Raw genomic sequence first — 99,705 nt, forward strand, 5'->3', positions numbered from 1 at the left:
CCGCGATTACGGCATGACCAGTCTGTCACGCAGCGAAATCGGGGTAGGCGAAGCCTACCTGTCGCCCGATGAATTCGGTAAAGATCTGCAAATCATGATCGACTCGCTGAATCAGAATGCCGGCGGACTTCTTGTAAGAGCCCGGCTCGGTTCGCTTAAAGCGGCAGTCGACATTTTTGGCTTCCATCTGGCAACGCTCGATATGCGCCAGAGTTCGGATGTCCACGAACGCGTTCTGACGGAAATTTTTGCCGCCGCACAGGTCGAACCGGATTATGCGTCCCTTCCCGAAGAAAAAAAGATTGAATTGCTGATTGGCGAACTGAGCAAGCCGCGCTTGCTCTACTCCCCATTTGCACAGTATTCGGAAGAAACCGCTTCCGAACTCAAGATCATGCGCACGGCACGCTATATTCGTGAACAATACGGAAAACGCGCCATTACGAACTACATCATCTCTCACACGGAAACCGTATCGGACCTGCTTGAAGTCTATCTTCTTCAGAAAGAATCCGGCTTGCTGCACCCGAGACGGAACAGCGGCCTGGCAGCAAGCCAGCAATGGGAAGATGCCGAACTCGATTTGATGGCTATTCCCCTGTTTGAAACGATTCCCGATTTGCGTCTGGCCGCTACCATCATGAAGGAAGCGATGAGCATTCCCTTTATCCGTGAACTTATCAGAAAACAGGGCGATCTTCAGGAAGTCATGCTGGGCTATTCCGACTCGAACAAGGACGGCGGTTACACCACGTCGAACTGGGAACTCTACAAGGCCGAAAAACAGCTGGTTGCCCTTTTCAACGAGATGGGCGTCAAGCTGCGCTTGTTTCACGGACGCGGCGGCACTGTCGGACGCGGCGGTGGCCCGACCTACGAAGCCATTCTGGCCCAACCGCACGGTACCGTGAACGGACAGATCCGGCTTACCGAACAGGGCGAAATGATCGCTTCCAAGTTCGCCCATGCCGAAATCGGCAGTCGCAATCTGGAATTGCTGGTGGCCGCTACGCTTGAAGCCAGCCTGATGCCGGAAGACCAAAACAAGAAATACGCTGACAAAATGCACGATTTCGAAACGGCGCTCGAAGAAATTTCGGCACTGGCCTATCAAGCCTATCGTCACCTGGTTTACGAAACGCCTGGATTCACCGATTACTTTTTCCAGTCCACTCCGATTGCCGAAATTGCGGAACTGAACATCGGTTCACGTCCCGCATCGCGCAAATCGTCACGCCGCATCGAGGATTTGAGAGCTATTCCCTGGAGCTTTTCATGGGGACAATGCCGGGTTCTTTTGCCGGGCTGGTACGGCTTCGGTTCGGCGATCACCCAATGGCTGGATGAAAAAGACCCTGGCGTCAAAAACAGGAAAATCGCTCTCCTGCAATCCATGTACAAGGAATGGCCTTTCTTTGAATCCATGCTCTCGAATATGGACATGGTTCTTTCAAAGGCGGATCTGGCTATCGCTTACCGTTATTCGGAACTGGTTACTGACCAAAAACTGCGGGATAGTATTTTTTCAGAGATTTGTGCAGAGCATCAGCGGACACTGGAAAGCTTTGAAATCATCACCAGCCAAAAAGAACGTCTGGTCAACAATCCGGCGCTTGCCAAGGCTCTGAAAGACCGACTGGCCTACATCGATCCTCTGAACCATTTGCAGGTGGAACTGATCAAGCGCCACCGTAACCCTGGCAGTAATCCGGAAAATCTCGACGCACGTGCGACCCGCGGCATTCACCTGACGATCAACGGGATTTCGGCAGGAATGCGCAATACGGGCTGATCTGTACGGTTTTGGAAATGTCGGCTATCTTTCCAACCAGTTCCGGTTCGCCATCGTTTGAAGACGAGGGTGAACCGGTTTATATCCAGCGTAACGACCATGTCGCTACTCTCGTATTGAACCGGCCGGCAAAGCTGAATGCCATCAGCGCTTATATGTGGAAACGCTTGCATCTGGCCATAAGCGCCCTTTCAAAAGAGGATTCCCTGCGCTGTATCCTTGTCAAAAGCTCATCTGCCAAAGCGTTCTCTCCCGGTTGCGACATTCATGAATTCGAAGAGCTGCGTTCCAACAAAGAACAAGGCCGTCAATACGGCAGGCTGATGCATGAAACGCTTGCGGCTTTTCAAAACTGCCCCATTCCTCTCGTCGCCGAGATCGACGGCATATGCGTTGGCGCCGGTCTGGAAATCGCCTCCACCTGTGATTTCCGTATTTGCAGCGAGAAAAGCCGATTCGGCGCGCCGATTAAAAATCTCGGTCTGGTCATGGCTTATCCCGAACTGGAACCTCTCCTGCAACTGGCCGGAAAGGATGTCGTACTGGAAATGCTACTGGAAGGAAGAATTTTCAACGCGGCCGAAGCGTATGAAAAAAACCTTGTCACGTGCGTCGTTCCAACCGAACGGCTCTCTGTGAAAGTGAACGATACCATTTCCGGTATCGTAACGGGCGCACCGCTCGTTGCACGCTGGCACAAGAAATTTGTCAAACGGCTGATCACTCCCTCCGCCGTTACTCCGGCAGAGTACGATGAATGCTTCGACTGTTTCGACACGGAAGATTTCAGAAGCGGTTGCCAGGCCTTCCTGAATCGAACGCCTCCTCGCTTCAGGGGAAAATAACAAAGCGGGAACAATTCACGCTTTTACGATAGGCGGTCGTTCAGGCATTCTTCAGATGCCGCGACAGATAAACGCTTTGGCCGATTATGAAGACCAGCATCAGCCCCATCCCGCCGAAAAGCTTGAAACTGACCCAGGTAGAAGTTTCGAAACCGCCCCAGAAGGCCACATAGAGATTCAGCACTCCCATAAAGGCGAAAAAAGCGATCCATGCCATATTCAGTCTCTGCCAGACGGGATCGGGCAACTGGATCTTCTTTTCCATCATGGCACGAATCAGATTTTTTCTGAATAGCAGATTGGCAAGCAAAAGCGCGCCGCCAAACAGCCAGTACAAAACGGTCGGTTTCCATTTGATGAATTCCTCGCTGCCGAAATAAATGGTAGCGCCGCCGAAAACGGTGATAACGACAAGCGATACCCATAAAGTGGCTTCGATTTTCTTCTTCCTTAAAAACAGATAAACGATCTGCAAGGCGCTGGCGACAATCGCAAGCGCTGTCGCCAGCAAAATGGGAACGGAAGATTCCGGTATGGCCGGGCCGGCGACAAAAGCGGACAGATACCTGTCTGCCAGGGCCTGCGCAGAAACGATATGGTTCTTGGCCCAGGAATAGGAACCGAAAAACAGAATGACAGGGAACAGATCAAAAAGAAACTTCATTTTTACTCAATCATTTATCAGAAGATTCCGCAGACTTCGGCAAAGGCTCGAAGCGCAAGGCCACAGAATTAATACAATAACGCAATCCCGTAGGAGGCGGTCCGTCGTCAAATACATGTCCGAGATGGGCATCGCATATGGCGCAAATAATCTCGGTACGAACCATTCCCAAGCGGGTATCGACTTTTTCAATCACATTTTCGGGATCAATCGGTTTGAAGAAACTGGGCCAGCCACAACCTGAATCGAACTTCGTATCGGACAGGAATAAAGGTGTTCCGCAATTAACGCAATAATATACTCCTGTTTTGTCGTGATTCCAGTACTCACCACTAAAAGGATATTCCGTTCCTCCCTGGCGCGTGACTTCATAAGCCAGTGGAGACAACTGCGCTTTCCATTCGGCATCCGTTTTCCGGACTTTATTTCGGGCAGTCATAAATCGCTCCTCAATAATTGTTAAACCGCTGGTGAAAAAACAAACTATAAGGCATCAATCTCCCTTTCATCTTCAGATTTGTTAAAAAGGCGTGAGTTCAGTAAGCCACTGTCCTTTTAAAAACGGGCCCGGCCTAATCCATCCTTTCGAACACAGCCATCGATTCCACATGTGAAGTGTGTGGGAACATATTGACGACACCGGCCAAATGAAGCCGGTAGCCCCCCTCCGTAACGAGAATGCCGGCATCCCGCGCCAGCGTCGAGGGATTGCAGGAAACGTAAACGATCCGCCTGGGCCTGAGCGCTTCCTGATGCTTCCCCAATTCTGCAATGGACTGACAGACAGCGGCGGCGCCATCCCGGGGCGGATCGATCAGCACCTTGTCGAACGGCCCCAGACCGATCCAGTCTTTTACTGTCATCTCAAACAAATTGCGCGTTTCAAAACGGGTTTTTTCTTCCAGGCCGTTCAGCAGGGCACTTTCTTTGGCCCTCTCTGTCAATATTTCGCTGCCCTCGATTCCCACGACTTCTGCGGCATGCCGTGCAATCGGCAAGGAAAAATTGCCCAATCCGCAAAACAGATCGGCAATCCTGTCGTTCTTTTCAATTTCAAGCAAGCGAATAGCCCGGGAAACCAGTACCGGATTGATGTGATGATTGACCTGTGTGAAATCGCCCGGTTTAAACGGCATTTCAACATTGAATTCCGGTAATCTGTATTTCAGTTTGTTCCCGGCCGGGTAAAACAGGGTAATCGTATCCGGTCCTTTCGACTGCAACCACCACTGAATATCATGATCGTCAGCAAAGCGTTTCAGCCGGTTTTCATCTTCCTTCGTCAAAGGCGCCATAATCCGTAACAGAAGCGCTGTCACCAGACCGTCTCTGTCATTTCCGATGGCAACCTCGATTTGAGGCACCTGTTGTCTGATAGACAGGGAACCGATCAGCTCCCTCAAGGGAACGAGCATTTCCGAAATATGGCGTGGCATAACGGAACACTGCGTCATATCGGCGACATATCTCGACTGTTTTTCCCGGAAGCCAACCAGTATCCCCCCTTTCTTCGGCACATCATTCACCGAAAGACGGGCGCGGAACCGGTATCCCCAGTAAGGGCCGTAAATCGGACGCAACATCCTTTCCGCTTTTACCTTGCCGATATGCCGGAGATTGTCCTCCAGCACCCGTTGTTTGATAGCCACCTGAGCGGCAGGGTCGAGATGCTGCATCGAACACCCCCCGCAAATTCCGAAATGAGGGCAATCCGGTTCGACCCGTAACGGCGATTCCTGGAGAAGAGAAACCGTTCTGGCCAATTCCCACTTGCTTTTCCTTTTCCAGGTCTCACACTGAACGGTTTCCCCGGGTAAAGCCCCTTCGACAAACACCACTTTTCCCGGCGTTCCGTCTTCATTGGGCAAGTGACCGACACCGCGGCCTTCCGTATCCAGCGATTTGATTGAGATGATATGAATGGGCATAACTGTTGGATAATAAATAACGCATATTGCAAGAATATGCGTTATTCAGAAAATGGAGATAAAAAACGGTTATTGTTCAGGCAGATATTTTACCGGATCGACCGGTTTCCCCTGATAACGGATCTCGAAGTGCAGCTTGACCCGGTCGCTATCCGTATTGCCCATTTCGGCAATTTGCTGACCCCGCTTTATTTGCTGCTTTTCCTTGACCAAAATCCTGTCATTATGCGCGTAAGCCGACAGAACATTGTCACTGTGTTTGATGATGACCAGATTGCCATAACCGTTCATGCTGCCTTTATGCAAAACCGTTCCATCAGCTGCCGACAAAACCTGTTGCCCTTTGGTTCCGGCAATGTCGATACCCCGGTTTTTGCCCGCGGCAAAAGAGGCAATTACTTTGCCCTGCGCAGGCCAGCTCCAGCCAATACTCTCGACTTCCACGATGCCGCTGGATGAAGCCGCTGTAACGGAAGACGCTGTTCCGGTTTTCAAAGAACTGGCAGGAGACGGTACCGGAGCGGTACGCGTTTCTTTTTTTGCCGCTTCAATTGTCCGCACTTCAACCTGTGAAGCAGTTCCGACACTGGCGGTCTGGACACCGGACTGACTCTCGGCAGGTGGCTGAACCCGAATGACCTGTCCCACTTTCAGATCGTTGAGATCGACAAGATGGTTCCAGGAAGCAAGCTCCGCCACAGTATGGCCTGAACGTCGCGAAATTTGTGAAAGCGTATCGCCCCGCCGAACGGTATACCGGATCGTGTTTTCGTCAATAGGTTGATCGGCAACAGCGCCGGCAATGGTCGAACGATCGGCAATCGGTGCCGTTCTCTGAGGACTGCTGCATGCGCACAAACCAGCACAAACAATCATCAATAATGAATAACCCGTTTTTTTCATTTAAAGCATTCCCATTTTTCGGCACTCCGACTTTCAGACGATACCCTTTTGCAAAGGCACAAAATGGCAATCGTCCAGTACAATTTTTTCCCACCTGGTTTCAGCGGTTCTCGTCACCAGTTGCAAGGTTTGCCGCTCCCCGCCTACTGGCGCAATCAACCGTCCTCCAACCGCCAGCTGCTTCAACAGCGCTTCCGGCACTTTCAGACCTGCCGCCGCCACAACGATCCCGTCAAACGGCGCCACCTGCGGCAAACCCAGCATACCGTCTCCGTAATGCAGGCGTAAATTGGCGATTCTCATCGGTCTGAGATTGCGGCGAGCCAATTCATGCAAAGTTTTTACACGCTCAATAGAATAAACCTCATTCGCTATTTTAGCGAGAATTGCAGCCTGATACCCGCATCCGGTGCCGATTTCAAGCACCTTTTGCATCATTGATTCCCGCTTTCCGATTCGCAAGGCTTCCAGCATTTTCGCGACAGTAGAAGGCTTTGAAATCGTCTGATGAGAACCGATCGGCAATGCTATATCGGCATAAGCCTGTCCCGACAATCCGGATTCGACAAACAAATGACGGGGAATCTGCCCCATCGCCTGCAATACAACGGCATCTTTGACCCCTCCACGCGCCAGCCGTTCTGTCATGGAACGTAAAGACCGGGACACAGCCGACCCGTTCCAGCCTGTTTCCGGCAATGACAACGGTTTTCTGCCGAACGCGTTCAACGCCAGGTTTTCGGCTTTGTTTTGTATCGCGGTCTGTGAGCCGGCAAAACTTTTCCCGGCTCCTTGCGGATTCAGTTTCTCAAACGAAGTCCGCCCCACTACGCTGGACAAGGGCAAAGGGAACGATTTCGCTTTTTTGTTCATTCGAGTATTTTCTTCAGATCGCCCAGTACAGAAGTATGCGTCCAGTCCAGTTGGAGAGGCGTTACCGACACATGTCCGCTCCGGATCGCATGAAAATCGGTGCCTTCTCCTGCATCCCGAACGGGGCCTGACGGCCCGATCCAGAAAATTTCCCGATCAAACGGATCCTTTTCGCGAATAACCGCTTCCGATTCGTGGCGACGTCCAAGACGGGTCGCGCAGATTTTTTTCAGTTCGGCATAGGGCTTGTTGGGAATATTGACGTTCAACAGGAACGGTTTGGGCAATTTCTCGTAGACCCGCAAAACGACATCTCGTGCGACCAGCGCAGCGCTTTCCAACTCGGCCCACCCCTTGTTGACCTGTGAAAAAGCGATTGAAGGGATATCGAAGAGATAACCTTCCATGGCGGCAGCTACCGTACCGGAATAAATCGTATCTTCCCCCATGTTCTGGCCGTGGTTGATGCCGGCAACGACCAGATCGGGCCGCCAGGGCAGCACACCCGTTACGGCAATATGCACACAGTCAGAAGGGGTACCTGTTGTGTAGAGAAACCCATTGTTTCCCTTATATACCGAAATGGGACGCTCAAGCGTCAGCGAACTGGACGCCCCCGAGCGATTGCTGTCAGGAGCGACTACGGCAATCTCGGCAACCGATTCCAGCGCTTTTGCAAGCGCGCTGATCCCTGGCGCCAGATAACCGTCATCATTACTGATCAATATACGCATCGGAACCACTTGTCAGGCAAATTAATCTGAACGTCTGGCGATCGGGAATTCCCTTTTTTACACCAGACACCGGAAAGTGAAGCTCATTCTTTTTGGGGCAAGGAAAGCAAGGCCAGTATTTCGGACAACTCCGAACGAACCGTTTCCAGATCAACGAAAGAGCCTGTTATGGCGACTTCATCCTTTTCAGGAATCTCTTCCGCAACAACCTTTCGTGCGCCACGTTCATTGAGCTTGTTTCTCGCGCCGCTGATCGTAAAGCCCTGATCGTACAGCAACTCCCGGATCCGTCTGATCAGCAGAACCTCATGATGCTGATAATAGCGCCGGTTACCCCTGCGCTTGACCGGTTTCAACTGGGTGAATTCCTGTTCCCAGTAGCGCAAGACATGCGGCTTGACGCCGCATAATTCGCTGACTTCCCCGATCGTGAAATAACGTTTGGCCGGTATGGAAGGTAAAACAACTGCCTCAGACTTGTGGACTCGTTCATTCATGGAAATGGTCACGTTACTCGTCAAGTTATCCCGCTGATTCAACCATCGATTTCAGCTTCTGGCTGGCATGAAATGTCACGACCCGCCTTGCTGTAATGGGAATCTCTTCTCCGGTTCGGGGATTACGCCCGGGGCGCTGTGGCTTGTCGCGCAACTGGAAATTGCCAAAGCCCGATAACTTGACCATTTCCCCCCGTTCCAGCGCACAGCAGATTTCCTCAAAAAAGGTTTCGACCATTTCCTTGGCTTCGCGCTTGTTCAGGCCGACCTGCTCATACAACAATTCGGTCAGCTCGGCTTTGGTCAAAGTCGATGTGTTTTTGTCAGAATCCGGCGAAGCGTCTTTTTTCAAAGAAGCGGATTCTGTCTTTTCTGTTAATTGCGAATCGGTGGATCGTCTCATTATTGTTGTAAAAAACCAAACATCTACTCGGAAACTCAGGTACGCAGTTTTGCACCCAAATCTTTTTCGGCTGCAGCGACAAATGCAGTAATGGCGGCATCCACGACTTCATCCTGCAGAGTTCCATTGGCATCTTGCAAGGTAAATCTGAACGCAAGACTCTTTTCATTGGCCCCAAGGCCTTTACCGCGATAATCATCAAACAAAACAACAGCTTGCATGATACGGCAGAAAGGATTATTATCTTTTTCCCTGTAAAATCTGTCAATGATTTCTTGCACAGACATCGATATATCGACAACCAGAGCGATATCCCGCGTCACCGGCTGGAAACGCGATATTTCAGTATATACCGGCACTTCGACAGATTGCAGCGCTTTAACATCCACTTCAAACAGTATCGGCGCATGCGGCAAATCGTATCGATGCTGCCAGGACGGGTGCAATTCGCCGATAAAGCCAATATCCTGACCATCCAGCTCCAGTCTGGCACACCGTCCGGGATGCAGCGCCGGATGAGTTGCCTTCACGAAACGCAGTTTTGCCGGAGCGAACAGGGCTTCAAGATCGGCTTTTACATCAAAAAAATCGACTTGCCGCTCGGGCAATCCCCATTGTTCTTCCTCCGACAGACCGTACGCGATAGCGGCAAGACGTTTGGGCTGTTCGTAACCTGCAACAGTCAAAGGCCCATCTTCCACCTTGTCGTTTCGCAAAAAAACGGCACCGATTTCAAACAGACGGACTCTTGAGAACTTGCGATTCAGATTGTAACGGACATTGGCGACCAGATTGCCGATCATGGTAGAACGCATGACACTCATCTGGCTGGCAATCGGATTTAACAATCGTATCGGATTATCGTTACCGGCAAAATCCTTTTCCCAGTCTTCTTCCACAAAGCTGTAGTTGACCACTTCCTGATAATCGAGATCGGCCATCTGCTGGCGGATTGAAAACAGCGAGCGGACATTTTCCGGATTGATACGCATGACATTCGATGCAACAGGAGGCAAGGCCGGTATATTTTCGAAGCCATAAATCCGGGCGATTTCCTCAATCAGATCTTCCTCGATTTCAAGATCGAAACGATAGGAGGGAGGCGTGACTGTAAAAGTGTCGCCGTTCCGGACGAACGCAAGTCCCAAACGCGTGAAAATGTCGGCAATCTGGTCTGCCTTCACGGGAATACCGATCACACTTTCCGCTTTTTCCCGGCGCAAGACCACCGGCTTGCGTTCCGGCAAATTGAGAATCTGGTCATCGACAGGCCCTACCGTCGTTTCGCCTTCAACACCGCAGATTTCCAGTACCAGCGCCGTGATGCGCTCAAGAGCGGCAACCGTTCCATTGTAATCGACACCCCGTTCAAAACGGTGCGAGGCATCGGTCGAGAAATTGAAGCGTCTGGCGCGCCCCCGAATAGCATCAGGCCACCAGAACGCCACCTCAATGAAAATATTGCGTGTATCCGATGAAACCGACGTCCTGTCGCCGCCCATAATGCCACCCAGAAATTCCACGGCTGTGTCGTCCGCAATAACGCCGATCCAGTCGTCCACATCGACTGTCATATCGTTTAGCAACTTGACCTTTTCGCCTTTTTTACCCCAACGAACCGTCAGGGATTTGTCGATTTTATCAAGATCGTAAATGTGGTTCGGCTGCCCGCCTTCAAGCATGACATAATTCGAGATATCGACCAGCGCCGAGATGGAACGCTGGCCGCTGCGTTCAAGGCGCTGCTTCATCCATTCCGGTGTCGGAGCATTGGCATTGATTCCCTTGATCACCCTGCCTGAAAAACGGCCGCACAGATCCGGTGCTTCAACCTTGACAGGCAACTTGTCGCCGGAAGTCACCCTGGCCGGCGCAGATACCGGACGATTCAGGGTGGCACCCGACACAGCGGCCACTTCCCGCGCCACGCCCAGTACGGACAGGCAATCTGCCTTGTTGGGCGTCAGCTTGACATCGAAAATAGCGTCTTCAAGCTGGAGATAATCCCGCAGGCTGGCTCCTACCGGCGCATCTTCCGGCAAATCCATAATGCCGGAATGATCTTCCGACAATTGCAATTCACGGAACGAACACAACATTCCGTTCGATTCCACACCACGCAACTTGCCTTTTTTGATCGAAAAAGGTTTGCCATCCTCTCCCGGCGGCAAAACGGCGCCGACCAATGCACAACCCGTTTTCATGCCCGGCCGGACATTGGGTGCGCCGCATACGATATTCAGGATCGTGCCGGTACCCGCATCGACCTGACACACACTCAAACGATCGGCATTCGGATGCTTTTTTACTTCCAGCACTTCTGCCACGACGATATCCGAAAAAGGTTTCGCGACCGGCACGACCTCTTCCACTTCCAGTCCCGACATCGTCATCAAATGCGCCAATTCATCCGTTGTCAAATCCGGATCAACCATTGTCCGAAGCCAGTTTTCAGAAAATTGCATAGTCAGCTTTCAACACAAAAAACCGCAAGAGTTAAAAATCGTTTTAATTGAACTGTTTCAGAAAACGCAAATCGCCTTCATAAAACAGTCTCAAATCATTGATGCCGTAACGCAGCATCGTCAGTCTTTCCAGACCGGAACCGAAGGCAAACCCGATATTGTTTTCGGGATCGATCCCCATATTTTTCAAAACATTGGGATGCACCTGACCGGCACCCGAGACTTCCAGCCATCTGCCCTTCAAGGGGCCGGTACCGAAAGCGATGTCGATCTCTGCCGACGGTTCGGTAAACGGGAAATAGGACGGACGGAAACGGACCTGAAGATTCTCAGTTTCGAAAAAAGCCTGAACGAAATTCAGATAAACACCCTTAAGGTCCGCAAAACTGATGTTCCTGTCTATCCACAAACCTTCCACCTGATGAAACATCGGCGAATGAGTTGCATCGCTATCCACACGATAAGTACGCCCCGGCGCGATGACCTTCACAGGCAAGGCATGCGAACGCGCATAACGCACCTGCATCGGGCTGGTATGCGTACGCAGCAGCAAGGGTTTTCCCTGCGAATCCTTGCCTTCGATATAAAACGTATCCTGCATCGAACGGGCCGGATGGTTTTCGGGGCTGTTTAACGCCGTGAAATTCGTCCAGTCCGTTTCGATTTCCGGCCCATCGGCCACATCGAAACCGATGGAGCCGAATATTCTTTCAATACGTTCCCAGGTTCTCATGACCGGATGAATGCCGCCTTTGCCTCGTCCCCTGCCCGGCAAAGTCACGTCAATCGCCTCGGCATTCAGTTTCGCTTGCAATTTTTCATTCGCCAGTTCCTGACGTCTTGCATTCAGGGCACCTTCAATCCGGCTTTTGGCCGCATTGATAATGGCACCCTGCGCCTTGCGTCGTTCGGGTTCCATCTTTCCGAGCATTTTCATTTGCCCGGTAATCAACCCGGTCTTGCCGAGATATTTTGCCTTGGCGTTTTCAAGCGACACCGCATCGGGCGCATTCTGAAAATCTTCTTTTGCCAAAGAAATCAACTGTTCTAACGAATCCATGCCATTTGTTCCTGTCGGACAACAGAAAAATAAAAAAGCGGGGCAAGTTCATCCCTTGCCCCGCCCCGTTCCATGCATACTGCAAGACGATCAAGCCGCGATAGCAGCCTTAACCTGATTGACGATTGCAGCGAAAGCAGGTTTGTCTGCCACAGCCATATCGGCCAGTACCTTGCGGTCCAGCTCGATTGCCGCTTTTTTCAGACCATTCATAAATACGCTGTAGGACATTCCCAGTTCACGGGTTGCGGCGTTGATACGCGTAATCCACAGGGCACGGAATACCCGTTTTTTGTTCCGGCGATCACGATAGGCATACTGCCCCGCCTTCATGACAGCTTCTTTCGCTACGCGATAAACCGAGCTTCGGCGACCACGATAACCTTTGGCTTCGGCAAGCAATTTTTTATGACGGGCCCGCGCGGTGACCCCACGTTTTACTCTGGACATATTCTTTCCTTGTTATTCGTGTTAGTGGATCATGCGCTTGGCATCATGCGCAATACGGAAGAAACATCACTCGCGTTGACATTGGTCATTCCGCGCAACTGACGTTTGACTTTGGTGGTTTTCTTGGTCAGGATATGACGCTTGAAGGCTTGCGCACACTTCACGGTTCCACCCGGACGAACGCGAAAACGTTTTTTCGCGCTGCTTTTGGTTTTCATTTTTGGCATATAACTTTTTGTCCTTTCGGACAACTCCTTTTTTATATGATCGCAGGTGGCCGCACTTCTGCTGCACTTGTAGGCCTGCTCACACTTGTTTTACAGCGGAGAACCGCTGTTCTTTTTCCGCCGTGTCACGACGGAAGCAGATTCTATTTCTTTTTCCTGGGGGCCAGCACCATGACCATCTGGCGGCCTTCCATTTTCGGAAACTGTTCAACCTGACCGTATGGATCCAGATCCTGTTTCAAACGCTCCAACATTCTGAAACCGATATCCTGATGCGCCATCTCACGGCCACGGAAACGCAATGTGACCTTGCATTTGTCGCCGTCTTCCAGAAACTTGATCAGATTGCGCAACTTGATATTATAGTCTCCTTCATCCGTTCCCGGACGAAATTTGACTTCCTTGACGGAAATCACTTTCTGCTTCAGTTTCGCCTCGTGCGCTTTCTTTTGCTCGGCATATTTGAATTTGCCGTAATCCATGAGACGACAAACGGGCGGACGGGCATTCGGCGCAATCTCGACCAGATCCACATCGGCCTCTTCAGCCAGTTTGAAAGCTTCCTGAAGACTTACAATACCAATCTGCTCATTATCCACGCCCATCAGACGCACTTCCTGAGCCGTAATTTCGCCGTTGATGCGATGAGACTTGTCAGTAGCTATGTTGACTCCTTACTTATCACGTTATGTCGTCCGTTCACAGATGAACGATCCTACTGTTTTGCCCTGATTTCGTTTTCCATGCGGGCTATCAGTTCGTCTGCACTCATCGCTCCCAGATCAACCCCGCCACGAGCGCGAACGGCGACAGTATTTCCATTTTTTTCCTTATCCCCGACAACCAGCAGATAAGGCACTTTATTGACAGAATGATCGCGTATTTTATAGGTAATCTTTTCGTTTCGCAAATCGGCTTCAACCCTCAAACCCGCTTTTTTCATTGTTTCGACAACACTTTTCGCATATTCGGCCTGAGCGTCCGAAATGTTCAAAACAACGGCTTGAACCGGAGCCAGCCATAGGGGCATCGCGCCGGCATGGTTTTCAATCAGGATCCCGATGAACCGTTCCAGCGAGCCCAGAATAGCCCGATGGATCATGACCGGTATCTTGCGTGTGTTGTCTTCGGCAACATATTCGGCGCCCAGCCGCATCGGCATCGAAAAATCGACCTGAATAGTGCCGCATTGCCACATCCGGCCAATTGCGTCTCTTAAGGTGTATTCGATTTTCGGTCCGTAAAAAGCGCCGTCTCCCGGCGACAGTTCAAATTCACAGCCGGAACGTTTCAGGGATTCGATCAAGGCATTTTCAGCCTTGTCCCACGCCTCATCCGATCCGACGCGTTTTTCGGGACGCGTTGCGACCTTGTAAATAATATCGGTGAATCCGAAATCCTTGTAGACTTTTTTCAACAGATCGGTAAATGCCACGCATTCATCCAGAATCTGGTCTTCCGTACAGAAAATATGGCCGTCGTCCTGCGTAAAACCGCGCACCCGCATCATCCCATGCAGCGAACCGGAGGGTTCGTTACGGTGACACTGGCCGAATTCGCCATAACGCAAAGGCAATTCGCGATAGGAATGCAGATTGGAACGATAAATCTGCACATGACCCGGACAATTCATCGGCTTGATCGCATAGACGCGATTTTCCGATTCTGTCGTGAACATGTTTTCCTTGTAGTTGTCCCAATGCCCTGATTTTTCCCACAAGGAACGATCCAGAATCTGGGGGCCTTTCACCTCCTGATATCCGTTATCCCGATAGACTTTGCGCATGTACTGCTCAACCTGCTGCCAAATCGTCCAGCCTTTGGGATGCCAGAAAATCAGGCCCGGCGCCTCGTCCTGAAAATGGAACAAATCGAGTGAGCGGCCCAGCCGCCGGTGGTCGCGTTTTTCGGCTTCTTCAAGCATATGAAGGTATGCGTCCTGATCCTCTTTTTTCGCCCAGGCCGTACCGTAAATACGCTGGAGCATTTCGTTTTTCGAATCGCCCCGCCAGTACGCGCCGGCAACCCGCATCAGCTTGAAAACTTTCAGCTTCCCGTTTGCCGGAACGTGCGGCCCGCGACACAAATCGGTAAAACCGCCACTGGTATAAAGAGACACATCCTCATTTTGCGGAATGGATTCGATAATTTCCGCCTTGTAATCTTCCCCGATGGATTTGAAATAGGCGACAGCCTCATCCCGCGGCAACACTTTTCTCGTTACCGTTTCATTTTTACGCGCCAGCTCGGTCATTTTCTTTTCTATCGCCTGCAAATCTTCCGGCGTAAACGGACGCTTGTAGGAAAAATCGTAGTAAAAACCGTTTTCGATAACCGGCCCGATCGTGACCTGCGCCTCAGGGAAAAGCTGCTTGACCGCATAAGCCAGCAGATGGGCAGTCGAATGGCGCAAAATATCGACCCCTTCAACGTCCCGATCGGTAACAATGGAAAGATCGACATCATGATCGATCAAATAGGATGTATCGACCAGTCTGTCATCCACTTTACCTGCCAAAGCGGCCTTTGCCAAACCGCTGCCGATGGAGGCAGCTACTTGCGAAACGGTTACCGGCTCGCCGAATTCACGCTTCGAGCCATCGGGAAGACGAACTGAAATCATTTTGATCTCCAAAACCAACACAAAAAGACGGCACTTGACCGTCAATCAGCAATACAACAAAAAAACGCGGGCCGGCCGCGTTTCCTGACACTTCATAATTATACAGATAAAACCTGACTGTATCTGCAACTGAACTGTCGAAATTTTACTCACTTTAGCACGGAAGGTGACATGCTCAAAACGAAAATCCGGAAACAGGCGCTTGCCGCTTAAGACAACTCCCGCTTCTTTACCTGGCCACGTCTTCATGAGCTGGCAAACCAACCTGTTTTGAAAAGATGTCTTTTTTTAGCACGAAATCTCCCCACTACGCTCTTTTTCGAAATATGAACGATCCAAAAGATTTAGAATAAGGAAACAGAAAAACAGAAAGGTGGGGTGAACCCAAAAGAAATGGTAGGCACGATTGGACTCGAACCAACGACCCCTACCATGTCAAGGTAGTGCTCTAACCAGCTGAGCTACGCGCCTAAAGATATAATTATAGCTTTAAAACATTTAAATTCGCCAGCCATTTAAAAATCGCTGTAGCGGAAAGACAACACAAGCAAGCTTGGGTATTATAAAAAGGGTAATTAAAAGTGTCTAAAAAATTTAAACGTCATGTTTAAATATTCTTGCCAAGACAATACCCGTTATTTACGAGACAAGTATGAAATCGAGATTTCTTCCTGCGGCAGTTTGCAGCGCATTTCTGATTCTTTCAGGAGTCGTCTCTGCCCAGACAACCTTGACGGCAGCGGTCGATTACACCTTGAGAAACAATCCGGATGTGGCCATCGATATCCGGCAACGCCGTGCTATCGATGAAGCGCTGTTGGGTGCCTACAGCGGTTACCTGCCGAAAGTCGATATCGGCTGGGGCGTCGGCAAGGAAAAGGCCAGAAACAGTAATACCGGCTACCGCTGGAGCGACGACCTGACCCGTCAGGAAAAATCCGTTACCTTGCAACAAATGCTTTTCGACAGTTTCGCGACAGCCAATGAAGTCGCCCGCAATCGCGCCCGCATGCAATCGGCAGCTTACAAGGTTTCAGGCTCTTCCGAGCAGATTGCCCTGAAAGTGGTTGAAGCCTATTTAAACGTGCTCCGTCTTCGCGAAAATGTCCGGTTGACGCAGGAAAATCTGCAAAACCATCAAAAAACCTACGACCAGATTTCATTGAGAGCTACAAGCGGCATCGGCAGGCGTTCCGACGTCGATCAGGCGGAAGCCCGTCTGGCTCTGGCCAAATCGAATCTGATAGCAGCAGAAGCCAATCTGCGGGATGCGGAAATTGCTTACCAGCGCTATACCGGCATACTTCCGGACGATCTTGTCCAGCCAGACGGCCCATCTGACGAAATCATGCCCCAAAGTCTTGAAAACGCCATTGAAAAAGCACGTGACAATAACCCCCTTTTAAAGCAGGCCAAAGCGGATATCGACGCAGCGAATGCCCAATATGACGCAGCAAAATCGGCGTTTGGCCCCCGATTCGATATTCAGGCAGGTCTGAACTATATTGACAACTCTGGCGGCGTCGAAGGAGAAAACGATTCCAGATATGCCATGCTTCGCATGAACTGGAATCTTCTTCGGGGCGGCGCCGATTATGCCCGGCTGGGGGAAACCAAACAGCTCTCGTACCAGGCCATAGAAATCATGAAGCGGACTTTGATGCAACTTGACGAAAGCACCAGTCTGTCGTGGAACACCTATGTTTCCGCCCATGAACGTCTTCCAAATCTGCAACAGCATGCCGAATCAAGCTTGGCAACCCGCGACGCCTATACGAAACAGTTTGCCATCGGCCAGCGCACCCTGATTGACTTGCTCGATACGGAAAACGAATATTACACATCAACTGTCGAATATGTGAACGGTCAATATATGGAACTGTTTGCGCGCTACAGATTGATGGCCGATACGGGAAATCTGCTGGCTTCACTGGACGTCAAACCGCTTGTCGAGAGCGATCCCTCGCAACGGGTCGAACACAGCAATCCCTGGTCCAAAAGCGATTACAAAAAAACCGGGACACCACAATCCGTCGTTCAGGAAGAACCTGCCCAGCCCGAGCTGGAAATAGAGCCAGATGAAAAGACGACGGCTGCCGAACCGCTAGAGGCAACCTCCTCTCTTGAAAAAGAACCCGTCCTTGAACCGCAGCCCGATCTCATTCCTCAAAAAGCGGAATAACAAACCTTCCGGCTTGCCAATGTCCAATACCCGGCAAACTTTTACGGTTTGCCGGTATGTTTTTACGCACGAAATCCATTTATGCGATAATCGAAAAACCGTTTCCGAAAAATTGTCTTATGCTTTTCTTATCCATGAAATACAAGCGGACATTTCCTTTTTTCGGACGCCTTCTTTTTGTTATCTTCCTGGCAACTATGTTGCCGGTTTTTCTTCGCGCAGCCGATGTACTGCCGCCCTTGACCGCCGCTTACCTAAACAGTGCCGCGACAAAATACGGCATCAGCGCAAAAAAACGGCTTAAAGAGTGGGAAAACCTTTTAAAGAACGCTCAAAACAGGCCGGAAACAGAAAAACTTCAGATCGTTAACGATTTTTTCAATCGCATTCGTTATGTGTCTGACCAGGAACACTGGGGAGTGACCGATTACTGGGCAACGCCAGCTGAAATGCTGGCCAGTAACGGAGGCGATTGCGAAGACTACGCTATCGCCAAATACTTCACTCTGGTCGCCCTGAATGTCGATCCTGACAAACTGAAAATCACCTATGTCAAGGCACGCGTCAACAATAAAACAATTGCGCATATGGTTCTGACCTATTACGCCCGCCCCAACTCGATACCGCTTGTCCTGGACAGTTTGAACCGTCAAATCAAACCGGCCAGCCAACGGCCGGATTTGACGCCGGTCTATGCCTTCAACGGTGACGGCCTCTGGATCATCAAATCGCGCAATCTGGGACGTGTTGGCGGGTCAAGCAAAATCCGGTTCTGGCGTGAAATGCAAAACAGGATGGGGAAAGAATTTTGAAAATGGATAACTGCAGGTGCAAGGAAAAACAATTGCCGATAAAAAAACAAAGAATTAAACAGTTTGTTTTTTATTGTTAAAATGCCATGAACCGGAGACGACCGTTATGACTTTACGGCGACAACTTACTTTTATTATTGCAACGCTTTTTGTATTGCTTTTCATCGGAACATTTGCCATCAATGTCCACAATACACGCGCGTATCTGAATGACCAGTTAAACAGTATTTCGCAGGATATGGCAACGTCACTGGGTCTCACGCTGTCGCCATACATGGCGGAAAACGATATGGTGGTGATTGAAAGCCATGTCAACGCACTGTACGACAGCGGTTATTATCGTGAAATCGTCATTTCCGACATCGACGGAAAACCTCTCATCGAACGGATCAGCAGCCATCCTGTCGAAAAAGTGCCGAACTGGTTCATCAATATGTTTCCCTTGCAAACCCCTCAGGGCGAAAGCCTGATCATGAGTGGCTGGACCCAGGCCGGTTCCGTCAAAGTAAGCGCTCATCCCGAATTCGCTTACATTCGCTTATGGTCAACCTGTGTCCAGTCTTTTTATCTTTTCCTGATCGGGTTCGCCGTGCTGTTCGGGCTGGTCATGATCGTTTTGCATTATGTGCTGCGCCCGCTTAAAGCGGTCCAGAAACAGGCGGAAGCCATTTCCAACAAGGAATACGTCATTCAGGCACAAATTCCCTGGACGCGCGAACTGCGGGATGTGGTAACGGCCATGAATCTCATGTCTTCCAAAATAAAGGAACTCTTTAACCAACAGGAAGAAACGCTGGAACGCATCCGTAACGAAGCCTATACCGACACAACAACCGGACTGCCGAATCGTACCTACTTCACGATGAGATTGCAGCAAATGATCGAATCGGGATCGAGATTCGAACTGGGCGCCTTGTTTTTTATCGAAATCAGCCATCTTGCCGAAATCAACAAGAAATCAGGTCACATGGCCGGGGACACCCTGTTGAAAAGTGTTGCCCAACTGATCCGCCAACAGGTCACCCGGTTTTCTGTAAACGAAGTTTTGACCGCGCGATTATCCGGAACCACTTTCGCGGTTGCGATCAGCGGGATGACCGAGAAACAGGCAGAGGCCTTTGCACTTGCCTTCGCCAGAGAAATGGCCAGCCTGCACGGAAAAGGCCTGACTCCGTTTAGCGAAGTCGGTCACATCGGATTCGCCTTCCACTGGAACCAGTCGCTTTCGGAACTGTTGTCCGAAGCGGATATGGCATTAAGAGCCGCCCAGATAAAAGGGCCCAATACCACGCATTATCATCAGAACCATCTCATCAGTGAATTCGACACGCTGACGGCAACCCAATGGATCGCGCTTTTAAACCGTGTTATCGAGGAAAAAAGATTTACCCTGCTTGTCCAGGCCGTCATGAACCCGGACGACCCTCCTTCAGTCAAACATCATGAGGTTTTGCTGCGTATCGCCAATGACGAAAACAAACTGATACCGGCCAGTCTTTTCATACCGATGATTCATCATTACGGCCTTACAAAGGCACTGGATAAAATGATCGTCGCAACTGTCCTCGATCTGCTCGACCGGCCGGAAAACAAAATGAAAAAGATAGCTGTCAATTTAATGCCGGCGTCTGTTTCCGATCCGGAGTTCGTAAACTGGCTCTCGTCGGAACTGGCGCGAAAACCCGCTCTTGCAAAACGGATCCTGTTCGAACTTGACGACTACGGCATCGCACAGAATCTGCATGCCGCACAAACCTTCCAGCAAGCCGTTTCATCTTCAGGCGCCGGCATCGGCATCGACCATTTTGGCCGCAACGTCACGACGCTGAGTTCCATTGGCAAACTGACACCGGTTTATCTGAAAATCGACGGCAGTTTTATCCGGCTGATCGACAAAAACAGGGACAATCAACGCTTTGTGGAAATACTCGTCAACATGGCCCACGCCCAGGATATCTGCGTGATTGCGGAATCCATTGAAAATGAAAAAGAAATGGAACTGGTCAAAAACCTGCATGTGGACGGCTTGCAGGGTTACGCTTTGCACCGTCCTGAAATCTGGATGAGCAATATTCCCGAAGACAGGAACAATTCGTGAAAAAGCTGCGCAAATCGTTAAAAACAAAGGAACTGTTTGGCACATTTCCAACGATTCTTTCAGGAAACGTCTTCTCTCACTTCTTTTCTCCCATCCGCCAAGACAAATATCCCGTTTAAGCTTAAAATAATACTGCTTAAACAAAACGTTTCAACAGGAAAACGTGCTGCGATCAATCGACAAAAACGGTAGGGCTTTCCCGATCCAGGTTGCGTTCTTTTGTGCAAACCCTTTAAACAACCTGCCGGAGATAAAAAACGATGCCCTATGTACAGCGAAACCAGCAGGGAGAAATTGTTGCGCTTACTGCTGAACCCGTCCGGCCAGACGATCAGCAACTCAGCCTCGACAGCCCTGAAGTCCTGCAATTCCTGGCCGGAGGCAGTTCCGTTTCTGATAGAAACAAACAATATTTCGAACTGCTGGCACAGGATCTGCAACAAATCCGGATTCTGGAAGACCTTATCGACCTGTTGACCGCAAAAGGCGTCATTCTTTTTTCCGAACTTCCGCCGGCAGCGCAGCAAAAGATTCTGAACAAAAAAAATACCCGCGAACAACTCGATCAGTCGAACGATATCATCGTACAGGACGACGCGCTTTTGTAACCGGCCGGTTATTCAATTACCTAAAGAAACACATTCCGTTTCCACTTCATCGGAACAGTCCAAATGACAGATACCAATCCCCCTCCAGAATGGAAAATACCTCTTGACGCGTTGATGTCGGACGATCCGTTACTGCGCTGTCTGGTCATCATGACCCGGCTTTACCAGCGCCCCTTTTCGGCGCAAACCTTGACAGCCGGACTTCCGCTTGAAAACGGCCATCTGACGCCCGAACTTTTTCTTCGGGCGGCCCACCGTGCAGGACTGACCGGAAGGGTTACCAAACGGAACCTGCTGGATATTTCCACCATGACATTTCCCGTTGTCCTGCTTTTGAAAAACGGAAACGCCTGTGTTGCCACCACCAGAAACGAAGCCAACGTCTGGACCGTTATCCAGCCCGAATCGGATGGCGGTGCAGTCCAGATCTCAACCGAGGAACTTTCAAAGTTTTACAACGGTTTCGTTATTTTCTGCCGGCCTTCCTTCCACTTTGATTCCCGCGCTCATGAACACATCATTCCCGAAAGCCGGCACTGGTTCTGGAGTGTTTTCAGACAATCCTGGCCCCTTTATTCGGAAGTATTGATTGCCTCGTTTCTGATCAATGTCTTCGCGCTGGTCACCCCGCTTTTCACCATGAATGTATACGACCGGGTCGTTCCGAATCAGGCATACGAAACCTTGTGGGTACTCGGTATCGGCATTTTCATCGTGTACGTTTTCGATCTGATCATGAAAACGCTCAGGGCCTATTTTCTTGATGTCGCCGGCAAACGGGTCGATATTATTTTATCATCGGCGATCTTCGAAAAGATTTTGGGGCTGAAAGCGGCCGTCCGGCCAAGATCGGTAGGCAGTCTTGCCAACAATCTGCAGGAATTCGAAATGTTCCGGGATTTCATCACGTCGGCAACCATCACCACCCTGATCGATCTGCCTTTTACCGTTCTGTTTTTGCTGATCATCCTTTGGATCGGCGGTCCACTCGTTCTGGTGCCTCTGGCAGCCATTCCCGTGATTATTCTGGTGGCTCTCACCCTTCAACGTCCGCTGCAAAGCGTCATTCAAAAGAGTTTCCGGGTCGGTTCGCAAAAACACGCCACGCTGATTGAAACCTTGACCGGAATCGATACGATCAAGGCTGCCGACGCTGAAGGCGTTGCGCAACGAAAGTGGGAAAGAATCATCGGCGAACAAAGTGACCTGAGCCTGAAGTCAAAACTCTTGACAACGGCCATTGTGAACCAGTCCGGACTGTTCCAGCAACTGGCTTATGTCGGGGTCGTTATCGTAGGCGTCTATCTGATTTCCAGCCACATACTGACAATGGGCGGTCTGATTGCCTGTTCCATGCTAACCGGTCGCATTACGGCCCCGCTCGCACAGGTCGCCAGCCTGATTACACGTTACTATCAGGCCCGTGCGGCGGTGCAGGGGGTCGATGACATCATGAAACTGCCTGTCGAACGCATTCCGGGCAAAAATTACATTCATCGTCCGCGCCTGCGCGGCGATATCGAATTCAGAAGCGTCACCTTCGCTTATCCCGGCCAAACCATTCCCGCCTTAAACAATGTCTCGTTCCGTATCCGGCAAGGTGAACGGGTCGGAATCATCGGCCGGATCGGATCGGGCAAATCGACTCTGGAAAAACTGATACTGGGTACTTACGAGCCGAACGAAGGTTCCGTCTGGATCGACGGAGTCGATCTTCAACAGATCGATCCGGCCGATCTGCGACGTAACATCGGCTACATCCCACAGGATGTCATGCTCTTTTTCGGTTCGGTAAAGGACAATATCGTCCTCGGTGCCCCTTACGTGGATGACGCCATGGTACTGCGGGCAGCCGAAATTGCCGGTGTGTCTGAATTCGTCAATCGTCACCCGCAGGGTTTCGACATGCCGATCGGCGAACGGGGAGAAGGCTTGTCGGGTGGGCAGCGGCAGTCGGTAGCCAATGCCAGAGCGCTGTTGCTGAACCCTCCGATTTACATTTTCGACGAACCAAGCAATTCTCTCGACAACCGCTCGGAAGAAAATTTCAAGAAACGACTCGCGGCGCAACTCGGCAATCACACCCTGCTTCTGGTCACGCATCGCGCTTCCCTGCTGGCGCTCGTGGATCGCCTGATTGTCATGGACAACGGCCAGATCATCGCCGACGGCCCCAAAGAACAAGTGATGCAAGCATTGTCTGGAGGAAAGTTGCATGTCGCAAAAAACTGAAGACGCCAAGAGCACAAATAGCTCGGCAAAACGGCTTGACCGTTTCAAAAACTGGATTCTTCCTCCGAATGATCCCAATGTTCCTTCGCGTGAAGACATTCCCTTCATGCCAACCCGGTTGAGCGCTTTTTTCCTTAACCCGCCCCGGGCCAGTTTTCTGATTATCCGTTTTACGCTGATCCTGTTCGTGCTGGCTTTCATATGGGCCTGTTTTTCCCGGCTTGACGAAATCACGACAGCGGACGGCAAAGTCATTCCTTCCAGTAATGTTCAAATCATCCAGAACCTGGAAGGCGGTATCGTCTCGGAAATTCCTATCAAAATCGGCGAACTCGTCCACAAGGATCAGATCGTCATGAAACTGGATGAAACCCGCTTCGCTTCTTCTGCGGAAGAAACCAAAGCCAGTATTAGTGTCTTGCAGGAACAGGTCGCTCAAAGGGAACAGGAACTGGTCGAAAAACGTTCGCGTCTTGCACAGCTCCAGCAAAGTTACGGCTATATCAACAAGGAACTGCAAATGTCCAAACCCCTGCTTAAACAGGGGGTCGTCTCGGAAGTGGAAATTTTGCGCCTGCAGCGTCAGGTATCCGATCTTCGGGGGGAAATGGACGCGACACGCCTTGCCATTCCACGGCTGCAGTCACAGTTGAACGAGGCGAAAAGCAAGCTTGAAGGGGCAACGGCGACCGAAACGGCAGCGAAAGACCGTCTCGACAGAACGACTATCCGTTCACCCGTTGAAGGGATTATCAAAACAATCGCCATCAACACCGTTGGCGGCGTTATCCAGCCTGGCATGAACGTGATGGAAATCGTACCGGTCGAGGACAATCTGCTTATCGAGGGCCGCGTCAAACCCAGCGATGTCGGTTTTCTCAAAGCCGGACAACCTGCCACGGTTAAAATTTCGGCTTATGATTTTTCGATTTATGGCGGACTTGAAGCCGAGGTCGAAAATATTTCAGCCGATTCTATTACGAACGACCGTGGTGAAAGTTTTTATCTAGTCCGGGTCAGAACCAAGAAAAATTACCTTGGCTCTGACGACAGACCTCTTCCCATCATTCCAGGCATGATGGCGACAGCCAGCATCAAAACCGGCAGCAAGAGTATCATGAATTATCTCCTGAAGCCCATTTTCAAGGCAAAAACGGAAGCGTTGCGGGAGAGATAGTTTTGATGGAAACGGCGCTAAAAAGCGCCGTTTCCATCTTATTCCCGCGGCAAACACCTCCGGTATTATCTGTTTCCGGACAGATAAACGACCAGCTGCAACCGATCCCGTATCTGCAATTTGTCGAATATTGACGTCAAATGGGCTTTGACTGTTCTTTCTGAAATATCCAGTTTCCGCGCAATGTTTTTGTTGTTTTCGCCTGTCGCGACCAGTCGCGCGATTTCGTGTTCCCGCCTTGTCAGACTGTTCAGGCGCTCTGCCCATCCCGCGGCGACAGGTTCGCGATCCGGATAAGGCGAAACAGGAGAGCGGCTGGAAAGTCCTTTCAACCTTTCCATCAGGGCCGGAATACCGGCAGACGATAACCAGACTCCTTTTTTTGAAACCACATCGAGGATTTTCCGGCATTCCGATTCAGGCATAAGCGGCGAACAGCACGCCACCGCGCCGGCTGCCAGAGCCGCCAGTTCCGATTCGGGTGTGAAAGAGACCCCAGCCAGTATCAGCCGGGACGGCTTCCGGGCGGCGGTAACAGCCTTCAATACGCCCTTATTCCGCGCCTCCGGAAGCGTCATGTCCAGTATGACCACTTCCGCCGGTTTCTCGTTCAGGAAACGATCCAGTTCAGCAATACTTCCCACCACATCGACCCATGACGAATTCGCGATAATCCTGTTCCATCGGGTTTCAAATTTTTCATCCGCCGTTGCAATCACATACATGAAGTTCAATCCCGACAATATTCAAGACGAATCAGGGTGACCGTTTAAGCTAAACGGGACGTTTAAGCGCCTGTTTTTATATTACAAGATAATCAATTTCCCCACTTGAAATATCGTCAAAGCCGTCACTTTTGCCTCTGAAAAAACCACAGAACGTCTCATCTTGCGCATTCGTAATCGTTTCCAGCAAAATCCGGTTATAGTGTTATTCTGAATAACAGCTATTTTTAGTCCTGAACGTGTTTCAGTTCCCCCATTGATTTTTCGTTTCCTGTTTGCCATGAATTCAACCAATCTCGCCAATGCAGCGGTTTTCCAGAAGCTTGCCAGCCATTCCAAAGAAGCCGGAAAATGGTCGCTGAAAGATCTGTTTCAAAACGACCCGGGCCGTTTTCCTGCGATGACCCTGACAGCCGGAGGATTGTTTCTGGATTTCTCGAAGAATCTTATTACACAGGAAACGCTCGCACTTCTTTTCGAACTTTGCCGGGAGTGCCGGCTGGAGGAAATACGGGATGACATGTTCAGGGGTGACAAAATCAATACCACCGAACACCGTGCGGTTTTACATACGGCTTTAAGAGCGCCACGATACGAAAAAGTACTGGTCGATGGGAAAAATGTCATTCCCGAAATTCATGCCGTCCTCGACAAAATGCATCGTTTCTCCGAAAAAGTCCATTCCGGAGAATGGAAAGGCTATACCGGAAAACCCATTACCGACATTGTCAATATCGGGATCGGTGGTTCCGATCTGGGACCTCGTATGGTTTGTCAGGCACTGCGTGCCTTCCACGTAAAAGACATAAGAGTCCATTTCGTCGCCAATGTCGATGGGCATGATCTGGATGCCGTTCTGAAAAATGTGGCGCCTGAAACGACGCTCTTTATTGTGGCATCCAAAACGTTTACCACATTGGAAACCATGCTGAACGCCCATTCCGCACGCAGCTGGTTTCTGAATTACGGTACCGTCAGGGATTTGCAAAAACACTTTATCGCCATTTCAACCAATACGGAGGCCGTTGAAAAATTCGGGATTCATCCCGATAATCTTTTTCCCTTCTGGGACTGGGTCGGAGGCCGCTATTCCGTCTGGTCTGCCATCGGGTTACCTGTTGTACTGGCTGTCGGTTTCAATCACTTCACTGAATTTCTTGCCGGCGCACACGCTATGGATGTGCATTTCAGGAATGCCCCACTGGCATCGAATATGCCAGTGCTTCTTGGTCTGGTCGGAATCTGGAACCGGAACTTTCTGGGATACTCTTCCGTTTCCATTGCCCCTTATCTGCAGGATCTTGTCAGTTTTCCCAATTATCTGCAGCAACTTGAAATGGAGAGTAACGGCAAACAGGTGCAGAAAAACGGGCGACACGTCGAATACAACAGCTGTCCGGTTATCTGGGGAAATGTCGGTACCAACGGCCAACACGCTTATTTTCAATTGCTCCATCAGGGAACGGAAATCATTCCTGCCGATTTCATAACGGCACTCTCTCCGCATCATACTCTTCCGAAACATCATTCCGCCCTGCTTGCCAATTGTTTCGCGCAATCGGAGGCATTGATGCTCGGCAAAACCGCCGATCAGGTCAGGGCCGACCTCGAAGCGGCAGGAATGAGTGCGGAGGAAATGAAAATCCAGATTGCCCAACGAACTTTCCCGGGCAACCGTCCCAGCAATACGATCCTGATGAACGTTCTGCGTCCTGAAACGCTGGGTGCACTAACGGCACTTTATGAACACAAAACTTTTGTTCAGGGCGTTATCTGGAACGTCAACAGCTTTGATCAATGGGGCGTCGAACTGGGCAAAATCCTCGCCAAAAGTATTCAAAACGAACTCGAAAGTTCGGAGCAGGGGTCTCACGACAGCTCAACCAGCGGCCTGATCGCTCTGGCAAAAGCTGCCCGGAAATAGTCCATCTGCGCTCCACAATAAATAACGCGGCGTCCCTCCGTGTTGTTTCTTTTGCTGTTTTCGGTCATGACGATCCGGTTTTGACAAGGCGACTCTTCAGGTTCCGGGTACAACCACAGACGGCAAAGCACGATTTTCCGCTCCAGCGCCATCCGGATTCCGGAGTTGCGGCGGAGACCAGATACCTTTGAGCGCTTCTTCTCTGGGTTGATACAATTGAAGCAATACGAAAAACGGCCCGGATGGGACAGACAGCCAGTTGGTTCTTTTCAAGGATTCCGGTATTTCCTGCTGGAGAGGGATAGAAAGACTTCCATCTTCGTTCAATTGAAGTATTTGTGAAGCCGAGTTGAGGATATAAGCGCTGTTCGGTTTGAGCGACGGTTTCTTGCCTGATGAATAAACCGTAAGCGTCCAGAAAGCGTCTACCGGAGGCAACCGGTCCTTTTCAAACCGTAATTCGTATCGGTTCCTGCCGACAAGTTTCTTTCGGCCTGCTTCCGTTTCATACACAATCGCCAGCATTTCTTCCGACGACCGGCCGAAAGGGTATCTGTCAGCCATATAAGCCCGATAGGGATAATTTTCTTCCGTTTTTTCTTCTGTCTTGTAAACGGGATTCAGTTTTCCACTATCGGCTCGGGCCAGCGCTTCGAGTTCAGTTTGCCCTGCCGCCATTCCGTCAATCAACGCTTTCTTCCGTGTTTCAGACAGGCTTGCGTAATCGAAGGGCTTTCCGGGTTCAATCCCAATCCGGGCAAAGCGTTTCATAAGATCACTCTCTTCTTGCGGGATGGAACAGAACTGCAGCATAAAGTTCAGATAGGCAAAATATTCGGGCGTTTTGGCTTTTTCCGGCGAGAACGCCGGATAAGAAACAACCGTCATCTTCTCCTGCCCTGTCGTACCCGTATACCGGCTGAGCGGCACAATGCTGAATCGGCTCATCAGTTTTTCCACATTTTTCAAATCGCCGCTACTTTCGATCCGGATACGGAACACCCCCAGCACGTAAGATGAGCGCGATTTGATAAACCTGTCAATGCCAGAAGGTTTCTGACCTTTCCAGCTGGATGAGGCAATCAGGTAACGGCCGCCCCGGTTCCCGTCTCTCCGGTTACTGATATAGTCGAACGTATTGGAAAAAAGATCGACAAACTGAATGGAAAAGTAGCGCCCTGCCAGAGTTCCGGGAACCCGCAAAACACAGGGTTCGTTTTTCAGGTCGAACCATACACTCCCGTATGCCATTCCGGATTGCGCCCCGCCGGAACGGATTGTCTGAACGGGCTCCATATCCGGTAAAGGTTCCTCATCCATGTTGCCGACAGTTTCCGCCTTGTAAACGGTAACGGGATCGTAAATGGAACGCCATGCCAGTTCATTGAAAGGTTTCAAGAAACGGCGCCCGTCCCTGTCGATCGCGCGGATATACATATCTCCGTAAAGGCCGATCATCGGATACCCGTAAATATAAGCTTCTTTGGCTATCTGGGTAATTTCCTCTTCGCCAGGCTGCCTTTCCTGATGACAGGATGTCGTCAACAGTATCACCATTAAACCGAGGAAAAAGTGCCTGAATTTCATACGTTCAAACTATTTGAAACATATATTCAAAAATTTAATGGCGCCCTTGTCAGGGAGAGTGATCCTACTGCATATGACGATAAATTTCCCTTGTTAATCAGATATATCAATAAAAATATCTTCCGGTTTCGCTTATACTGGCTTCTGACACCATTAATCGGCCCCTTCTGTTGAAAGATGCCGGCAGCAACCCAAGCCGATATACTGCTCTTTTTGCATAGCCGCCATATTGATCTTTTTGGAACTGGCCGTTTGCGTATTGAAAAACAGCATTCAATGCGCATCGCCAGGTGATACTTTGACTGCCCAACCCCTTTTGAAAGTAGAGATATGAACCAACTGGAACAACTGAAACAGTACACGACCGTTGTAGCCGATACGGGAGACTTCCAATCCATACGCCGCTACTCGCCGCAAGATTCGACGACTAATCCTTCTCTCATTTTGAGAGCGGTCCAGAAAGACGCGTATCACGCCCTTCTCGAAAAAACGGTACGTGACAACCGGGACAAATCAACGGCAGCCATTATGGATCGCCTGCTGGTTGCATTCGGTGTGGAAATTCTGAAAATCGTTCCGGGACGCGTTTCCACCGAAACAGACGCCCGTCTTTCTTTCGATACGGAGGGCAGCATCGAAAAAGGACGCGAACTGATCGCCCTTTATAACGAAGCGGGTATTCCTAACGAGCGTGTTCTCATCAAGATCGCTTCGACATGGGAAGGAGTACGGGCTGCCGAAGTCCTTCAGAAAGAAGGGATTCGCTGCAATATGACTCTGATGTTTTCCCTGCCGCAGGCCGTTGCGTGCGCTGAGGCGAATGTCCAGCTGATTTCGCCTTTTGTCGGCAGGATATACGACTGGTACAAGAAACAGACTGGCCAGGAATACACAGGCGAAAGCGATCCCGGCGTGCAATCCGTCAAAAAGATCTACAACTATTACCGCAAATTCGGTTATCCGACTGAAGTGATGGGAGCCAGCTTCCGCAATACCTCGCAAATCGTCGAACTGGCCGGTTGCGATCTGCTGACGATCAGTCCGGAACTTCTACAGAAACTGTCAGATTCGGACGCTCCTGTCACGCGCAAACTGAGTCCGGAGCAGGCGAAACAGGATTCTGTTGAAAGAGTCTCTTACGATGAAAAAACTTTCCGCCTTGCATTAAATGACGATGCCATGGCAACAGAAAAACTGTCGGAAGGTATCCGTCTGTTTTGTGCAGATACGGTAAAATTGGAAAAAATGATTGACGAACTTCGCTAGTTCTACAGACCGGCCGTTTTGCTTGTCCCTGAATGGTGTTTTCTTCTGAGTGGAGAAAACACCATTCCTGGTTTTGGAAACCTGTTTTCTGATTAATACTTGTTCTCATTCCTTGTCCCCGAAATAGCAGACTTTTTATTGATTGTTTGATCATGACGTCCCTTCAACGGAATCATCCCCGGAACACACAAAAGAAAAACCTTGCAGGGCTAAGCGAAAAACAGGCACAGGAAAGATTGCATCTGGAAGGCCCGAATGAACTGGCCTCTGCAAAACCCCAGTCTGTTCTCGCCATCGCATGGGGCGTGGTATCTGAGCCCATGTTTCTGTTGCTGATCTCGTGCGGCTTCATTTACCTTATCATCGGCAATACTGAAGATGCCCTCATTCTTCTGGGATCGGTCTGCATTATTGTGGCCATGAGCTTTTTACAGGAAAGAAAAAGCGAACGGACACTGGAAACCCTGCGCGATCTGACGAGTCCACGCGCGCTGGTTCTCCGGGACAACGTTCAGATCCGGATTGCCGGCAAGAATATCGTTCGCGACGATATCGTCTTCCTTTCCGAAGGCGACCGCGTTCCGGCGGATGCTGTACTGCTTGATGCTCAAAACCTCTCTGTTGACGAATCGCTTTTGACCGGGGAAGCGGTTCCGGTCAGGAAACAGATTGCCGGAGAAAATGACAGATTTCGCGACAGCAAGCCGGGCGGTGACGATCTGCCTTTTCTTTTTTCCGGCACTTTGGTAGTTCAGGGCAAAGGGATCGCAAAAGTAACGGCCACAGGAGAAAAAACCGAACTCGGCAAAATCGGCAAGGCGCTTTCTTTACAGGAAGAGGGAAACAGCCGGGTTCAGGCCGAAACGCGCCATGCCGTCAAAGTCGTTGCAACGGCCAGTGCAGCTCTGGTTGGCCTTCTGGTCGTATGGTACGGCATTACCCGACATGACTGGCTGCACGGCATTCTGGCCGGCCTGACACTGGCCATGAGTATTATGCCAGCCGAATTTCCTCTTGTTCTGACCATATTTCTCGGGCTTGGCGCATGGCGCATGGCGCAAAAAAAAGTTCTGACCCGGCGGATACCGGCCATTGAAATGCTGGGAGCGGCAACCGTACTTTGTGTAGACAAAACGGGCACACTCACTGAAAACCGTATGGTACTGTCAAAGATCGCGGCCGGCGGCAATACCTATTCTTTCGACAGCCCCGCTTCACTCGATCATGACAATTTTCCCGAAGTGTTTCATGAAACACTGGAATTTGCCATGCTTTCCAGCCAGCGCGATCCTTTCGATCCCATGGAAACCGCTATCCAGCAAACCGGACGGCAGGTGCTGGCCGGAACGGAACACATCCACGACAGCTGGAGTCTGGTTGAGGAATATCCCTTGTCACGCGAACTGCTGGCCATATCCCGCGTCTGGCGTTCCCCGGATTTGAGCCAATACGTCATTGCGGCAAAAGGCGCTCCCGAAGCGATTGTAGATCTGTGTCACCTTGATGAAGACGCAACAAACGCGATTTCTGCGCAGGTGAATGTTCTGGCGGAACAGGGCCTGAGAGTGCTGGCCGTTGCGAAAGCGTCTTTTCAGCAAGGCGAATTGCCATCACAGCAACACGATTTCAATTTTGAATTTCTGGGCATTGTCGGTCTGGCCGATCCTTTGCGCCCGACAGTCCACACTGCGGTAAAAGAATGTCTCAACGCCGGAATCCGGGTCATCATGATTACCGGAGACTATCCGGCGACAGCCAGAAAAATTGCTGAAGAGGCCGGACTGGACGCCGCTGGCGCCACCCTGACAGGTCAGGAAATGGAAACGTTAAGCCACAACGAATTGAAAAAAAGAGTCAAAACAGGAAATATCTTCTGTCGCGCAACGCCTGAGCAAAAATTGCAGCTTGTCAAGGTCCTGAAAGAAAATGGCGAAATCGTGGCAATGACCGGTGATGGGGTCAACGATGCGCCTGCCCTGAAATCGGCGCATATCGGTATTGCCATGGGCGAAAGAGGCACCGATGTCGCCCGTGAATCGGCCTCTCTCGTTCTTTTGAATGATGACTTTTCGTCAATTGTATCTGCAGTCCGGCTGGGAAGGCGCATTTTCGACAATATTCGCAAAGCTGTCGTTTTTATTGTTGCCGCCCATATTCCCATCGCCGGCCTGTCCCTGATACCCGTTATGCTGGGCTGGCCACTGATGCTCCTGCCGATACACATTGTTTTTTTTGAATTGATGGTGGATCCGGTTTGCTCGGTCGCGTTTGAAAATGAACCGGAAGAAACCGATGTGATGACCCGACCGCCCCGACCGACAAACGCCCGGATTTTCGACAGATCCATTTTATGGCTGGGAGTCAGGCAGGGATTGGCTCTTCTGGCCTGGGTTGTTTTCGTTTACTGGTTTGCCCAGAAAAACGGTTTCGATTCCGAACAGGCCCGAACATTGACCTTCACTGCCATGATTACAGGTGACATATGGCTTATTCTGATCAATCGCTCCTGGAGCCGTTCCTTTCAGAATTCGTTCAAACAGAAAAACCCTATCCTCTGGTCTGTACTGGCCGTTACCGTACTCGTCCTGCTTGCCGGAATATTCATACCGTCTGTACAGGCGCTTTTCCATTTCGGAACAGTTCACTGGGAATACACTCTGATCTCGATAGGTGCAACAGTATGTTTTACGGGACTTTTGTCTTCGATCCGTTTTTTCCGGCGAAAAAGCTGAAATCGCTTCGCTATTGCTTCAGATGAGGGCTGGTTTTTATCAACTCGAAAATGGCATTGTTCACCTTTCGCGCATTTTCGATCAGATCAAAACTGTCGGGCATAAACAGCCAATCGGCCAGCAATCCCTTGAATACAAAGCTGAGCAGATTACTGGCCAGCACGATATCGAGGTCTGGCGGCAACTGTTTTTTCTTTTGGGCATTAACGAGGATCGTCTGAATGAGGTTTTTGGAATAGGTATTCCATTCTTTTTGCTGAATAACGATCTGGTCTGTGTCTTTCGTGAATTCACACTTGTGAAAAAGAATATTCAGAACTTTCCGGTAATGGGAATTGCCGATGACTTCACGCATAATGGACTCATGCGTTTTGCTCAATTGATCAATAGGATCTTCCGTGTCTTTATCGGCCGTTTTCCTGACCATTTCCTTTAAAGGCTCCCGAACCCGGGAACACATTGCCTCAAACAAATCGTCCTTGTTTTTGAAATGCCAGTAAATAGCGCCACGCGTCACGCCGGCAGCCTCTGCAATCTCGTTTAGCGTTGTACTCGAATAGCCCCGATTGTTGAAAACATCTTCAGCCGCATCGAGAATACGATCGCGAGTGTCCTGAGTCTTCTTCTTGCTGACACGCTCCATCAAGTCTCCCAATTTACAATATGTAACAAATTATTAAGTCTGTTGCAGGAAAATAGTTTCTGACCGATAATTCACAAAAAAGACAACATACATTCATGATTGTATGTTAAATTACCGGGCAAGTCATCTACAATATGGCATTTTATTTAACATGCAAGTGTTTCCCGTTCTTGGATCAAGCCGAGAACTGATCAATTTCCTTCGAAAAAATCCATGAGATCCTTTTCCTCTTTAAGAAATGCAAGTGTAATTGTCGCTGTTGCGGCCCTTCTGGTTGCCTGTGGAGATAACGCGGCTCCTCCTGCCCGGTTGCCCGAAGCGGCTTTTGTCACTGTCGCACCTGAGAAAATGGCAGTTGAAAACGAACTTCCCGGCCGGCTCGAATCCTATCGCACCGCAGAAGTGCGAGCACGTGTTCCCGGGGTCATTCTTAAAAGAGCCTTTGAAGAGGGCGCTTATGTCAAGCAGGGGCAACTTCTCTTCCAGATCGATCCACGCAGTTACGAGGCTTCTGTACAAAGCGCAAAAGCCACTGTTGCCCGCGCTGAAGCGAACAAGGTTCAGGCCGATCTCAAACTGAAACGATACACTCCCCTGGTGGAAATCAACGCTATCAGCAAACAGGAATACGATGACGCTATCGCCGCGCAAAAGCAAGCGGCAGCCGATGTCGAAGCGGCCAAAGCGGCCTTGACCAACGCCCGGCTGGATCTGGAATACGCGCACGTTACCGCGCCGATTTCCGGAAAAATCGGACGAGCGATGGTAACGGAAGGTGCGTTGGTCGGTCAGAACGAGACAACGCTTCTGGCTACGATTCAGCAGATCAATCCCATTTATCTGAATCTGACCCAATCCAGCGCAGAGTTATTGAAGCTCCGTCAGATGATGCAAAACGGAATGCTGAAAGACACTGACAAATCCGGTCTGAAAGTGACCATGGTCATGGAAGACGGATCTGTTTTCCCTGAAACCGGAAAACTGCTTTTCTCTGATATCACCGTCGATCCGACTACCGGCGAATTGGCGATCAGGGCACTTTTCCCGAACCCGAAAAATATGGTGCTTCCGGGCATGTTCGTGCGCGCCAGACTGGAACAGGCCGTTAATGAAAACGCCATTATCATTCCCCAGCAGGCTGTTCAGCATTCCAATGACGGTTCAACTGTCATGATTGTCAACAATGACAACAAGATTGAAATCCGTAATGTGAAAACAGGTGCGGCCGTTGGTAATCGCTGGCTCGTTACCGAAGGATTGCAGCCCGGTGACCGGGTTGTCGTTGAAGGCCTCCAGAAAATCAGGCCGGGATCGCAGGTCAAGGCCGTGCCATGGGAAGACCCGCTGAACCAAAAAGCCGAAACAGCCACACCCGAAATACCGGCTGAACCTGTTGAAAAAGCCGAAATGCCCACAGAAGGTACAGCAGCAGAGGCCTCTGGCGCAGCGCAATCTGCGGCGCCCGCACAACCACTTGCCTCTTCAACAAAAGCTGAATAAGCAAAAAGAAGGAACATTTTATGGCTAGGTTTTTTATCGACCGCCCTATTTTTGCGTGGGTTATCGCGATTTTTATTACGCTGGCAGGTATCCTGTCTATTTTGAATCTGCCCGTTTCGCAATATCCGAATGTCGCGCCTCCCCAGGTGACGGTCACGGTCACTTATCCCGGCGCAACTGCCAAGACGGTCGAAGACAGCGTTATCCAGATCATCGAACAGGAAATGAACGGCGCTACCGGGCTTCAGTACTTCGAATCGGAAAGCCGTACCGGAGCCGGATCGATCACGCTTTCTTTTACGCCCGATACAGATGTGGAACTGGCTGCTGTGGACGTCCTGAACCGTCTCAAACGCGTCGAATCCCGTTTGCCCGAGGCGGTGATGCAACAGGGCGTTAACATCAACAAGTCCCGCAGCAACTTCCTGGCGATCGTTTCGCTTATTTCCACGGACGGCCGCATGGACCGGATCGATTTGGGGGACTATGTATACCGGAATGTCCTTTATGAAATCAAGCGGCTTCCCGGCGTGGGCGATGCAACGGTGTTCGGCAGTGAAAAAGCGATGCGTGTCTGGATCGATCCGATCAAGCTGACCGGCCTGAACCTGACAGCCGGCGACGTCGCCAATGCCATCCGGAACCAGAATACGGTCGTTACGTCCGGCGCCATCGCCAATCCACCGAATACCGGGGCGGAAACGTTTACAGCCAATGTGAATGTACACGGACAGTTGCAGACTGTAGAGGAATTCGAGAACATTGTTTTACGCGCCAACACGGACGGTTCCGTTGTCCGTTTAAAGGATGTGGCCCGTATCGAACTGGGTGGACAATCATACGATACCTATGCCCGGCTTAACGGCAATCCGGTTTCCGGATTTGGCGTTCAGCCGACCGCAACGGCCAATACGATGGCTGTCATGCAGTCCATTCGCGACAAAATGGAGGAATTGTCCCAGTATTTCCCCGAAGGGGTCACATACAGTATCGAAAACGATACGTCCAAATTCGTCAGCGCCTCCATTCATGAAGTGATCAAGACGCTGTTTGAAGGCATTTTCCTTGTCTTCATCATCATGTATCTGTTCCTCCAGAATTTCAGGTACACGATCATTCCGACCATCGTTGTTCCGATCGCGCTGCTGGGAACATTTGCGGTCATGAAGGCGCTCGGATTTTCGATCAACATGCTTACCATGTTCGGTATGGTGCTTTCCATCGGTATTCTGATCGACGATGCCATTGTCGTGGTCGAAAACGTGGAACGCATCATGGCGGAAGAAGGATTGTCGCCGCGTGACGCAACGTATAAAGCCATGGGACAGATCACCGGCGCCATTATCGGTATTTCGACGGTTTTGACGGCTGTTTTCATTCCGATGGCTTTTTTCAGCGGTTCTGTCGGGGCCATTTACCGGCAGTTTTCCATTACCATGGTAGCGTCCATGATCTTTTCGGCTTTCCTCGCTTTATCGCTGACGCCGGCTCTGTGCGCCACGATTTTGAAACCGATCGATCCCAATGCGCACAGCGAGAAAAGAGGGTTTTTCGGCTGGTTCAACCGCCGCTTTCACAGCATGACATTGACTTATGAGCGCCAGGTTTCCAAAATGTTTGGCAAAACCATGCGTTACATGCTCATCTATGGAGCGATCGTTTTATGTGCCGCCTTCATGTTCTGGAAATTGCCAACCTCGTTTTTGCCAAATGAAGACCAGGGGTATGTCTACACCAATGTCCAGCTTCCGGCTGGCGCAACACAGGCCAGGACGCTGGAAACGCTTAAAGTCGTCGAAGACCAGTTTTCCAAGGAACCCGGTGTCGAGAGCGTCATTACGGTTGTTGGTCACAGCTTTTCAGGTAACGGCCAAAACGGCGGTCTGGCTTTCGTTACGCTGAAAGACTGGGGAGAAAGAGATTCCGACAATTCGGCAGATTCGATCATACAGAGAGCTTTCGGCCGATTCTCCCAGATTCGCGATGCCATCGTTTTTCCCATGAATCCGCCCCCCATTCGTGAATTGGGCAACGAAACAGGATTCGTGTTCCGTTTGCAGGATCGTTCCAGCAAAGGAAACGAAGCGCTGGTGGCGGCACGCAACCGCTTGCTTCAGCTTGCCAGCGAAAGTAAGGTTCTCAAAAACGTGCGGTTCGACGGAATGGAAAACGCCCCTCAGCTTAGCTTAAACATCGACCGCGACAAAGCCAATGCTTTGGGTGTTTCTTTTGAAGACATCAATACTACCTTGTCGACGGCTTTCGGTTCCAGTTACGTCAACGATTTCGACAGCAAAGGACGGCAGCAACGCGTGATTGTCCAGCTTGACGCTTCAGAACGCATGACGCCTGAAGACTTCAAGAATCTGTATGTCCGCAACGTCCACGGAACAATGGTGCCTTTCTCGGCATTTACCTCAACTGCCTGGAATAACGGTCCCATCCAGCTGATCCGGTACAATGGCTATCCTGCCATGCGTATTACCGGCGCGCCGGCCGAAGGTTACAGTACTGGCGATGCCATGAATGAAATGGTCTCGCTGATGCAACAGATTCCGGAAGGTTTCGGTTATGAATGGACAGGCCAGTCTCTTGAAGAACAGGCATCCGGTTCACAAGCTCCAATGCTGTATGCACTTTCACTTCTGGCGGTTTTCCTCTGTCTGGCTGCCTTGTACGAAAGCACGTCCATCCCGGTTGCGGTGCTTCTTGTGGTTCCATTAGGGGTTATCGGCGCCCTGATCGGTGTGTTTATTCGCGGCATGCCCAATGACGTTTACTTCAAGGTCGGTCTGATCGCCACCATCGGTCTGTCGGCCAAGAACGCCATCCTGATCGTTGAATTTGCGAAAGACCTTCAGGCACAGGGCAAGGGACTTATCCGTTCTACGCTGGAAGCGGTACGCTTGCGGTTCCGCCCGATTATCATGACCTCTCTGGCTTTTATTCTGGGGGTTGTTCCATTGGCAATTGCTTCCGGAGCCGGTTCCGCAGCACAACGCGCTATCGGTACCGGCGTGTTGTTCGGTATGATTACCGCTACGGTTCTGGCCGTGTATTTTGTGCCGATATTCTTTATTGTCGTCCGCTCCATTTTTGGAGGAAGCAAGCGGCAACAGGCCATGTATGCCGCACACAACACGCAGGACAGAAAGAAACCCTGGAAAATTGCATGGGAATTTTTGAATCGTGGAAGCAAAAAGGACAAAACAGATGATTAAGCAATGTACGCTGGCTTTGCTCGCTGCCGGTATCCTCGGAGGGTGCAGCATGGCGCCGACTTATCTGCGGCCTGACGCCCCGATAGAAAGCCAGTATCCCGACAACACCAGTTCTTCTGCGACGACCCCGGTTCCTGAAATCGGCTGGAATGAATTTTTTCATGAACCCAGGCTAAGAGCGCTGATTGCTGCCGCCATCGAAAACAATCGCGACCTGAGAATCGCCGCCTTGCGTATCGAGGAAGCACGCGCCTTATACAACGTCCAGTGGGCGGATCGCCTGCCGACCTTTCAGATGGAAGGAGACGCTTCCCGTTCCAGAACGATCGGTGGGCTGGCACCGACCGAATCCATGCTCACACAAGGTAACTACCGTGTCGGACTGGGCATTTCCGCTTTCGAGCTGGATTTTTTCGGCCGTGTGAAAAGTTTGACGGATGCAGCACTCGCACAGTACCTGGCGACAGAAGAAGCCCAGCGTTCCGCCTACATCAGTCTTGTGTCGGAAGTGGCAAAAACCTATCTGACCGAACGTGCCCAATCCAAGCAGATTGAACTGGCAAGACAATCCTACGAATCGTACAAACATTCATACGAGTTGATGCAGAAGCGCTATGAAGTGGGCGCGTCGTCTGCACTGGAGTTGAGGCAATACGAAACGCTGATGCAGTCCGCTCTGGTTTCACTCTCTACCTTGCAAAGAGAACGCGCCCAGACTGAAAATGCACTGGTCGTTTTGATCGGCGGCAAACAGATCAAGGACTTGCCGCCTCCACATGATCTTTCCGAAGACGACATTATGCAGGATATTCCGGCAGGTCTCCCGTCGGATCTGTTGACAAACCGGCCTGACATCCGCCAGTACGAACAACTTCTGAAATCGGCAAACGCCAATATCGGTGCTGCCAGAGCGGCTTTTTTCCCGCGTATTACGTTAACAGCCTTTGCCGGAACTACCAGCTCGAGTCTGTCGGGCCTGTTTGAGGCCGGTACAGGAGCCTGGACATTTTTGCCCCAATTGACTTTGCCCATTTTCGATGCCGGACGGAACATCGCCAATCTGGACGTAGCGGAAGCCCGAAAGAACATTGCTGTTGCCGAATACGAAAAGACTATTCAGGTGGCTTTCCGGGAGGTAGCGGATGCTTTGACAGCGCGCGACTGGTTAAACGAACAGGTCAAGGCACAGGCCGCTGTTTTGAATTCGGAAACGGAACGCCTGAAACTGGCTGAAGCGCGTTACAATAACGGTATTGCCAGTTCACTGGAAGTTTTCGATGCACAGAGGCAACAGTTTGCAGCTGAGCAGTCGCTGGTCGATGCACGGCTTTTACGTCTGGTTAACGCTGTCGAGCTGTATCGTTCGCTGGGGGGCGGTCTGGTGGATTCCGGCTCCGCAAAACCGGAGTCGCCACAAAAATCCGTCCCGCAAAACGAAGCGGGTTAATGAATTTTCGGTGACTTTCCGGGCCGGCGCTTCTTCTCTGGTAATAAATACACTGCGCCGGTTTTATTAAAAGTACCCGAAGAGCGAATACCGAACGTCAAATTGTTCTGTTTTTGGCTATAATCAATTTGTCGTTTATTGATGCTGGCATTATTTTTTATAGTCAGTATCCGTTAAAATATATGGTTATAATCGCCTTATCCGGTTATGGCGGTCTTTCTGTGATACCGGCATTTTTCATGGAGCATGACTTTTCGATTCATATCCATGAGTGAACTGATACATCATGGTATGCCAGATTACGATATCTGGCGTTCGTTTTTTTAAACAGACACATCCCTCACTTTCCGAGGACATCATGACTAACACTATCAAAACCATCAGTGACGCTTCTTTTGAAACGGATGTACTCAAATCGGACAAGCCCGTTCTGGTCGATTTCTGGGCGGAATGGTGCGGCCCTTGCAAAATGGTCGCTCCGATTATCGACGAAGTGGCCAAAGAATATGCAGGCAAACTCAACTTCGCCAAAATGGATGTCGATTCAAATCAGGTCACTCCCGCCAAATTCGGCATTCGCGGCATTCCCACATTGATTTTGTTTAAAAATGGCGCTATTGTTTCCCAAAAGGTCGGAGCGTTGAGCAAAAATCAATTAATGGCTTTTATTGACAGCAATATCTGATATCATCAGTCAATGGCGGTAACTTTACCGCCATTTCATACGTCATCATCCATCTTCAACCGCTAGTCTCTTCTTGTTTTTTATCTCTGGTTGTGAACCCTTAAGTTTTCATTATGCATTTATCCGAATTAAAGTCTCTGCACGTGTCCGCACTGCTGGAAATGGCACTTAGCCTTGATATTGATAACGCTGCCCGCATGCGCAAACAGGAGTTGATGTTTGCGATTTTAAAAAAACGGGCCAAGGCTGGCGAACAGGTTTACGGAGACGGCGCACTGGAAATTCTTCCGGACGGTTTTGGTTTTCTCCGTTCTCCCGATGCCAGCTATATGGCATCGACAGACGACATTTACATTTCTCCTTCCCAGATCAGGCGTTTCAACCTTCATACGGGCGATTCCATTGAAGGCGAAGTCAGAACGCCAAAAGACGGAGAACGTTATTTCGCCCTGGTCAAAGTCGACAAAGTCAACGGCGCGCCACCCGAGGCGTCCAAACACCGGATGCTGTTCGAAAACCTCACCCCCCTGCACCCGGATGAACCCTTGAAGCTGGAACGCGATATCAGTTCCCAGGAAAACATTACCGGCCGCATCATCGACATGATTGCGCCGATTGGCAAGGGCCAGCGCGGTTTGCTGGTGGCTTCGCCCAAATCCGGCAAAACGGTTATATTGCAGCATATGGCTCATGCCATTACAGCCAATCATCCGGATGTTACCCTGTTTGTCCTTCTGATCGATGAACGCCCGGAAGAAGTGACTGAAATGCAGCGATCCGTTCGCGGCGAAGTCATTGCCTCAACCTTTGACGAACCGGCCACCCGCCATGTCCAGGTTGCCGAAATGGTGCTTGAAAAGGCCAAACGGCTGGTGGAAATGAAAAAAGACGTAGTCATTCTCCTCGATTCCATCACCCGGCTGGCACGAGCCTACAACACCGTAATACCCGCTTCCGGCAAGGTTCTGACGGGCGGTGTTGACGCAAATGCCCTGCAACGTCCGAAACGTTTCTTTGGCGCCGCACGCAATGTGGAAGAAGGCGGTTCTCTGACCATTATTGCAACGGCACTGGTCGAAACCGGCAGCCGCATGGATGACGTTATTTATGAAGAATTCAAGGGAACCGGCAATATGGAAGTTCATCTTGAACGCCGCCTCGCGGAAAAACGCGTTTACCCTGCCATCAATCTGAACAAATCGGGAACGCGTCGCGAGGAATTGCTGATCAAACCGGATCAATTGCAGAAAATCTGGATTCTGCGCAAACTTCTGTATGGCATGGACGAAATCGAAGCTATGGAATTCATTCTCGACAAAATGAAAGCCACCAAAAACAATGCCGATTTCTTTGATCTGATGCGTCGGGGCGGCTAGATTTCAAACAGTTTGCTGATTTTTATCAAACGGTTACCGGGAAATGATAAAACCGGTAACCGTTTCTCTTTTGAAAACTGTCCCGTCTCATATCCGGTTTTCCAGATATTCTGAGTCACGTTTAACTACCTGTTCCTTTTCCGGGCACTCATGTTTTTTGTAATAACTGTTTCCACCCATTTGAAGATGACCGATAATAGAACCGGTTTATTTAAAAAACAGGAAATATCCCGGCAATTTGAAACAAGCGGGCATGTCCATCCATAAAACGATTCAGGGAGTAAAATACATGGATATCAAGGGAACGAAAACCGAGAAAAACATTATTGAAGCCTTCATCAACGAAACCCAGTCCGCACTGATATACGATTACGCCGCCTATCGCGCGGATGTTGAAGGCCACAATGAAATCATCACGAAACTGCGTTCCAGCGCTGCAATCCGTCGGGGACACGCTATGGGCAATATGCAGCTTTTGCAGAAAAACCCGCTTACCGATCTTTCTACCAATATTACCCGTCTGAACCTGCAATCGGCTATCGCCACGGCAACGCGCCTTTATCACGATGTTTATCCGAAAATGGCGGAAATTGCCCGCGAAGAAAATCTGGACGATATTGCCAACTGGTTCGAAACCCTGGCCAAGGCGGAACGAATGGAAGCCAAACTGTACGAAGAAGCCTTGAAAACCCTTCTCGATTGATTCTTTCCACAAATCGACAGAAAAACGGCCGGATAAATATGTAATTTATCCGGCCGTTTTATCACGCAAGGTCAAATTTCCGGAGACTATTCTTCAGGCAGCAAAATTTGCTGGTCCTTGCTGAACTGGTAATCGCGGAAAATATGTTCCGCCCCCAATATCCGGTAAGTACCGTCCGGCAGCTGGCGGGTTGTATCTTTAAGCCGGTATGTGTAATGTCCGCAAGTCCAGACATTGTAATTACGCATATGCGTACACAGGCATGTCTTGTCTTTTATGCAGATATTCTTGCCATCAGGATGCTGTTCCAGCTCGCGATAATACGATTTCAGGTATTCGCACTTTCCATTTTCCAGAATGTAGCCATACGATTCACAATTCGGACGCAATCCTTTGGCAATTGCAGGAGAATTCTTCAGCATCCGCATCGGATAGCCGGTTGGAGATATCTGGTTCACCTCGATATCGTCTTCCCCTGCCTTGAGATATTCCTGTTTGACATCGTCCGGCAGCCCGCTTTCCTGTGCGATGGTAAAACGGGTCGCTACCTGAACCCCGGCCACACCGTTTTCCAGAAAAGAAACCGCATCGGAACCCGTAAAAATACCGCCCGCGGCAATCAGTGGAATAGCCAGTTCTTCTGTTTTCAGGAACTGATGGATTTCCGCAACGATTGTTTTGAGATCGTATTTGGCCCAGTCCATCCCGAAACCGAGGTGACCACCCGCCAGCGGCCCCTCGACGACCACATAGTCCGGTAGCCGATTCAGTTTGGCATTACGCCTCAAAAAGATTTGCAAGGCACGCAAAGACGAGACGATGATGCCCAGTTTGGCGTCCCTGAAACGGGGGTGATCTTCAATCAGCCTGAGCGAATTGGGATGCAAGCCTGCGGCAAGCGTTATGCCATCGATTCCGGCATCTAACGCGGCTTTCAGTCTGACGCGCAAGGTATCACGTGACGCATTCATGGTCAGTTTTTCCATGCAATTGGTAAAAATCAGACCATCGCCCCGTTTTTTTTCCATGACGTTTCCGACATGCAGTTTTGTCGACTCTTCCACGGCCCCCAAGTCGAAATGAATGCCGGTTTTATCCTGTATCTTGATGAAATCCTTGTACTGGCGGGTTTTATCTCTCGTGAAATGAGTACCGAAATAACGATCCGCCGTATCCAGCGACATGGCATCGGAAATATGCCCGATACCGCCCAGACGGGCCGCTTCCAGCGCCAGTTGCGGAGTGGAAATATCGACGCCCATTCCACCGATAATAATCGGGACATACTCCTTTCCGTTGAATTTCAAGCGGAAATCATCAACACATTTCATTGCTATCCTTGGACTACTGTTAAAGTTAGGCGCCTTATTTTTGTATCTTCTAGGAAAAATGGAGCCAAAAATACGTAATTGCGTCGAACTTGTTCATAAATAGCCCTTAACTTCGGCAAACGCATACATTCATCGTTTTGAAAAGCGCGCCTGCCGCTGTTTCGATTGAGGCCAGACAAGCCAAACTGCACCATTATAATTTTACTTTATGATAATGCAATACAGAAATGGAAATACCCTTCATATTGAATGAATTACAAACAATACCGTTCCGTATCCGCCATTTTCCCGTATCGGTCAATGCGACATCAATACCGGTATGTTTGAATCGCCCAGTACCGTTCTGGTGACACCGCCCAGCAAAAACTCCCTGAATCGGGTATGACCGTACCCTCCCATTACCAGCAAATCCGTTGTCTGGCTTTCAGCAAGCTCCAGGAGGGCGTTTCCTATATGCTTGTTCTTCTGTGGAGGCAATACTTCCACATTGATGCCATGACGCGCCAGATAAAGGGCAATATCGCTGCCGGCCAGTTCCGCATTGACATCCGGCTCATTCTCGACATTGTACATAACGATCTGAACCAGATTCGCCTTTTTCAGAATGGGAATGGCATCTGCCACGGCCCGTATCGACTCGCGGCTGGCATTCCAGCAAATCATGACTCTTTCACCAACGATATCCCTTTCATAGGAGGGAGGAATAATCAGAACAGGCCGGCCAGCATTCATCATGACATATTCCGGAAAATCCGGCGCGACAATGGGCGATTTTTCTTCCAGATTGGTCCGGCCGATCACCACCAGATCGGCAACCCGCGCAAGCAGGCTGATCCCCTGATTGGCTTCGCCATCCACTATTCTTCCTTCATAGGAAGAGACGCCCATCCTCTTCGCCTCCGTTTCGAACTCTTGCACGAAACGGCCTGCTCTGTCATGAAGAAATTGCAGGTGAGAGGCAAGAACAGGATCCTTCTCGTCAATGTGGGCCTGGTGGAATGTCTGTGTCGAAATACCGATCATTGCCGCCCCGACCAGACAGGCGTTTTCCGCAATTGCCAGATTCGCAGCGATACGGATGCGCTGTTCCGCCACCGATTTTTTATCCAGATGAACCAGTATCGTTTTATATGACATATTCGCCTCCGTGTTTTCCAAATGAAAAAGAGTCGCCCCAAAACTGTCCGGCAGCCTGGCCGGAACAAGACAACCGTTTGGCTACATCTTCTCGAGTTCGAACGCCTTGTGCAGTGCCCTCACAGCCAACTCCATATACTTCTCATCAATAATGACCGAAATTTTGATTTCCGAAGTCGAAATCATCAGAATATTGATGCCTTCTTCAAACAGCGTTCCAAACATCCTGGAAGCAACGCCGACATGGCTTCGCATTCCGATCCCGATGGCGGACACCTTGGAAACCTTTGCATCCCCGATAATATCGGTCGCGCCAACTTCCGCCTTGACCTGGTTATTCAGCAAATCCATGGCCCGGTTATAGTCCGGACGGGGAACGGTAAAGGTGAAATCGGTTTTTCCGCCAACCGATTGATTCTGGATAATCATATCGACTTCGATATTGGCGTCGGCAATCGCCCCCAGAATCTGAAAAGCCACACCGGGCCGGTCAGGGACACCCAATACCGTGATTTTCGCCTCGTCCCGACTGAATGCAATGCCGGAAATAACAGTTTGTTCCATATCAGTGTTTTCTTCTTCAAAAGTGATCAGGGTGCCGGAGCGGGATTCTTCTTCCAGAGGTATGTCGGGATCGGTAAGAGAGGACAATACCCGGGTTGGCACATGGTAATTGCCCGCCAGTTCCACCGAACGCGTCTGCAAAACCTTGGAACCCAGCGAAGCCATTTCCAGCATTTCTTCAAAAGTGATTTTCTTAAGCCTTTTCGCATCCGTAACGACGCGTGGATCAGTTGTATAAACCCCGTCCACATCCGTATAAATGAGACATTCGGCTGCCTTGAGAGCTGCGGCCATCGCTACAGCAGATGTATCCGACCCTCCACGCCCAAGCGTCGTGATATTGCCGGCGTCGCTGATACCCTGAAAGCCCGCTATGATGACGATTTTTCCCTTGTCAAGATTTTCGCGGATTCTTGCCTCGTCAATGGATTGAATACGCGCCTTGGTATGCGATGTATCCGTTTTGACCGGTACCTGCCACCCGGTAAAGGAAACCGCTTCCTTACCGAGTTGTAAAAGCGCCATGGACAACAAACCGATCGAAACCTGTTCGCCGGTAGAAGTGACCATATCCAGTTCGCGCTGATCCGGTTCCGGCATGATTTCCCTCGCCAGACCGATCAGTCTGTTGGTTTCCCCGGCCATTGCGGAAGGAACGACGACCACCTGATATCCGGCATCATGCCATTTGGCGACGCGACGCGCCACATTCTTGATGCGATCAATCGATCCCATCGACGTTCCGCCATATTTATGAACGACTAAAGCCATATAATTATTTTAATGTTGGATATAAACGAAATTTCAACTTTCAACTTTACCGTTTAGGGTAAAAATGCACAAGAGAAACGCGGTGATTGGCGCTTAAAAGACAACTAGGCAGCCGGTTCCCATCGAAAACGGACACATTTTTCCCCGCTTCCGGCATGTCTGGCCGACTGGCCCAGACCGCCGGCAAAAACCAGTTCGTCTTCCATATAGATCAGCGGAAGAAAAGCTCTCTCCCACAAGGGAATCCCCGCTTCCTGATACAGAATTTTCAGCTTCTTGGTCGGGCGCTTGTGCAATTTCAGTTGTGCATTACCCCTATAGGGATCGATTCTCAGTATGCTGTTTTTAAGCCATTCGCTATCCAGACCATTTTCGCACTCTTCAAAAAACAAGGTGCCATACCAGGGCTCAAGTCGGGTGGATCGTTCTCCATTCCAGCGTATGAAACAGGAAGTAAGGGGTTTCATGCGTTTTTTATCGTTTTTCTCCAAAAATACCCTGTTTCTGTATTTTCTGAGTACATATCCCTTTAAAGGCAAATCGACTTGCGCATCCGCTCTGGAATCGACTATCTGTTTTTTTGCCTGCCTGTACCAGGAAGCGGACGGTATCCGGATGCCATTTTCAATGAGCCAGCAACGAAAGAGATTATCCATCCGGTCGGGTCCCAGCTTCCCGGCTTTAACCAGATCCAGCGCATTTTGCGAAATCCGGCACATTTCCAAATCCTGTCTTCCCGTTTCGTTTAACACCTTATTCGCGGAACGCGCGTGCTGCGCCATTCTCGACAGACGGTTCCCAAATCCCGGAAACATGTCCGACAAAACAGGAATCAGACGATGGCGAATTGCATTTCTCGTATATTTCGTATCGTTGTTTGAATCGTCTTCAACACAAGAAAGATTTTTTGCCTTGGCCCACGAAGCCAGTTCTTCACGCGACAAGGACAAAAAAGGTCTTCCCACCCATGTTTTCGTATCGCCCAGCAATTCCGGAGCCTGTGTCACCGAATCCATGCCAGCCAACCCGGCAATTCCCGTACCCCGCATCAAGTGCATTAAAACGGTCTCTACCTGATCGTCTTCATGATGAGCCGTCAAAAGCAGCGTTACTTCATTTTTACGGCACATTTCGCCAAGCGCCGCGTAGCGTTTTGATCTGGCCTCCGCCTCGATACCGTCTCCGCTGCCGCGATCCACCCTGACTTTCCGGCTTTCAAACCGGATGCCCTGCTCCATGCAGGCCGCCTCGCAATGGTTGAGCCATGCATCGGCCTTACGATTCAGGCCATGATGAATGTGAAAAGCGAAAAGTCGAATGTTTTTTTCCGCGGCAAATCGATGTGCACAATGCAGCAAAACTGTCGAATCCAGTCCGCCGCTATAAGCTATCGCTATCGCAGGTACCGCAGAGGATTCCCCGCCCCCCGAAAAAAGAGAGGCATTTTCCGAATTGTAAAAAACGCGCATCAGAATCGTGTCCAATGCGCGTTCGAATGTGTTTTCGACCACCGGATCCTGCAAAACGTATCCTTTATTCAGATTTGACCGTTTCCCTGAACTGTCCGTAATTCAGCCATTTTTCCTGACGCGCAGCAAGCAATTCAGAAACAGGCACATCTTTCAGCTGACGGTACGATTCAGCCAGAGCGCGTTTTAACATCACGGCCATCCCTTTCATGTCACGGTGAGCGCCACCCAGCGGTTCATCAATGATTTTGTCGATCATGCCGATATCCTTCAAGCGTTGTGCTGTCAACCCCAGCGCTTCGGCTGCCTCATTGGCCCGTTCCGCCGTCTTCCACAATATGGACGCGCAACCTTCCGGAGAAATGACTGAATACACCGAATACTGCAACATATGAACCGTATCGGCGACCGCAATGGCCAATGCGCCTCCCGAACCGCCTTCGCCGATGATTGTGGCAATAATCGGCACTTTCAGTTCCGCCATAACGAACAGATTGCGACCGATCGCTTCGGATTGTCCACGCTCTTCGGCATCAATGCCGGGAAACGCGCCAGGTGTATCGATAAAGGTAAATATCGGCAGATTGAATTTTTCCGCCATACGCATCAGGCGCAGCGCTTTCCGGTATCCTTCGGGACGCGGCATTCCGAAATTGCGGAAACTTCTCTCCTTGACGTCACGGCCTTTCTGATGACCCATCACAATACACGGCATGCCGTTGAAACGGGCAAGACCACCCACGATAGCCGGATCGTCGGCAAATGCACGATCCCCATGCAGCTCATGAAAATCGGTGAATATCTCGTTAATGTAATCGAGCGTGTACGGCCTGTTCGGATGACGCGCGATTTGCGACACCTGCCAGGGAGTCAGTCTGGAATAAATTTCCCTGGTCAGCTGACGGCTTTTCTGGGCCAGCTTGGTAATTTCTTCAGAAATATCGACAGCTGAATCATCCTGAACGAAACGCAACTCTTCGATTTTGGCATCCAGTTCAGCAATGGGCTGTTCGAAGCTGAGAAAAGTTGTTTTAGCCACACTATCTCCTTTAACCGACTGCATGGCCTTTTTGCAGTCGCAAAAATTAATTTTTCAGTATTCTACCGGAAGTGGTGTCAAACTGCGCCACAAATACCAGGTCGCGACAGTACGCCAGGGTTTCCAGTTCTTCGCGATTTTCCGGATATCGTTTCCCGAAACCGGTTCCCCGGAAAAATAAGCCATACTGACCCCTTTTTGAAGTCCAACATCATCCAGAGGCAAGATATCGGGTCTTAACAGATTGAAAATCAGGAACATTTCAGCTGTCCACCGTCCAATTCCCCTTATGCGGGTCAGATCGGCAATCACTTCCTCATCTGTCATGTTGCCCCAACGATCGGGCTGGATTTTACGCTCGAGAAAATGAAACGCCAAATCCTTAAGGTACTCGGTTTTTCTTTTTGAAAGGCCGCTGGCCTTAAGCGAACCGGACTCTGCACCCGCTATCTCTTCAGGAGTACATCCCGGACAGACTTCCCGGAAACGTTGCCAGATCGAATCGGCCGCCTTAACCGAGATTTGCTGTCCGACGATCGAACGGACCAGTGTCTGGAAAGGCTCACCGCGACGGGTCAGCCGACCCCTGTCCGGCTCCAGCATCAGACTTTTCAGGACAGGATCCCGCTGCGCCAGTTCCCGGCAGGCACACTCCCAGATACCCGGTTCATCCAGAGAAAGGGCATGGTCTCCGTTCATTTATGCTCGACGCCACTCGGTTTTGCCACCGGGCTTGTCTTCAAGAACGATCCCCTTTTCCAGCAGTTCATTGCGGATTTTGTCCGCTTTGGCAAAGTCCCTGGTCTTTTTAGCCTCCCTACGCGCCTGAATTTGCGCCTCAATCCATTTTTCCTCATTTTCGTCAACTGTGCCGTTTCCCTGCAGGAACTGGCGGGGGTCGCGTTCCAGCAATCCCAGCACGCTACCCAGCGCCTTGAGCTGGGAAGCCACTTCGACCGAATGGGTCCGGTTTACTTCATTTGCCAATTCGAACAGGACCGCTACCGCTTCAGGCGTATTGAAATCATCGTTCATCGCTCGGGAAAAACGAACGGCATGCTCTTCTTGCCAATCGACCGGTTTATCCTGAACATCGATGTCTTTCAGGGCGGTATACAGACGCGTCAGAGCGGATCTGGCATCGTCAAGATGGGCATCCGAATAATTCAGCGGGCTCCGGTAATGCGAACGGATAATAAAGAAACGCAATACTTCTGCATCGTAATTCTTCAGTACATCGCGAATGGTAAAAAAGTTCCCCAGAGACTTGGACATTTTTTCATTATCGACACGCACGAAGCCGTTATGCATCCAGTAATTAACGAAAGGATGGCCGGAAGCGCCTTCAGACTGGGCGATTTCGTTTTCGTGATGCGGAAATTGCAGATCGGCTCCTCCACCGTGGATATCGAAATGATCGCCCAGCAGCTTGCTCGACATGGCAGAACATTCGATATGCCAGCCCGGACGGCCGGCGCCCCATCTGGAAGACCATTTCGCTTCATCCGGTTCGGACGGTTTGGCCGATTTCCACAGCACGAAGTCCAGCGGATCGCGCTTGCCTGTGTTGACATCCACCCGCTCACCGGCGCGCAAATCGTCCAGCGACTTGCCAGACAGTTTTCCATAGCCCCTGAAATCACGGACAGAATAGTTCACATCGCCGTCTTCCGATTGATACGCCAGCCCGTTTTTTTCCAGTTTTGCAATCAGCTCCAGCATTTCCGGAACGTATTCTGTCGCTCTCGGTTCATGATCGGGCGGCAAAATGCCCAGAGCACTGGTATCTTCATGCATGTATTGTGTAAAACGCGCTGTCAGGCTGGAAATGGATTCCCCGTTTTCACCGGCACGATTGATGATCTTGTCGTCGATATCGGTGATATTGCGGACATAAGTGACTTCATATCCCAACGCTTTCAGCCAGCGATAGACAACATCGAAAGACATCATCATGCGTGCATGCCCGATATGACAATAATCGTATATCGTCATACCGCACACATACATGCGTACCTTGCCTGGTTCGATGGGTGTAAAAACCTGCTTGCTTCTCGTCAAGCTGTTGTATATCTGGAGACTGTCCATCTTCGACTTTGTAATGAAAAACAAATAAACGGGTATTTTACTGTGTTATATCCATTTTGACATGTCCGTTCCGTTCACTGGAAACAATAATTGACGTGTAAATCGTTCTTCTTTGAACGTCGGGCAATGCCGCATACATCAAGAGTTTGCTAGAATGCGTTTTCATAAGGGAAAGTATTTTCCGATTTTCCCGTGGATTGTTGAACAGGCAGTTGCCTTCCTGTCCAAAACCGCCTGTTCAAAAGAGAAAAAACCGTTTTTTAATCTTTTAAAGGAATATTATGGCCGTCGCCCTGCATACCAATTTCGGTACGATCAAGATTGAACTGGACGCTGAAAAAGCGCCCAAAACCGTTGAAAACTTCCTTTCTTATGTCCGTTCGGGATTTTATGACAACACCATTTTCCATCGCGTTATCGACGGTTTCATGATCCAGGGCGGCGGTTTCGAACCCGGCATGAACCAGAAAAAAACCAATGCCCCGATTGAAAACGAAGCCAACAACGGTTTGTCCAACGAGACCTATTCCATTGCCATGGCGAGAACGCCGGACCCGCATTCCGCGACAGCCCAGTTTTTCATCAATGTCAACAATAATGATTTCCTGGATTATCCTGGCCAGGACGGATGGGGTTATTGCGTATTCGGCAAGGTAACCGACGGCAAAGACGTTATCGACCGCATCAGAAGTGTTAAAACCGGCCGCGCCGGCATGCATGCCGATGTACCGCTGGAAAACGTTATTATTGAAAAAGCCGAAGAAATCTGAACATTCCCTTCCGACTCCATATGAACCAGCCAGCTGAACAGAAAGCGCAGACCAAAGCGCTTTTCATTGCCGATCTGCATTTGCAGCCGGCAATGAGGAAAACCACGGAAGCCTTCCTGAACTTTTTGCAAAATCAGGGAAAACAGGCCGAACAGCTTTATATTCTCGGCGATCTGTTCGAATATTGGGCAGGTGACGACGATATGGATTCGGAAGCGCTTCAAGTCATTCTTTCCGCTATCCGTCAGGTTGCCGATAGCGGAACGTCTGTTTACTGGCTTAGCGGCAATCGCGATTTTCTGACAGGCGACCACTTTCTCGAAGTGACCGGAGCCAAAGCCCTTCCTGAACTGGCTGTCGTCGATTTCGGTACGGCAAAAGTCATTCTGGCTCACGGGGATGCGCAGTGCACGGATGATGCGGCATATATGCAATTCAGGAAAATGGTCCGCAATCCAGCCTGGCAACAGCAATTTCTCGCTATGCCGCTGGCCCAGAGAAAAGCCGTCATTGCCAGCTTCCGGCAAGACAGCAAGAAAACCAACCAGGAAAAATCCGCCGACATCATGGATGTCAATGCATCCGTTATCGCCGACCTGTTCAGGGAAACCGGCGCGTCTGTCATGATCCACGGCCACACCCATCATCCCGGACGCCATGTCTACCGGAACGAACATGGCGAATGTGTCCGGCTGGTTCTGTCCGACTGGAATCTGGATGGCGATACGCCCCGCGGCGACTGGATTGAAATCGGCAGGGACGGTGAAATCGTCCGGCATTCCCTGTAACAACGTTATCACGTATTACGCAACACCATCAGCCATGGATGGAATCGATTTCCTGCAAGCTTCCGATATCGTCGCACAGCAACTGATCGGTTCCTTTTTTTCCTTTAAAGGGGTCGGCGGCATTATCGTCGAAACCGAGGCTTACGATCAGACCGATCCCGCATCGCACAGTTTTTGCGGCCCGACCAGCCGCAACGCTGTCATGTTCGGGCCACCGGAAGCCATTTATGTTTACCGCTCATACGGTATCCACTGGTGTTTCAATTTTGTCTGTGGAAAAGCAGGACACGGTTCTGCCGTCCTGATCAGGGCAATCGAACCCGTTGAAGGCATTGATATCATGCGAAAGCGGCGCAAATTGACGGATATCCGTCTCTTATGCGCCGGACCCGGACGGGTATGCCAGGCGCTTGACATTACGCAAAAAGAAAACGGACTGCCGCTCAGCTCCGAAAAGTGCGTTCTGAAACCGGGAACAGAACCGGTTGATATCGTTACGGGACCGAGAATAGGCATTTCCAAAGCGACAGACGTGCCCTGGCGCTTCGGTCTGGCCCATTCTCCTTTTTTAAGCCGCCCTTTTCCAAAAGCGTCGCCCGTTTTCAAAAACGGCTGACCCGATCAGTTCTTCCAGCGCAAATTGAAATCGACCCGATGCGCCGGCTTGTCCCTTTCGGCCTCCCCTTGCTTGCTGGCGAGTAAATAAATCCGTTCGTCGGACAGCTTGCCTTTCAGGACAAGCCAGTTTTTGACGGTTTCCGCTCTCCTGTTGGCCAGCAGGATCAGGCTGTCATTTCTGGAAGAGTAATATCCGACCAACTGTTTTTCCATCTCTGCAACAGACACCTCTTTATCGAAAACCAGCAATTTCTTCGGCTTGTCAAATTTTTCGTTCCAATAGACTTCTTTCAACAACACAGGGTACTCTTCTTCGGAAACCCTGATTTCCTCAAACGACAATGCACCCTGTTTTTTTCGTTTCAGGGCAAGGATTTTTCTGTTCAACGTCGATTCCCCAAGTCCTGCCCTGTCCGCAACATCGTCGTATCGGCCTGTAATTTCCAGTCTGATTTTGGGACGCTTGACAAGTCCCTTGGCTATCCTCTCCAGTCGCCGCTCACTTTCTTCCGTTAAAACGGAACTGCCCGGTTCGAAAACCATACCCGAGAGGGCTTTTTCGTTTTCGTTCAGTGAAGCGAGAAAAGCGAAAGGAGCCGTCACGATTTTTTTAAGCGTGTTCAAAACCACTTTACCGACAATACTGCCCAGCGAAAATTCCGGATCGTTCAGCGAACCGGCAATCGGAACATTAATGTCGATCACTCCGTCACTGTCTTTCAACAAGGCCAGCGCCAGTTCGATAGACAGATCCGCCGCTTCCTCGCTTTCGACTTTTTCTCCCAGAGTCAGTTGATCGAGAACAAGCGCGTTCTCGGCCGTCAGTTTCCCATCCTCAACCTTGTAAATCGCTTTATACGAGAGTTTGCCTTTTTCGATTCCATACCCCAGATATTTTCCCGAATAGGCACTGAACTGGGCCAGTTCCATACCGGTTATCTGCGCCTTGATGTTCAACGACAGACTTTCGCTCAACGGATTGATGTAACCTGAAACGATCAGAGGAGCGCCGTTGACCTGCCCTTTCAATCCCAGTCTCGATTGCGCTTCAGGATCGTTCGACAGATTGATGAAAGCGCCGCGCAGGTTCAGGATATTGGCGGTATAACGGGGTTTGATGAAATTGTCGGAAAACCGGACGCTTCCGTTTCGGATAATCCATTTTTTGACGGCAATGGGAAAACGGTTGTTTCCCGCTGTATCTGAAACCGCCTGCAGGTCATTGCCGGCATAAACAGAAGGAGTAAGCCGTGTGGAGACCCCGCTGTTTGCCCCCACTCCGGAATCTTCTTCATTTTCAGCCAGGCTCTTCTGTCCTCCTGCCTTGCTGCGCAGGATATTCTGCAAATTCAGCCGCCCGTCCGACAATAAAATGACCCTGGCAATAACATCGCTCATTTTGGCCTTATCGATCGTGACAGACAATGGATTCAGGTTGACCGCAATCCCTTCAAACGCCAGATCTTTCCAGCTGATAACCGGTCTGCCTGTCAACTGATCCACTGCCGCCAGACTGCCGATCGCCGCTCCGCCGGAAAAGTGCCCTTTTATCGTTCCTTCTTGCTCAAGCCGCAATTTTCCCTTTACGGACATATCTGCCCGTTTAAGCGACAAATTGACATAACTGTCGATATAAGGCTGGATGAAACGGATATCCACCTCTCTGACATCCATATCCAGATCGGCTTTCAAGGGCGAAACGGCAATATTTCCTTTCACGACGATTGCCCCCCGGTCATTGACTTTCGCCTGCATGAACAAGGGAACGTTTTTTTCCAGCGAATCCGACAGATTTTCTGCGCTTGCTTCAAGCCGTGAAACCCGTGTGATAATGGGCTGCGCAACTTGCCTGTTCTCAAAAGAAAGAGACCAGTCCTTTATAGCCGCACGCCGGATCCGGAAATGGAAACCGGTACTGTCGGCTGCCGTGCCCATTGCCTCCTGTGCCACTTTTGCCTTGTCTTTTTCCCGGAGCCTGTCGAGCAATTCAGGCATGCTGTGAACGAGTGTGATGCGCGTCCCTGTCGAGACCACGCTGTCCACCGCCGCATTACGGCCGCTTACATCCAGCGACAGATTTACGACATTCAGGCCGAAATTTCGGGCCGATATATTGACCGGCCTGTTATAGGCCCGATCAAGGAAGTGAAGCTGGCCTCCGTTTACCACAAACTGTTTGAGATCAACAGCCAGTGTTCGCCTGGAAGCGGTCTTTTCATTTTCGGCCGTTCCGGTTTTTTCTGCCGGTTTTTTCCCGGCCTTCACTAACCGTTCGAAATTCCATTGGCCATCTTTGTTTCGCTCCAGAAACACCCGTGGATTTTCCACACTGACACGATTCAGTTTTATCTTTCCCGAAACAAGATCGCTCTTGCCGATACCGATTTTCAGTTCCGGAATGTCAAGAAGGTGTGCGTTGTCAGACTCAGTCAGTCGCAGGGAATGAAACACCACATCGCCTTCAACGAATATGGGACGTTTGTCGCCTTCCCGTTTGGCAAAAGTCATGTCCAGATCGGCAGAGAGCTTGCCGCTCTTCAGTTTGAAACCGGGGTCGAACGGCAGGTAACCCAGATACGTCGGCAAATCGAGTTTGTCCAGTTTGATACCGATCGTACCGTCCTTTTTATTCAACACCGGTCTGGATTTACCGACCAGTTCGATTTTGTCCCTGTTAATTCTGGCGCGGATTGAAAACGGGACAAACACCTCGACTTCCGCAGGCATATTGGCAATGAAGGGAATGCCGACATTCAACTCTTCTATCAAAAGACGTTTTTTGCGCACGTCATCGTCAACGCGAATTGTCCCGTTTTCAATCCGGATATTGTTGATGGAAAAAAGTGTTCTCCCGGCATCGTCTTCTCGGGGCTTCGACAAATACGTCACCATATCGTCAACGTTGTATTTTCCGCTCTGCCGCCGGACGATGTGCACTGTCGGATTGACCAGCCTGATTTGCCTGATAACCGGATTGAATTCTGAAAAAGTCCGGGGAGAAAACTCGACAAACAAATGATCGAATGAAACGAAAGCCCTTTCCTGGCCGGGCTCGGACAAGCGGACGCCTTCGAGCCTGACCGTCAGCCTGAAAGGATCCAGCTCTATTTTCTGGACAGTCAGCTCACGATTGAAATTTTCAGCGGCAAATTCCCGGGCTTTCGATTGAACGATACCGGGAAGAAAAAATACAGCGGCAACGATGGCGACAATGAGCGACGCGCTGGCAAAGGCCAGAAAAAGGGCAATGGTCCGTTTTATCCGCGAACGTTTTCCGTTGCCGGAAATATTGTGCTCTCTCATGGGTTCCTGCCGTTCTTTACAATGAGGTTGAAATCATTTTAAAGAAAAATCCACGCGATTACCGGACTCGTCACCTTCCGTATTCCGGGCTTTGCTGGCCAGTACAAACAGTCTCTCTTCAGGAATGCCTCCCTTGCTGGCCAACCACTCTTTTACCGCTTGCGCACGCCGGTTCGCCAGCAGGATCAGATCGTCTTTTTTTCCTGCAAAATGCCGGGACAACAATTTTTCCATTTCCGGAACGGGCAGGGATTTGCTGAACCCGATCCAGTTTCTGGGCTTTTTAAAGTCCTCATCGCTGTACAAACGTTTTAACAGGTCGGGATATTCCCTGTCGCTGACAGCGGCTTTTTGTCCGTCCGCTCTTTCACCTGGCTCTCCCGCTTTCATCGCACGGACTTTTCGCAAAATCATCTGTTTGCCCAAACCATCGCTATCGATTACCGGATCGTATTTCCCGGCAATTTCCAGCGTCAGGGCAGGCCGGTTTCCAAGGGCTTTGGCAAGTGATTCCAGTTTTTTCTGTTCAGACCCGGTTATAACAGAACTGCCCGGCTCGAAGGCCAGCCATGACAACTCTTCCGTATCGCCTGCCAGTGAGGCAAGCAGCGAAAACGGCGCTGTCACGGCTTTCTGTACGAGATTGACGAAAACCCTGAAAATAATGCCGCCCACTGAAAACTCCGGATCGTTCAGCGACCCGCCGATCGGCAGACGGATATCGATAACGCCATGCCTATCTTTCAGAAGCGCCAGTGCAAGCTGGATGGGCAAATTGATGGCCGACTCGCTTTCCACCTTGTCTCCCAGAGTCAGCTGATCCAGAATGAGCGCATTTTCGGCAGACAATTGCCCGTTTTCAACCTGGTAGGCGACATCGAAAGACAACTTTCCTTTCTCGATACCGTAGCCGATGTATTTACCGGAATAGGCGCTGAATTGCGCCAGCTCCATTCCCTTGACATTGGCTGTGATATCCAGCGCCAGACTTTCGCCAAGCGGATTGATCGTTCCGGCAATGACAAGAGGCGCGCCATTGACTCGTCCCCTGATATCGACAGCTGCCCGCTTTTCAGGATCCGTCGTCAAGCCGGAAAGACTTCCCCTCAAATTGACCAGATTGGCCGTATAACGCGGCCGGATAAAGTTGTCGGAAAACCGGATGTTTCCGTTATTGAGCCGCCATTTTTTAATCCGGACAGAATAAGCCGGCCGCTCGTTTTTCTTTGGCGGCACAGCATCGGCAACAACCGTGTTTGCCGTACCGGAGTCTGTATTCGTTAGTGCTTTTTCCGTTTTTTCCTCGCTTTCCGTCAGACTCTTTTTGCCACCGGTTTCACTTCTCAGCACATCCTGAAGATTCAGCCGGCCGGCTGAACTCAAAATGACTCTTGCCGACAAACCGTTCAGCCCGACCTGATCGACAACGACGGAAAGGGGCGCCAGATCGGCGCGAATTCCTTTGAACGACAACGCTTTCCAGCTGACAAAAGGCTGCTTGCTCAACTGATCGACCGTGACAAGACGGCTTATGCCTGCATCCCCGGTAAAACGTCCCTGTATCGCCTGACGTTTTGTTTGAGAAAGGCGCAGTTTGCCCTGCACGGTCAAATCTGCCTGTTTGAGAGACAGATTGACGAAATCTTCAATATAGGGCTGGATAAAGCGGACATCGACATCTTTCAGATTCAGATCGAGATCGGCCACGAACGGGGAAAGGTTCAGACTGCCATTAACGGCAATCGTTCCTCTCCGGTTAACCCCGGCATTAACCGATAGCTGAACCGGCTGCTCCGTATTGTCAGACAAATGATCAATAGCCACATTCAGGCCGTCAATCCGGGTTACAACAGGCTTCCCTGCATCCCGGTTTTCAAAGTGAACGCCCCAGTCGTTCAGTTCCAGCCGGTTGACATGAAAACCGAACCCGGTTTGCGCCTCCATTTCCGAAACCGTTTTCTGTGCGGACTTCCGAATGCGTTTTTTATCTTCCGGAAAATTCAGTTTTCCGTGAACGAATTGCACTTGCGTGCCAGTGGATACCAGTTTCCCGACTGTTGCATTCCGCCCTGATATGTCCAGTACGATATCCCCGGCGTTCAATCCGAAATTCCGCATGGAAAAATTGGCGGGAACGACCTGAACCTGATCGTGTATCTGAAGCTGCCCTTCCTCAAGAGTCAGTTGACCAAGAGCGATTGACCAGAGCAGACTTTCCTTATGCGTTTTATCGGCTTTTAAATTGCCGGAATCCGCTTTCTCCGGAATTTTTTTCATATCAATCCGGGCAAGCCGTTCGACGTTCCATTGCCCGGCTTTATTCCTGTCCAGATAAAGCTCGGGTTGTTTCAGCCGGATATGACTCAGGCCGATATTTCCCGACAAAATGTCGCTTCTGGCGATATCGACCCCCATTTCAGGCATTTTAAGCAAGGTTTTTCCACCCTTTTCTGTCAGCCACAGAGAAGTCAGGGTCAGGTTTCCACCGATAGTAAGGGCTGACCTGTTATCTTCCGGTTTACCGAATCCAACGTCCAGATCAAGGGATAACTTGCCGTCTTTCAATACGAAATTCGGCTGGAAAGGCAAATAATCCATGTAGGAAGGCAAACTGATTCCATCCAGTTTGACAGTGACCATCCCGTCCTTGTCGCGGTAAAAAGGACGCGCTTTTCCGGCCAGTTCAATCTTTTCCCCGTTGAATCTGCCGCTAATTGCCAGATCGACAAAAATATCGACCTGAGAAGGGATGGATGAAACAAACGGAATGGAAACATTCAGTTCATCAACCAGATGGCGTTTCTTCTGCGGCAAATCGTCGAATTCGACGACGGCGTTTACGACCCGAATGTTATTGATGGAAAACCGTGCTGGTGAATCGTCCTCCCCGGGTTCCATCGCGAAAGCGATAAAATCGTCGAAATTGTAACGATTGCTTCCGGAACGGACGAGATGAACTCTTGGATTGGCAAGTTTGATCTCTTCAATGACCGGCGCCATCCTGAACAGGGATTGGCCTGAAAGGTTGACTGTCAAGCGATCGAAAGTGACAAAATCGTCTTCCTGCTCCGGCTCAGTCAGATGCATCTTGTCGAAATCAACCGTCAAGGTCAGTGGATTGAACGAAACTTTCCGGAAATGAAGATTTCGCCGGAATTTTTCGGAAACGAATTGTTGCGCCTTGCTCTCTATCACGCCGGGAATGACGAAATAGCCGACAACCCCATATGCGACAAACAAGAAAACGACTGCGGCAAGAATCCACCTGAACAAAGGTTTTCGCCAGTAACCGCCCGGATTCAGTTTTTTCAAAGGATTCTGCATCGCCTTTTCCTCTCTACGGGTGTCAAAGGAACATCGGTCGATTCAAGCTCCATTGCCGGATGCGACAGCAAACAATCAACACGATTACCGATTACGGATGAGTAACCGTATTCATGTTAAATAAGTTTGGGAATGAAATAAACCTTTGAAGGAAAAAAATGCCCGTCTATCCGCAAAACCGTCATGCTCCATTTATCCGGAAAAACCGCCATGCGGCAAACACGCCTGAAAATACGGCATGTTGAACGATAAAACTATTCGACGAGCCTGTTCAGCTGTTCGGGGCTGACCTTGTCTTCTTCCGGCAGCGTTTCAAGGGGAATATTGGCCGCTTCCATGGCGGCTATGATGTTTTTCAATTGATGCTCCTGCGCCGCGGCATTATTGATCAGGCCACGCAAGGCCTTGATCAACGGATCGTCCTCATTCGGGGTAATGCCGTAGGAAGAAAACAGCACGCTCGCGGCATCGGTTTTGCTCTGGTTTTCGTCTTTCTGGATAATTCGGGCCGGATTGCCGACAGCCGTCGCGCCCGCGGGAACGGCCCGCACAACGACTGCGTTGGAACCGACTTTCGCCATTTCGCCGACAGTGAAACTGCCCAGCACTTTGGCTCCCGCCCCGATAATGACGCCCCTTTCAAGCGTCGGATGACGCTTCTTGCCCTTGCTTAAAGACGTTCCGCCCAGCGTCACTCCCTGATAGATTGTGCAGTCGTCTCCGATCTCGGTCGTTTCACCGATCACGACACCGCATCCATGATCAATGAAAACCCGGCGACCGATCACGGCGGCGGGGTGGATTTCGATACCGGTCACGATTCGCGCCAGATGGGAAAGAAAGCGCGCAAACCATTTCAGCCCGTGGTTCCAGCACCAATGCGAAGCCCGGTGAACGAGAATGGCCTGAAATCCCGGATAACAGGTCAGCACTTCCCAGGTATTGCGGGCGGCAGGATCACGTTCAATGATGCTTTTGATATCTTCGCGAAGATGACGAAACATGTTTCCAAAGAAAAATTAAGTCTGTGGGAGCCAGATAATAACCGTTTCGGTAAAAATGTGCACGGGTAACGCTCGCTTTATTGCCGTATTTTCATCAGGCGCTGTCGCCGCGCTTCGTACAGACAGATCCCGGAGGCAACCGAAATGTTAAGGCTTTCGACAGAACCGAACATGGGAATGGCGACCAGTTCATCGCAGGTTTCTTTTGTCAGACGACGCATTCCCTCGCCTTCGGAACCCATGACAAAAGCCGTGCCGCCGGCGTAATCGGGTTCGTAAAGGCTTTTGTCGGAATCGTCGGCCGTACCCACTACCCAGATATCACGTTCTTTCAACTGGCGCAGGGTTCGGGCCAGATTGGTCACGGTAATGTACGGCACGGTTTCCGCGGCACCGCTGGCGACTTTTTCAACGGTAGCGTTGATCCCGGCGGAGCGGTCTTTCGGTGCGATCACAGCATGAGCGCCCACACTGTCTGCCACACGAAGGCAGGCACCGAGATTGTGGGGATCGGTAATACCGTCCAGAACCAGCAGAAGAGGCGCCCCCTCGATACTGTCCAGCAATTCATCCAGATTGCGTGCCAGTGACAAAGGAGCCGCCATGGCGACCACTCCCTGATGGCGGCGTGTGCCCACCATCTTGTCCAGACGCTGGCTGTCCGCGGCAATGATACGGATTCCGGCCGCCTTGGCTGCCTTCAGCAAATCCTGCATACGCCGGTCCGATCGTTCCGAATCCACATATATTTCTTCCACCGAAGAAGCCTCATGGCGCAAACGCGAAGTAACAGCATGGAACCCGAATATGACTTTGTTTTTCATTTTTTTTGAAACTAAACTGTAAAAAGTAGCGTCTAGCGCGACCGTTGTTTCCGTCCCGGGCGGACCGGTTCGACTCTCGCTTCCTTATCCGAAATCGTGGCGATATTCCGTTTTTTGTACCGGTCGAATATGACATGCTGTCCCGGATGCCCCGCCGGCCCTTTGCCTTCCTTGACGTCTTCAGCCCTGAATGGGCCGTCGATAATCCCCAGATCAATCTGGCGGGCATCCATATCGACCCGGCTGACCTGCACGATCACCCGGTCAGTCAACTGGTAGCGGACGCCAGTCCGCTCTCCCCGCAGTTCATGACGCACTTCATCGAAATGGTAATAATCGTTGCCGAGATCAGTCACATGAACCAGTCCTTCGATAAAGAGATCGTCCAGCTGGACAAATATACCGAAGCCGGTCACACCGGAAATGGTCCCGGTGAAATGTTCTCCAAGCTTGTCACGGATGAAATAACATTTGAGCCATGCCTCAACATCCCGTGATGCGTCGTCCGCCCGGCGCTCGTTGGCGGAACAGTGCAAACCGAGCGCTTCCCAGATAGCCTGTTCTGCATTCGCTTTTTTATCACCGCCTGTTTTTTCCTTGAGCATCTGTTTGCGAATCGAACTCGGAACGTTCGTATTCAACAAACGGCGATCGATTCCTTGTGGAACATAGCGTTTTCCTTCCAGAATGGCCTTGATGACCCGATGGGTCAGCAAATCCGGATATCGCCGGATGGGACTGGTAAAATGGGTATATGCCTCATACGCCAGACCGAAATGGCCGATATTGTCCGGACTGTACATTGCCTGCTGCATCGAACGGAGCAGCATGGTCTGCAAAAGCGGCGCATCCGGCCGCGTTTCGATCTGTTTGATCAGGGAAGCGTAATCGGAAGGCGCCGGAACATCGCCGCCGCCCAGCGACAATCCGATCTGCGCCAGAAAAGACCGCACCTGTTCGAGTTTCTGTTCATTGGGCTGCGCATGGACACGGTAAGTGCCCGGATGATGATGGCGCGTAATGAAATCCGCAGCGCAGACATTGGCCGCCAGCATGCACTCCTCAATCAACTTGTGCGCGTCGTTTCGGACACGCGGCAGGATTTTCTCGATTTTTCCTGCTTCATTGCTGACGATATAGGTTTCGACCGTTTCAAAATCGATCGCGCCTCTTTTTTCCCGGGCTCCGGCCAGCGTCTTGTACAGACCGTAAAGGTTCATCAGATGCGGCACAAGACTGGCATGCATCACAGCTTCTGGCCCACGCTGGCTCTTCAGTATCGCAGCCACTTCAGTATAGGTCAACCGGGCAGCCGAATGCATGACGGAAGGATAAAACTGGTAAGCCTCGACCTTGCCTTCGGACGACACCAGCGCATCACATACCAGAACCAGCCGATCCACGCCGGGATTTAAAGAACAAAGACCGTTCGACAGTTTTTCGGGCAGCATCGGAATGACACGACGCGGAAAATAAACCGACGTCGCCCTTAACAGGGCGTCCTTGTCCAGAGGCGCATTCGGCCGGACATAATGACTGACGTCGGCAATCGCAACAATCAGCCGGTATCCGTCCCCACCGGCCAGTTTGACGGGTTCGCAATAAACGGCATCGTCAAAGTCGCGAGCATCTTCTCCATCTATCGTGACGAGTGGAATATCGCGCAAATCGACCCGGCCCGCATAATCTTCCGGCAAAACCTGTTCAGGCAATTTGTCCGCTTCCAGCAGGGCATCGCGCGAAAAGATATGGGGCAACCCGAACTTGCGCACGGCAATTTCGATCTCAATGCCCGGGTCGTCGATATTGCCGAGGACTTCGACAATTTTCGCTACCGGCTGGGTATAGCGTGAGGGCTGCGAAACCAGTTGCGCATTGACGATCTGCCCCGATCTGGCATTGCCCGGCGAACCGTCCACCACAATGTCGTGCACGATTCGCTTGTCTTCCGGAGCGATCAGCCAGACACCGTTTTCATTGATCAGGCGCCCCACAATATGCGTATGCGCCCGGCTGACGACCGATACGATAATGCCCTCAGGACGGCCTTTCCTGTCCGTATGGACGATACGGACCTGTACCCTGTCGTTATGCATGACCTTCTGCATTTCGTTTTCGGACAGGAAAATGTCTTCGCCGCCGTCGTCGCGAATGACGAAACCATAACCGTCAGGATGCGAGTGAACGTATCCTGTAATGAAACGGGTGGAAGTATTGACCTTGTAATTCCCTTTTTCATCGCGCACCAATTGGCCGTCCCGTTCCATGGCGTCCAGACGTTTCAGCAAGCCGTCAATTTCGGTTTTCTTGACGTGGAGCTCTCTGGCGATGGTTTTGACGCTACGGCCTCTGCTGGCCTCACGCAGGGATTCAACGATTTCTTCCCGGCTGGGAATGGGATATGGATATTTTTTCAAAAGATTTTTAACTTAAATTATTCAATAGCGGTAATGCAACAGTCCCATCATCCTTTTTTTTGCCTGTTTAAGCAAGATGATTGACATGTTTGTATATCACGTTATAATCACAACCTTACTTTTGCAGATCAAAAAGTTGACGATTGAAAGTGACTGTTCAACTTCGAGGAATGCAAATATAATACCAGATGTTGGAAAAATGCCCACGTGGCGGAATTGGTAGACGCGCATGGTTCAGGTCCATGTGCCGCAAGGTGTGGGGGTTCAAATCCCTCCGTGGGCACCAGAAATCCGCAAAAAACGACTGATCCGCTTTTAAGAAGCGGTTTTTTTGTTGTTTTTCCAGCCACAGCCAAAGGCATGCATTTACGCAAAAACACTCTTCGCCAGCGTACCCGGTTATTGAAACCTTTCCCGAACAGCAAAAAAAACTCCCATTGCTGATTCACATCACAAAAAAACGGCAGAAAGCCCTTATTCTCCGAAAGAACGGACTGACACCTCTTCAAATATCATCTAGAATTTCCGTTTTCATCCGGTAAGCGGCATCTCCCGAAAAACCGGACTGTCCGTTTACGACATTCCCCTGTGAAAGCTTTTCATGACCGCTGTAATGTCTTTTTGCGCCATATGCATCCTTCTGGTGATGGGAATCGTCATCCGGTCTTTTTTTCCTGTTTTCCAGAGGCTGTTTATTCCCGCTTCCGTCATAGGCGGATTTATCGGACTGATTGTGATCAACACGCTTGGGTATGCCCTGCCCCCTGAATGGTTTACCGCTTTCGGTAAATTGCCCGGATTTCTGATCAATATCGTTTTTGCCGGTCTCTTTCTGGGGGTTGCTCCCACTCCCATTCGGCAAATCTGGCATTTGACGGCACCCCAGTTCTGTTTCGGCCAAATCGTCGCCTGGGGCCAGTATGTGGTCGGTCTGGGACTGGTCTTTTTTGTTCTGGCTCCGATTTTCAATGTACCGGATGTTTTCGGCAATTTGCTTGAAATCGGTTTCGAGGGTGGCCATGGAACGGTAGGGGGCCTTGCCGGGACCTTCCACGAACTGGGCTGGCCGGCGGGAGCCGATCTCGGTTATACCGTAGCGACCTGTGGCCTGGTATTCGGCATTGTCATCGGCATGATTCTCATCAATATTGCCGTTCGCCGCGGCGATGTTCAGGATATCCGGACCTTCGATGATAAAGACAAGCTCGAACGTATCGGCATTTATCGCCGTGACAAACAGCCCGCGGCCGGGCGACAGACTGTCCATTCCGATACAGCGGATTCCCTCGCTTTGCATATTTCACTTATCGGCATTGCTGTTCTGATCGGCTATGGCCTCAAGGAATTGCTGATTCTGGCTGACACGATCACTCCGGCGTCATTTCGGGAACTGAATATCATGCAAAGCCTGCCTCTGTTTCCACTTTGCATGATAGGCGGTGTTCTGCTCCAGTTGTTTTTACGGAAAACCCGGCTCGACATGCTGGCCGATCATGGGCAGATGCAACGCGTTACCGGTGCGGCTCTCGATTTTCTGGTTGTTGCCGCCATCGCCTCCATCCGGCTTGAATTCGTTCTGGCTTACTGGGCGCCCTTATCAATTCTCGTGCTGGGAGGAATTCTCTGGAATGTTTTCGTAGTCCTGTTTATTGGCCCGCGCATCTTCGACAAAGCCTGGTTTGAGCGGTCCATTGCGGAATTCGGTCAGGCAATGGGGGTAACCGCTACCGGTCTCATGCTGCTGCGTACGGTCGATCCCGAAAGCAAAACAGTCGCCACCGAAGCCTTCGGTTACAAACAGCTTTTGCACGAACCCATTATGGGCGGCGGATTCTGGACATCATTGGCAGTTCCCCTTGTCATGCTGGGTAAAGGAACAATGGTATGGGGCATTTCCATCGTACTGCTCATTATCGGGCTGTTCTGCTGGCTGCGGTTTTTCTATACCGGAAGAAAGCCGGAAAAACGATAGTGTTATTACTCCAAATCTGAACGATTTTCTGTACGCCCTTCAATTAGCCCGCTTGATTCACAAACCTCACCGGAAAGGGGTTCGTGCGGTTCCCACCAATGAGAAAACGTCTGTTTTTCGTCGTCCAGATCGACGGACTCGCCGATTACCGGCGTCAAAAGCCGGTAAGGTTTACCCCGGCTTGCCTTCGCCAATCTTGTGAAAGGCTCATCCCACGCATGGTTCGAGATAGCGAATTTGCCGGAATGAGCGGGTAAAACCGATTTCGCGCCGAGTTCAACCGCGGCTTTTGCCGTTTCCTCAGGCATCATATGAATAAAGGCCCAGCGTTTGTCGTACTGGCCGTTTTCAAGAATAGCCAGGTCGAAACCATCAAATAATTTTCCGATCTGTGTCAGGTGCGGTCCATAACCGGTATCGCCGCTCAGGAAAATTCGCCGTTTTTCCGATTGCAGGACGAAACTGACCCACAATGTCCGGTTTCGCATGACTCCCCGCCCTGAAAAGTGGCGCGCCGGGAGAATGTGAATATCGAAACCATCATGGTTTTTCAAACCGGTAAACCAGTCCGCTTCCAAGACTTTGCTCGCTGCGTATCCCCAGTTTGCAAAATGCGAGCCGACACCAAGACCGCAAACCACTTTTTTCACTTTGGGTTCCAGTGCCATGACAGTCGGATAATCCAGATGATCCCAGTGATCGTGTGTAATCAACAGATAGTCGATAGCCGGAATATCTTCCGCCCGATATACGTTCGTTCCGTCAAACGCCCTGTTAAAGAGGAAGAATGGGCTGGCATAGGGACTGAATACCGGATCGACCAGTATCCGCTTTCCGGCAAGCTGGACATAATAAGAAGAATGGCCCAGCCATATGACGAGATCCTTTTCCGGATCCAGTGAAAACAGATCTGTCTTGACAGATGGAACCGCCATGTCGGGAACGAGCCTTTCTTTCGGAGTAAAAATACTTTTTACAATCACGGAAAAGACCGTGCTGTCATCGGTAAACAGGGGAGTTGGCACCGGATTTCTGAATTCTCCCTCGATAAAGCGGGGCGACTTTTTGAGGATTTCATAATGGTTCCCCTGAGGATTTCTTCCGAACTCCATCCGGTTCAGAAAGGCACACGTTCCCAGTACAAGAACGGCACAAATCAAAAGCAGGGATGCCATCATTATTTTCAGCTTTCGCATCATTGTTGCGGTTTGGCGTGTGGATTTTGAAACAGGTTCAACAAAACCTTTCCGGCTTCGATCTTTTCAGGACATTACAAACTCACAATAAGGCCGTGACGCTCAAAAAAACAGGGGCATTCCTCTCGATTTATTGCCTGATTCTTTCACAGGCAGTACCCGTACCAATGCCATACACAGCAACGCGCGAACCCTGGAGTCCTTCTGTTTTCAATCCGCGCGAACCTGCGTAAAATGACGCTCTCTTTTCCTTTTTGTCGTCACTTTCTCTTCTTTTCAGCTTATGTCAGACCAGCCCGTTATCCATCAATCCGGAAAACCCATGTTTTTCGATCCCGAAGTCCGTCGCATACGCAGTTTCGTGACCCGTGCAGGACGGCTTTCCACTGGTCAGGAACGGGCTATCCACGAACTTGGGCCGCAATTCTGCATCCCTTTTGCCAAGACAGCTCTCGATTACACAAAACTCTTCAATCGTAAAGCCAAGACAATTTTCGAAATCGGTTTCGGTATGGGGGAAACAACCGCAACGATTGCAGAAAATCTACCCGAACTGAATTTTATCGGCGTGGAAGTTCATACTCCAGGCGTGGGCAGTCTTTTGAAACTGATCGGCGAGAAACAATTGTCCAACATCAGAATCATCCAGCACGATGCCGTTGAAGTGCTTGAAAACATGATTGCTGAAAACTCGCTGGATGGCGTTCATATCTTTTTCCCCGACCCCTGGCACAAGGCACGGCATCACAAACGTCGCCTGATACAACCGGATTTTGTCCGGTTCCTGACAACCCGTCTGTCGGAAAACGCTTATCTGCATTGCGCGACCGACTGGCAGAATTATGCCGAGCAAATGCTGGAAGTCCTGAACGCCGAAACCGCTCTGGTCAATACGGCTACCGGGTATGCCGAACGGCCCGATTACCGTCCTGTCACCAAATTTGAAAAACGGGGATTGCGATTGGGGCACGGCGTCTGGGATCTGGTTTTCCGCAAACGCCCCGCTGTCTGAAAAAAGGCATACAGCCTGTTCGCTCAGATCACCTGAAGCACAATCTTGCCGAAATGAGTGTTCGACTGCATCAGCTTTTGAGCCTGCATGGCTTCGGCCAACGGGAACACCTTGTAAATGACCGGCTTGATTTTCCCTTCATCAATCAGCGGCCAGACGTGTTTCCGGAGATTCTTTGCAATTTCGGCCTTGAACGCATTGGACCGCGGCCGTAAGGTCGAACCGGTGACGGTCAACTGCCGGTGTACGATCTGTGCCAGATCGACCGTTCCGAGACGGCCGCCCAGATAGGCGATCAGAACCAGTCTCCCTTCATCAGCCAGGCAATCGATTTCCTTGTCCAGCACGGCAGCGCCGATAATGTCCAGAATGACATCGACACCTTTTCCATCGGTCGCCTTCTTGATGTATTCCGCAAAGTTTTCGGTTGTGGAATTGATGCAGCGTTCAGCGCCCAGCGCTTCACAGGCCCGGCATTTGTCTTCCGTTCTGGCCGTTGCAAATACCCGATGCCCCATGGCATGTGCCATTTGAATGGCTGTCACACCGATCCCGGAAGCACCGGCCTGAACCAGAAAACTTTCCTTGCCCTTCAATCCCCCCATATCGTACACATTACTCCAGACCGTAAAGTAGGTTTCGGGCAACGAAGCGGCTTCGATGGGCGTCAGTCCCTTTGGAACAGGCAGGCACAACTTGGTACAGGCGGTACAATATTCCGCATACCCGCCACCCTGAACCAGAGCGCACACCATGTCGCCTTTCCTGAAATCGCTTCCGGATACATCGCCACCGACAATTTCACCGGCGATTTCCAGCCCAGGAATGTCAGGAGCGCCCTTGGGCACGACATAACGGCCGACACGCTGCAATACGTCAGGACGGTTGATTCCGGCGGCATGGACCTTGATAAGAACTTCGCCTTCTTTGGCAACCGGAATGGGGCGTTCGGTCAACTGCAAATATCCTGCCGACCCCTGGTCGATAATTTCAATCGCTTTCATCATGTCAATTCCCCCTTTCGGGATAATGTTAAAAGGGAACGATTTATTGAAGTCATCCGCATGGCTTTGTACGCCATACCTTGTGTTGGCCGTCATGATAAAGCCGGCCCTTCAAGAAAGGTTCTTTTCATGTCAACAAATAACGGACAGGCCGTTTTTTCAACCGGAACTGTCATTTCAAATCAAACAAAAATCCTCCCGGAGACCGCCGGGAGGATTTTTCCTCACCTTTCCGGTTCGTAAAACCGGAAACAAGAAAACCCTTATTCCGCCGGAGCCGGATTTTCTTCGGCGACAACCGCTTTCATCGACAGTTTGATACGACCGCGTTCATCGGTTTCCAGTACTTTGACGCGAACAGACTGACCTTCTTCCAGATAATCGGAAACAGCATTGACCCGTTCGCTGGCTATCTGGCTGATGTGCAACAAGCCGTCCTTGCCCGGCAATATCTGAACAATAGCGCCGAAATCGAGCAATTTCAAGACAGTGCCGTCATAGGTTTTTCCTGTTTCGACCGAAGCGGTCAGCTCCTCGATACGGCGTTTTGCCTCCTGACCGGCAGCGGCATCGACGGACGCAATCGTGACGATACCGTCATCGTTGATATCGATCTGGGCACCGGTTTCTTCAGTCAGCGCACGAATAACCGCACCGCCCTTGCCGATAACGTCACGGATCTTTTCCGGATTGATGCGCATCGTGATCAGACGCGGCGCAAAATCAGACAGTTCCGTCTTGAACTGGGGCATGGCTTCCTGCATCTTGCCCAGAATATGCATGCGGCCTTCCCTGGCCTGAGCCAAAGCGACCTGCATGATTTCCTTGGTAATGCCCTGAATCTTGATATCCATCTGCAAGGCCGTCACGCCAGTGGAGGTGCCGGCCACCTTGAAATCCATATCGCCAAGATGGTCTTCGTCACCCAGAATGTCGGTCAATACGGCAAACTTGTTGCCTTCCTTGATGAGCCCCATCGCAATACCGGCAACATGGGTTTTAACCGGCACACCGGCATCCATCAATGCCAGAGAACCACCGCAAACGGATGCCATTGATGAAGAACCGTTGGATTCCATGATTTCCGAAACCAGACGGATGGAATAACTGAATTCATCCTGCGATGGCAGGCAGGCGACCAGTGCGCGCTTGGCCAGACGGCCATGACCGATTTCACGACGCTTCGGTGTACCAACTCGTCCGGTTTCGCCTGTGGCGAAAGGAGGCATATTGTAATGCATCATGAATGCATCGCTGTATTCTCCCATCAGCGCATCGATTTTCTGATTGTCGCGGGAAGTTCCCAGTGTGGCGACGACAAGCGCCTGCGTTTCGCCCCGTGTAAAAAGCGCGGAACCGTGTGTCCTCGGCAAAACGCCTGTACGAATCGTGATCGGACGAACTGTACGGGTATCGCGTCCATCAATACGCGGTTCTCCATCCAGAATCTGCGAACGGACAATGCCGGCTTCCAGATCGAAAAGAATATTGCCGACTTCGACCGAATCCGGAGCGGCGGCACCTTTGGCTTCCGCTTCGGACGCAAGCGTCTGATTGACTTTTTCATAGATGTGGCGCAGTTCGCTTGAACGGGCCTGTTTCTGGCGGATCTGGTAGGCCTTGCGCAATTCAGGTTCCGCAATCCGGGTAACAGCCGCAATCAGTTCCTCGTTTCTGGCCGGAGGAGCCCATTCGACTTCCGGTTTTCCACCCTCGCTAACCAGCTCGTCAATCGCATCAATGACGACTTTCATCTGTTCATGACCGAATACGACAGCGCCCAGCATGACATCCTCGGGCAACTCTTTCGCCTCGGATTCCACCATCAAAACAGCCTGTTCCGTACCTGCCACGACCAGATCCAGCTGGGACAACGGCAGCTGCGAAGCCGTCGGATTCAGCACATACTGGCCGTCAATATAGCCAACCCGTGCGGCGCCCAGCGGCCCGTTGAAAGGAATACCGGAAACACACAGCGCGGCAGACGCAGCGATCATGGATGGAATGTCCGGGTCGATTTCCGGATTGACGGACAGGACATGAATGATGACCTGGACTTCGTTGAAGTAACCATCCGGGAAAAGAGGACGGATCGGGCGGTCGATCAGCCGGGAAGTGAGCGTTTCCTTTTCCGAAGGCCGGCCTTCACGTTTGAAGAAACTGCCGGGAATACGGCCTGCAGCATAACTTTTTTCAATGTAATCGACCGTCAGGGGGAAAAAGTCCTGTCCGGGTTTGACATCGTCTTTCGCTACAACAGTTGCCAGCACGACGGTATCGTCCATGGATACCACTACTGCGCCGCTGGCCTGGCGCGCAATTTCACCGGTTTCCAGCGTCACGGTATGCTGTCCGTACTGGAAAGTTTTGCTTACTTTATTGAACATGTAATTCCTTTCATTTTTGCCGGCAGGTTTTCAGGCGCTGCCGTTCGCCTCGTTACAGATAAAACAACAATAAAAACACTGACTCATCTCGTCAGATCACTGCTTTCAACACTTTACACTACATACTGTATATAACGAAATGCCCGCGACAGAGACTGGCGCAGGCATTTCACAGAAACTTCGCAACTCGCGACAACAACTATTTTCTCAGTCCGAGTTTTGCAATCAGTTCACGATAACGGTTGATGTCTTTCTTGCGCAGATAAGCCAACAGATCCTTGCGGCGATTGACCATCTTGATCAGCCCGCGGCGGGAATGATGATCTTTGGTATGAACCTTGAAATGACCATTCAGATCGTTGATACGTGCGGTCAACAGGGCGACCTGGACTTCCGGGGAACCCGTATCGTTCTGGCTGCGCGCGTTTTCGGTCACGATCGCAGCCTTGTCTTCTTTAAGCAATGCCATAATATTAATCCTCACATGCGGCAAACGGAGTCGAAACCCCCTTCTGCCGTGAACAAAAAATGTAAATACCGGTCAAATCGACCGGTAGGGCAGTATAACGGAAAAGCGTTTTCTGTACAATAAGAACTGTAAAAGTTTAACTGTTTCCGGAAAATCATGATGAAACGTCTGACACTACTGATATCGCTCCTGTTCCTGACACTGTCCGGCTGTGCATCCCTTTTCACCACGCCTTCCCCGGGCACGCCGGTTCAGGAAGTGGTTGCCCTTAAAGGCCAGCCGGATGCCGAATATCTGGATGGCAATACCCGGCTTCTGGAATGGTCTGTTGGCCCCTGGGCACAATATGCCTATATGGCCCGGATCGGCCCGGATGGCAGGCTGATTTCGTACGAACAAGTGTTGACTCGCGAAAAATTCGGGACCATCCAGATCAACCGCTCCACCAAGAACGATGTGCTGAAAACGGTCGGCCATCCAACCGAAAGTGATTTTCTGCCTTTGATCGATCGTGAAGTCTGGGCTTACCGATACAAGGAAGAAGGCATCTGGAATTCCATGATGTATGTCTATTTCGACAAGCAGGGCATCGTCAGAAGAATGGAAAACGGTCTGGATCCCATGTATCTGCGGGATTGAACAAGACAAACGAGGTGAAAAAGACAAGGAGACAAGCATGAAGCATTCCCTTTCGGCGCTGGTTCTGGCAAGTTTGCTGGCCTTATCCGGTTGCGCCTCTGTTTTTGGCCCTCCGCTCACGCCCGGTATGCCTGTCCAGGAAGTGATTGCCCGTAAAGGAGCGCCAGCCATTGAATACCCCGACGGCAATACGAAAATTCTGGAATGGCCGGCAGGTGAATGGTCGCAGTATGCCTACATGGCCCGGATCGGCCCCGACGGCAGGCTGATTTCGTACGACAATGTCCGGACCCGCGAAAAATTCGCGACAATCAAGGTCAACCAGTTCAACAAGAACGATGTCTTGCGAACGGTGGGCCATCCGACCGAAACGGAATACCTTCCCTTGAAAAAACAGGAAGTCTGGTCTTACCGATACAAGGAAGAAGGCATCTGGAATTCCATGATGCACATTTATTTTGATTCCAGCGGAATCGTGCGTGGCATGGAAAACGGCCAGGATCCGCTTTACCTGCGTGACAACGGGTTTTTCGGAGGACTGGGCGGTATTGGAGGCGGAATCGGAATCGGGATAGGTGGAGGTGGTGGCGGAATAGGTATCGGTTTTTAGGCACAAAAAAGGATGCTATCCCGCATCCTTTTTTGTTTTCCAAACGATCAAATCACTTTGGAGACAGCATCTATATAGGCATTGACCGAAGCGGTAATGATATCGGTATTGGCCGCAAAACCGTAATAAACCTTGCCCTTGTTCTCGACCTGAATATGCACTTTGCCGACATCGTCGGTCCCGCGAGTAAACGCCTGAATCAGGAATTCTTCCAGGGTGACTTTCTGGGTAATCAACTGGCGAACGGCGTTGATGGAGGCGTCGATCGGCCCGTTACCGGAAGCCGTAGCCATACACAGTTCTCCATCAATTACCAGTCGGACTGTCGCCATCGGAATAGAATCCTTACCGCAAACAACCTGCAAATAATCCAGTTTGATTCTTCTGGCATCTTCTACGGTTCCGGTTCCCGCCAGATTGCGGAGGTCTTCGTCGGATACGGATTTCTGCGCGTCGGCCAGAACAAGGAATTTGCTGTAAGCAACATCCAGCTCTGCATGCGAGAGTTCATAGCCCAGACGGCGCAGATGATGATCCAGCGCGGCACGACCGCTGCGAGCCGTCAGGACAATGGATGAATCGCTGACGCCGATATCGGCCGGATCGATAATTTCATAGTTTTCGCGGTTCTTCAATACGCCGTCCTGATGAATGCCTGAAGAATGCGCGAATGCATTGCGGCCGACGATAGCCTTGTTCGGTTGCACCGGCATGCGCATCAGATTGGAAACCAGACGCGACGTCTTGATGATCTTGGTAGTATCGATATCAGTATAGGCGGGAATATCCTTGCGGCACTTCAGGATCATGACAACTTCTTCAAGAGAGGTATTGCCTGCACGTTCGCCGATTCCGTTGATCGTGCATTCGACCTGGCGGATGCCATTCATGATACCGGCAAGCGCATTGGCCGTAGCCATGCCCAGATCGTTATGGCAATGAGCGGACAAAACAGCCTTGTCCACGTTGGCGACGTTGTCTTTCAGGTATTTGATTTTTGCGCCATATTCGTAAGGAGTACAGTAACCGGTGGTATCCGGAATATTGATCACGGTAGCGCCAGCCGCGATCACGGCTTCCACAACACGCGCCAGAAATTCGTTATCGCTCCGCCCGGCGTCTTCCGCAAAGAATTCGACATCGTCAACATACTTTTTGGCGTATTTCACCATCTGGACAGCCCGTTCGAGAATCTGTTCGGGCGTTGAATTGAATTTTGAATAAATGTGGTACGGAGAAGTACCGATACCGGTATGGATACGTCCTTTTTTAGCGTATTTCAACGCTTCCGCCGCCACATCAATGTCTTTTTCGATAGCGCGCGTCAGGGCGGAAATAACCGGTCTGTCGACGACTTTCGAGATTTCGACTACCGATTTGAAATCGCCCGGACTGGAAATAGGAAACCCCGCCTCAATAACATCGACGCCCAATGCTTCAAGGGCTCTGGCAACTTCGATTTTTTCAAGTGTATTCAGTTGGCTACCCGGAACCTGTTCTCCGTCACGCAAGGTGGTATCAAATATAATGATTTTTTCTGCCGAGTCTGCTGGTGTGCCAACCATGATGTGCTCCTTTGGATAATTCGATAATGTTTTAGTTAAACTGGAATACGGCTCCGACTGCCTCTGCCTTGTGTGCAAAGACCAAGAAAGTTCCGGAATAGTAAATAAGAGATATCAGCACGCCTTGCGCGCTAGAACGAGCAATAGCGACAGCTCGCAAAACCTGTCGCCATGAGTATTGAATGGAGAACTGACCATTTTGAGATTCATGAAAAAACTATAAGCTCCTTTTTCAATTCATGCAATATTTTTTGAAATGCACTTTCGTATATCGATGAAATGTCTCTAATTTGCAAAGCGACAGTTTACCTTATTCTTTTTCATCGTGCGGTTCGACCTCGGTCTGGACAATACTGACAGGTTTGCCCTTTATTTTTCGCCAGAGATAAACGAGATAACCCGAAACGCCATAAATGACGAAAAGCCCGAACAGCACCTTGGGCGGATCGAAGGAGATAGTGACGAAAATCAGTACTATCAGTATAACGGCAATAAACGGCACCGACTTCCGGATATTCATGACCTTGAAACTGTAAAACGGAACATTCGACACCATCGTCAGACCGGCATACAGCGTCAACAGCCAGGAAGTCCAGTAAAAATCGCTGCCGGAAAACCCGACATCGTCCATCAACCAGATGAAACCCGCCACCAGAGCAGCGGCAGCCGGACTGGGCAACCCCTGAAAATAACGCTTGTCCACGATAGCGATATTCGTGTTGAAGCGGGCCAGTCTCAACGCGGCGCACGCACAGAACACGAAAGCGGAAACCCATCCTATGCGCCCCATTCCCTTAAGAGACCACTCATAGACCACGAGTGCGGGTGCCGCGCCGAATGCTACCATATCGGCCAGACTGTCTAACTGGGCGCCGAACTCGCTTTGCGTTCTTGTCAGACGCGCGACCCGACCGTCCATACTGTCTAAAATCATGGATATGAAAATAGCGACTGTCGCCTGTTTGAATTCCAGATTCAGTGACATGACAATGGCATAAAAGCCGCAGAACAATGAAGATATGGTGATCGCATTCGGCAAAAGGTAAAATCCCCTGCGTCGCAATTTCGCGGGAGTCGAAGTCAATTCGGTGCCGGGTTGTTCCTGCTCAGTCATACACTTTCTCCAGTAAGGTCAGAAACAGTGTATCCTTTTTTTAAACGGTCGTGCATCGGTCGATAAAGGAATTTCCTACAATTCGGCCAAAACGGTTTCAGTCGCATAAACTTTATCACCGACTGTCACTTTGGGCTTTGCGGAAAGCGGCAAATAAACGTCCACCCGCGAACCGAAACGGATAAAACCGAAACGTTCTCCCCGACGCAGGGCTTCGCCGCTTTTCACATAACACAGAATCCGTCGCGCGATAAGACCGGCGACCTGAACGCAGGTAACCATCTGTCCATTTTCTGCCGTAATAATCAGGGCATTGCGTTCATTTTCCAGCGAGGCCTTGTCAAGATCGGCATTGACGAACTTTCCCGGAAAATAATGCACACTTTGGACTTTTCCATCAACCGGAGACCGGTTCGAATGGACGTTGAAAACGTTCATGAAAACGCTGATTTTCAATGCTTCGCGTTCTCCGTAAATATCATATGTTTTTTCGACAACCACGATACGTCCGTCTGCGGGCGACAAAACAGCATTCGGATTATTCGGAACGGTTCTGGCAGGATCGCGGAAAAACTGCAAGACAAACAGACTGATCAGCCATAACGGCAGCGACCAGACGCCCCATTGGTAGGTCACTATTGCCGTTACAACGAAAGAAACAAGAATGTAAAACCAGCCTTCACGCGCAATGATGGGATGAGGATAATTTTTCAATCACAACTCCGAAAATGCCAAACAATAAAGATTTGTATTCTAGTCTCAATCTTTCTGCGTTGAAACAAGCGGATAACCTATTTTAGGACGTCCGAAACAGATTATTGAAATCGCCAGACGGAGCCGGCTCTTGATTAACCCGAAACCGGATCCATATATTCTTCACACAGGGCAACTTGTAAAATCAGTTTTATACAATGAAATTATGGCTGTTTTTTGCCGATATTAAAATCATTTGTTCAACAGCAAGCGGACTTTCCAGCCATATGCGATGGTATGGATTTGAACCGTTTACCGGTATTTTTCATGCCGGTGGCTCCTGCTGCAAAGTTTTTGTTTCATGTTTCATTGACCTTGAACGGAAAACAAGATTATGAAGTTTCGCGATCCAACCAGCCCCATGTGGATGCAGGCATTAAAAATGCTGGAACAGGCCGATCAGCTCCACAAACACTTTTTCCAGTTAGGAAAGACCAAATCACGCGGCCCCGTCTGGGAACCTCCTGTCGATCTTCTTGAAACCGAGCGTTATTTTCTGATACTGATCGCCTTGCCGGGAATCGATCCTTCCGAAGTCAGCGTTGTGATTGAAAACAGTGCCATCCATGTCGTGGGTGAGCGGCAAATCGCCATTGGCAGGGATACGGTTGTCAGGCGGCTGGAAATTCCGTATGGCCGTTTTGAAAAATGGATCAGCTTGCCCAACGGACACTATCAGATTGCCGAAAATGTCCTGACAAACGGCTGTTTGCGTTTGGTACTGAACAAACTTGGATGACAGGTGAGTTATGACTTCTCCAGAACTTGAAAAAATTTCTTTAACCTCCGGAAACGATACCGGCAATACCGGATCGCCAGACCAGCCTGCCGGTGAAAAAAATGGATATCCTTCCATTCCTGAAGATGCCTTGATTATTATCCCAGTCAGAAACATGGTTCTTTTTCCCGGAATGGTCGTTCCGGTAACGATCGCCCGTGAAAAATCGCTATTGGCCGCCCAGGCCGCCATGCGGACAAACCGCCAGATCGGTATTGTCTTGCAGCGCGATCCTGAAACGGCCAACCCCGCACAGAAAGATCTATACCCAGTCGGCACGCGTGCCAGCATCCTGCGTTATGTTGCCGCCTCTTCCGAAGCACATCATATTGTCTGTCAGGGTGAAAGCCGTTTCCGTCTTGTCGAAATGCTGGACGGCTATCCTTTTCTGGTTGCCCGTGTCGAAAAAATTCAGGAAGAACCGGAAGACAGCGTCGATATTCAGGGCCGTATGGTTCAATTGAAACAGCGCGCTCTGGAAATTCTCCAAATGCTGCCCCAGGTGCCGAAGGAATTGTCCGATTCACTCGGCAATGTGACTTCGGCAGCCCTGCTTGCCGATCTGATGACAGGACTGATGGATTTGACGCCCGATGAAAAACAGGAAATTCTGGAGACAACGGATCTGAAAACGCGTATAGACAAACTGCTTTCTCATCTGACTTACCGGCTTGAAATTCTTCGGGTCAGCAAGGACATTGACGAGCAGACCCGAAACCGCCTTGACGACCGCCATCGTGAAGCGCTGTTGCGTGAGCAATTGAAAACGATTCAGAATCAGTTGGGTGAAATTGACGATGCTTCTTCGGAAGCGGCGGAACTTTCCGAAAAAATCGAAAAGGCCAACATGCCGGAAGAAGTCCATACGCACGCCATGAAAGAGTTGAACCGCCTGAAAAACATGCCGGAATCGTCGGGCGAATATTCCATGCTGCGCAATTACCTGGAATGGCTTGTGGAACTGCCCTGGGCGATTTCCTCGGATGACCGGACCGATATCAATGAAGCCCGCCAGATTCTCGACGAAGACCACTATGGTCTTGAGAAGGTCAAGAAACGTATCCTGGAATTTCTGGCGGTTCACAAACTGAATCCGGAAGGCAAAAGCCCGCTTTTATGCTTTGTGGGCCCACCCGGAGTTGGCAAAACTTCCCTGGGACAAAGCATCGCCAGAGCAACCGGACGCAAGTTCGTTCGCGTCAGTATGGGCGGCGTCCATGACGAAGCCGAAATCCGCGGCCACCGGCGCACTTATATCGGCGCACTTCCGGGCAACATCATTCAGGCGATTCGTCGCGCAGGAACCAACAACTGCGTCATGCTGCTGGATGAAGTCGACAAGCTGGGAAGCGGTGTCCAGGGAGATCCGTCGGCCGCATTGCTGGAGGTACTGGATCCTGCCCAGAACAGTACTTTCCGGGACAATTATCTGGCCGTTCCTTTCGATCTGTCGAAAGTCATGTTCATCTGCACCGCAAACATGCCGGACACGATTCCCGGCCCTTTGCGCGACCGGCTTGAAATGATCCAGCTTCCCGGCTACACGGAACAGGAAAAGACGCAGATAGCCTTGCGTTATCTGATCAGACGCCAACGTGAAGAAAACGGGCTGAAGCCCGAAAACTGTGAAATTACCGAAAACGCCATTCACGACATTATCGGCCATTACACACGGGAGGCCGGCGTTCGCAATCTTGAACGCGAAATCGGGAGCGTCTTCCGGAATGCCGCCATGAAAATTGCTGAAGGAAGCGCCGAAAAAGTAACGGTCGATTCAGCCGATATCCCGGACATTCTGGGTGCGCCGATTTACGAAGGTGAAATCGCCATGCGTTCCAGCATGCCCGGTATCGCGACCGGACTGGCCTGGACACCGGTAGGAGGTGATATTCTTTTTATTGAAGCCAGCCGCGTTCCGGGCCGAAACAAACTGACTCTGACAGGCCAGTTGGGCGAAGTCATGCGCGAAAGTGCACAGGCCGCACTGACGCTTGTAAAAGCCCGTGCCGTTGACCTGAAAATCAATCCCGAGTTGTTTGAAAACAGTGAAATTCATGTTCATGTACCGGCAGGCGCGATTCCCAAAGATGGGCCCAGTGCCGGGGTCGCCATGTTTCTTGCACTGGCTTCCGTCATGATGAACAAACCAGTCGCCAGCGATCACGCCATGACCGGCGAGATCAGCTTGCGCGGACTGGTTCTGCCTGTAGGCGGCATCAAGGAAAAGGTACTGGCCGCTTTGCGCGCCGGCATCAAGACAGTCATGTTACCGGCACGAAACAAACGCGATCTGGATGATATCCCTGAAGAAGCGCGCAATCAGCTTCAATTTGTCTTTCTGGAAACGGTTGACGACGCTATCCGTGCAGGACTGATCAATCATGAAGGCGCTATCGATACGGAAAATCGGAATAAATGAACAAAAGGCGTTTCTTCATGGAAGAAACGCCTTTTTTATTCTTCCGGTTTCGCCAAACGATCAGGCATTTTCCTTACGGACATAAAGACCAATGATTTCCGACTGCGCCAACACGTGTCCTTCCATCCGTTTGACGACTTCCGCCTTGGTCGTTTGCCCCAGATCGGGCAAAACGGTATCAAGCGCATACAGTTTGAAAAAATAACGGTGTGTCCCGATCGGCGGACACGGACCGCTGTATCCCGCAAATTGCCGATCGTTAACACCGACCATCGTTCCCTCTGGCAAATCCTTGTCAGCCACCCCTTCAGGCAACGTTCCCGCAACGGGCGGAAGATTGTATAAAACCCAGTGAACCCAGGTCATTTTCGGCGCCGCCGGATCGGGAGCGTCGGGATCGTCTGCAATCAGAACCAGACTTTTCGTTCCCTCAGGCGGTGCCGTCCAGGCAAGCGGCGGAGAAATATTTTCGCCTTCGCAGGTGTATAGCGCAGGCATCATTTCATTATGCTGAAAAACAGGTGAGTTTATTGTCATTGTCATGGAGGTATCCTTTCAAAACATTCAGTCCGGTTCTAAAAAGCATTATTCCGGCAGTCTTTTACTCCACAGGTATGTTTCTGACCGTTTCACTGACGGCTTTCGGCAAACGAATCGACAAAACCCCATCTACATAGCTTGCCTGCGATTTTTCGCTATCGACATTTTTAGGCAAGCTTATCGAACGCTCGAACGAACCGTAAGCGCGTTCGATAAGATGGTAAGTGCTTCCTTCGCTCTCACGCACTATCCGTTTGTCTCCCCGGATAAAAAGGGTATTGCCGATAATGCGGATGGAAAAGTTTTCCTTTCCGATACCCGGCATCTCCATACGGACGACAAAATCACTGGACGTTTCCTCTATTTCGGCATTCATCAATCCCCAATGTGGAAAAGCGTCGTTTTTGTTACCGTATTCGTTACGTTCAAAATGAACCAGAGCATTGCTGCAACGGCTAAGCAATTCACGCCAGCCGTCAGAAAGACTTTCCCAGGCACGATTCAATTCGCGGCCAATGCTTTTTCCGGCTTCTTTCAAAGAATCAAGCATAAGTTCCTCCCGTTAGTCGTTACAAGAAAAACGTTTACTTTCACGTTTCAATCATAACTTACTTTCCCGGCAACAAAGATAATTTTCTTATTTCTGTTCAGGAACGTAGCCTTCCGCCTGATCGGCCCCATCCCCGAAGAAATGATTTTCCATCTGTTCCTTGAGATAGGCCCGCGCCTTGGGATCGGCCATGTTCAGCCGGTATTCATTGACCAGCATGGTCTGAAGACGCACCCAGGCTTGCCAGGCTTCCTTCGAAACGTTTTCATAAATTCTTTTTCCCAATTCTCCCGGATAAGGTGGATAATCCAGCCCTTCCGCTTCCTTGTCCAGTTTGATGCAATGCACTGTCCTTGCCATGTTTCTCTCCTTGAAGATTGGTCGTTTTGATTGGAGGGGAATTGATCCGTTAAAGTTTCTTGATCAATACCTGCGACTTTCGCTGCCAGTTGTACATTCTTTGCCGGTCTTTGGGCAATTCATCGACACTGGCGTACACAAAACCCCGCCGCAAAAACCAGTGGGCCGTCTGGGTCGTCAAAATGAACAGGCTGTCAAAACCCAGTGCCCTTGCCCGGTCTTCCATATGATTCAATATCGTTTCTCCGTCTCCTTCGCCCTGCACTTCGGGATCGACAATCAGACAGGCCATCTCGGCCATTTTTTCTGCCGGGAAAGGATAGAGAGCGGCACAACCAAAAATGACGCCATCGTGTTCCATAACCGAAAAATACTCGATCTCTCTTTCGATCAGCTCCCTGCCGCGTTTGACCAGCGTTCCATTGGCTTCGTAAGGTTCGATCAATTTCAGGATACCGCCCACATCCTTGATAGTCGCTTCGCGAAGGGTCTCGACATTTTCATAGGTCACCATCGTTCCGATTCCGTCATGCGTAAACAGTTCCAGTAGTACCGAACCGTCAGTTGCATAGGGAACAATGTGAGTTCGTGGCGTACCGCCAATGCAGGCTTTTGCGGCATAACGGAGATAGGAAGCCGCTTCCGGAGCCAATTGCCGGGTCTTCAGCAATTCTTCAACCTGATGCGAGGTTACTTCCCGGACCTCGTTTCCTTCGGCATCCTGAATCAGGGGTATTTCGGTAATAAAGATCAGTTTGTGTGCATGCAATGCAAGCGCGGCCGATACAGCGACATCTTCCATACGCACGTTAAACGCCTCTCCGGTTGGCGAATAGCCCAGAGGGGAAAGCAAAACCAGATCTCCGGAAGCGAGAATAGGATGAATACTGTCGTAAGCGATCTTGCGAACCTTGCCCGTCCATTGCAGATCGATACCGTCTATGATGCCGAGCGGTGTAGCTGTTACGAAATTGCCGGAAATAATACGGATTTCGGCATGCGCCATCGGGGTATTGGGCAAACCCTGACTGAATGCCGCCTCAATATCCAGCCTTAATTCACCAGCCGCTTCCTTGGCGCATTCGAGCGCTTCCGGATCCGTAATGCGCGTTCCGTTGTAATACCGGCTTTTTACATGACGCAAATCAAGCTGTTCTTCAACCTGCGGGCGCGATCCATGTACGATAACAACCTTGATGCCCAGCGCGTGCAACAGGGAAATATCGTGAGCCAGCACAGGCAGTGTGCCTGCCTTGACCAGCTCTCCCGGAAAAGCGACGACAAACGTCTGGCCCCGGAAAGCATGAATGTAAGGCGCAACGGAACGCAGCCACTTTACAAATTGTTCTTCCATGTCGGAATCATCCTGGAAATAAATGAGTACACCGGTTCAATAAACGGTTTCTGTTTTCACCGTCCCGGCAAACACCCGCAAGTATTGTCTTTTAAAGACATTAAAACATCTTTACGATTATAATGCGCACCGACATGAGTGCTCCTGAATCTTTATCCAAAAAACCACGTTCATCGCGACAATCGAAACAGGCAACCGCGAAAATCGAGCGTCCTCCTGTTCCTGCTATCGTGTATCCGGAGGAATTGCCCGTTTCGGCAAAACGTCATGAAATTGCCAGGGCGATACAAAAGCATCAGGTCATTGTCGTCTGCGGTGAAACCGGTTCCGGCAAGACAACCCAGCTTCCGAAAATCTGTCTGGAACTCGGCAGAGGCCGGACCGGATTGATCGGGCATACACAGCCGCGACGGATAGCGGCCATCACGACAGCAAACCGTATCGCCCGGGAATTGAATTCACCACCCGGCGAAGTCGTCGGCTACAAAATCCGTTTTACAGATAAAACCGGGCCGAAAGCGTCGATCAAACTAATGACGGACGGCATTCTTCTGGCTGAAACACAAAACGACCGGCTGCTGGAACAATACGACACGATCATCATCGATGAAGCTCATGAGCGAAGCCTGAACATCGATTTTCTGCTGGGATATCTTAAAAAGCTGTTGCCCGAAAGGCCTGATCTCAAAGTCATCATCACTTCGGCGACTATCGATGCCGAACGTTTTGCACGTCATTTCAGTACCGGAAAAGAACCTGTTCCGGTTATTGAAGTATCCGGCAGGCTCTATCCTGTTGAAATCCGCTATCGGCCTGTTCTTGAAAACAAGCCCGAAATCTCGCCAGCCAAATCCGACAGCCGTCAAACGCGCGATCTGATGGATGCCATTGTCGATGCTGTCGATGAGCTCTTCCGGACAGGCCCCGGCGACACGCTTGTTTTTCTGCCGGGCGAACGGGAAATTCGCGAAACAGCAGAAATCCTCAGGAAACATCACCCGCCTCATGTCCAGATTCTGCCGCTCTATGCGCGGCTCTCGGCGCAGGAACAGGAAAAAATCTTCAAACCGGGCAATGCCAGACGAATTATTCTGGCAACCAACGTTGCAGAAACTTCCCTGACCGTTCCCGGTATCCGTTTCGTTATCGATACGGGTCTGGCCCGGGTAAAACGATACAGTTACCGCAACAAGGTTGAACAACTCCATATCGAACCCGTTTCACAGGCAGCCGCCAATCAGCGGGCCGGACGCTGCGGACGGATCGCCTCCGGTATCTGCATCCGTCTTTACGACGAACAGGATTTTTTGCTTCGCCAGCCTTATACCACTCCGGAAATACTGCGTTCTTCACTGGCTTCCGTCATACTGCGCATGAAATCCCTGAAACTGGGCGACGTTGACACCTTCCCCTTCATGGAACCGCCTCTTAAACGGGCCGTTGCCGACGGATACCAGCTTTTGCAGGAACTCGGAGCGCTTGACGAACTCAACCGGTTGACGTCTGTCGGACACGAACTGGCGCTTCTTCCGCTTGATCCCCGTATCGGGCGCATGATACTGGCGGCAAGAGACCATCAATGTCTGCGGGAAATTCTGATCATCGCTGCGGCCCTTTCCATTCAGGACCCGCGTGACCGGCCGATCGAAGCCCAGGAAGCCGCTGACAACGCTCACAAAAAATTTTCCGACAACCGTTCCGAATTTATCAGTTATCTCAAAATCTGGAACTGGTTCGACGAAGCCCTCAAGAACAAAAAATCAAACCGCCTGTTGCAGGAAAACTGCCGAAACCAGTTTCTTTCCTTTCTGAGATTGCGCGAATGGCGCGATATTCATACACAGCTTTTGACAATCGTGCGCGAAAGAGGCTGGCGTCTCAACGAATCGGAAGCTACTTACGAACAGTTGCATCTGGCATTGCTGACAGGTCTTTTGGGCAATATCGGTTGCAAATCCGAAGACACTTCCGTATTTCTGGGCGCCCGTGGAATCCGCTTTCATATCTGGCCAGGCTCTGCACTGGCCCGGAAAAACGGCCGCTGGATCATGGCCGCCGAACTGGTCGATACCAGCCGGCTGTATGCGCGTTGTATTGCCCAGATCCAGCCGGAATGGCTGGAACGTGTCGGCAAACATCTCCTGAAAAAATCCTGGAGCGAGCCTCACTGGGAAAAACGTCCGGCACAGGTTTCCGCATACGAACGGGCGACGCTATACGGTTTGGTCGTTTACTCTCAGCGACGCGTTCACTACGGTCAGATCAATCCGAAAGAAGCCAGGGAAATTTTCATTCGCGAAGCGCTGGTCAATGGCGATTTCGATACAAAAGCACCTTTTTTCGCTCATAACCGGCAACGGATGCGTGAAATCGAAAATCTGGAACACAAATCGCGCAGAACCGACGTATTGATTGATGAAAGTCTTATCGCCGCATTTTATGACAAGCACTTGCCCGATACCGTCATCAACGGCTTCGCTTTCGAAAAATGGCACAAAGACGCCACAAAAGACAATCCGAAATTGCTGTTTTTAAGCCGTGACGATTTGATGCGTCATGAAGCGGCTGGCATTACGACCGATCTTTTTCCAAAAACACTCCATCTCGCCGGTATCGATATGACGTTGAGCTATCATTTCGAGCCCGGTAACGTCCGCGACGGCGTGACGCTGACTGTTCCCATCTACGCCTTGAATCAGCTCAATGCCGAACGCTGCGAATGGCTGGTTACCGGAATGCTGAAAGAAAAAACCCATTTGCTGATCAAGTCGCTTCCCCAGAAAATCAGAAGAAACTGTGTTCCCTTGCCGGACTATGCTTCAAAATTTGTCGATCGCATCCGTGAAAACCACTCTTTCGGTTCAGGCTCTTTGACAGACGCCATCATTGCCGATATTCGCGAGCAAACCAATGCAGTTGCAAAAAAAGAGGATTTCCGAATGGAAACCTTGCCCTTGCATTTGTTCATGAACTTCAGGGTTGTCGATGAAAACGGGCGGATGCTCGACATGTCCCGGAATCTGGCTGCCTTGCAAGCCGAATTCGGCAAACAGGCACGGAACGCCTTTCAGCAGTTGGCCGCGCTTCGGTCAGCCGGAAAAAAAGAAAACCTTTCCCCCAGCGGCACGCCAGCATCCGACAATTCCGTTCACAATACATCAAATGCCATAGATGGAACAGAAAAAATCACCTCATGGAATTTCGAGCCGCTACCTGAACTGCTTGAAATAAAACGCGGCAAGCAGTCACTGATCGGCTATCCCGCTCTGGTAGACAAAACAACCCATTGTGAAATGGAGGTTTTCGATGATCCAGCTCTTGCCAAACGTACCCATCATGCCGGTCTGCGAAGACTGTTCGCCTTGCAACTAAAAGAACAGCTTAAATTTCTCGGCAAAAACATCGATGGCCTGCCCCAGATGGGAATGCAATTCATCAAGCTGGGTTCCATGGAAGAATTGCGCGATCAAATTCTGCAAGCTGCCCTTGAATCAGCGCTGATGTCGTCTCCCTTGCCGGATAAACAGTCTGAATTTGAGAAAAGAATAAATGAAGGGAAACCCCGTATCGGACTGATATGCAATGAAATCGCCCGGGTCGTATTGCAAACGTTAAACGAGTACCAGACTATCCAGAAAAAATTGTCAGGAATACGGACCCATGAATATGCACTGGCGGATATCAACCAGCAACTTTCACAATTGATCGGCAAACAGTTCATCACCGAAAACAGTCTGGAAAGACTTAAACACTTTCCACGTTATCTGAAAGCATGCAGTATCCGTATCGACAAATGCCGCAACGATCCCCAAAGAGACAGGACGCTTCTGGCCAATTGGCAGCAGGTAGCCACACCTTACTTACGGATCCTCAAAGGCAACCGGCAAAACCACTATCGGGAAGATCCCAACATGACCGAATACCGGTGGTTACTGGAAGAACTGCGTGTTTCACTTTTTGCACAGGAATTACGCACGCCATTCCCCGTTTCCGTGAAGCGACTGCAAAAAATCTGGGAAACCATGCCGAGATAAACCATTTCTACAAGTCACAGCTCATAATTGGCGGTCTCGTCAAGAAGTGCTTTTTCCACCAGTTTACGGTTCAGATTGGGAGAAATCATTTCAATGAAAGCATAAATATACCCACGCAAATAGGCATTTTTTCTGACCAGGATACTGGATCTGCCTGTACCGAAAAGATGACCGACCGGTATCGAACGCAAATTTTTGTCCTGCTCGCTGTTAAATGCCATACCGACAATAATCCCTACACCCAGACCGAGTTCAACGTAGGTTTTGATAACATCGGCATCGATGACTTCCAAAAGAATATCGGCCTTGACGTTTCTTTGCTGAAATACGTTTTCTATCCGGTTTCGCCCATGAAAAATCTTGTCATAGGTGATAATAGGATATTTGGCGACTTCTTCCAGCGTCAACATCTTCACGTCGTTTAAGGGATGATCCGGTTTAACGACCAAATGGAATTCCCATTGATGACACGGCAAGGTGATCAATCCGTCCTGTTCCGCCACATAATCGGTCACAACAGCCAGATTCGCCTGATCGAGCAAAACCATTTCCGCAATATCGTCGATTTTGCGCTGCAGCAGGGAAAATCTGACCTTGGGATACTTTTGCATGAAAGCGGGAATAATGCCGGGCAAGAAGTAGCGTGCCTGCGTGTGGGTGGCCGCTATGGTCAGACTGCCGGAATCCTGTGCGGCATATTCCTTGCCGATCCGTTTCAGATCATCGACTTCCTGCATGATCAATTCAATCGAATTCAGAATCATTCTTCCCGGTTCAGTCAATCCACGAATCCGCTTCCCATGACGCCGGAAAATATCGACGCCCAGTTCATCTTCAAGTTCGATAATCGCTTTGGACACGCCAGGCTGGGAAGTAAACAAAGCCTTGGCGGCTTCAGTCAGGTTGAAATTCTGCCTGACGGCTTCACGAACAAAACGTAACTGATGTAAATTCATTTTGAGTCTCGTTATTTTCTAACTGGATAAGTTAACAGACCTGTAATTACGCCTTGCCGGTATTGGCCCCTGGCTGGAACCGGTCAATTTATGTAACGCGGGCTCAAAAAATCAGTGTCGCTCCACCCACCAAAGTGCAAAAACGGCAGACAGCAGAAACAACACACTGGGGATAACAGCCGTCAGGAACGGCGGCCAGGTATTCAACAACCCGACGTGCGAAAACAAATTGTTGATCAGAATAAACGCAACCCCGATCATGATGCCGGTGAAAATCTTCAGACTGACCCCGCCAGAACGGAAATGGAGGTAAGCAAAAGGAAGCGCCAGAGCCATCATGACAAAAACCGAGAAAGGATATATGATTTTTTTCCAGAACGCTATCTGATAACTGGTCGCATCCTGTTTGTTTTCAACCAGATGCCGGTTATAAACGGCCAATTCATAAGCCGACATTTTATTGGCATCCACGGATATGACGGAAAGAATGTCTGGCGTCACATCGGATACCAAACGGATTGAATCCCGTTTTTCCGTATCCACGACTGGAGCGGAATCGGGAAAACGCTTGCCTTTCGATTTCCCGGACGATTTTATCAAAGATTCCACAACTCCGTTTAACTGCCACTCATGGTTTCCCAGATAATGGCCATTTTGGGCAGTAACGGTTTTGACAAGTTCCAGTTCCCGATTGAATTCGTACAGTTTTATCTGTTCAATTGTCCCATCAGGCCGCATGGTCTTTATATTCATGAACCGGGAACCGATTATCTCGCCTTCCCTGCCGTTTTCCCGGATAGTGTCTTTACTCCACATGCCGGTACGAAATTTGTCCGACAGATTGCGGCCGATCAGATTATTCCTGAACTCGGAAGCCATTCTTGAAGTATACGGAGTCAACACTTCCCCGACCAGAAAAGTGAACACAAGAAAAACAAGACCAACCTTGGCAAGCATCCAGCAGGCGTCCCGGGTCGATAAGGAGGAAACCCGCATAATCGTGAATTCGGAATTGGAAGCGAACAATGCCATCGCATATATGGTTCCGATCAGTACAGCAAACGGCATCAACTCATAAATATAGCCGGGGAACCCCAGCAAAATATAAACAAACACATGATGAAGCTGGTAACCTCCCCTTCCGACGGATGACAACTCGCTGATCAGGTCAAAAAAAGCGAACAAGCCGAGAAAAGCCACCAGAATGAAAACGACAGACTTGACAATTTGAGAAAAAAAATAACGCTGCAGGATTTTCATTGCTATTTCCTTTTTTCCTGCAAACGCCTGTGTTTTATGGCAGATAAAAGAACGTAGGGGTGATACCTGCTGTTCACCCCCAGTCGCCATGCAAAAAGCAGGACGATAACAAGCGCTACACTCAAATGCAATGGCCACCACGCCAGGCCGAAAGCCAGTTTTTGCTGGGCAACATAAGCCTGTATGAAACTGGATAAATTACTGTAGGTCATATAGAGCAAAACAGCAATGATCAGATTGAACGACCTGCCGGCTCTCGGATTGACGAAACCCAAAGGAATCGCCAGCAACATGAGCAATGTGGCCATAAACGGCAATCCGATACGCCAGACCAGTTCGCCCAGCTTCTTGCTAGTTGTATCCGTAACTAACTCCAAAGTCGTCATGGATCGGGTAGAAATGTCCGATATCGTTACCTCCCCTTTTGGGGCGATATAAGCCGTATATTTTTCAAACTCCATAATTCTGAAATCGGACTGGTCCGGCGTTTCGTCATAACGTATCCCATCTTCAAGAACGACGAATTTTTCACCTTTTTCATTGGTTTCAAGCGTTCCATTCTGGGAAACCACTGTTGTAATCTTTCCGTTTCTGCTCGAATTGATAAAAACGTTTTTGACTTTACTGAGATCCTCAGACATTTTTTCGACAAAAAACACCCTCTGCGCCGCAGCGGACTCCTGGAATTTTCCCGGAGAAATCCGGGCGATATCTTCGCGCTTCTCGAAACGTTCCCTATACTCGGCGCTTTGGCGATAAGCCCATGGAGTAGCGAAAAATCCCAGCAAGGTCACCAGTACGACAATAGGAAGGGCAAATTCCATAACAGGACGTAACCATCGGGTCAGGCTCAAACCTGAGGCAAACCAGACGACCATTTCCGAATCCTGATAACTTCTTGTTACCACCAGCAGAACCGAGACAAACCCCGTCAGAATCAGTATGATCGGCATATAATTCAACGACGTAAAACCAATCAATGCCATGACATCATCCGACGCAACTCTTCCCTTTGCAGCCTGTCCCAGTATACGGATCAACATCATCGTGATGGTAATCGTGAACAACGTCAAAAATACGCCAGCCGCTGTACTGAACAGTTCACGTTTAAGCGCACGTTGAAAAATCATGAAAAATTACAATGATATGTGGAGGATTATAAAAAATGGACTTTAGCATAAAATCAGCTGATAAAAAAAACTCTCTTAATACAGTCAAAACTGGCTGTCTGGTCGTCGGCATTTATGAAGAACAAAAATTGACTGACGAAGCAATAGCTCTCGATATTGACGGGAGTGTCACCCACATGCTGGAAAGCGGCGATATCAGCGGTAAACCGGGTTCCACCTTACTTGTCAATTCTCCGAAAGGAATCGCTGCCAAGAGACTCCTTCTGCTCGGCCTTGGAAAAAAACCGGTCGGTGAAAAAGATTTCAGAAAAGCTATCGAGACGGCCATCAAGTCCATAAAACCGCTTAACACAGACGACCTGTTAATTGCGCTGCCGTTTGACACCATTTCAAACCGAGATTTATCGTGGGCAATTTATTGCGTCCTGTCGGAATTTCATGTTCAACTTTACCAAAGCGACACATTTAAAAATAAAAAAGAAGCTTCCACTAAAATCCGAAATGTGTCATTTTACCTTCCTTCCGGAGACGTGACCATTGCCAAAAATGCATTGCATCAGGCAAAGGCCATTACCGATGGCATGACCCTTGCACGCAATCTCGGCAATCTTCCAGCCAACATCTGCACACCAACGTATCTTGCAAAACAGGCAAAATCTCTGGCACAGACTTATAAATTCGGCATTGAAATACTGGACAAAAAACAGATCGAATCGCTGAAAATGGGCAGTTTTCTATCGGTTGCAAGGGGAAGTGACGAACCTCCCAAATTCATTGTTCTAAAACATATGAAAGGGAAATCGAAAGAAGCGCCTGTGGTTCTGGTCGGCAAGGGCATTACCTTCGACTCCGGAGGCATTTCACTGAAACCGGGAGCGGGCATGGATGAAATGAAATTCGACATGTGCGGGGCAGCTTCCGTGCTGGGAACATTCAAGGCCATTGGCGAGCTGGATCTCCGGCAGAACATTATCGGAATCATTCCCGCATGTGAAAATCTTCCTTCCGGCCATGCCAATAAGCCGGGCGATATCGTTACATCCATGTCCGGCCAGACTATCGAGATTTTGAACACCGATGCGGAAGGTCGTCTTATTTTGTGCGATGCGCTGACTTACGCGGAAAGATTTCATCCGGCCATCGTTATCGACATCGCCACACTGACAGGCTCATGCGTTGCCGCTTTGGGACATGTTAACAGTGGTTTGTTTACCCGACTGGATGATGCACACGATAAACTGGCCAACGACCTGATCGACGCCTCAAAAAGAAGCAACGACCCTGTGTGGCGCATGCCGGTAGAAGACGCCTATCAGGAACAGCTGAAATCGAATTTTGCAGATATGGCCAATATTGGAGGTCAACCGGCGGGCTGTGTTACCGCTGCCTGCTTTCTGGAACGGTTCACGAAAAAGTACACCTGGGCTCACCTGGATATTGCCGGGACAGCCTGGAAAAGCGGACCTGCCAAAGGCGCTACAGGACGACCCGTTCCGTTGCTTTGCACCTATCTGATACAGCGGGAAAACAAGCGCTGAAAAAATACGGCTTTAGGTTTTTCAAACCTAAAGCCGTATTCCATTTCTTTCGTAAAACCAGTCCTGCTCTCCTTGCATTACGGATAAAAACCGAATCCGCCCTGTTTTGCGTACCGTTAGCAGCCCTTTTACGATTATTGTACGGAAGTTTCTTCCGTTACTGTTCTCGTTTTCCTGACCTTGGTTTTCTTCTTGCCGTATCTGGCCTTGTTCACTTTCTGTTCGGCAGGTTGTGCATCCTGCATCTGTATCTCCCGAGCCTGCTTCAAGACAGCTTCCGCAGCAGCGGGATCAGTCGTTACCACAATATCGGACGGAGGATAATACTTGGCCGCAAAAGCGACACTTACCATTGCCGACAATAAAACAAACAAAACGGAATGAGATATTTTCTTCATCATGAGCTCCAAAAAAAATGATACACGTTATTTGTGTCTGCTTCCGACACAATAAGCCCAGAATAAGAAAACAAGGGACACACTCTCTTGATACGACGCAAGAAAAACGCAACAAGACTCCTACAATCCTCTAAACTGCGCACATGTTTTAAACACCTCCAATGTCGGTGTTACATTTTTCTGACGGCACCATTTTGCTGTCAATTTCAACAATTCCTTGATGTCCCTACCGGAGACGCCACTGAAGTGCATAACCAGATTGTCGACCAGCTCTTCCGTAAGCGGGAACTGAAACTGATCGGCGAGAACGTTCCATATCCGCCTGGCATCCTCTTCTTTCGGAACGGCATAACGGATCGTTGCGATACACCGCGAAGCAATGGCATCATCCACATCGTCTACCCGATTGGTAGTCAGAAACAGCAATCCGTGGAAATATTCCAGCGTTCGCAAAAAAGAAGCGACAACCGCATTGTGATCGATTTCGTTTCCGCGCCGACGGATATAAACATCCGCCTCATCAATCAACATGACCGCACCCCATCGTTGTGCCCGTTTCAATACCTTTTCGAGATTTTTTTCGACATTTTCCGAAGAAACACCCAGCTGTCCTGAATGGACACGATATAACGGTCTTCCCACCACTTCCGAATAAACTTCTGCTGTAAGCGTTTTACCCAGTCCTGGCGCGCCTTTGCACAGTATTGTTGTGCCTCCCGATTTACCGGCCACAATATCGTCCATCAGTATATCCATATCCTGCGTCAGGATATCGATCAGATCGCGATGTTCTTCCGGCAAAATCAGTTTTTCACGAAGACTGGCGTCATACCGATAGGCAGTCAGATTATCCACATGAATCCACATGTTGGTATGGGTTTCAAGGTTGAAGCACAGAATTTGCGGATGAACGGGAATTTCATTGAAATTCAATCCGAAACTTTCCCAGAAAGGCGAATTGACTCGGGTAAAAAATTTCCGGTGAAGCAGTCCTTCATCGTTTATCACCCGGCAAGGCGTATCCAGCACTACCCGTTCAGGATAATGGGTTCTTTCATCCATGTCGACTTCCATGCCGCTGCCTGTCGCCCAGAATTGACAGTTCATCTTCGGCAGAATTTCGGCAAAAGTTTGCATGGATTTAAGATAACCCACTTTCAATTCCGGGGTTTCTTTCATGAATCCCTTCATTGCCAGCACATCTGCAATTTTCTTGAATTGAACGTCTTCGGCAAAGAAGTAAGACACTCTTGAAGCCGGTCTGACCAGATCGTCGCGACGGCTCGGGATACTGTTCGCGGTCAGGTAAACAGCCACACATGGCGGAGCATTCGACGCTTCCTGATACGCTACATCCGTCACCAGCCAGGGCACATGTTCGCCATCCTGACCGATTGTATAGAGCCACCCGTCAATAGCATCCTGCTTGATATATTCTCCCAACGCCTGAGCCAGTATAACCAAATCGAAAATTTCAATATTGGCGGGATCTTTGGACGCCGCTCTCAAGCCGGCAACCGTTCCTGCCATAGCGCGATGACCGCCCTGCGTCAATTTCTCCAATACCCAGTCTTTCGCAATTTCATCCAGCTCGTTATATGAAATGGTTATCTCATCGTCCCCTCTCAAGAGAAGATACGCCGGAATATTTTTAGCCCAGTCTGCATGAGCGAAACTTTCTTTGGCTTCTTTAGCGATGGCCGCAGAGATGGTTATCGTAATACCGCGGGAAGATTCTTCATAGTTCATTCCAATACTCCAGTGCAAAGGGGCAACTCGGGCAACACATTGATAAAAATCACTTACTGAACACAAGGCTATTTTAGCAAGTCTCGCACTCAACATTCATCTTTTTGAACAATTCGGCAAAATTCTTTTCATCTTCCCGAACAGATCAGCCTGACTCCGGGAAAAATATGTTTAGCCAGAGAATCAAATTTAAAAAATATGACGCTGTCAGCTTTCATTCATTGTCCTGGCTCAAACGGGAACTCCCGGTTTTTAATCACACTCTAATCTCAAACTTTCATTTCAACTTTGGAGAATAAAATGAAAAAGATTATAACCTGTCTGTTCCTGATGGTTTTTGGTCTCGGCGTTTCAATTGCTCATGCGCAAAATTACAACAGTGCCCCGGAAGTTGCCTCTACACTCTGGGCAATTAACAAAGCAGAGATTGAAACCAGCAAATTGGCAAAAAACAAGACAAGCAGCCCTGCTGTCCTTCAATTTGCCGATCAGATGTTTAAAGAACATCAAAATGCCCAGAATAAATTGGAAAAAATTCTGAAAGACAACAATATCAACAAAATCTCAAGTGCCGATGCGAGAACTATCCGTGGCGAAGCCCGCAAAACCATGCGCATCCTGAAAAAACAGGAAGGAATCGCATTTGACAGGACTTTTATGAATTACCAGATCAACGCTCACAAAAAAGCGCTTGAAATTATTAACGGATATATTCTTCCACGTGTCCAAAATGCCGCTTTGAAAACCTATACACTCGAGCTGAAACAACATATTGAAAATCATCTTCAGGAAGCGTCAAGAATAGGTGGAACAATCTAATTCATTTCTCCTCAAAGACCGTGAAAAAATATTTTATTGCGAGACTAATCATGCTTAATTCGCCAGATCAAAAAGACCAACAGGACTTGAAAGAAAAGATGGAATCGGTTTCCGAACAAATCGACATCTCAAAAAGCGATTTTATGTCGGCTACCGCCAATATCAAGGAAAACCTCAACTCTGAAAGCGAACGTTTCAAGGAAGACCTGAAAGATCTGAAAGACAGAATCATGGATTTATCCGGAAAAGGAATAAACGTCGCCAGGCAGACTCTCAATTCCAACCTTGAAACTGCAAAGACGAAAGCCAACAAGGCCGCGCATTGTGCGCTTGAACGTGTTGAAGAAGGTCTTGAAACGACGAGTAACTATGTAAGAAGAAAACCCTGCCAGTCGCTGTGTATAGCCCTTGGCATCGGTTTTCTCCTGGGCAAACTTATGTCGCGTAAATAACAACTGCTGCGAGGAGTTCTTCTGTGATCAATCATTTTAGAAGCCTTCGGGAAATCGGAAAATATGTCGCTCAGCGATCAGGAAATTATTGCAAACTTCTGATTGTTGAAATAAACATCCAGAAGCAACTCCTCATTAACAGACTGGTATGTCTTGCCATCTTTTGTATTTTCTCGTTTTTGTCACTCGTTTTTCTGGGAATCGCTATCATTTTTTCTTTTATCGATACGCCGTATATTATTATTGCGGCCTGGGCTGTTTTCTTTTTATATCTCATGGTTTCCATTATTGGCATATACATTTATGCAAGAAATCGTTCAAGAAAACCGCCGTTTTACGAAATCGAAAAAGAATTAAAACAGGATATCGAAATGATTAAGGACTTATTATGAACAGTCTTTCCCGACTTGAAAATGAAAAACAAATTCTCGTTAACAATCTCAAATTAACAAGAATTTCCTGGAAGATGGATTTTATAAAGGATGAATTAGCCTATAAACAGTATGAAGATTACATGGGTCGGTTTTTCCCGAGAAGTATATTCTTCAGACTGATAACAAGACACCCTTCATTTTTTGTATTACCGTTTTCTTTCTTGATGCTGAAAAAGTCCTTTTTCTTCCTCAATCTGATAAGAAAACTGTTCTGATTCATGAATTTGGTCAATCCGCTTAATCGCGACTGTTTGAGTGGCATCAATCTGGATAAGGGAAAAAGCAGGTATTTTTCTTAACTGTTCTTTCAATTACGGTGGAGGGTAACATGAGCTATTTGTTAAATGATGTGTATGGTATGTATAAATGCGATATTTCGGGCGGCATCTGCTTCATGGGAGCAAAAACGATTATCGGGGAAGAAGTCATCGGAAAAGACGGCAAGAAACTGGGAAATATTGAAGAATTGATGATTGATATGAAAACTCGCCATGTAGCGTATGCACTCATGTCTTTCGGCGGATTTTGGGGTATGGGAGAACGACTCTTCGCTGTTCCGTTCCGTGCGCTGAAAAACGATGGGGAAAAAGGGCATCTGTTTCTGGATGTCGATGAAGAAGCGATCAACAACGCCCCTTATATCGAGAAGGATTATTGGCCTGATATGGCAGACAAAAACTGGATTCGGGAAATTCACGCATTCTATGGTGTCGAACCTTATCAGATGGGTATGTAACAATCTTTTAAAAAGAGGATTTCATGAAGCTCTCTAAACATATTTTTGCTCTCTTTATGGCTCTGTTTCTGGGAAGCCTGGTCGGTTGCGCATCCGCTCAACAGCATGAAAGTGCATCGGAATACATTGACGATGCTGTTATCACGACAAAAGTCAAAGCGGCATTGTTCAACGATCCCGATTTGAGCGCGGCCGAAATTAATGTTGAAACGTATAACGGAGAAGTTCAATTAAGCGGTTTCGTCTCCGCTCCAAGCCAGATCAGTCAGGCGGTACAGGTTGCAAAAAATGTCGAAGGTGTAAGAAAAGTGAAAAACAGCCTGCTGGTTAAATAGAAGGAATTCGGCCAGTTAAACTGGCCGAATAAATCCATCATTTTTTGCCTATTCTCTGGAATTCAACAAACGCATACGGAATCGCTGCCTCGATTTCCTTTCTGGATTTTTCCCGAAACAAACTCTCAGGCAATTCAGGATAAAGTGTTTCTCCCTCAAAAACGGCATGGACAATTGTCAGATAAACCTTGTCGGTTATTGGCAAAGTCTGGGCAAACAGTTCCCCCCCGCCGCCGATCACAATTTCTTCCAGTTTCAGCTTCTTTGCCAGTGCAATCCCTTCTTCTACACTATGTACGACATGCGCTCCGGGTATCTGATAATCCTTTTGCCGGGTTACAATAATCGTTGTCCTGTCCGGCAATACCCTCCCTATTGATTCATGGGTTTTTCTCCCCATAATCAGCGCTTTGCCTACTGTCAGATTCCGGAATATCTTTTGTTCGCCGGGAATATGCCAGGGCATTTGGCCATTTTTTCCGATCACCCTGTTTTCCGCCATAGCGACAACATGCGATATAAGCATCCAATTCTTTCCTTTTCAAGCGTTCGTACACTATTTATAGTCCGATTTCCAGACGACGCAATGTCGAATTCAAAAGTTCGTTATCGGGATTTTTCTTTTTCACTTGCAGTAATAGCGAACGAGCTTCCTGCTGTTCTCCTTTAATCCACAATACTTCTGCAAGATGAATCGCTATTTCGTTATCCGGACGCAACTGGTAAGCTTGTCGCAAATTTTTTTCAGCCAAGTCCAGTTTCCCCTGTCTGTATAAAACCCATCCAAGACTGTCCGTAATAAAAGGGTCGTCCGGTGCCAGCTGCAGTGCTTTTTCGATCAGCGTAAAAGCTTCATCCAGTCTGAGCTGGCGATCAGCCAGTGAATATCCCAAAGCATTATAGGCTTGCGGATGATTCGGATCGATTTTAATAATGCGTTTTAACGCTTTTTCCATCTCAGCATATTGCCCAAGATTTTCAGCTGTCAAAGCGTAATCATAAAGAATATTGGTATTTTCGGGAAATTCGGCCATTCCGGCTTGCAATATATTCAAAGCTTCTCTGGTTTTTTTGGCGTCTCTTAAAATTTGGGCTTCAGTCAGTAACAGTCTTTCACGCTCATAAGGATTTTTACTTTCCATATCCGCAATGATCTTGCGCGCCTTGTCCACCTTTCCTTTCCTGGCATAGATTTGGGCTTTTTTGATATCGACCCCCAGCGCAACCTCATCATCGGCATCAGGATTAATTTGGGAAAGCCATTGCAAGGCCTTGTCATAGTGGCGTTGTTCCTCCGCTATTTGCGACAGCAAAAACAAAACTTGCGTGGATTCCGGTTTTTCTTTCTCTTGCGCCGCTGCCGCAACCAGATAACTTTGCAGGTATTTTTCTGCTGCCCGGTAATCGTTTTGCTGAACCGACAAAAGGCCGAGCGAGTAAAGGGCCATCAAATCCTGGGAGTCTGAGCTCAACAGCTTTTCAAATTCCTGTTTGGCCTGTTCATATTTTTTCTGGCCTACCAGTAAACGGGCCAGTGACACTCTGACTTCACGTGAAGCGGGATATTTTTCCAGAAATCCGGAAAGGACTTCGACCGCAACAGAAGGACTGGCAGACGCCTGGGCAAATGTCAAAACAGCCATTTCCGAATCCGGTTTCAAAGCCAGCGCCTTTTGAGCTTCCTCCCTTGCCCTGGCGGAATCATTTTTCAGCAGTGCCGAAATCGCCAATGACACATGCGCCTCTGGCATATTCTGATAGGGAACCAAAACCTCTTCCAGGACGGCAAACGCATCCGATTTATCTTTTGTGCCCGCCAGTATCTGCTGGAGCTGATAAAACAGGGAAACGCGTTGTTCCGGAGACGCGGCAGCCAGTTTTGATGAAAACATATCTTTTACTTCATCGAGTCTGTTGTCCAGAACCAGAAAACCAACCAAGTATCTTTCCGCTTCACCGGATTGCGGAGCCAAACGATACCAGAGACGGACAGCCTGCAGTGCATCCTTTACATTTCTGTTTTTAACGGCAATTTCTGCCGCTCGCCTGGCCAATCTGGGATCACCGGTTTCTTTTGCAACGTCCAGCATGGTCTCATACGCATAAATATCGAGTCCCCGCTGTTCAGCAATATCCGCACTCAATATCTGGTATAACAAATCGTTGGTTAAAAGAAGCTGCGGTAAAACTTCAGGAACACGGCTTGCTCCTGAAGTTTTTGCTGTAAGCAAATCAACCTGATTTATCCCACCAGCAGTTTGTCCTTTTTTGGTACCTGTCTCCTCAGTACATCCAGGCTTTTCCGCGCAAAGCGCCTTTTTGTCGACAGGCTCAGCTTTCAATGGATGAACCGACAGACACAATGAGCACAGAGTAACGGCAAGCATTCCCTGCAAAAAATATTTTTTCCGGATTTTTGTCAACATAATCTGTTATGGTGAAAGCGTTTTCAATTAACAGGATTTTACCTGCCCGTATCTTGTCAGCCTCAAACCTTGAACAATATTCTTCTATCTGAAGATAATACCGATTTTTTACCGTTTTTATACAACGAACAGAAGAAAATAATGTTCAATTTCAAAAAATAAGCTATAATATACTTCTTCGCGGCTGTAGCTCAGCTGGATAGAGTACTTGGCTACGAACCAAGGGGTCGTGGGTTCGATTCCTGCCAGCCGCGCCATATTTTAAACGGATCAGTTAGTTTTAGCTGATCCGTTTTTCATTTTTGTCTGCGGAAAAATCTTTTTGCGTACTGTTTTTTCCAGTACATTGAAAAATCCGACCAAACCCGGCATAGCGAATTCTGCAATTCTTTCTATTCATTTGTCAGCAGCAACAAAAAAGCAGATAAAGCAGCTTCTTCTAAATAGAAAAAATCCATCTCACTCATTGTTCAAATCCCACTTTTCAACAAGCCCTTACTGAAAAATCTGGCAGAAAAAACAATCCGGCTGCTGCACCTTCCGGTTCACATGACCTTTTCAATGGCTATTTTGAGAAAGGTAGCAGAAACATCCCAAGACATGCTGAACTGGAAAAAAGCAGCATTGCAAAATTGCCTCAATTCCCATTTTCGGTGCCGCCTCAAATAGTTCAAGAAGCATAGCCAAGATGGAGGGATGCTTTGATGGGGTGATATGGCTTCCTGAAGTTGATGGAGGAAACGTTGTTGTTCTTGCTTTCAAGAGATCACCTGTGGTTGATTTCGAAGAGCTGTATCGCCGGGCAAAAATCATCCAGAGACAGACCAGGTTAAAATCGGGATTGTGGATAGAGTATTTGAAGGGTTGGATGAGAGGGGAGTGAAGAT

The 99,705-nt window shown here is 49.8% G+C and carries 82 protein-coding genes and 3 tRNA genes (1 of these 85 cut by a window edge); 36 read left to right on the forward strand and 49 right to left on the reverse strand.

Features of this window, described 5'->3' with window-relative positions; translation table 11 throughout:
- Positions 1 to 1,792, forward strand: partial view of a phosphoenolpyruvate carboxylase gene (gene ppc, locus OFAG_RS12235; RefSeq protein WP_005875646.1) — the 3' portion only. 1,082 nt of this gene lie to the left of the window's left edge; only the last 1,792 of its 2,874 coding nucleotides appear in the window; its start codon lies beyond the left edge, outside the window; its stop codon occupies positions 1,790 to 1,792.
- A 17-nt stretch (positions 1,793 to 1,809) separates the two neighbouring features.
- Positions 1,810 to 2,637 carry an enoyl-CoA hydratase/isomerase family protein gene (locus OFAG_RS12240; protein WP_005875645.1) on the forward strand — a complete coding sequence of 276 codons (828 nt, stop codon included), beginning with the start codon at positions 1,810 to 1,812 and terminating at the stop codon, positions 2,635 to 2,637.
- A gap of 40 nt (positions 2,638 to 2,677) precedes the next feature.
- On the opposite strand, the gene OFAG_RS12245 is transcribed toward OFAG_RS12240, so the two are convergent.
- The 15 genes from OFAG_RS12245 to OFAG_RS12320 all read right to left on the reverse strand — a co-directional run bounded on the left by OFAG_RS12245 (position 2,678) and on the right by OFAG_RS12320 (position 15,935).
- Positions 2,678 to 3,301, reverse strand: a complete 624-nt coding sequence (locus OFAG_RS12245) for a septation protein A (RefSeq protein ID WP_005875644.1) — start codon at positions 3,299 to 3,301, stop codon at positions 2,678 to 2,680.
- Between the two features lie 10 nt (positions 3,302 to 3,311).
- The gene (msrB, locus tag OFAG_RS12250) at positions 3,312 to 3,740 is read right to left on the reverse strand and encodes a peptide-methionine (R)-S-oxide reductase MsrB (protein WP_005875643.1); all 429 of its coding nucleotides are present in this window, start codon (positions 3,738 to 3,740) and stop codon (positions 3,312 to 3,314) included.
- A 133-nt stretch (positions 3,741 to 3,873) separates the two neighbouring features.
- Positions 3,874 to 5,229, reverse strand: coding sequence for a 23S rRNA (uracil(1939)-C(5))-methyltransferase RlmD (rlmD, locus tag OFAG_RS12255; RefSeq protein ID WP_005875642.1), 1,356 nt, complete (start codon positions 5,227 to 5,229; stop codon positions 3,874 to 3,876).
- Between the two features lie 69 nt (positions 5,230 to 5,298).
- Positions 5,299 to 6,132 (reverse strand): peptidoglycan DD-metalloendopeptidase family protein, encoded by an 834-nt coding sequence (locus tag OFAG_RS12260; RefSeq protein WP_005875641.1) that lies wholly within the window; start codon positions 6,130 to 6,132, stop codon positions 5,299 to 5,301.
- A 33-nt stretch (positions 6,133 to 6,165) separates the two neighbouring features.
- Entirely contained in the window at positions 6,166 to 7,005 is an 840-nt protein-coding gene (locus OFAG_RS12265; RefSeq protein ID WP_020995354.1) for a protein-L-isoaspartate(D-aspartate) O-methyltransferase, read from the reverse strand.
- Positions 7,002 to 7,739, reverse strand: a complete 738-nt coding sequence (gene surE / locus OFAG_RS12270; RefSeq protein WP_005875639.1) for a 5'/3'-nucleotidase SurE — start codon at positions 7,737 to 7,739, stop codon at positions 7,002 to 7,004. The genes OFAG_RS12265 and surE overlap by 4 nt, the downstream gene beginning before the upstream one ends.
- An 83-nt stretch (positions 7,740 to 7,822) precedes the next feature.
- Positions 7,823 to 8,236 carry a MerR family transcriptional regulator gene (locus OFAG_RS12275; RefSeq protein WP_005875638.1) on the reverse strand — a complete coding sequence of 138 codons (414 nt, stop codon included), beginning with the start codon at positions 8,234 to 8,236 and terminating at the stop codon, positions 7,823 to 7,825.
- 25 nt (positions 8,237 to 8,261) lie between these two features.
- The gene (locus OFAG_RS12280) at positions 8,262 to 8,639 is read right to left on the reverse strand and encodes an integration host factor subunit alpha (protein WP_005875637.1); all 378 of its coding nucleotides are present in this window, start codon (positions 8,637 to 8,639) and stop codon (positions 8,262 to 8,264) included.
- 35 nt (positions 8,640 to 8,674) lie between these two features.
- Positions 8,675 to 11,104, reverse strand: a complete 2,430-nt coding sequence (pheT, locus tag OFAG_RS12285) for a phenylalanine--tRNA ligase subunit beta (RefSeq protein WP_005875636.1) — start codon at positions 11,102 to 11,104, stop codon at positions 8,675 to 8,677.
- 43 nt (positions 11,105 to 11,147) lie between these two features.
- A complete protein-coding gene (pheS, locus tag OFAG_RS12290) occupies positions 11,148 to 12,164 on the reverse strand; it encodes a phenylalanine--tRNA ligase subunit alpha (protein WP_005875634.1) in 1,017 nt (338 codons plus the stop codon).
- A 90-nt stretch (positions 12,165 to 12,254) separates the two neighbouring features.
- Positions 12,255 to 12,614, reverse strand: coding sequence for a 50S ribosomal protein L20 (gene rplT, locus OFAG_RS12295; RefSeq protein WP_005875631.1), 360 nt, complete (start codon positions 12,612 to 12,614; stop codon positions 12,255 to 12,257).
- A gap of 29 nt (positions 12,615 to 12,643) precedes the next feature.
- Positions 12,644 to 12,841 (reverse strand): 50S ribosomal protein L35, encoded by a 198-nt coding sequence (gene rpmI / locus OFAG_RS12300; RefSeq protein WP_005875629.1) that lies wholly within the window; start codon positions 12,839 to 12,841, stop codon positions 12,644 to 12,646.
- Between the two features lie 143 nt (positions 12,842 to 12,984).
- Positions 12,985 to 13,506 (reverse strand): translation initiation factor IF-3, encoded by a 522-nt coding sequence (infC, locus tag OFAG_RS12305; RefSeq protein ID WP_081695703.1) that lies wholly within the window; start codon positions 13,504 to 13,506, stop codon positions 12,985 to 12,987.
- Positions 13,507 to 13,556: 50 nt separating this feature from the next.
- A complete protein-coding gene (gene thrS / locus OFAG_RS12310; protein WP_020995356.1) occupies positions 13,557 to 15,464 on the reverse strand; it encodes a threonine--tRNA ligase in 1,908 nt (635 codons plus the stop codon).
- 394 nt (positions 15,465 to 15,858) lie between these two features.
- Positions 15,859 to 15,935 (reverse strand) — tRNA-Val (locus OFAG_RS12320).
- Positions 15,936 to 16,116: 181 nt separating this feature from the next.
- Here OFAG_RS12320 and OFAG_RS12325 point away from each other — a divergent pair.
- The 6 genes from OFAG_RS12325 (at position 16,117) to OFAG_RS12350 (ending at position 24,573) form a co-directional block, all read left to right on the forward strand.
- Positions 16,117 to 17,646, forward strand: coding sequence for a TolC family outer membrane protein (locus OFAG_RS12325; protein WP_020995357.1), 1,530 nt, complete (start codon positions 16,117 to 16,119; stop codon positions 17,644 to 17,646).
- Between the two features lie 197 nt (positions 17,647 to 17,843).
- Positions 17,844 to 18,458, forward strand: a complete 615-nt coding sequence (locus OFAG_RS12330; RefSeq protein WP_231371703.1) for a transglutaminase-like cysteine peptidase — start codon at positions 17,844 to 17,846, stop codon at positions 18,456 to 18,458.
- A 106-nt stretch (positions 18,459 to 18,564) separates the two neighbouring features.
- Positions 18,565 to 20,556: a bifunctional diguanylate cyclase/phosphodiesterase gene (locus OFAG_RS12335; RefSeq protein WP_005875619.1), complete on the forward strand. Its 1,992-nt coding sequence runs from the start codon at positions 18,565 to 18,567 to the stop codon at positions 20,554 to 20,556.
- 260 nt (positions 20,557 to 20,816) lie between these two features.
- Positions 20,817 to 21,164: a hypothetical protein gene (locus tag OFAG_RS12340; protein WP_005875617.1), complete on the forward strand. Its 348-nt coding sequence runs from the start codon at positions 20,817 to 20,819 to the stop codon at positions 21,162 to 21,164.
- A gap of 63 nt (positions 21,165 to 21,227) precedes the next feature.
- The gene (locus tag OFAG_RS12345) at positions 21,228 to 23,396 is read left to right on the forward strand and encodes a type I secretion system permease/ATPase (RefSeq protein ID WP_005875616.1); all 2,169 of its coding nucleotides are present in this window, start codon (positions 21,228 to 21,230) and stop codon (positions 23,394 to 23,396) included.
- Complete coding sequence (locus OFAG_RS12350) at positions 23,380 to 24,573, forward strand: HlyD family type I secretion periplasmic adaptor subunit (protein WP_005875613.1); 1,194 nt, start codon at positions 23,380 to 23,382, stop codon at positions 24,571 to 24,573. Before OFAG_RS12345 ends, OFAG_RS12350 begins: the two co-directional genes overlap by 17 nt.
- A gap of 65 nt (positions 24,574 to 24,638) precedes the next feature.
- Here OFAG_RS12350 and OFAG_RS12355 read toward each other — a convergent pair whose 3' ends face one another.
- Entirely contained in the window at positions 24,639 to 25,298 is a 660-nt protein-coding gene (locus OFAG_RS12355; protein ID WP_005875611.1) for a response regulator transcription factor, read from the reverse strand.
- A gap of 280 nt (positions 25,299 to 25,578) precedes the next feature.
- On the opposite strand from OFAG_RS12355, the gene pgi reads away from it, so the two are divergent.
- On the forward strand, positions 25,579 to 27,222 hold the full coding sequence (gene pgi, locus OFAG_RS12360) for a glucose-6-phosphate isomerase (protein WP_005875609.1): 1,644 nt from the start codon (positions 25,579 to 25,581) through the stop codon (positions 27,220 to 27,222).
- Between the two features lie 96 nt (positions 27,223 to 27,318).
- On the opposite strand, the gene OFAG_RS12365 is transcribed toward pgi, so the two are convergent.
- On the reverse strand, positions 27,319 to 28,767 hold the full coding sequence (locus OFAG_RS12365) for a DUF1254 domain-containing protein (RefSeq protein ID WP_005875607.1): 1,449 nt from the start codon (positions 28,765 to 28,767) through the stop codon (positions 27,319 to 27,321).
- 372 nt (positions 28,768 to 29,139) lie between these two features.
- On the opposite strand from OFAG_RS12365, the gene tal reads away from it, so the two are divergent.
- A complete protein-coding gene (gene tal / locus OFAG_RS12370; RefSeq protein WP_005875605.1) occupies positions 29,140 to 30,075 on the forward strand; it encodes a transaldolase in 936 nt (311 codons plus the stop codon).
- Between the two features lie 152 nt (positions 30,076 to 30,227).
- Positions 30,228 to 32,807 (forward strand): cation-translocating P-type ATPase, encoded by a 2,580-nt coding sequence (locus OFAG_RS12375; RefSeq protein WP_020995361.1) that lies wholly within the window; start codon positions 30,228 to 30,230, stop codon positions 32,805 to 32,807.
- 10 nt (positions 32,808 to 32,817) lie between these two features.
- Here the strand turns inward: OFAG_RS12375 and OFAG_RS12380 are convergent, their stop codons facing one another.
- Positions 32,818 to 33,450 carry a TetR family transcriptional regulator gene (locus tag OFAG_RS12380; RefSeq protein WP_005875601.1) on the reverse strand — a complete coding sequence of 211 codons (633 nt, stop codon included), beginning with the start codon at positions 33,448 to 33,450 and terminating at the stop codon, positions 32,818 to 32,820.
- A gap of 213 nt (positions 33,451 to 33,663) precedes the next feature.
- On the opposite strand from OFAG_RS12380, the gene OFAG_RS12385 reads away from it, so the two are divergent.
- The 6 genes from OFAG_RS12385 (at position 33,664) to OFAG_RS12410 (ending at position 42,382) form a co-directional block, all read left to right on the forward strand.
- The gene (locus OFAG_RS12385; protein ID WP_005875599.1) at positions 33,664 to 34,950 is read left to right on the forward strand and encodes an efflux RND transporter periplasmic adaptor subunit; all 1,287 of its coding nucleotides are present in this window, start codon (positions 33,664 to 33,666) and stop codon (positions 34,948 to 34,950) included.
- A 20-nt stretch (positions 34,951 to 34,970) separates the two neighbouring features.
- Entirely contained in the window at positions 34,971 to 38,171 is a 3,201-nt protein-coding gene (locus OFAG_RS12390; RefSeq protein WP_005875597.1) for an efflux RND transporter permease subunit, read from the forward strand.
- A complete protein-coding gene (locus OFAG_RS12395; protein WP_005875595.1) occupies positions 38,164 to 39,618 on the forward strand; it encodes an efflux transporter outer membrane subunit in 1,455 nt (484 codons plus the stop codon). Before OFAG_RS12390 ends, OFAG_RS12395 begins: the two co-directional genes overlap by 8 nt.
- 358 nt (positions 39,619 to 39,976) lie before the next feature.
- Positions 39,977 to 40,303 (forward strand): thioredoxin TrxA, encoded by a 327-nt coding sequence (trxA, locus tag OFAG_RS12400; protein WP_020995362.1) that lies wholly within the window; start codon positions 39,977 to 39,979, stop codon positions 40,301 to 40,303.
- A 113-nt stretch (positions 40,304 to 40,416) separates the two neighbouring features.
- On the forward strand, positions 40,417 to 41,679 hold the full coding sequence (gene rho / locus OFAG_RS12405; protein WP_005875591.1) for a transcription termination factor Rho: 1,263 nt from the start codon (positions 40,417 to 40,419) through the stop codon (positions 41,677 to 41,679).
- Between the two features lie 253 nt (positions 41,680 to 41,932).
- Positions 41,933 to 42,382, forward strand: coding sequence for a rubrerythrin family protein (locus tag OFAG_RS12410; RefSeq protein ID WP_231371704.1), 450 nt, complete (start codon positions 41,933 to 41,935; stop codon positions 42,380 to 42,382).
- An 86-nt stretch (positions 42,383 to 42,468) separates the two neighbouring features.
- Here the strand turns inward: OFAG_RS12410 and OFAG_RS12415 are convergent, their stop codons facing one another.
- From OFAG_RS12415 to cysS, 7 genes are all read right to left on the reverse strand, one after another.
- A complete protein-coding gene (locus tag OFAG_RS12415) occupies positions 42,469 to 43,713 on the reverse strand; it encodes a nitronate monooxygenase (protein WP_005875587.1) in 1,245 nt (414 codons plus the stop codon).
- Between the two features lie 297 nt (positions 43,714 to 44,010).
- Positions 44,011 to 44,850, reverse strand: coding sequence for a universal stress protein (locus OFAG_RS12420; RefSeq protein WP_020995363.1), 840 nt, complete (start codon positions 44,848 to 44,850; stop codon positions 44,011 to 44,013).
- An 81-nt stretch (positions 44,851 to 44,931) separates the two neighbouring features.
- Entirely contained in the window at positions 44,932 to 46,185 is a 1,254-nt protein-coding gene (locus OFAG_RS12425; protein ID WP_005875583.1) for an aspartate kinase, read from the reverse strand.
- 104 nt (positions 46,186 to 46,289) lie between these two features.
- The gene (gene tilS / locus OFAG_RS12430; protein WP_020995364.1) at positions 46,290 to 47,708 is read right to left on the reverse strand and encodes a tRNA lysidine(34) synthetase TilS; all 1,419 of its coding nucleotides are present in this window, start codon (positions 47,706 to 47,708) and stop codon (positions 46,290 to 46,292) included.
- Between the two features lie 10 nt (positions 47,709 to 47,718).
- The gene (locus OFAG_RS12435; RefSeq protein WP_005875580.1) at positions 47,719 to 48,693 is read right to left on the reverse strand and encodes an acetyl-CoA carboxylase carboxyltransferase subunit alpha; all 975 of its coding nucleotides are present in this window, start codon (positions 48,691 to 48,693) and stop codon (positions 47,719 to 47,721) included.
- A gap of 54 nt (positions 48,694 to 48,747) precedes the next feature.
- Positions 48,748 to 49,392, reverse strand: a complete 645-nt coding sequence (locus OFAG_RS12440) for a DNA-3-methyladenine glycosylase family protein (protein WP_005875578.1) — start codon at positions 49,390 to 49,392, stop codon at positions 48,748 to 48,750.
- Positions 49,393 to 50,781, reverse strand: coding sequence for a cysteine--tRNA ligase (gene cysS, locus OFAG_RS12445; RefSeq protein WP_005875577.1), 1,389 nt, complete (start codon positions 50,779 to 50,781; stop codon positions 49,393 to 49,395).
- Positions 50,782 to 51,062: 281 nt separating this feature from the next.
- Here cysS and OFAG_RS12450 point away from each other — a divergent pair, with 281 nt between their 5' ends.
- Genes OFAG_RS12450 through OFAG_RS12460 form a run of 3 tightly spaced genes read left to right on the forward strand, consistent with a single transcriptional unit; the run spans position 51,063 to position 52,955 of the window.
- Positions 51,063 to 51,551 (forward strand): peptidylprolyl isomerase, encoded by a 489-nt coding sequence (locus OFAG_RS12450; RefSeq protein WP_005875574.1) that lies wholly within the window; start codon positions 51,063 to 51,065, stop codon positions 51,549 to 51,551.
- Between the two features lie 20 nt (positions 51,552 to 51,571).
- Positions 51,572 to 52,339 (forward strand): UDP-2,3-diacylglucosamine diphosphatase, encoded by a 768-nt coding sequence (locus OFAG_RS12455; protein ID WP_005875572.1) that lies wholly within the window; start codon positions 51,572 to 51,574, stop codon positions 52,337 to 52,339.
- A 34-nt stretch (positions 52,340 to 52,373) separates the two neighbouring features.
- Positions 52,374 to 52,955, forward strand: coding sequence for a DNA-3-methyladenine glycosylase (locus OFAG_RS12460; RefSeq protein ID WP_005875570.1), 582 nt, complete (start codon positions 52,374 to 52,376; stop codon positions 52,953 to 52,955).
- Positions 52,956 to 52,960: 5 nt separating this feature from the next.
- Here the strand turns inward: OFAG_RS12460 and OFAG_RS12465 are convergent, their stop codons facing one another.
- The 5 genes from OFAG_RS12465 to rnr all read right to left on the reverse strand — a co-directional run bounded on the left by OFAG_RS12465 (position 52,961) and on the right by rnr (position 63,829).
- On the reverse strand, positions 52,961 to 56,260 hold the full coding sequence (locus OFAG_RS12465) for a DUF748 domain-containing protein (protein WP_005875569.1): 3,300 nt from the start codon (positions 56,258 to 56,260) through the stop codon (positions 52,961 to 52,963).
- Between the two features lie 33 nt (positions 56,261 to 56,293).
- Positions 56,294 to 59,584: a DUF748 domain-containing protein gene (locus tag OFAG_RS12470; protein ID WP_005875567.1), complete on the reverse strand. Its 3,291-nt coding sequence runs from the start codon at positions 59,582 to 59,584 to the stop codon at positions 56,294 to 56,296.
- Positions 59,585 to 59,838: 254 nt separating this feature from the next.
- A complete protein-coding gene (cysE, locus tag OFAG_RS12475; RefSeq protein ID WP_005875565.1) occupies positions 59,839 to 60,588 on the reverse strand; it encodes a serine O-acetyltransferase in 750 nt (249 codons plus the stop codon).
- A gap of 77 nt (positions 60,589 to 60,665) precedes the next feature.
- Positions 60,666 to 61,412: a 23S rRNA (guanosine(2251)-2'-O)-methyltransferase RlmB gene (gene rlmB / locus OFAG_RS12480; RefSeq protein ID WP_005875564.1), complete on the reverse strand. Its 747-nt coding sequence runs from the start codon at positions 61,410 to 61,412 to the stop codon at positions 60,666 to 60,668.
- A gap of 32 nt (positions 61,413 to 61,444) precedes the next feature.
- The gene (gene rnr, locus OFAG_RS12485; RefSeq protein ID WP_005875562.1) at positions 61,445 to 63,829 is read right to left on the reverse strand and encodes a ribonuclease R; all 2,385 of its coding nucleotides are present in this window, start codon (positions 63,827 to 63,829) and stop codon (positions 61,445 to 61,447) included.
- A gap of 201 nt (positions 63,830 to 64,030) precedes the next feature.
- Between rnr and OFAG_RS12490 the strand changes: the two genes are divergently transcribed.
- A tRNA-Leu gene (locus OFAG_RS12490) sits at positions 64,031 to 64,115 on the forward strand.
- A gap of 315 nt (positions 64,116 to 64,430) precedes the next feature.
- Positions 64,431 to 65,801: a sodium/glutamate symporter gene (locus tag OFAG_RS12495; RefSeq protein ID WP_005875560.1), complete on the forward strand. Its 1,371-nt coding sequence runs from the start codon at positions 64,431 to 64,433 to the stop codon at positions 65,799 to 65,801.
- Positions 65,802 to 65,806: 5 nt separating this feature from the next.
- Here the strand turns inward: OFAG_RS12495 and OFAG_RS12500 are convergent, their stop codons facing one another.
- Positions 65,807 to 66,979 carry an MBL fold metallo-hydrolase gene (locus tag OFAG_RS12500; protein WP_231371705.1) on the reverse strand — a complete coding sequence of 391 codons (1,173 nt, stop codon included), beginning with the start codon at positions 66,977 to 66,979 and terminating at the stop codon, positions 65,807 to 65,809.
- Here OFAG_RS12500 and OFAG_RS14420 point away from each other — a divergent pair.
- On the forward strand, positions 66,970 to 67,230 hold the full coding sequence (locus tag OFAG_RS14420; protein WP_187138775.1) for a hypothetical protein: 261 nt from the start codon (positions 66,970 to 66,972) through the stop codon (positions 67,228 to 67,230). The two genes, OFAG_RS12500 and OFAG_RS14420, sit on opposite strands and share 10 nt — an antisense overlap.
- Positions 67,231 to 67,280: 50 nt before the next feature.
- On the forward strand, positions 67,281 to 68,009 hold the full coding sequence (gene trmB / locus OFAG_RS12510) for a tRNA (guanosine(46)-N7)-methyltransferase TrmB (RefSeq protein ID WP_005875557.1): 729 nt from the start codon (positions 67,281 to 67,283) through the stop codon (positions 68,007 to 68,009).
- A gap of 23 nt (positions 68,010 to 68,032) precedes the next feature.
- Here the strand turns inward: trmB and OFAG_RS12515 are convergent, their stop codons facing one another.
- The 3 genes from OFAG_RS12515 to rpsO all read right to left on the reverse strand — a co-directional run bounded on the left by OFAG_RS12515 (position 68,033) and on the right by rpsO (position 71,869).
- Positions 68,033 to 69,013 carry an NAD(P)H-quinone oxidoreductase gene (locus tag OFAG_RS12515; RefSeq protein ID WP_040721492.1) on the reverse strand — a complete coding sequence of 327 codons (981 nt, stop codon included), beginning with the start codon at positions 69,011 to 69,013 and terminating at the stop codon, positions 68,033 to 68,035.
- Positions 69,014 to 69,276: 263 nt separating this feature from the next.
- Positions 69,277 to 71,400, reverse strand: a complete 2,124-nt coding sequence (pnp, locus tag OFAG_RS12525; protein ID WP_005875552.1) for a polyribonucleotide nucleotidyltransferase — start codon at positions 71,398 to 71,400, stop codon at positions 69,277 to 69,279.
- Between the two features lie 199 nt (positions 71,401 to 71,599).
- Positions 71,600 to 71,869, reverse strand: coding sequence for a 30S ribosomal protein S15 (rpsO, locus tag OFAG_RS12530; RefSeq protein WP_005875550.1), 270 nt, complete (start codon positions 71,867 to 71,869; stop codon positions 71,600 to 71,602).
- A gap of 156 nt (positions 71,870 to 72,025) precedes the next feature.
- Here rpsO and bamE point away from each other — a divergent pair, with 156 nt between their 5' ends.
- Positions 72,026 to 72,508 carry an outer membrane protein assembly factor BamE domain-containing protein gene (gene bamE / locus OFAG_RS12535; RefSeq protein ID WP_005875548.1) on the forward strand — a complete coding sequence of 161 codons (483 nt, stop codon included), beginning with the start codon at positions 72,026 to 72,028 and terminating at the stop codon, positions 72,506 to 72,508.
- A gap of 37 nt (positions 72,509 to 72,545) precedes the next feature.
- Positions 72,546 to 73,118, forward strand: coding sequence for a hypothetical protein (locus tag OFAG_RS12540; RefSeq protein ID WP_005875546.1), 573 nt, complete (start codon positions 72,546 to 72,548; stop codon positions 73,116 to 73,118).
- 47 nt (positions 73,119 to 73,165) lie between these two features.
- Here OFAG_RS12540 and OFAG_RS12545 read toward each other — a convergent pair whose 3' ends face one another.
- From OFAG_RS12545 to OFAG_RS12555, 3 genes are all read right to left on the reverse strand, one after another.
- Entirely contained in the window at positions 73,166 to 74,683 is a 1,518-nt protein-coding gene (locus OFAG_RS12545; RefSeq protein ID WP_005875544.1) for a 2-isopropylmalate synthase, read from the reverse strand.
- A gap of 310 nt (positions 74,684 to 74,993) precedes the next feature.
- Positions 74,994 to 75,797: a CDP-diacylglycerol--serine O-phosphatidyltransferase gene (pssA, locus tag OFAG_RS12550; RefSeq protein WP_005875542.1), complete on the reverse strand. Its 804-nt coding sequence runs from the start codon at positions 75,795 to 75,797 to the stop codon at positions 74,994 to 74,996.
- A gap of 75 nt (positions 75,798 to 75,872) precedes the next feature.
- A complete protein-coding gene (locus OFAG_RS12555; RefSeq protein ID WP_005875540.1) occupies positions 75,873 to 76,511 on the reverse strand; it encodes a phosphatidylserine decarboxylase in 639 nt (212 codons plus the stop codon).
- Between the two features lie 373 nt (positions 76,512 to 76,884).
- On the opposite strand from OFAG_RS12555, the gene OFAG_RS12565 reads away from it, so the two are divergent.
- On the forward strand, positions 76,885 to 77,289 hold the full coding sequence (locus OFAG_RS12565; RefSeq protein WP_005875538.1) for an Hsp20/alpha crystallin family protein: 405 nt from the start codon (positions 76,885 to 76,887) through the stop codon (positions 77,287 to 77,289).
- Between the two features lie 10 nt (positions 77,290 to 77,299).
- On the forward strand, positions 77,300 to 79,747 hold the full coding sequence (gene lon / locus OFAG_RS12570) for an endopeptidase La (protein WP_005875536.1): 2,448 nt from the start codon (positions 77,300 to 77,302) through the stop codon (positions 79,745 to 79,747).
- Positions 79,748 to 79,807: 60 nt separating this feature from the next.
- Here lon and OFAG_RS12575 read toward each other — a convergent pair whose 3' ends face one another.
- From OFAG_RS12575 to argA, 4 genes are all read right to left on the reverse strand, one after another.
- Positions 79,808 to 80,290: a YbhB/YbcL family Raf kinase inhibitor-like protein gene (locus tag OFAG_RS12575; RefSeq protein ID WP_005875534.1), complete on the reverse strand. Its 483-nt coding sequence runs from the start codon at positions 80,288 to 80,290 to the stop codon at positions 79,808 to 79,810.
- Positions 80,291 to 80,348: 58 nt separating this feature from the next.
- Complete coding sequence (locus OFAG_RS12580) at positions 80,349 to 80,837, reverse strand: Hsp20/alpha crystallin family protein (protein WP_005875531.1); 489 nt, start codon at positions 80,835 to 80,837, stop codon at positions 80,349 to 80,351.
- An 87-nt stretch (positions 80,838 to 80,924) separates the two neighbouring features.
- Positions 80,925 to 81,197, reverse strand: coding sequence for an oxidative damage protection protein (locus tag OFAG_RS12585; protein WP_005875529.1), 273 nt, complete (start codon positions 81,195 to 81,197; stop codon positions 80,925 to 80,927).
- Between the two features lie 49 nt (positions 81,198 to 81,246).
- Positions 81,247 to 82,551 carry an amino-acid N-acetyltransferase gene (gene argA, locus OFAG_RS12590; protein ID WP_005875527.1) on the reverse strand — a complete coding sequence of 435 codons (1,305 nt, stop codon included), beginning with the start codon at positions 82,549 to 82,551 and terminating at the stop codon, positions 81,247 to 81,249.
- Positions 82,552 to 82,685: 134 nt separating this feature from the next.
- Here argA and hrpA point away from each other — a divergent pair, with 134 nt between their 5' ends.
- Positions 82,686 to 86,585 (forward strand): ATP-dependent RNA helicase HrpA, encoded by a 3,900-nt coding sequence (hrpA, locus tag OFAG_RS12595; protein WP_187138733.1) that lies wholly within the window; start codon positions 82,686 to 82,688, stop codon positions 86,583 to 86,585.
- A 14-nt stretch (positions 86,586 to 86,599) separates the two neighbouring features.
- Here hrpA and OFAG_RS12600 read toward each other — a convergent pair whose 3' ends face one another.
- The 3 genes from OFAG_RS12600 to lptF all read right to left on the reverse strand — a co-directional run bounded on the left by OFAG_RS12600 (position 86,600) and on the right by lptF (position 89,931).
- Positions 86,600 to 87,541, reverse strand: coding sequence for a CysB family HTH-type transcriptional regulator (locus tag OFAG_RS12600; protein ID WP_005875523.1), 942 nt, complete (start codon positions 87,539 to 87,541; stop codon positions 86,600 to 86,602).
- A 111-nt stretch (positions 87,542 to 87,652) separates the two neighbouring features.
- On the reverse strand, positions 87,653 to 88,801 hold the full coding sequence (gene lptG / locus OFAG_RS12605; protein ID WP_005875521.1) for an LPS export ABC transporter permease LptG: 1,149 nt from the start codon (positions 88,799 to 88,801) through the stop codon (positions 87,653 to 87,655).
- A gap of 2 nt (positions 88,802 to 88,803) precedes the next feature.
- On the reverse strand, positions 88,804 to 89,931 hold the full coding sequence (lptF, locus tag OFAG_RS12610) for an LPS export ABC transporter permease LptF (protein WP_020995368.1): 1,128 nt from the start codon (positions 89,929 to 89,931) through the stop codon (positions 88,804 to 88,806).
- 35 nt (positions 89,932 to 89,966) lie between these two features.
- Between lptF and OFAG_RS12615 the strand changes: the two genes are divergently transcribed.
- Positions 89,967 to 91,469 (forward strand): leucyl aminopeptidase, encoded by a 1,503-nt coding sequence (locus tag OFAG_RS12615; protein WP_005875517.1) that lies wholly within the window; start codon positions 89,967 to 89,969, stop codon positions 91,467 to 91,469.
- A 134-nt stretch (positions 91,470 to 91,603) separates the two neighbouring features.
- Here OFAG_RS12615 and OFAG_RS12620 read toward each other — a convergent pair whose 3' ends face one another.
- Positions 91,604 to 91,870 carry a hypothetical protein gene (locus tag OFAG_RS12620; protein WP_005875515.1) on the reverse strand — a complete coding sequence of 89 codons (267 nt, stop codon included), beginning with the start codon at positions 91,868 to 91,870 and terminating at the stop codon, positions 91,604 to 91,606.
- A gap of 117 nt (positions 91,871 to 91,987) precedes the next feature.
- A complete protein-coding gene (locus OFAG_RS12625) occupies positions 91,988 to 93,616 on the reverse strand; it encodes an AAA family ATPase (protein ID WP_005875513.1) in 1,629 nt (542 codons plus the stop codon).
- Between the two features lie 300 nt (positions 93,617 to 93,916).
- Here OFAG_RS12625 and OFAG_RS12630 point away from each other — a divergent pair, with 300 nt between their 5' ends.
- The 5 genes from OFAG_RS12630 (at position 93,917) to OFAG_RS12655 (ending at position 96,392) form a co-directional block, all read left to right on the forward strand.
- Complete coding sequence (locus OFAG_RS12630; RefSeq protein WP_005875512.1) at positions 93,917 to 94,435, forward strand: DUF4142 domain-containing protein; 519 nt, start codon at positions 93,917 to 93,919, stop codon at positions 94,433 to 94,435.
- 50 nt (positions 94,436 to 94,485) lie between these two features.
- Positions 94,486 to 94,887: an ElaB/YgaM/YqjD family protein gene (locus OFAG_RS12635; protein ID WP_005875510.1), complete on the forward strand. Its 402-nt coding sequence runs from the start codon at positions 94,486 to 94,488 to the stop codon at positions 94,885 to 94,887.
- A 23-nt stretch (positions 94,888 to 94,910) separates the two neighbouring features.
- On the forward strand, positions 94,911 to 95,279 hold the full coding sequence (locus tag OFAG_RS12640) for a phage holin family protein (RefSeq protein ID WP_005875508.1): 369 nt from the start codon (positions 94,911 to 94,913) through the stop codon (positions 95,277 to 95,279).
- A gap of 370 nt (positions 95,280 to 95,649) precedes the next feature.
- Positions 95,650 to 96,057 carry a PRC-barrel domain-containing protein gene (locus OFAG_RS12650; protein ID WP_020995371.1) on the forward strand — a complete coding sequence of 136 codons (408 nt, stop codon included), beginning with the start codon at positions 95,650 to 95,652 and terminating at the stop codon, positions 96,055 to 96,057.
- Positions 96,058 to 96,080: 23 nt separating this feature from the next.
- Positions 96,081 to 96,392 carry a BON domain-containing protein gene (locus OFAG_RS12655; RefSeq protein ID WP_005875504.1) on the forward strand — a complete coding sequence of 104 codons (312 nt, stop codon included), beginning with the start codon at positions 96,081 to 96,083 and terminating at the stop codon, positions 96,390 to 96,392.
- 37 nt (positions 96,393 to 96,429) lie between these two features.
- Here OFAG_RS12655 and OFAG_RS12660 read toward each other — a convergent pair whose 3' ends face one another.
- A complete protein-coding gene (locus tag OFAG_RS12660; protein WP_005875502.1) occupies positions 96,430 to 96,918 on the reverse strand; it encodes a dihydrofolate reductase in 489 nt (162 codons plus the stop codon).
- Between the two features lie 34 nt (positions 96,919 to 96,952).
- Positions 96,953 to 98,536, reverse strand: coding sequence for a tetratricopeptide repeat protein (locus OFAG_RS12665; protein WP_231371706.1), 1,584 nt, complete (start codon positions 98,534 to 98,536; stop codon positions 96,953 to 96,955).
- A 462-nt stretch (positions 98,537 to 98,998) separates the two neighbouring features.
- On the opposite strand from OFAG_RS12665, the gene OFAG_RS12670 reads away from it, so the two are divergent.
- Positions 98,999 to 99,075: transfer RNA gene (locus OFAG_RS12670), tRNA-Arg, on the forward strand.
- Between the two features lie 301 nt (positions 99,076 to 99,376).
- Here the strand turns inward: OFAG_RS12670 and OFAG_RS14425 are convergent.
- The coding region (locus tag OFAG_RS14425) for a hypothetical protein (RefSeq protein ID WP_231371707.1) at positions 99,377 to 99,705 on the reverse strand (329 nt) is incomplete at its 5' end.

Origin of the sequence: Oxalobacter paraformigenes (assembly GCF_000158475.2) — a bacterium.
GTDB classification, from domain to species: domain Bacteria; phylum Pseudomonadota; class Gammaproteobacteria; order Burkholderiales; family Burkholderiaceae_D; genus Oxalobacter; species Oxalobacter paraformigenes.

What these genes read in the sequence shown, in the direction of transcription:
- OFAG_RS12240 (WP_005875645.1), top strand. Translation starts at nt 1,810, where the DNA reads ATGTCGGCTATCTTTCCAACCAGTTCCGGTTCGCCATCGTTTGAAGAC.
- OFAG_RS12245 (WP_005875644.1), bottom strand. Translation starts at nt 3,301, where the DNA reads ATGAAGTTTCTTTTTGATCTGTTCCCTGTCATTCTGTTTTTCGGTTCC.
- msrB (WP_005875643.1), bottom strand. Translation starts at nt 3,740, where the DNA reads ATGACTGCCCGAAATAAAGTCCGGAAAACGGATGCCGAATGGAAAGCG.
- rlmD (WP_005875642.1), bottom strand. Translation starts at nt 5,229, where the DNA reads ATGCCCATTCATATCATCTCAATCAAATCGCTGGATACGGAAGGCCGC.
- OFAG_RS12260 (WP_005875641.1), bottom strand. Translation starts at nt 6,132, where the DNA reads ATGAAAAAAACGGGTTATTCATTATTGATGATTGTTTGTGCTGGTTTG.
- OFAG_RS12265 (WP_020995354.1), bottom strand. Translation starts at nt 7,005, where the DNA reads ATGAACAAAAAAGCGAAATCGTTCCCTTTGCCCTTGTCCAGCGTAGTG.
- surE (WP_005875639.1), bottom strand. Translation starts at nt 7,739, where the DNA reads ATGCGTATATTGATCAGTAATGATGACGGTTATCTGGCGCCAGGGATC.
- OFAG_RS12275 (WP_005875638.1), bottom strand. Translation starts at nt 8,236, where the DNA reads ATGAATGAACGAGTCCACAAGTCTGAGGCAGTTGTTTTACCTTCCATA.
- OFAG_RS12280 (WP_005875637.1), bottom strand. Translation starts at nt 8,639, where the DNA reads ATGAGACGATCCACCGATTCGCAATTAACAGAAAAGACAGAATCCGCT.
- pheT (WP_005875636.1), bottom strand. Translation starts at nt 11,104, where the DNA reads ATGCAATTTTCTGAAAACTGGCTTCGGACAATGGTTGATCCGGATTTG.
- pheS (WP_005875634.1), bottom strand. Translation starts at nt 12,164, where the DNA reads ATGGATTCGTTAGAACAGTTGATTTCTTTGGCAAAAGAAGATTTTCAG.
- rplT (WP_005875631.1), bottom strand. Translation starts at nt 12,614, where the DNA reads ATGTCCAGAGTAAAACGTGGGGTCACCGCGCGGGCCCGTCATAAAAAA.
- rpmI (WP_005875629.1), bottom strand. Translation starts at nt 12,841, where the DNA reads ATGCCAAAAATGAAAACCAAAAGCAGCGCGAAAAAACGTTTTCGCGTT.
- thrS (WP_020995356.1), bottom strand. Translation starts at nt 15,464, where the DNA reads ATGATTTCAGTTCGTCTTCCCGATGGCTCGAAGCGTGAATTCGGCGAG.
- OFAG_RS12325 (WP_020995357.1), top strand. Translation starts at nt 16,117, where the DNA reads ATGAAATCGAGATTTCTTCCTGCGGCAGTTTGCAGCGCATTTCTGATT.
- OFAG_RS12330 (WP_231371703.1), top strand. Translation starts at nt 17,844, where the DNA reads ATGTTGCCGGTTTTTCTTCGCGCAGCCGATGTACTGCCGCCCTTGACC.
- OFAG_RS12335 (WP_005875619.1), top strand. Translation starts at nt 18,565, where the DNA reads ATGACTTTACGGCGACAACTTACTTTTATTATTGCAACGCTTTTTGTA.
- OFAG_RS12340 (WP_005875617.1), top strand. Translation starts at nt 20,817, where the DNA reads ATGCCCTATGTACAGCGAAACCAGCAGGGAGAAATTGTTGCGCTTACT.
- OFAG_RS12345 (WP_005875616.1), top strand. Translation starts at nt 21,228, where the DNA reads ATGACAGATACCAATCCCCCTCCAGAATGGAAAATACCTCTTGACGCG.
- OFAG_RS12350 (WP_005875613.1), top strand. Translation starts at nt 23,380, where the DNA reads ATGTCGCAAAAAACTGAAGACGCCAAGAGCACAAATAGCTCGGCAAAA.
- OFAG_RS12355 (WP_005875611.1), bottom strand. Translation starts at nt 25,298, where the DNA reads ATGTATGTGATTGCAACGGCGGATGAAAAATTTGAAACCCGATGGAAC.
- pgi (WP_005875609.1), top strand. Translation starts at nt 25,579, where the DNA reads ATGAATTCAACCAATCTCGCCAATGCAGCGGTTTTCCAGAAGCTTGCC.
- tal (WP_005875605.1), top strand. Translation starts at nt 29,140, where the DNA reads ATGAACCAACTGGAACAACTGAAACAGTACACGACCGTTGTAGCCGAT.
- OFAG_RS12375 (WP_020995361.1), top strand. Translation starts at nt 30,228, where the DNA reads ATGACGTCCCTTCAACGGAATCATCCCCGGAACACACAAAAGAAAAAC.
- OFAG_RS12380 (WP_005875601.1), bottom strand. Translation starts at nt 33,450, where the DNA reads ATGGAGCGTGTCAGCAAGAAGAAGACTCAGGACACTCGCGATCGTATT.
- OFAG_RS12385 (WP_005875599.1), top strand. Translation starts at nt 33,664, where the DNA reads ATGAGATCCTTTTCCTCTTTAAGAAATGCAAGTGTAATTGTCGCTGTT.
- OFAG_RS12390 (WP_005875597.1), top strand. Translation starts at nt 34,971, where the DNA reads ATGGCTAGGTTTTTTATCGACCGCCCTATTTTTGCGTGGGTTATCGCG.
- OFAG_RS12395 (WP_005875595.1), top strand. Translation starts at nt 38,164, where the DNA reads ATGATTAAGCAATGTACGCTGGCTTTGCTCGCTGCCGGTATCCTCGGA.
- trxA (WP_020995362.1), top strand. Translation starts at nt 39,977, where the DNA reads ATGACTAACACTATCAAAACCATCAGTGACGCTTCTTTTGAAACGGAT.
- rho (WP_005875591.1), top strand. Translation starts at nt 40,417, where the DNA reads ATGCATTTATCCGAATTAAAGTCTCTGCACGTGTCCGCACTGCTGGAA.
- OFAG_RS12410 (WP_231371704.1), top strand. Translation starts at nt 41,933, where the DNA reads ATGTCCATCCATAAAACGATTCAGGGAGTAAAATACATGGATATCAAG.
- OFAG_RS12415 (WP_005875587.1), bottom strand. Translation starts at nt 43,713, where the DNA reads ATGAAATGTGTTGATGATTTCCGCTTGAAATTCAACGGAAAGGAGTAT.
- OFAG_RS12420 (WP_020995363.1), bottom strand. Translation starts at nt 44,850, where the DNA reads ATGTCATATAAAACGATACTGGTTCATCTGGATAAAAAATCGGTGGCG.
- OFAG_RS12425 (WP_005875583.1), bottom strand. Translation starts at nt 46,185, where the DNA reads ATGGCTTTAGTCGTTCATAAATATGGCGGAACGTCGATGGGATCGATT.
- OFAG_RS12440 (WP_005875578.1), bottom strand. Translation starts at nt 49,392, where the DNA reads ATGAACGGAGACCATGCCCTTTCTCTGGATGAACCGGGTATCTGGGAG.
- cysS (WP_005875577.1), bottom strand. Translation starts at nt 50,781, where the DNA reads ATGGACAGTCTCCAGATATACAACAGCTTGACGAGAAGCAAGCAGGTT.
- OFAG_RS12450 (WP_005875574.1), top strand. Translation starts at nt 51,063, where the DNA reads ATGGCCGTCGCCCTGCATACCAATTTCGGTACGATCAAGATTGAACTG.
- OFAG_RS12455 (WP_005875572.1), top strand. Translation starts at nt 51,572, where the DNA reads ATGAACCAGCCAGCTGAACAGAAAGCGCAGACCAAAGCGCTTTTCATT.
- OFAG_RS12460 (WP_005875570.1), top strand. Translation starts at nt 52,374, where the DNA reads ATGGATGGAATCGATTTCCTGCAAGCTTCCGATATCGTCGCACAGCAA.
- OFAG_RS12465 (WP_005875569.1), bottom strand. Translation starts at nt 56,260, where the DNA reads ATGAGAGAGCACAATATTTCCGGCAACGGAAAACGTTCGCGGATAAAA.
- OFAG_RS12470 (WP_005875567.1), bottom strand. Translation starts at nt 59,584, where the DNA reads ATGCAGAATCCTTTGAAAAAACTGAATCCGGGCGGTTACTGGCGAAAA.
- cysE (WP_005875565.1), bottom strand. Translation starts at nt 60,588, where the DNA reads ATGTTTCGTCATCTTCGCGAAGATATCAAAAGCATCATTGAACGTGAT.
- rlmB (WP_005875564.1), bottom strand. Translation starts at nt 61,412, where the DNA reads ATGAAAAACAAAGTCATATTCGGGTTCCATGCTGTTACTTCGCGTTTG.
- OFAG_RS12495 (WP_005875560.1), top strand. Translation starts at nt 64,431, where the DNA reads ATGACCGCTGTAATGTCTTTTTGCGCCATATGCATCCTTCTGGTGATG.
- OFAG_RS14420 (WP_187138775.1), top strand. Translation starts at nt 66,970, where the DNA reads ATGCCATCATTATTTTCAGCTTTCGCATCATTGTTGCGGTTTGGCGTG.
- OFAG_RS12500 (WP_231371705.1), bottom strand. Translation starts at nt 66,979, where the DNA reads ATGATGGCATCCCTGCTTTTGATTTGTGCCGTTCTTGTACTGGGAACG.
- trmB (WP_005875557.1), top strand. Translation starts at nt 67,281, where the DNA reads ATGTCAGACCAGCCCGTTATCCATCAATCCGGAAAACCCATGTTTTTC.
- OFAG_RS12515 (WP_040721492.1), bottom strand. Translation starts at nt 69,013, where the DNA reads ATGAAAGCGATTGAAATTATCGACCAGGGGTCGGCAGGATATTTGCAG.
- pnp (WP_005875552.1), bottom strand. Translation starts at nt 71,400, where the DNA reads ATGTTCAATAAAGTAAGCAAAACTTTCCAGTACGGACAGCATACCGTG.
- rpsO (WP_005875550.1), bottom strand. Translation starts at nt 71,869, where the DNA reads ATGGCATTGCTTAAAGAAGACAAGGCTGCGATCGTGACCGAAAACGCG.
- bamE (WP_005875548.1), top strand. Translation starts at nt 72,026, where the DNA reads ATGATGAAACGTCTGACACTACTGATATCGCTCCTGTTCCTGACACTG.
- OFAG_RS12540 (WP_005875546.1), top strand. Translation starts at nt 72,546, where the DNA reads ATGAAGCATTCCCTTTCGGCGCTGGTTCTGGCAAGTTTGCTGGCCTTA.
- OFAG_RS12545 (WP_005875544.1), bottom strand. Translation starts at nt 74,683, where the DNA reads ATGGTTGGCACACCAGCAGACTCGGCAGAAAAAATCATTATATTTGAT.
- pssA (WP_005875542.1), bottom strand. Translation starts at nt 75,797, where the DNA reads ATGACTGAGCAGGAACAACCCGGCACCGAATTGACTTCGACTCCCGCG.
- OFAG_RS12565 (WP_005875538.1), top strand. Translation starts at nt 76,885, where the DNA reads ATGAAGTTTCGCGATCCAACCAGCCCCATGTGGATGCAGGCATTAAAA.
- lon (WP_005875536.1), top strand. Translation starts at nt 77,300, where the DNA reads ATGACTTCTCCAGAACTTGAAAAAATTTCTTTAACCTCCGGAAACGAT.
- OFAG_RS12575 (WP_005875534.1), bottom strand. Translation starts at nt 80,290, where the DNA reads ATGACAATGACAATAAACTCACCTGTTTTTCAGCATAATGAAATGATG.
- OFAG_RS12580 (WP_005875531.1), bottom strand. Translation starts at nt 80,837, where the DNA reads ATGCTTGATTCTTTGAAAGAAGCCGGAAAAAGCATTGGCCGCGAATTG.
- OFAG_RS12585 (WP_005875529.1), bottom strand. Translation starts at nt 81,197, where the DNA reads ATGGCAAGGACAGTGCATTGCATCAAACTGGACAAGGAAGCGGAAGGG.
- argA (WP_005875527.1), bottom strand. Translation starts at nt 82,551, where the DNA reads ATGGAAGAACAATTTGTAAAGTGGCTGCGTTCCGTTGCGCCTTACATT.
- hrpA (WP_187138733.1), top strand. Translation starts at nt 82,686, where the DNA reads ATGAGTGCTCCTGAATCTTTATCCAAAAAACCACGTTCATCGCGACAA.
- OFAG_RS12600 (WP_005875523.1), bottom strand. Translation starts at nt 87,541, where the DNA reads ATGAATTTACATCAGTTACGTTTTGTTCGTGAAGCCGTCAGGCAGAAT.
- lptG (WP_005875521.1), bottom strand. Translation starts at nt 88,801, where the DNA reads ATGAAAATCCTGCAGCGTTATTTTTTTTCTCAAATTGTCAAGTCTGTC.
- lptF (WP_020995368.1), bottom strand. Translation starts at nt 89,931, where the DNA reads ATGATTTTTCAACGTGCGCTTAAACGTGAACTGTTCAGTACAGCGGCT.
- OFAG_RS12615 (WP_005875517.1), top strand. Translation starts at nt 89,967, where the DNA reads ATGGACTTTAGCATAAAATCAGCTGATAAAAAAAACTCTCTTAATACA.
- OFAG_RS12620 (WP_005875515.1), bottom strand. Translation starts at nt 91,870, where the DNA reads ATGATGAAGAAAATATCTCATTCCGTTTTGTTTGTTTTATTGTCGGCA.
- OFAG_RS12625 (WP_005875513.1), bottom strand. Translation starts at nt 93,616, where the DNA reads ATGAACTATGAAGAATCTTCCCGCGGTATTACGATAACCATCTCTGCG.
- OFAG_RS12630 (WP_005875512.1), top strand. Translation starts at nt 93,917, where the DNA reads ATGAAAAAGATTATAACCTGTCTGTTCCTGATGGTTTTTGGTCTCGGC.
- OFAG_RS12635 (WP_005875510.1), top strand. Translation starts at nt 94,486, where the DNA reads ATGCTTAATTCGCCAGATCAAAAAGACCAACAGGACTTGAAAGAAAAG.
- OFAG_RS12650 (WP_020995371.1), top strand. Translation starts at nt 95,650, where the DNA reads ATGAGCTATTTGTTAAATGATGTGTATGGTATGTATAAATGCGATATT.
- OFAG_RS12655 (WP_005875504.1), top strand. Translation starts at nt 96,081, where the DNA reads ATGAAGCTCTCTAAACATATTTTTGCTCTCTTTATGGCTCTGTTTCTG.
- OFAG_RS12660 (WP_005875502.1), bottom strand. Translation starts at nt 96,918, where the DNA reads ATGCTTATATCGCATGTTGTCGCTATGGCGGAAAACAGGGTGATCGGA.